Below are 81755 nucleotides of genomic sequence, written 5' to 3'. Positions count from 1 at the left end.
GTTAACCCGTGTGGGGAAGCCGTAGCGAAAGCGAGTCCGAATAGGGCGATTCAGTAGCGCGCTCAAGACCCGAAGCGGAGTGATCTAGCCATGGGCAGGTTGAAGCGGCTGTAAGAGGTCGTGGAGGACCGAACCCACCAGGGTTGAAAACCTGGGGGATGACCTGTGGTTAGGGGTGAAAGGCCAATCAAACTCCGTGATAGCTGGTTCTCCCCGAAATGCATTTAGGTGCAGCGTCGTGTGTTTCTTGCCGGAGGTAGAGCACTGGATAGGCGATGGGCCCTACCGGGTTACTGACCTTAGCCAAACTCCGAATGCCGGTAAGTGAGAGCGCGGCAGTGAGACTGTGGGGGATAAGCTCCATGGTCGAGAGGGAAACAGCCCAGAGCATCGACTAAGGCCCCTAAGCGTACGCTAAGTGGGAAAGGATGTGGAGTCGCACAGACAACCAGGAGGTTGGCTTAGAAGCAGCCACCCTTGAAAGAGTGCGTAATAGCTCACTGGTCTAGTGATTCCGCGCCGACAATGTAGCGGGGCTCAAGCGTACCGCCGAAGTCGTGTCATTTCAGCATGAGGGCCAACGCCCGCTGGGATGGGTAGGGGAGCGTCGTGTGCCGGGTGAAGCTGCGCCGGAAGGCAGTGGTGGACGGTTCACGAGTGAGAATGCAGGCATGAGTAGCGATACATACGTGAGAAACGTGTGCGCCGATTGACTAAGGGTTCCTGGGTCAAGCTGATCTGCCCAGGGTAAGTCGGGACCTAAGGCGAGGCCGACAGGCGTAGTCGATGGATAACCGGTTGATATTCCGGTACCCGCTGTGAAGCGTCAAACATTGAATCAGGCGATGCTAAGTCCGTGAAGCCGTTCCGGACCCTTCGGGGAATGGAAAGTGGTGGAGCCGACGGACCAGACTTGTAGTAGGTGAGTGATGGGGTGACGCAGGAAGGTAGTCCAGCCCGGGCGGTGGTTGTCCCGGGGTAAGGGTGTAGGCCGTGCGGTAGGTAAATCCGTCGCACATAAGGCTGAGACCTGACGCCGAGCCGATTGTGGTGAAGTGGATGATCCTATGCTGTCGAGAAAAGCCTCTAGCGAGTTTCATGGCGGCCCGTACCCTAAACCGACTCAGGTGGTCAGGTAGAGAATACCGAGGCGTTCGGGTGAACTATGGTTAAGGAACTCGGCAAAATGCCCCCGTAACTTCGGGAGAAGGGGGGCCATCACCGGTGATGAGTCTTGCACTCTGAGCTGGGGGTGGCCGCAGAGACCAGCGAGAAGCGACTGTTTACTAAAAACACAGGTCCGTGCGAAGCCGTAAGGCGATGTATACGGACTGACGCCTGCCCGGTGCTGGAACGTTAAGGGGACCGGTTAGTGCACTTTCGGGTGTGCGAAGCTGAGAACTTAAGCGCCAGTAAACGGCGGTGGTAACTATAACCATCCTAAGGTAGCGAAATTCCTTGTCGGGTAAGTTCCGACCTGCACGAATGGCGTAACGACTTCTCGACTGTCTCAACCATAGGCCCGGTGAAATTGCACTACGAGTAAAGATGCTCGTTTCGCGCAGAAGGACGGAAAGACCCCGGGACCTTTACTACAGTTTGATATTGGTGTTCGGTTCGGCTTGTGTAGGATAGGTGGGAGACTGTGAAGCATGCACGCCAGTGTGTGTGGAGTCGCCGTTGAAATACCACTCTGGTCGTGCTGGATGTCTAACCTCGGTCCGTGATCCGGATCAGGGACAGTGTCTGATGGGTAGTTTAACTGGGGCGGTTGCCTCCCAAAGAGTAACGGAGGCGCCCAAAGGTTCCCTCAGCCTGGTTGGTAATCAGGTGTTGAGTGTAAGTGCACAAGGGAGCTTGACTGTGAGACCGACGGGTCGAGCAGGGACGAAAGTCGGGACTAGTGATCCGGCGGTGGCTTGTGGAAGCGCCGTCGCTCAACGGATAAAAGGTACCCCGGGGATAACAGGCTGATCTTCCCCAAGAGTCCATATCGACGGGATGGTTTGGCACCTCGATGTCGGCTCGTCGCATCCTGGGGCTGGAGTCGGTCCCAAGGGTTGGGCTGTTCGCCCATTAAAGCGGTACGCGAGCTGGGTTTAGAACGTCGTGAGACAGTTCGGTCCCTATCCTCTGTGCGCGTAGGAATATTGAGAAGGGCTGTCCCTAGTACGAGAGGACCGGGACGGACGAACCTCTGGTGTGCCAGTTGTCCTGCCAAGGGCATGGCTGGTTGGCTACGTTCGGAAAGGATAACCGCTGAAAGCATCTAAGCGGGAAGCCTGCTTCGAGATGAGTATTCCCACCCCCTTTGAGGGGTTAAGGCTCCCAGTAGACGACTGGGTTGATAGGCCAGATCTGGAAGCCCGGTAACGGGTGGAGGTGACTGGTACTAATAGGCCGAGGGCTTGTCCTCAGTTGCTCGCGTCCACTGTGTTGGTTCTGAAACCACGAACAACCCCATGTGTGGTCACGCATGGTGCGGTTGTCAGTTTCATAGTGTTTCGGTGGTCATAGCGTGAGGGAAACGCCCGGTTACATTCCGAACCCGGAAGCTAAGCCTCACAGCGCCGATGGTACTGCAGGGGGGACCCTGTGGGAGAGTAGGACGCCGCCGAACTAATTTTGAACGGGAAACCCCCGCACCTTATGGTGCGGGGGTTTTCTGCGTTTCACGGCTCTCCCACGTTTACGCGGCCCACGTGCGTGTGCCCGGCAGGACCTCGAAGCTGAAGTCGTCGATGGCCTTCTTGCCAGGCTTGGGGACCCTGAAACCAGGATCACCGCATGAACCAGCATGGTGTACGAGCCGTCCGTGCCGAGGAGTGGCCGCAGGTCAGGGAGTTGCGACTGGCCGCGCTGCGGGATCCGGCGGCGCCGGTCGCGTTCCTGGAGGCGTACGAGGATGCCGCCGCGAAGCCGGACTCGTTCTGGCGGGAGCGGGCCGCAGGGGCCTCGACGGGGTCCCGGGTGCGGCAGTTCGTGGCGGAGGGGCCGCACGGCGTGTGGGTGGGCTCCGTGACGGTGCTGGTCGAGGAGGCGGGGCCCGACGACGTCTTCGGGGGTGTGATCGAGCGGCGGCAGGCGCATCTCGTGGGAGTGTTCGTGCGGGCCGAGCACCGGGGGAGTGGTGTGACGGACGCGCTGTTCGAGGCGGCTGTGGCGTGGGCGTGGTCGGTGGAGGGGGTCGAGCGGGTGCGGCTGTACGTCCACGAGAACAACCCGCGGGCACAGGCGTTCTACCGGCGGTTCGGCTTCGTACGGAGTGGAGAGGTCGTCCCGGTGCCGGGGGACCCGTCCGCGCAGGAGTATGAGTTGGTGCTGGAACGGTCGGCCGGGGCTCGGTGACCGGAGGTGAGGCGGGGTCCGAGGCAGTGCCCGGGGGAGGGCTAGGGCGTGGGCTGGAGCGTGGGCTCCGCTCGGGCGATCAGGTAGCCGAGCTGGGCGCGGGAGCGTGAGCCCAGGTCTTGGGAAATCGCGGCCACATGGCCCGCGACCGTACGCCGTGATACCCCGAGGCGACGGGCGATCGCCTCGTCCGTGAGGCCGGAGACGAGGAGACTCATCACGGCGCGGCGGACCTCGCCGACGATCCGCGGGTCCTGGGTGCGCGCGGTGGTGCGCGCGGTGTCGGGCTCGGCGACCGGCCGGGCCCGTTCCCAGGTGTCATCGAAGACCTCGGCGAGGTGTGCCACGACCGCGGGGTGCCGGATCTCCACGGCGCCGCGGCCGAGGAGGTAGGCGACGGCCCGGTCGCACACGATGAGACGGCCCGTCAGCTGGTGCAGGGTGCGGACCCGGCCGCCAGCCTGTTCGATGTCCTGGAGGCGGCGCCACTGCGCGGCGTGGGTGCGGGCCGCGTGCGGATACAGGGCCCGGTGCGTGACGCCGGCCGGGACCAGGGCGGGGTCCGGGAGGTCGTACGGGCCGCGTTCGCCCGTCGGCTGGACGGTCAGCAGCTCGGAGTGGCACGCGCGCACGGCCCGTTCCAGGAGGGCGGGCACGGCGTCGGCGCCGTCGAGCGCCGTCAGCCAGTCCTCGGACTCGCGCCGGGCGGCGCGGTAGATCGCGTGGACCGGCGAGAACCCGGAGCTGATGGACCGCAGCCGGTCCTGCTGGGCGTCGAGTATGTCGCGTACGGGCTGGAGGAGTTCGGACTCCGCGAGGTTGGGCGACACGGCCACGAGGACGTCCGGGTCGTCCGGCGGCGGTGTCAACAGCCCCAGGTGTACGAGGCAACGGGGCGCCGACGCGCGCGGGAGGCAGCCCTTGACGACCGCCGCGCGGTAGCGGACCAGGCCTTCGGCGCAGGGGGCCGCCGCGGTGTCGGCGCACCGGCAGCCGGGCGCCGGGGCCTGTGCGTCATCGTGTATCGCACGATTATGCACAGGGTTTTTGAAGGTTTGTGAGCTGTGCGGCTGCGAGGCTTGAGGGGAAGAGCTTCTTTTGCTTGTGAATCAAAGGGATGTGGTCCACGTGAGCCTTTCGAGCAGCTTTTCGGGCAGCACGGTCGTCATCACCGGCGCGGGCGGCGGCATCGGCCTCGCCACCGCCGAACTCGTCGCGCGGCGCGGCGCCCGCGTCGTCCTCACCGACCGGGGCGCCGACGGGGTGCGGGCGCAGGCCGAGCGGATCGGTGAACTGACGGGCGCCACGGCCGAGTACCGGGCGCTGGACGTCACCGACGAGGCCGCCGTGACGGAGGTCATGGGGTCGGTCGGCACCATCGACCACCTCTTCACGTGTGCGTCGGGCAGCGTGATCGCGCCGTTCGAGGAGCTGACCGAGGCGCAGGTGCGGCAGTTCTTCGAGGTCAAGTGGTGGGGGCAGTACCGGTGTGTGCGGGCCGCGCTGCCGTACATGCCGAGGGAGACCGGATCGGTCACGCTCGTCTCGGGCTATCTGTACCGGAAGGCCGACCCCGGCTACTTCGCCTTCGCCGCCGTCAACGGCGCCGTCGAGGCCGCGGTGACCTCCCTCGCCATGGAGCTCGCGCCGCTGCGCGTCAACGCGGTCGCCCCGGGCCCGACCGACACGCACGCGCATCTCATGAGCCCCGAGGAGCACCGCGCCTACCGGGAGGAGATCGCGGGCCGGCTGCCGGTGGGGCGGCCCGGGACGGCCGAGGAGGTCGCGCACGCGGCGGCGTACCTGATGGAGAACTCGTTCACGACGGGCACGACGCTGGACGTGGACGGCGGCAAGCGCTGACCTCGGGGGCCGCGGTCCTATGGGTACGGGGGTGTCAGACCGGCAGTTCGCTGTCCGGCCAGCGGGATCGGCCCTGTTCGCGGGAGCGGAGCAGGGCCAGCGTGGGCAGGCCCCGGTCGACGCCGGTGGCGAGCAGCTCCGGGAGCTGGGGGAGCGGGGCCACGGCGGCGGCGTCGTCCAGGACGAGCGTCATTGGTGGGTCGAGCCGACCGGAGGATGACCGTTCGGCCATGCGCCGGCCGTGCTCGACCACGCTGGAGGCGAGTGCCGTCAGCAGCGGCATGGCACCCGGGCCTTGGCGGGACTTGGGATCCTCGATCGCCTCACCCACCACGAAAAGCGTGCCCCCTTCATGCACAAAGGAATCCAGGGTGAGCGCATCAGTTCGGTTTGGTGTGCAGGACTCGCGGACGTGGACCGTGAAGAGCGCGGACAGCGAACGTGCCGTCAGCTCCTGTGCCATGTCACGCCGTTCCGGATACGCGGTGAGAGCCGCCTCCAGTTCACCCGCGGCGCCGGACGCGGCCTCGGGGTGCGTACGGAGGATGCGTACCGCCTCCTGGACCTGGGTGCCCTGCGCCCAGCGGTGGACGTGCTTCATCGGCTTGTCGGCCACCGCGGCGGCGTGCAGGAAGCTGCGCATCAGCGTCTCCGCCGTGTCCGCCACGGCGGCGTCGAGCCTCGCGGTCGGCTTCGTCGGGGCGAGGAGGGCGGCGGCGCGGCGGGCGGCCGTCGCCTTGTCCCGGCAGCCGGAGGTGGGGGACCAGTGCATGCGGGCGGGGGTGTCGCACAGGTGGGAGGGGTCGTAGAGGAGGACGGGGCCCAGTTTGGCGCGGGCGTCCTTCGTCTCCTCCCACAAGGTGGGGTCGGAGGTGAGGACCAGGGCCGCGCCCTCGGCGTCCTGGACGGCCCGGAGCGCGTGGGGCCGGCGGGTCTCCGGGGGGCCGAGGACGAGGGGGGTGCGGGGCGCATCGGGCGGCGTGGGCGGGGTGGGGCGGGGGGAGGGATGCGGGGTGAGCTGAGTGGTCGTGCTGGGCTGCGGCTCATTGGAGGGCATGGGCACGGCAGGCCGGGGGACCACCGCGCTGTGCATCGGCTCCTCGGGAAGCGCCGGCGGTGCGGGTGGTGCGGGTGGGGCGCTCGGGGCAGGGGTCTGCGCGGGCGGGGCGCTCAGGGCGGCGGTCTGTACGCCCCCGACGCCCTCGACGCCCCCGACATGTACAGGTCCGCTCACCTCCACCGCGCTCACCCCCACCACGCCCTCCGCCCGCGCCACCCTCCGTACCGCGCGCCACCGTGCGACCGTCCCCACCACGAAGACCGCCAGCACGATCAGCACCAGCAACTGGCCGATGAACAGCCCCCAGAACAGCCCGTACCCCGACAGCTGCCCGGCCGGGGTCTCGGGCCGCGCGCCCGGCAGGTCCTGCGGGTCGCCGATCAAGTGACGTACCGCCAGCGGTGTATGGCCGAACGTCACCCGGTCCGGTGAGGCGCCGTGCGCGAACCACGCCGCGAGCTTCGTCGACGACCAGACCAGGGCCGTGGAGACCAGCAGGAAGCCGAGGACTCCCAGCAGCAGCCCGTCGGGGACCCCCCGCCCGGCACCCGCGTCCCGGCGTCGGTCGCGCTCCCAGTCATCCCGCATGCTGCTCCATGTACGCCGCCCGTGCCTCGGCCTCCAGCTCGGCCGCCCGCATGGCGTCGTCGGCGAGGTCGGCGGACGACTGCGTCATGGCGCGGTCCGTGAAGACCAGCGGCCGTTCCGTCTCCGTGATGAGGTGCTTGACCACCTGGACGTTGCCGTTCACGTCCCACACCGCGATGCCCGGGGTGAGGGTCGGGATGATCTCCACGGCCCACCTGGGCAGCCCGAGGACCCGGCCCGTCGCCCGCGCCTCATCCGCTTTCTGAGCGTAGATGGTCCGGGTGGAGGCCATCTTCAGGATCGCGGCCGCCTCCTTGGCCGCCGCCCCGTCGACCACGTCGCTCAGGTGGTGGACCACCGCCACGAACGACAGACCGAGCCGCCGCCCGAACTTCAGCAGACGCTGGAACAGCTGTGCGACGAAAGGCGAGTTGATGATGTGCCACGCCTCCTCCACCAGGAAGATGCGCTTCTTGCGGTCGGGCCGGATCCACGTGTGCTCCAGCCAGACGCCGACGATCGCCATCAGGATCGGCATGGCGATGGAGTTGCGGTCGATGTGGGAGAGGTCGAAGACGATCAGCGGGGCGTCCAGGTCGATGCCGACCGTCGTCGGGCCGTCGAACATGCCCCGCAGGTCGCCGTCGACCAGGCGGTCCAGGACCAGCGCCACGTCCAGGCCCCAGGCCCGTACGTCGTCTATGGCCACGTTCATGGCCTCGGCGGACTCCGGTTCGGGGTGGCGCAGCTGCTCCACGATGTCCGTCAGGACCGGCTGGCGCTCCACGATCGTCTCGTTGACGTACGCGTGGGCGACCTTCAGCGCGAAGCCCGAACGCTCGTCCAGGCCGTGGCCCATGGCGACCTCGATGATGGTCCGGAGCAGCGCGAGCTGACCGGTCGTCGTGATCGCCGGGTCGAGCGGGTTGAGCCGGATGCCCATGTCCAGGGCGGCCGTCGGGTCGAGCCGGATGGGCGTTATGCCCAGCTCCTGGGCGATGAGGTTCCACTCGCCGACGCCATCCTCGCCCTGCGCGTCCAGGACGACGACCTGGCGGTCCTTGAAGCGCAGCTGCCGCAGGACGTACGTCTTCTCCAGCGCCGACTTGCCGTTGCCCGACTCGCCGAGCACCAGCCAGTGCGGCGCGGGCAGCTGCTGCCCGTACAGCTGGAAGGGGTCGTAGATGTAGCCCTTGCCGGAGTACACCTCCCGCCCGATGATCACGCCCGAGTCGCCGAGGCCCGGCGCGGCCGTCGGGAGGTAGACCGCCTGGGCCTGCCCCGTGGACGTACGCACCGGAAGCCTGGTCGTCTCGACCTTCCCGAAGAGGAAGGAGGTGAAGGCGTCCGTGAGGACGGTCAGCGGATCCCGCATCGCAACAGCCTGCCTCTACGTCGATACCGTCTAGCGCAATTGTGCGCTCGCACTTTTGCGCTCTAGCGTCGGATGCCGGTCGCGAACGGCAGCGTGTTGACGAAGGCCCTGTGGTGCTCGCGGTCGCACCACTCCAGCTTCAGATACGACTTGCCGGCGGAGGCGCGGATGGTGCGCTTGTCGCGCGCGAGGGCCTCCGGGGAACGGGACGAGACCGTGATGTAGCCGACGAGGTTCACGCCCGCCGCGCCGCTCGCCAGGTCCTCGCCGCGCTGGTCCAGGCGGGAGTGCGAGGCGATGTCGCGGGGGTCGACCGTGCGGTTCATCTTGGCCTGGCGGCTGGCCTCCGCCTCGTCGTTCGTCTTCTCGGTCAGCATCCGCTCGATGGCGACCTCGGTGGGTTCGAGGTCCATCGTCACGGCCACCGTGCGGATCACGTCCGGGGTGTGGACGAGCAGCGGAGCGAGGAAGTTGACGCCGACGGGCGTCATCGGCCACTCCTTCACCCAGGCCGTGGCGTGGCACCAGGGAGCCCGGGTGGAGGACTCGCGGGTCTTGGCCTGGAGGTAGGTGGGCTCCATGGCGTCGAGCTCGGCGGGCCAGGCGTTGCGCTTGGTCATCGCCTGGATGTGGTCGATGGGGTGGTCCGGGTCGTACATGGAGTGCACCAGCGAGGCGAGGCGGCCCTGGCCGAGCGGCTGCCGTACGCGGATGTCGGCCTCCTGGAGCCGCGAGCAGATGTCGGTCAGCTCACGGGCCATGACGACGGCGAGACCGGAGTCCTTGTCGAGCTTGCGGCCGCCGTGCGGGCGGGCCGCGCGGGCCATGGCCTGCGCCTCGGCGGCCAGGTCGCGGGAGTAGTGCATGCAGGCGACGAGGTAGGCGCGGTGCTGCTCGCTGCTGGTCGACACCATCGACTGGAGCTGGTCGTACGACTCCTGGAGCCACGGCAGGGCACGGTCGTCGCCGCGCTGGGCGACGTCCTTGGCGTGGGCGTCGGGGTCGGCGGGCAGAGTGCGGGCGAGCATCTGGAGGCGGGTGACGAAGCCGTCGCCGTTCGCGACATGCTTCAGGAGCGTGCCGAAGCGGTCGACGAGCGCCTCCTGGTCCTCGCTGTCGCGCAGGCCGACACCCGGGCCCTCGATCTCGATGGCGGCCGTGACCGTACGCCGGTCCGCGTGCAGTAGTACGGCGATCTCGTCCGGCCCGAAGGGCGCGGCCAGCCAGCTGATGCGGCCGATGCCGGGTGGCGGCCCGACCTCGACCTCGCGGCCGTCCAGCCTGACCCCGGCCTCCGGGGCCGCGGAGCGGTAGGCGGTGCCGCGCTTCAGGGAACGCTTGTAGCTGCGGTTGATCTCGAACCACTTGTAGAACGTCCGGCCCTTGTACGGGACGTACACCGCCGCGATGGCGAGCATCGGCAGGCCGGTGAGCAGCACGATGCGCAGGGAGAGGACGGGGACGAGGAGTCCGCACATCATGCCGAGGAACGCCCCCGCGATGATCAGGGCGATCTCCCCGGTCTCGCGGTTCTTGCCGACGATCGCGTTCGGCCGCGCGCGGCCGATCAGATATGTGCGGCGGGGCGCGACCGGCTGGGACACGTGGGACTGGGTCGTCAACGCCCTTCACCTCCCGTGCGGTTGGTACTGCTGGTGCGGGAGCCGCCGCGGTTGCCCGCGTGCGGCGTGTGCGTCGCGCTGGTGCTGCTGCGCGGCGCGGGGGCGGCGGAGGGGACAGATCCGCCGCCGTTCGCTGAGCCGCCGCCCCCGGTGGGACGGCCGCTGTGGGCGGCGACGCCGCCGCCGACGGGGTTGGCGGGCCGGGGCTGGTTGGTCCCGCCGCCACCGCCGCCGCTTCCGTTGCCCCGGGCGCTGTGGGTCTTGATGCCCTGGGAGACGAGGGAGGCCGGGGAGCTGATCACGGCGGCGGCCTTGCTCTCGGCGCCGCGCATGATGCGGTTGTCGCGGAGCCGGCGATCTCGTCGCCGAAGCCGGGGACGAAACGGTAGATCATGGCGCTCGCGAAGATGGCGAGCAGGATGATCGAGAGCCCGGAGACGACGGCGGAGAACGCGTCGGGCCCGTCATCGGCGGAGAGCGCCCCGGCGAGGCCCAGCACAATGACGATGATCGGTTTGACGAGGATGACGGCGATCATGATGCCCGCCCAGCGGCGGACGTGCGACCACAGGTTCTTGTCGACGAGGCCGGCGTAGACGACGGTGCCGAGGAGCGCTCCTACGTAGAGCAGCGCGGCCCTGATGACGAGCTCCAGCCAGAGCACGCCGGCGGCGAGGATCGACACGAGGGACACGACGATCAGCATGATCGGGCCGCCGCCGATGTCCTCGCCCTTCTTCAGGGCGCCGGAGAACGTGCCGAAGAACTGGTCCGTCTGGCCCCCCGTCGCCTTCGCGATGACATCCGAGACGCCGTCGGCCGCCGAGACGACGGTGTACAGGATCAGCGGCGTGAAGGCGGAGGCGAGGACCGTGAGCCACAGGAAGCCGATGGCCTCGGAGATCGCGGTGGTCACCGGTACGCCGCGCACGGCCCGCTTGGCGACGGCGAGCAGCCACAGGAGGAGCGTGAGGATGGTCGACGCGGCGAAGACGACGGCGTACTGCTGGAGGAACTTGGGGTTGGTGAAGTCGACGTTGGCGGTCTCCTTCACGGCGTCGGAGAGCTTGTCGACGGTCCAGGAGGCAGCCTCGGCGCAGCCCTTGGCGAGGGAGCTGAGGGGGTCGAGGCCGGGGCTGATGGGGTCGTCGGCGGGGAGCTTGCTGCCGCTGTCGGAGTCGGCTTGTTGGCCTTTTTCGCAGTACTTTTTGGCGGGGCCGCGGATGAGTTCGCAGGGGTCGTCGGAAGGTTCCGGGTCCGGTGCCGCCAGGGCGCGGGTGGCCAGCAGCACGGTCGCCGTCTGCACTGTGGTGAAGGCAGCGGCGAGCGTGAGGGTGCGGCGACGGGTACTACCGGGCATAGGTGAACCCTCCGAACTGCTCCACTGCCTTCGCCATGTCGTCGGCGGTGGACGCCCTCTGGTCACGGCCGACCGGGACGGGGCCGTCCTTCTGCCGGAAGTCGGCGACCTTCCAGTCGCCGTCGGCCCACCGCAGCTCGTACGTGTTGGTGAACCAGCTCTCGGATACCGGGTTGCTGGTGTTCTCGCCCGCCAGGCCGAACAGCGACGAGTACCAGATCTCGACGCTCGCGCTGTCATTGTCGAACTTCTTGACCTGGGTGCCCACGGGAATGATGCGGGAGACGAACTTCGTGTTCTTCGGCGGCGTGCCGTCGGGGTTCAGGCCGATGCCGGCCAGGAAGTCCTTGCCCGAGTACACCTTGTCCAGGGACGGCTGGCGCTTTCGCGCCTCGTCCGGGGTGTAGACCGTGTTCACGATGGCGTCACGCTTGGCCTTGTCGAACATCTCGGCCGAGCCGAGCGCCACCGCGTAGTTCGCCGCGGCGCTCTGCGCACCCTGCTCCGTCTTGGCGAAGCCGGTCGCAATGCCTTCCGTCTTCCCTCCGACCGGCTTCTCCCCCGAAGGGGCTGTCGCCGAGCCCGCCGGCTTCTTCGCGTCGTCGCCGGCCGGCGAGTCCTCGCCCCCGCCCCGGTTGGCGAAGGCGATCGCCGCGATCAGCAGGACCACGACGCCGACCACCGTCACCAGGCTCCGGGAGGACGACCGCCCGGGCCGGGCGGATCTGCGCGCGCCGCCGTAGACGTCGTCGCCGCCCTCCCCCTCGGGGAGCCGCGTCCTGGTCTCTCCCGAGCCGCCGAAGAGGCCGTCGTTCCGCTCGTCGTCGAGGCTCATGCCGCGACCGCCCCCTCAACCTCTTGCTGAACCGTCACGCAGGACACGTATGACGGTAGCCGTGCTGGTTCCCGCGCGGGCGCGGTGTGGTGACTCGACATCAGGGAGTTGCAACCTCAGCCGGTGGGCACGACGGACGGGTGGGGAGAGGGGGACGGGAGGGGCGCCAGAGGGCCAGGTGGAAGGGGCGCTAGACCGCCATGCCGTACACGATGGTGAAGAGTGTGCCGAGCGAACCGATGATGAAGACTCCGGTCAGGCCCGCGATGATCAGGCCTTTGCCCTGTTCCGCGCTGAAGGTGTCGCGCAGCGCCGTCGCGCCGATGCGTTGCTTCGCCGCACCCCAGATGGCAATGCCGAGACAGAGGAGGATGGCGATCGCCATCACGACCTCGATCATCACGCGTGCCTCGTTGCCCAGGCTCCCGAAGGGACCCCAGTCGGGGGCGATCCCGCCGATGATGGTGGTGATGTCGCCCTTTTCGGCTGCCATAAGCATGTGTAACTCACCGCCCCTAGTGGGTTGTTCTGCCGCCTCTGCCCACCTCGGTACAGAGGACAGCTCATTCTCGCCGACAATCGCGCCTGCGGATGACGCCTTGGCGCCATTTCGTTGGCCGACTTCGTACGTTTCCTCGTGCGTGAGGTCTGGTCACTCTGTGTATCACGCGGTAGGACGCCGGGCAATGACGGCCCGGCGCGCCCGTGACCAGGACTTCTGACCAGGTCTTCTGACCGGTATTCAGGTCAGTCCGAGGCCGGCCGATCCGCGGGTCACGAAGGAGCAGTCGGTGTAGCGGTACGACGGGCTGAGCCGCGCGCCGTCGGCCCGATTGCGTACGGTGGCCCGCTTGTAGAGGAAGTGGTACTCGCCGGCGGGCAGCCTGAGCGTGGTCCTCGGGTACGTCGTGACGCCCGCCCGGCACGCCTTGTCGCCCTGGGGTTTGGTGGGGAAGACCCGGCAGGACGCGCAGTCCTTGAGCTTGATCCTGCCCGTGGTGGGGCCGGTGTAGAGGACCTCCAGCTCGCCGGGGCCGAGGTTGGCGAGGACGAACTCGACCTTGCTGCCGCCGGGTGAGCCGGACGGGGGCAGGCGGCGGCCCGCGCTCGGGCGTTCCGCGGCGATCTCGGCGGCGATGGCGACGTCCTTGGCGCGGTCGCGCTTCTTGCCTGCGGGGTAGGCCTTGGCGAAGCCGTTCAGGGTGGCGGCGGCCTTCGCGAAGTGGGCGTCCTCGAACTCGTCCATGCCGCAGGCGTAGACGCCGCGCTCCACGGCCCGGTCGGTGTCGCCGCGCAGGGCCGTGGCGTCGACCGCGTCACCGGGCAGGGCTTCGGTGGTGGCGCCGAGGACGCGCAGTTCCCCGACGGCGGGGCAGGGGTCGCTGCCCTTGAGCGCGGTCGTACGGGCGCCGATGGCGTCGCGGAGGGCCGGTTCGACCTTGGCGGCCTGGTCCGACGCGGGGAAGGTGCGCAGGAGTTCGCCGAGCGGGGCGTCGGCGGCGGGGCGGCCGAGCGCGTCGGTCCCGCATTCGTAGAGCGCGGTGGCGAGGCGGCCGTCCGGCCAGGTGGCGAGGGCGCCGAGGTGGTCCTTGCCGAGGGTGCCGGGGACGGCGCGCAGGTGTTTGAGCGGGGTGACGGCCTCGCAGTACCGCTTCGCGGCGTAGGGGGCGGCGACGGTCTCGTAGTACTTGGTGAGGCTGTCGGGCAGGCGGGCGGCGGCCTTCGAGCCGGGGTGGTCCTCGGCGAGGCCGCGGTAGATGCCGAGGGCCCTCTTGTACGTGGTCTCGGCGCCGCCCTCGAAGGGCTGCCCGTCCAGACCCGCGACAATGCGGTCGGCCTTGTCGAGGCGGCCGAGGAGCATCTGCTCGACCGCCTCGTCCCGCGCGTCGTCGTACGCGAGGACGCCACCGGCGGGTACGGCGAGCAGGACGACGCCGAGCCCGGCGGCGAGGGGCGCGCGCAGCGGGAGGCGGCCGGGGTCGCGGGCGGCCCGCAGTGCGCCGTGGGCGGCGGCCAGGAGCAGCAGGGCGGCGTAGCCGACGAGGAGGCCGCCGGGGACGCCGTCGACGTCGGCGGGCAGCGCGAGGAGGAGCAGGGCCGCGGTCGCGGCACAGCAGAGCGCGGTGAGGAGCAGCCGCCGCAGGAGGAGGTAGCCGAGGCCGAGACCGGTGAGGTTGAGCAGGGCGACGGCCAGGGGTACGAGGGGGCCGCCGGGCCGCTCGGAGGGGCTGTCCGGTGGTCGGCCGGGCATGGGGGGCGGGGTTTGGGCCGGGGTCTGGGGCGTAGGGGGGGCTGCTCCAGGCTGCGTACGTGGGCGGTGGTGGGCCGAACTGCCCCGGGGCGCCGTGGTCGCCGTGGTCGCCGTGGTTGCCGTGGTCGCCGCCGGGTCCCGCGGCATGCTGATCCCTTGGCCCTGGCTCCATGGTCGGCTCCCCCCGGCCGTGAGCGTGCGCCATGCCGCGCCCGTAGGCCGCACAGCGCCCGATTCCTCCACCATCGGGCATGGGTGAGGTCACGTCAATCAGCTGCGGCGGGGGACGGCCGTGCCCCCTGTGACCAGGCGTTTCCCTGGTCCCAAGGGGCACTCGCGTGCCTCAGCCCGCGGGGGAGTCGCTGACCTTGCCGACCGGGCCGATCGCGAGCTTCGGGCCGCTGGACGAGCCCTCGCCGCTCACCGGCAGGGAACCGGCGGGCCAGACGATGGTGACGGTCTTCGTCTCGTTCGGCGGGGTCACCAGGATCTTGGCGATACGCACGCCGGATCCGCCGCTGTTGTTGATCGGGAACGTGATGTTGAAGGCAGCGGACTCGCCGTCCTTGAGGACGTCGGAGTGGGCCTGCTCGCCGTTGCGGTCGACGGACAGCGTGTCGCCCGTGGCCGACTTCAGGTCGACGCCCGCGTAACCGTTGATGGTGCAGTCACGGCCGCCGCCGTTCTTGAACACGACGGTGACCACGCCCTCCGTCTTGTCGGTGCTGTTGTCGTGGGCGGTCACCTCCAGCTCGTCGCTGCGGCAGGCGCCGGCCTTGCCGTTCTGGTGGGAGCCGGTGCCGTTGCCGTTGCCGGTGGTGCCGCCGCCGCTGCCGCTGTCACCGCCGGAGCCGCCGTCGGAGCCGCCTTCGGAGGAGCCCGAGCCCGAAGAGCCGGAACCCGAGGAACCGGAGCCACCGGTGCCGCTGCCGCTGTCCGACCCGGCGCCTTCCGAGACCGCCGTCGGCTTCGTGCCGGCCGACGAGGAGGCGTCCGCGGCGTCGTCCCCGTTGCATGCGGTGAGCGAGAGCGCGCCGAGGAGCGTGAGGCCGGCGAGCAGGGTCTTCGAGGTGTGCTTGAGCTTCATGGGGTCCCCCGTGAGGTGCGTGATGTCGTTCGTCCGGTACGGCGTGCGTCGGCCGGCAGCTCACAGCGAAGCCGTCCCCGGCCGGTGGGGGCAAGGAGCGCCGGTGGATCAGGGACGCCGGAATGCTTTCGCAGGTCCTGACCTGGGGTTATGGCTGTTCCCTGGAACGTCGTCGTGGGACGGATAGGATCATGAACATGACTGTTCCCGTGTCACTTCGCACGCTCGCTGCCGTGTTCGCGGTGGCTGCTCTCGCTCTGACGGTGTCCGCCTGCGAGGAGGACGGGGAGCGCAACAGCGGCACTTCGCGCGGGGGTGGCACCGCGGGCGGAGACGGCACTTCGGGCGGGAGCGGGACCTCGGGCGGGAGGGGCACCTCGGGCGGGGGTGGTACCAGTGACGCGGTTGGTGCGAACCCCGGCCGTAACGGTGGGGCCAGCGGCGGGCCCGAGGTTCGTCAGAAGATGATGCTGGACAACATGCCCGAGGCCGGCACCGTGATGGCCGCGGGTGCGTACCTTCAGCGCTTCACGACCTGCGAGCGCTACAGCATCGATCCGGCGGACGAGCGCTACTACCCCATGGACGAGAAGTTCGACGCCTCGTGGGGTGTGCAGTTCCGCGGCACGTGCGATGACGGCGGGCACGGCTACATCCGCGTCCTCAAGACCAACGACATGGTGCGGTTCCAGAGCGCCTACAAGGCGGACCTGGCCGAGCGCCTGAAGACGAACGAGCGCGCGGCCATCAAGGGCGGGTTCGCGATCGGCAAGGACTTCGCCGTGATCGCGCCCGACGGCGAGACGATCCGCGACCTGTCGGCGTCGGGTCTGCTGGTCCTCAACTGCAACCCGAACTTCCGGCCGACCGGGGACGTGGCGACGGCGCCGGCGCTGGTGGACGGCTGTGTGCTGACGGACGAGTTCGTCGGCTGAAGCCGCTGAAGCCGCTGAGGCCGCTGAGGCCGCTGAGGCCAGTGAGCCCGCGGCCCGGTGGCCCGGTGGCCCGGTGGTCAGCGTTCGGTGCGCGGAGCCCCGTACCAGCGCCACGTGGTCAGGCGTGCCCGGCCGGGGAGTTCGCCGCGGCCGGTCGCCCACAGGAGTGTGGGCCACGGGGGCGTGTCCGTCGGGGCGTCGGGGAAGAGGCGGTGCAGGACGCGGGCGCAGAGGGCGGCGGGCGGGTCCCACGTACCGCCGATGCCGAGTCCGTTCGCGATGTCGTACGTGTGGACGAGGGTCTCCACGACGCCCATCGCGGCGAAGCCCTCGGGGTCCGAGGCGCCGAAGCCGTGGTGGGAGCGGACGGTCGGCGGGGTGGTGGCGACCATGGCGGTCAGCAGCGCGCCGCACGCCTCCACTACCTGGAGCAGTCCCGCGGGGCCGGCCGAGGGGTCGGCGAGGGTGACGTTGGCGGGGCCGCCCGGCGTCCGGCTGACCCAGTGGAAGGGGACCACGCCGTCCAAAGGGGGATGTTCCGGGCCGAGTTGGGCGGCGTAGGCGAAGAGGTCGTCCGCCAGGTGTTCACCCGTCTCCCAGCAGTCCCACTCCAGACCGCCCGCCTTGGCGCTCCAGTCGGCGTCGTCCGGTGCCCCGCGCAGGGTGGCGACGGCGAGGCGGACGGCGCGGGTGACGTCGTCGGCGGTGACGGGGGCGGTGTGGTCGGCCGGTGGCGCCGGGGTGTCAGGCATAGCGGGACGGTAACAAACGCGTGGGATGGCCGCGTTGGCCCGCAGCGACTCGGGGGGCGGCAACTGACGGGAAGCGCTCTTGTGGCGGTGGCGGGCGGCGGCGACGATCTCTTCGCGGGGCGGGGGCCCGTCCCGGACAGTGGCGCGATCGGCCGGTGGCCGCGCGGGGGCGGAAGCGGAAGGGGACGGTCGACCATGGACCACCAGGGCGGTGCGGCACCCGGGCAGGCGCGCACGCCGGCCGAGTTCGTCGCGCTGCTGCGGCGGATGAAGGAGGCGTCGGGCCTCACGTACCGCCAGTTGGAGCTCCGTGCCGCGGAGCGAGGGGACCTGCTGCCGCGCAGTACCGTCGCCGGGGCGCTGTCCCGGTCGGCGCTGCCGAAGGCGGAACTGGTCGAGGCGCTGGTCCGCGCGTGCGAGGGGGAGGAGCGGGTGGGGGCGTGGCTCGCGGCGCGGGACCGTGTCGCGTCGGGCGAGGTGACACCACCGCCCTCTTCCGCCCTGGCGAGGGTGCTTGACTCCGTACCTGTCACCTCAGCCCCAGCCTCCACCTCCACGTCTGCCTCTGCCTCTGCCTCTGCCTCCGCCCTCTCCCGGAAGCGGCCGCGGGCGCTCACCCTCGCCGCCGGGGTGATCGCGGTCGTGGCTCTCGCGGCGGTGGGTGCCTCCGCGTTGAACGGCTCCGACGAGCCGCACGACCCCTCGCCGTCCGACTCCGCGGAGGCGGTGAGCGTCCCGTCCGGCGTCGTACGGGTGCAGCCGCTGCGGGCGACCGGGCTCTGTCTCACCGACGGACGGGACAGGAAGGGGCGGTACGGGAGCCATATCGCGGTGTTCCGGCCGTGCGGGGAGGCGGTGCCGCCGACGACCGAGCTGGAGCCGCTCGGCGGTGGTGTGTACCGCGTCCGCTGGGAACACCCGGAGCACGGCCCCGGCTGCCTCGTCGCCCCGACGAAGGGCGCCGTGAAGGGCTTCCTGGAGCCGTGGGACGACTGCAAGGCGGCGGCGCGGCTGTGGGTGGAACGGCGGGGGGAGGCGTATGTGCTGCGCCTCGCGGACGGGCGGTGCGTGGGGGTGAACGGCTCGGCGGTCGCGGGGGTGGAGGCCGTGCTCGGGTGGTGCGGCGGCGCCGACACGCAGCGGTTCCTCATCCGGCGGGGCGCCCGGGGCTGAGCGCGGCACCGGCCCGGCGAGAGTCCCCCGACGTCCCCCGAACCCTCTCGCCGGGCCCGCACCCAGGCTGGCATCGGGCGAGGGCGCCGGGCAACGGAAATCCTGTCCGGGACGAGGCCAAGGCCGTCCCGGACAGGTCAGCGGCGGGGGCGTCAGTCCTTACCGACGCCTTCCACGAAGTGGTCGAACTCGCCGGCTTGCACGCCGAGTACGAAGGCGTCCCACTTCTTACGGGTGGTCGTGACGACGTTCTCCGGGTCGCTGGTCTCTCGGAGGTAGACGGCGTCGTCCTTGCCGTAGGCGATCTCGATCCAGGGGCCGGGACCCTGTTCGTCCTCCGGGGCGGCGCGGATCCAGTCGAGGTCGGCGGGGATTTCGGGGCGGGGGGTCTCGGTCATGGTCTGCTTCTCTGGGTCGGGCGGGGGAGATGAGTCGTGACTCTCCTCAGGCCGGTTCGGCGCCTGTGGCCCGCTTGGTGTCGCGGATCAGTGCGGCGAAGGCGGCGGGGGTGGCGGTGAGTATCGCTTCGGTGGGGTCGCTGCTTTCGGTGAGTTCGACCTTGCCGGTGGCAGTCGCGGCGACGTACACGCACGAGCTGCCCTCGGAGCAGTACGTGGACTTCTGCCAGCGCGGGTTCATGAGCGCTCCTCTACAGATCTCGCATCACGGTGTGGATGAGGTCTCGGGTATTCCCCGGGCCGAGCGAAGCTGCCGACAGCCTCTCGAAAAGTGTCCGGTACTTGTGAAGCTGTGCCTCGGCGTCGAGGAACACCAGCCCGTGTGACTGGTCAAGGTAGACGGTGTCGAGCGGGGGCACCGGCCCATGGACGTAGTAGATCGACTGCCCGGACCCGGGGTAGGCGCCAGCGTCGAACGTGATCGCACGCAGGGTGACATTGTCGCGCTCGCTCATGTCGAGGAGGTGCTGAAGCTGGCGCATCGCGACGGCGGCACCACCGACCTTCATACGGAGCGCGGCTTCGTGGATGACGGCCTCATAAGGAACGGGGGCGTCGCGGTACAGCACCGCCTGACGCTTGATGCGAAACGTGAGGCGGTGCTCAATCTCCGGTGGCGTCAGTTCGGTGACGGCTTGGCGGAAGATCTCGCGAGCGTAGTCATGTGTCTGGAGCAGGCCCGGAATCCGTGCGGTGACGCTGTCGCGCAATGCCTCGGCATGGTGCTCCAGTTCCGCCAGGTCGAGCAGGGCTCCGGGCAGCAGTTCGCGGTACGCCTCCCACCAGCCGCGCGTACGGTCGCCCGTCATGCGGGCGAGGGCATCCACCAGGGCCTTGTCCGGGCACTCGTAATGGCACGCCAGCATCCGCACACGTTCGGGACTCACGCCCATGCGCCCGGACTCCATGTTGCTGACCTGGTTCTGCTTCACGCCCAGCAATTGACCGGCTTCGGTGGACGTCAACCCTGCCCGTTCGCGAAGTTTCCGCAGCTCTGCACCCAGCCGGAGTTGACGACCTGTCGGGTTGGCTCTCACCGTTCGCTCGCCTCTCGCCATGACTGGTCACCCACATGAGTGGCAGATCAGCCTTTTTACGCGATACCGATAACGCCTTATCGGAACTTCGCTACCTTGCAGCCAGGCCACTCGCCCAGAAGACCCCGCTCGACGGACCGGCATCGTCACTGGGCCCTGCCCGGCAACTACCCACTCGCAACGGAGACTTCCGTGAACGCAACCGTATCGCCGCCCTGGACCTACACCCTCCACCTTCCCCACGACCCCCGCGCCCCAGGAATCGCCCGCACCACCCTCCGCGCGGTCCTCACGACGTACGGCCTGGGCGAACTCGCCCCCACCGCGGAGCTCCTCGCGGGCGAGCTGCTCAGCAACGCCCACTGCCACACCGACGGGCCCTACGCCCTCCGCCTCCGTTCCGCCTCCCCGGAGGGGATCCGCGTATCAGTGTGGGACTCCGACCCGCGGATTCCCCCCGCGTTCGCAGAAGACCGCACGCCCGGCCATCGCCCGCCGGACATGGCGGAGAACGGGCGGGGGCTGCACCTCGTGCGAGCTTGCGCGGACCGCTGGGGGGCTTACACCGTAGGGACGGCCCACGCGGGGAAACTGTTGTGGACGGAAGTCACGCCCGGTATCCCATGGCGGCAGTCCCGGGACTCAAGGTGCTGACTGCATCCGCTGGGCGGTCTCGACGTCCTCGGCCGGTTCGGTGAAGGAGACCGTCCGCAGGATCGCCGCCATGATGTTGCAGAACTCGGTCCAGTACTCCGTGGACGCGGTGTGCAGCGTGAAGACCGCGGTGAACGGGCCCGTCGGAAACGGGACATGGACCTGTATCTGCCCGGTGAGGAGATCCGCCGCCTCGCCGGTCGCCGTGATCTCCGGGTTCAGCTTGTACTCGGTGAGAGTGACGCACGAGACCGCGGGACCGCACGGCAGGTCGAGCCAGCGGGCGTCATTGTGCGGGGTGCTGGAGAGGAGGGTGAGGATTCCCCGGGCGACGGTTTCGGTGTCGCCGGCGGCCTGATCGGTCGGGACGGCTGCGACGGTGAGGGCGCACTGGGCGACGCCGGCGGATGCCTCTGCCTGGTCGGCGTCTTCCGCCGTGGAGAAGAGTCCCATCGCCGAGTAGGAGACGCCGGTGTCTGCCATGAGCTCGGCGAGGCCTGCGTAATAGGGGGCGGCGGGTTCCCAGATGCGCTCGTCGCCGCGGGAGTAGAGGCCGCGTACGAACTCCTTGGCGCGTGCAGTGCGTTCGTCGGCCGTGGCGGCGAGGGGGAGGGCGTGGAAACCCTCGGGGACGTTGAACCAGAGGGGCGGGGGATCGAGTTCGTCGGCCGGAGTCGGGGGGAGGCTGGTTGGGGAGGTCATGGGGGGAGCGTCCTGGGTCAGAAGTCTTCGGGGTGGTAGTCGGTGTACTCCAGCTCACTGCCGTCGGCGTTCATGCTCAGTTTGCGACTGCTGCTACCGAAGAACGCGTCGAGCTCACTCGGCACGAGAGCCTCGACGCGATAGTGCCCGCACGGCAGACGCGTGACGATGGGTTCCGAAAGGTCCGGTGCGTCAGTGGTGGCGAGGAAGTTGTCAACGGCGTCCCGTTGTTCCCGCGTCAGGGAGCCCAGCGGGATGAAGTGCGGGGTGTGAACCAGGTACCGAATGAATTTGTTGCGGTTGTGAGATTCCAGTCGGCACCAAGATCCGTCGGTGAAACGGAGTTTGACATCCCGCTCTTGGCGGAAGTTCCGCGGCTCCACGTGACTGATATCGGATCGCGGAGTTTCCCAGAGGACTTCGTCGTCGATGATCGCCCTGTTCTTCTTGTGGACAGGCACACCGACGACGAGCAGACGACGATCGGTGACGATCGCGTGTGTGCGATATCGCTCCTGGTCGGGGGAGCGGGCGGGATCCAGCTGCCAGGGCAAGGTGCGTGCGAGGGTGCCGGGCGCGGCCCACATGACAGGGAAGTCATCGATCTCGTCAGCGCGGTCCTCGGATGTTGTCTTGCCGGATTTGCTGGGGGAGGGGCCACTGCCCCCGCCACCGGTGAGGACGCCCATGATGACGGCGACCAAGGCGAGAGCTCCGCCTTTGCCTACGTTCCGCGCGAGCGAGCTTCCGGGCGAGCGGGGCGTGTACACGGGGCCTTCAGGCCAGCCCGGCAGCTCGTTCTGGATGTCATTGCGTTCGGTGTCCCGGAACCAGCGCATACCGGAGACGGGCATGGCTTCGCCCGTCGCAAAGGTGACGGGAGTGCGGGACAGGAGAATCTCGCCGGGGCCAGGCTGCCAGATGTGCATATCCGTCTTCCTGTGCTTCGTTTCCGCATCCGTTGCCATACGCACTCAGGTTTGTCCCGCGAGCAGAACGATCAGCTGGCGGAGGCCGACCTCTCGAACTGATCGCCAGGGTAGAGGGCGTCTCCCACATGCTGATGGATGCTTGTGATCTTGGGGAAAATCTTCAATCCCGCGTCCATGGCGATACCGGCTCCCATCGGATTGATGTTCACCCCAGGAAGCAGATTGGCTCCCTTGGAACCAATCCACTGACCCGAGTGATAGCCCTGACTCGCGAGGCCACCCATGCGCGTCATCAGCCCACTGGAATGCGTGACTTTGTAGACCTCCTCGGCCTTGCCGCCGAGGACCACCTTGCCGGGGAGCAGCTTGATTCCGCCCGTGGCTGACTGAGCGGCCTCGCCGGTGGAGAGCAGCATGCGAGCCTCGCCGATCCTGGTGGCCTTGAACCCCTTGCCGAGCGCGGCGGCCTTGGCCAGCGCCGGGGCCTCGCCGACAACCTTGACCCCCTTACTGAACATCCCGATCCCCGGCATCAACCCCACCGCATCCAACCCCATCTGCGCCCAGCTCACGTCCGCCCCGCCCATTTTGGCGAGCCCATGCGCCCCCAGGGCCAGCCCGCTGGTGATCAGTGCTGCCGTGCCGAAGACCGCGGCGAGTGGCGGGAAAGGGAGCGTGACGATGGCCAGGAGGCCCAGGACGGCCGTCAGGTCGCTCAGCAGGTCGCCGATCAGCTTGATCATGTCGGCGTGGTCCTTGAGCCACTTGCCGGTGGCGTCCCACGCCTCCTTGACGCCCTTGGTGAGCTTGTCCCAGAAACCGGGCTCGTCCGGGGCGATGTCACCCGCCTTGTCGAGTTCTTTGCTGATCGCGCCCGCGGCCTTGTTGTAGCGGTCCTCCAGGTCGTGGACATCGCCGATGATGTCGACGACGGCCCCGGACGCCTTGGCCATCTCATCGCTGTCGGGCTTGGCCTCCGACCGCGCGTCCAGCTTCTTCCCGGCCTTCTTCTCCAGCCGGTCGGCCTCGTCCTGGAACTCCTTCAGCTCCCTGGCCCACCGGTACAGCGCGCGCGAGGCCTTGTCGAAGGATTGATGGCTCTTGCGGATGAGCGGGGTGACGTCCTCACCTATGTACTCGGTGAAGGCGAGCGCGGCCTTGCCCTTCCAGGCGCCGCACTCGATCCGCTCCAGGTCCCGGACAGCGGTGCCGAGTTCCGATGCGAGACCGCCCAGCTTCTTCGCGAGCTCGCGGGTGTCCTCGACGTCGCCCGGCGTGGGGTCCCAGCCTATGTGGGGGAATGCGGGCCGTTTGGTTCCCATGTCAGTGGCCCCCGCCCCTCTTCTCCGCGGACTTCTTCTTGGCCGTCTTGAGTGATTCGGCGAGGGCCTGGTCCAGTTTGCTGAACTCCTCGTCGATCTTGTCGATCATCTTGACGGCACCCTGGGTGTGCTTGCCGAGCTGCTTGACGCCGTAACCCCATTCATCGGCGAATTCCTGGACGTCCTCGGCGAGTTTGCCCGTGCCGACCACCGAACCGTCGGTGTTCTTGAGGGTTCGGCGTGCGGCGTCCATGCGGTCGCTGACGGAGGAGAACGTCTTCTTGAGGCTCTCGAAGACCGTGCCATCGAGACGAAGGTCGCTCATGTGTCGTTCCAGCCTTCTGTGCGTCGTCGAGGAGTGGTCAGCGGTTGATGGACTGGATCTCGCGTACGACGACGTCCTGCGTCGTACCGAACTCGCCGGGTGGCAGGCCGCCGCCCGGGTCGTTCGTGCTCGTCCAGCTGACCTTCCAGGTGAGGGTGGCCTTCAGCTCGTACGAGCCGTCGCGCGAGGACCGCAGATACCGCACGCCGCACGGCGGGTCCGTGTCCGCCGGGGTGCCCTTGGCCCGGGAGGTGCCGATGCGGCCGTCCTCGATCGGGCACTCGCCGGAGGCGGGGTACGTCTCGGCGTCCGCCGTTCCCGGGTCGATCTTCAGGGAGACCGGCTCGGCGGTCGTCGTCGCGGAGAGGTCCGTCCCGGGCAGGGTCGCGGTGACCGAGATCTTCTTGAACCTGGCCTTGTCCAGCCACGCCCAGGTGGGCAGGTTGACCTTCGTCTCGCCCTCGGGCGCCAGCTCGACGTCGGTGTCCGGGACGGGGAGCTGGCCGTACGCGTACTCGGCGAGGATGCGGGGCGTGACCGCGAGGGGTTCCTTCGGGGTCTCGCCGTCCTCCACCCAGAACGGCATCCGGTTACAGGCCTTGGCCTCCGGTTCGTTCTTGCGCTCCTCATCGATGGCCGCCGCCCAGAACTTCCCCTCTCCCTGCTTGTCGAGGTTGTAGTCCTTGTAGGGGTTGCCGTCCTTGAAGTACGCGTCGAAAACTCCGCCGACGAGGTCGCCGATACCCCAGACCTTGAACGTCCGGATCATCTTGACCGTGGCTTCGATCTGTTTCGGCGTGTACGCGGGTTCGTACCAGCAGGCCGGCGGGTCCCAATTGCTGTTGGCGGGGGTGAGCGTGCCGGTCTTCGCCGACTGGGGGCTGCCTTCGACCCTCGTCTGGATCCTCGTCTCGATGCCGAGGTTCTTTCCTTGGCGGGTGCCCTGTGACTGCTGCTCACTGCCCACGTTGGCCACGTCATCCCCTCCCGTGACGCCGCCGCCTGCATAAGCAACTCCGGGAGCCAGGGTCACGGCCACAGCAAGAACAGGAGCGACCCAACGGGTGGACCCCCTCAGAGCGCTCACATGCACTGCTTGGCCCCCCCGGTCGACGTGACGGAATCCGTCTGCCAGACACCCTTGTCGTTCTTCTGCACGCGCGTATTGAAGAAGGTGTAGTCGCTCGCGGAGCCCTCGATCGACCGGTCCACCGTGCCGGTCTTCAGATCCTTGGGGTACGTCTTTGTCCCGTCCTGGCAGTACGTCACCGCTGCCACGCCGTCCTTGAGGAAGGTGACCTTGCGGCCGTAGTACCGCGTGGTCCCGACGAAGCTCTTGTTCTTCTTCTGGAACCCCTGGACGTACTCCGCCGAGGAGAGAAGCGCGTCGCCCGTGGCATAGAACTTCAGCGCAGGGTGGTCCTTCGCCTCGATCGTCACCGCTTCGATCAGGGCGTTGACCCACCGCTCATTGTCCGCAAGAACCGCATCCTTCTTGGGATCACCGGTCTTCCCACCCTCGAAGACGTTCTTCACGTCCTTGGGAAGCTTGATCTGCGGGCGGTCGATCCCGTCCTCCGAGGCCTTCGGGGACGCGGATGTGTCTCTCTGAGTACCCGAGTCCGCGCCCGCGATCTTCTCACTGTCCTTGGACCCTCCCTCGCCTCCTCCGCAGGCGGAGAGCGTCAGGGCCGCAGCCATGGTCAGGGCGGCGGCTGCGAGCAGGGTGGGGCGGCGGTTCACGGTCAGCTCCTGAGGGTCGGGCGTTCGCCGGAGTGAACCAAGCTATCCGTGGGGCACGGGTGATTCCAGCGGAGGGGTCGCCGGGCGGTGGCACATAGATGTACATACCAGGCGGTGCCTCCGGGGCGTCTCGGCACTCTGGCGCATACTCGTCCGGTTTCCCCGGCGAGCGGAGGAGGCCTGGCGCTGTCGTACGCGGCCTCTACACTGAGCGGCGGCGGAGCGGACTCCTGGTGGGTGAGGGGTGGTTGACGGTGCGTAAGGCGTGGCTGGTCGCGTCCGTCGGGATCGGTGGTGCTCTCAGCTTCATCGCGCTGCTCGTCGTCGGGACCTACGTGGCCGCGGGAAGCATCGCCGGCGGTGCGAGCGGTGGGTCCGTGGGGCTGGCCAAGGGGGCCGTGCCCGCGACGTATCAGCCCCTCGTGCAGAAGTGGGGCAATCTCTGCAAGGCCATCAACCCCGCGCTGCTCGCCGCCCAGCTCTACCAGGAGAGCGGGTGGAATCCGCGTGCGAAGAGCCCGGCCAAGGCGCTCGGCATAGCGCAGTTCATCCCCGGCACCTGGGCCGCGCACGGCGTCGACGGCGACGGTGACGGCGACCGCGACGTATGGGACCCGGAAGACGCCATTCCGTCCGCGGCCTCGTACGACTGCAAGCTCGCCGGGTATGTGAAGGACGCGCCGGGGGATCCGACGCAGAACATGCTCGCCGCGTACAACGCGGGTGCGTACGCCGTCCTGAAGTACGGCGGCGTGCCGCCCTACCGCGAGACGCAGAACTACGTGAAGACGATCACCACGCTCTCCAAGAGCTTCGCCCGGCCCGTGGGGCGGGTGGCGCCCTCGGAGCAGGCGGCCGGGGCCATCGCCTTCGCGCAGAAGAAGCTCGGCACCCCCTATCTGTGGGGCGGCAACGGCACGGCCGAGCAGAACGGCCGCTTCGACTGCTCCGGGCTCACCCTCGCCGCCTACCGCACCGTCGGCGTCACGCTGCCGCGCGTCGCCAACGACCAGTACAACGCGGGACCGCACCCCAAGCGCGACGAGCTGCTCCCCGGAGACCTGGTCTTCTTCTCGGACGACCTCACCAATTCGCGCGCGATCCGGCACGTCGGGATCTACGTCGGCGGGGGATACATGATCAACGCCCCGCGGGCCGGTGCCGTCATCCGCTTCGACCCGATCGACACGCCGGACTATTTTGGCGCGACTCGTGTCACGGACGAGGGCGCGGCGGCGCTCCCGGACAAGCCGACCGCGGCCTGAGGGGGCCGGTGGCGGGGCGCACGGGGGCGCGTGCGGAGGCGCGCGGAGGCGTGCGCGCGGGGTGAGATGGCTTGAACCCTCCGTTAGAACACTCCCCTGAGCTGCGGCGATGTGTCTCTCTTCGGTAACGTCTGGGTGATCTTTCGGTGGAGAGTGGAACGTAGGGGTGGGGGCCGGGCGTTCCCTTGACTGGACCGACCACGGGGGTTGATGGAAAGGGCGCACAGAAAGGTGCGCCCATGGGCTAGGAGACAAGGGGCCGCAGCGCCATGGCTGGACTCGATGAATCCGGGTCGAACCCCGACGTCGGCTTGCTCTACGACATCAACGGCCTGACACAGGAGACCCCGCACTGGCTCGACCGCGCCCTGGCGTTCGTCGGGGAGTACGGCCTGCTGCTCGCCCTCGTGCTGCTCGTGGTGTGGTGCTGGTGGGGCCAGCGGAAGCGGGGCACGCTCGACGACGCCGCCTCGTCCGTCGCCGCCGTCGTCTGGGCGCCGCTGGCCGCCGGTATCGCGGTGCTCGTCAACGTCCCCATCAGAGGCTTCGTGGAACGGCCGCGGCCCTTCCGCGACCACAGCGGGCTGCGCGTCCTGGTCGAGGGCAAGGAGGACTTCTCCTTCGTCAGCGACCACGCGACGCTCGCCATGGCCATCGGCGCCGGACTGTTCGTCGCCAACCGCAAGTTCGGCTTCGTCGGCCTCGGGCTCGCCGCCCTGGAGGGCTTCTGCCGGGTCTTCATGGGCGTGCACTACCCGACCGACGTCATCGGCGGCTTCGCGCTCGGCACTGCCGTCGCCCTCCTCCTGTCCCCCCTCGCCATGGCGCTGCTCACGCCGCTCGCCAGGGCGGTCGGGCGGTCCCGGCACGTGGGATGGCTGGTGTGGGACCGCCGGGTCGGGCCGGTGGCCGCGCCGCTGAGCGAGCCGGCGAAGCCCGCGCAGGCGACGGCGGACCCGGACGAGCGGGACCTCGCGGCTTAGGACGTACGCAGGCCTGTGCGGCTCACAGCGCCTGCGGGAAGTCGAAGAAGCGGTTCGGGTCGTACTGCTTCTTCAGCTTCTTCAGGCGCGGCGCCGCGTCGCCGTAGTACGCCTCGCGCCAGTTCGTCAGCGTCGCGTCCGTGTAGTTCTGGTACGCCGCGCCCGACGCGTACCGCCCCATCGCCCCGTGCGCCTTTTTCAGCCACGCGCGTGCCGGTGTCCCCGACGTCCCCGCGCGCCACGACGCGATGTACTGCGCCAGCATCCGCGAGCGGCGGTGCACGAAGGCCGTCGCCGTCGGGTCGACACGGTTGATGGCGCCGCCGAGCGCGGTCAGCGCGATGCTGCCGGCGCTCGCGCCCGTCACGTTCTCGATCTGCGAGAGCAGCGCGCGGATGCCCGCCGCCGAGAGCGAGCGGTCGAAGAAGTCCGAACTCGCCGCGTACGTCTCCCGCTTGAGGGCACCCTGTGGGCTGCGCCCCGGCGTCGCGCCGGGCAGATGGCACTGGGCGTCGGTGGCGAAGGACGAGCAGCCCGCGTACACCTCCATCGCCTCCTCGTACGTACGCCGCTTCAGGGAGACGCTGCGCGCGGAGGCGCCCACCTTGCCCGCGAGGCGGTCGACGGCGTTCTGCAGTTCGCCGTACGTGCCCAGCGAGAAGCAGGCGACGGAGACGGTCGGGGTGCCGCCCGGGGTGTTCGCCAGGTGCAGGGACGACCAGATCTCGTCCGGCTGGTCAGGGCCCCACGCCTGCCACGCCTTGACGACGGCGGCCGCCTTCGACCAGGGCCACGTCATGTACGCGGAGACGGCCTGGGGCGCGGCATGCGTGCGGTAGGACAGCTCGGTGACGACGCCGAAGTTGCCGTTGCCCGCGCCGCGCAGCGCCCAGAAGAGGTCCTTGTTCTCGGTCCTGGAGGCGGTGAGCTGCTTGCCGTCCGCCGTGATCAGCGTCGCGGAGGTGAGGCTGTCGCAGGTCAGGCCGTACGCACGGGAGACCACGCCGTGGCCGCCGCCGAGGGTGAGGCCGGAAATGCCGACGGTCGGGCAGGAGCCCGCGGGGATCGTGACGCCCTTCGCGGCCAGCGAGCGGTAGACGTCGATCAGCTTGGCGCCCGCGCCGATCGTGGCGGTCGTCCCGCTCGCCCGAATCCTGCTCAGCTTCGATACGTCGATGATCAGCCGGCCGGTGCCGGAGGACCAACCCGCGTAGGAGTGGCCGCCGTTGCGTATCGCGACCGGGGTGCGGTGGGCGCGGGCGTAGGCGAGGGCGGTGCGTATGTCGTCCTGGTGCGCGACATACGCCACGGCGGTGGGCCTCAGGTCGTCGAAGCGCGTGTTGTACAGCTGCCGGGCCGCCGCCCACTTGGCCTCGCCGGGCCGTACGAGGGTGCCGTCCAGGTCCCTGGCGAGGGCCGCGAGGGTCGCGGGGGCGCTCGCGGCGGCGCTGGAGGTCCGCAGGGCGGTGTCGCGTCCGCCGCCGGCGCGTGGCGTCGCCGCGCCCGCCTGTGAGCCGCCGCTCGTGCAGCCGCCGACCGTGGCCGCGGCCAGCGTGGCCGCCGTCGTACCGATGAACGTACGTCGTTCCATGACGCCTCCCGTTGCTTCCCGGAGAACGAGACGGTGCGCGAGGCGGGCGGGTTCCCCCTAGGGGGTCTCCTCATGTTCGGCCGCGTCCGTGCGGGCCTTGCTGCGGGCCCTGCGGGCCGGGCCGCGCCAGCCGCAGGTGCAGTGGGCGGATATGAAACGGCCCTTCTCGACCGTCGATGTGCGGTGGGAGGCGAGGTCGGAGGTGAGGTCGGTTACGAGGTCTTCCTGATCGGCCACCCGGCCACGGTACCGACCCCGGGTGAACCGCCGGGGCCGCCGCCGGTCCCGGCCCCCGGCGTGACGGCTCAACGCACCGGTCGTTAGGGGAACGACGGGGGAACGACGGGGGATCGACAAGCGCGGGACCGCTTGGAGGCAGCCAGGATGGGGCAGCAGCGCAGGCACAGGGGCCGAGCGATCGCCGCGGTCGCGGCCGCGGCCATGGCCGCGGGGCTGACGGTCACCGCCACCGGCTGCTCCGGCGGGGCCGCCGCCGACGGCAGCGGCGCAGAGGCGGCGGACAAGGCCGCGAACGCCGGGGACGTGGTGCGGCGGTCCGCCGACGCCCTGGTCCGTGCGGGCACGTCCAAGGCGCGTACGTCCATGGAGATGGCCAGCGGCGGGACACGCGTGACCGTCCGGGGCGCGGGTGTCTACGACTTCCGGGACCAGCGCGGGCGGTTCGAGGTGGTCCTGCCGCAGGACCCCGCCGGGGGCGGGCGCGCCGGCCGATCACCGAACTGATGACCGGCGGCGCGCTGTACATGAAGAACCGCGGGGCCGGTGTGCCCGACGACAAGTGGGTGCGGATCGAGACACATTCGCTCGCGGACGGCAATCTCGTCACCGGCGGCGTGACGGATCCGCTCGCGGCGGCGGAACTGCTGCGGGGGGCGCGGGACGTCACGTATGTGGGGGATGAGCGGGTCGCCGGCACCGAGGTGCGGCACTACCGCGGGGTCGTCGGTCTGCGAGCCGCGGCGAAGGCCGCTTCCGCAGGTCAGCGCGGGGCGCTGGGGGTGGCGGCGGGAAAAGGGTTCAGCAAGGGGAGCGTGCCGTTCGACGTCTACCTCGATGAGCGGGGGCGGGTGCGGAAGCTGCGCCAGCAGTTCACCGTGTCCAACGCCGATGTGGCGTCGACCACGCTGCTCTACGACTTCGGGGTGCCGGTGGGGGTGCGACTTCCGGCCGAGAAGGACATCTACGCCGGGAAGATCGCCGCTCCCTAGTCGCGTACGGCTGGTGGAAATGGTCCGTCCGTGCCATGCGCGGTGTGTAGGGCGCTCCCTACTCTAGGAAGTCGTACGGGCAGTCGGTGCGGATGTCGGTACGGATGTCGGTACGGACCTCGGTACGGGTCAGGGAGAGGTGATGAACGTGGCTCCGATGCGTGGTGGTACGGCGGTTCAGGACCACGTCGCCCTCGCCGAGATCGAGCTGTGCGGCGACCTCATCATTGCGGCGAGCGCGGCGGCCGAGCGGTTGAGTTTTGACCGGATCGACGAGGTGCTGAGGGTCTGCGACGTGCGGGAACGGGATGAGCAGGGGCCTTTGGCGGACTAGCGGCCTTGGCCCGTGGCCGGCTTGGCGGGGTGTGTTCTGCCGCCGTTGTGGGTGGGTTTGCTGTGCGCCGCTGCGCGGCGATGTCTCCCACCCGCCCGCCCGTTACCCGGCGTCGAGTCGTGGGCCGGGCGGGGGCGTCGCCCGCTGCCGGGCGCTGCGTGTGGGCGCGGAGCAGCTGCCGCCCGGCGTCGCTGACCACCGACCCGCCTGCGGGAAGCACCGCCCCCGGCCATCGCAGCCCGGCCTACGGCGAGCGCAGCCCCGGCAGCCCTGCTCATCCCCCCGGCGGCTCCGTCCCGCGTGTGGGGCGCCGAGGTCCGCGGAGCGTTACGTGCGGAGCATGCGGGCGATCGCCTTCGTCGCTTCCTCGACCTTTGCGTCGATCTCCGTGCCGCCTTTGACCGCCGCGTCGGCCACGCAGTGCCGCAGGTGCTCCTCCAGGAGTTGCAGCGCGAAGGATTGCAGGGCCTTCGTGCTCGCCGAGACCTGAGTGAGTATGTCGATGCAGTAGACGTCCTCCTCGACCATGCGCTGGAGGCCGCGGATCTGGCCCTCGATCCGCCGCAGGCGCTTGAGGTGTTCGTCCTTCTGCTTGTGGTATCCGTGCACTCCGTGCGCGTGGTCCGCGGGGCCGGAGGGCGCTTCGGCCGCCTCCGGGGTCACCGCTGCCGCGTCGGTGGTCGTCATCGCGTCCTCCTCTGGAAGGGGCATGGGGGATTACTGCTGATCCGTATACCCCTGGTGGGTATATCTTAGCCGATTTTGCGGGGGGCGTGCTGATCACTGTGCCTGATGGGCGACACTGGGGAGCGGCCGGTTAGCCGTGGCCGGATGATGCGCCTAGCATCAGCCTGACCGCATCCAGAGCACCCCGAGGACCCCACGTGCGCTTTCGTCTGACCCCCAGGGAGACGAGCTTCTACGACATGTTCGCCGCATCCGCGGACAACATCGTCACGGGCTCGAAGCTCCTCATGGAACTGCTCGGAGCGGACTCTTCCGCGCGGGCCGAGATCGCAGAGCGTATGCGGGCCGCGGAACACGCGGGAGACGACGCGACGCATGCGATCTTCCACCAGCTGAACTCCTCGTTCATCACGCCGTTCGACCGCGAGGACATCTACAACCTCGCGTCGTGCCTCGACGACATCATGGACTTCATGGAGGAGGCCGTCGACCTGGTCGTCCTTTATCAGGTCGAGGAACTCCCCAAGGGCGTCGAGCAGCAGATCGAGGTTCTCGCGCGGGCCGCCGAGCTGACCGCCGAGGCCATGCCGAACCTGCGGACGATGGACAACCTCACCGAGTACTGGATCGAGGTCAACCGCCTGGAGAACCAGGCCGACCAGATCCACCGCAAGCTCCTGGCCCAGCTCTTCAACGGCAAGTACGACGCCATCGAGGTGCTGAAGCTCAAGCAGATCGTGGATGTGCTGGAAGAGGCCGCCGACGCCTTCGAGCACGTGGCGAACACTGTGGAGACCATCGCGGTCAAGGAGTCCTGAACCCCGCCATGGACACCTTTGCTCTGATCGTGACCATCGGCGTCGCGCTCGGCTTCACGTACACGAACGGCTTTCACGACTCCGCGAACGCCATCGCCACCTCCGTCTCCACCCGTGCGCTGACGCCCCGCGCGGCGCTCGCCATGGCCGCGGTCATGAACCTCGCCGGTGCCTTCATGGGCAGCGGCGTCGCCAAGACCGTGAGCGAGGGGATCATCGAGACCCCGCACGGCGACAAGGGGATGTGGATCCTCTTCGCGGCGCTCATCGGCGCCATCGTGTGGAACCTCATCACCTGGTACTTCGGCCTTCCCTCGTCCTCATCGCACGCGCTGTTCGGCGGCATGGTTGGCGCGGCGCTCGCCGGCGGCATCGGGGTCATCTGGTCCGGGGTCGTCGACAAGATCGTCATCCCGATGTTCCTGTCGCCGCTCGTCGGTCTCGCCGTCGGGTACCTCGTGATGTGCGCGATCATGTGGATGTTCCGCAGGTCCAACCCGCACAAGGCCAAGCGCGGCTTCCGTATCGCGCAGACCGTGTCGGCGGCCGGTATGGCGCTCGGTCACGGCCTCCAGGACGCGCAGAAGACCATGGGCATCGTGGTCATGGCTCTGGTCATCTCCGACGTCCAGAGCGCGGACGCCCCGATTCCGATCTGGGTCAAGATCGCCTGTGCGCTGATGCTCTCCGCCGGTACGTACGCGGGCGGCTGGCGCATCATGCGGACCCTCGGACGCAAGATCATCGAGCTGGACCCGCCGCAGGGGTTCGCCGCCGAGACGACGGGCGCGGGCATCATGTTCACCACCGCGTTCATGTTCCACGCGCCGATCTCGACGACGCACGTCATCACGTCCGCGATCATGGGTGTGGGCGCGACGAAGCGGGTGAACGCGGTGCGGTGGGGTGTCGCCAAGAACATCATCCTGGGCTGGTTCATCACGATGCCGGCCGCTGCGCTGGTCGCCGCGGTCAGCTTCTGGATCGTGAACCTCGCGTTCTTGTAGCCCCTGGAAAAGACGTTCCGAGAAAAGACATGAGGAAAGGCCCGCCCCCGGGAGCCCGGGGCGGGCCTTTCTTGTTGTCCCTGCGGTGGCACCGCCATGCAGCACCGCGGGGAGTCTGCGCGGGCCTAGCCGAAGCGGCCCGAGATGTAGTCCTCGGTCGCCTGCACCGACGGGTTGGAGAAGATCCGCTCCGTGTCGTCGATCTCGACCAGCTTGCCGGGCTGGCCGACCGCGGAGAGGTTGAAGAAGGCGGTGCGGTCCGAGACACGGGCCGCCTGCTGCATGTTGTGGGTCACGATGACGATCGTGAACCGTTCCTTCAGCTCGCCGATCAGGTCCTCGATGGCGAGCGTCGAGATCGGGTCCAGGGCCGAGCAGGGCTCGTCCATGAGCAGCACCTGCGGCTCGACCGCGATGGCCCGCGCGATGCACAGACGCTGCTGCTGGCCGCCGGAGAGGCCGGAGCCGGGCTTGTTCAGGCGGTCTTTGACCTCGTTCCAGAGGTTCGCGCCCTTGAGGGACTTCTCGACGATGTTGTTCAGCTCGGACTTCTTGTACGAGCCGTTGAGCCGCAGGCCCGCCGCGACGTTGTCGTAGATCGACATCGTGGGGAAGGGGTTCGGGCGCTGGAAGACCATGCCGATCGTGCGGCGCACGGCCACCGGGTCCACGCCGCTGCCGTACAGGTCCTCGTCGTCCAGGAGCACCTTGCCCTCGACGCGGCCGCCGGGGGTGACCTCGTGCATGCGGTTCAGCGTGCGCAGGAACGTGGACTTGCCGCAGCCGGACGGGCCGATGAAGGCGGTCACCGAGCGAGGCTCCACGGTCATCGAGATGTCGTCGATCGCCTTGTGGGAGCCGTAATAGGCGGTCAGGCCCGATACGTCGATTCGCTTGGCCATGGGGATCACTGCTTCTTTCGGGTCTTTACTACGAGGGTCGCTGATATGGCCGCTCAGCGGCCCGTCTTGGGGGCCTTCCAGCGGGCTACGCCGCGGGCCGCCAGGTTGAGGATCATGATGAAGGCGATGAGGGCGAGCGCCGCCGCCCAGGCACGGTCGTACGACGCGTCGGTGCCTGCCGCGTACTGCTGGTAGACGTACAGCGGCAGGGAGGCCTGCGAGCCCTCGAAGGGGTTCGTGTTGATCAGGGGGTTCACCCAGACCAGGAGCAGGACCGGCGCGGTCTCACCGGCGATGCGGGCCACCGAGAGCATGACGCCCGTGGTGATGCCGCCGATCGCGGTGGGCAGGACGACCTTGAGGATGGTCCGCCACTTCGGCACGCCGAGGGCGAGCGAGGCCTCGCGCAGCTCGTTCGGGACGAGCTTGAGCATCTCCTCGGTGGAGCGGACGATCACCGGCATCATCAGGATCGCGAGCGCCATGGCGCCGGCCCAGCCCGAGTAGCCGAAGCCGAGGATCAGGATCCAGAAGCTGAGGACGAACAGGCCCGCGACGATCGAGGGGATGCCGGTCATGACGTCCACGAAGAAGGTGATGACCTTGGAGAGCTTCCCGCGCCCGTACTCGACGAGGTAGATCGCGGTGAGCAGGCCGATCGGCACGGCGATGACGGAGGCCAGCAAAACCTGCTGGAGGGTGCCGATGAGGGCGTGGTAGATGCCGCCGCCCGTCTCCTCGTCGGAGAGGACACCCATGGAGTGGGTCAGGAAGTAGACGTCGAAGACCTTGATGCCGCGCTGGACGGTCTCGTAGATCAGCGAGGCCAGCGGGACGACGGCCAGCAGGAACATGACCCACACCAGCGAGGTGGCGAGGCGGTCCCTGGCCTGGCGGGTGCCCTCGACGGACACCGCGAGGGCGTACGAGCCGACGATGAAGAGCAGCGCGGCTATCAGGCCCCACTGCATGCGGCTGTGCAGGCCGGCGCCGAGGCCGATGCCGACGGCGACGGCGGCCGAGCCGAGTGCCACCGCGAGCGGGCTCCAGCGCGGGAGGGTGGCCGCCTTGAGCGTGGCAGGGCGCTCGACGAGCGGGCCGGGCGGGGTGGGTGTCGTGGTGCTCATGCGTTGGCCCCCGAGTACTCCTTGCGGCGCGCGATGATCAGGCGGGCCGCGCCGTTGACCAGCAGGGTGATGACGAACAGGACCAGGCCGGAGGCGATGAGAGCGTCCTGGCCGTACTCGCTGGCCTCGTTGAACTTGCTGGCGATGTTCTGCGCGAAGGTGCCGCCGCCGTAGTCGAGCACCGACGCATTGATCAGGAAGGACGGGGAGAGCACGGTGGCGACGGCGATCGTCTCGCCGAGCGCGCGGCCGAGGCCCAGCATCGAGGCGGAGATGATGCCGGAGCGGCCGAAGGGGAGCACCGACATGCGGATGACCTCCCAGCGCGTGGCGCCGAGGGCCAGCGCGGCCTCCTCGTGCATCTTCGGGACCTGGAGGAAGACCTCGCGGCTGACGTTGGTGATGATCGGCAGGATCATGATCGCGAGCAGGATGCCGACGGTCATCAGGGAGCGCGGGGCGCCGCCGTTGTACTCGAAGACGCCGGTCCAGCCGAAGTAGTCGTCGAGCCAGCTGTAGAGGCCGGTGAGGTTGGGCGCGACCACGAGGGCGCCCCACAGGCCGTACACGATCGAGGGCACGGCGGCCAGCAGGTCGATCACGTAGGCGATGGGGGTGGCCAGCTTGCGCGGCGCGTAGTGCGAGATGAAGAGCGCGATGCCGATGGCGACGGGGACGGCGATCAGCAGGGCGATCACCGAGCTGACCACGGTGCCGAAGACCAGGACGGCGATGCCGAAGTACGGCTTGCCGCCCGTGGAGGTGCCGGCCGGGTCCCACTCGAAGGTGGTGAGGAAGTTGCCCGTGTTGTCGGCGAGCGCGAGGGCCGTGCGGTAGGCGAGGAACGCCGCGATGGCGGCCATGATCGCGAGGAGCGCGATACCGGAGCCCCGGGAGAATCCGAGGAAGATCCGGTCGCCGGGCCGGGTGGCGCCGCGGGCGGCGGCCTTGTCCAGGGGGGCGACGGGCTGCGCGTCGCCGATGGGTTGGGGTGCGGTCGTCTTGCTGGATATTTCCATGGGGTTCTCCGGTCTGCGGAGCTGCCGCGCGTGTGCTGCGGGCGCTCCGTGGCGGCGGTGCACCGGATGGTGCGGCCGGCCCGGTCCTGCCGGACCGGCCGCACTCGGTTCAGCTAGCTCAGGCCCGCGACGGTGGAGCGGACCTTGGAGATGATCTCGGCCGGGATCGGCGCGTAGTCGTTCTCCTTGAGGACGTTCTGGCCGTCCTCGCTGGCGATGTAGGTGAGGAAGGACTTCGTGGCGGCGAGCGTGTCGGCCTTGTTGCCCTTCTCGCAGACGATCTCGTACGTCACCAGGGTGATCGGGTAGGCGCCCTCGGCGGTGGGCTTGTAGTTCAGCTCAAGCGCGAGGTCCTTGCCCTTGCCGACGACCTTGGCCTCGGCGATCGCCTTGGAGGCGTTGTCGACGGTGGCCTTCACCGGCTCCTTGGCGCCCGTCTTCAGGTCGACGGTCTTCATGCCGTCGCTCGCGTAGGAGAGCTCGAAGTAGGAGATGGCGCCCGCGGTCTGCTTGACCTGGCTCGCGACACCCGCGGAGCCGTTCGCGGACTGGCCGCCCTTGGGCTCCCACGACTTGCCCGGCTCGTACGGCCAGGCGTCGGGGGCGGCGCCCTTCAGGTACTTGGTGAAGTTGTCCGTGGTGCCGGACTCGTCGGAGCGGTGGAAGGCCTGGATCTTCGTCTTGGGCAGCTTGGCGTCGGGGTTGAGCTTCGCGATCGCCTTGTCGTCCCAGGTCTTGATCTTGTCGTTGAAGATGTCGGCCAGGGTCTTGGCGTCCAGGGTCAGCTTGTCGACGCCGGGGACGTTGTAACCGACGGCGATCGGGCCGCCGACCATCGGCAGGCCGATGGCCTGGCTGCCCTTGCAGACCTTCTTCGACTTCTCGATCTCGTCGGGCTTCAGAGCCGAGTCGGAACCGGCGAACGCCGTCTGGCCCTGGAGGAACGCGGTGATGCCGGCGCCCGACCCCGTCGGGTTGTAGTTCAGCTGCACGTCCTTGCAGTTGGTCGTGTAGACCTTCCGCCAGGCGTCGATCGCGTTCTTCTGCGCGGACGAACCGGAGGCCGCGAGCTGGCCCTTGGCGTCGTCGCACTTGATGTTGGCGTTGGCGGTGGTCTCCTTGCCGCCGTCGCCCGAGCCGCTCGTGTCGTCGGAGCCGCACGCCGTGAGGGCCAGGGCGCCGGAGACGGCGAGGGCGCCGAGGGAGAGGGCGCGGAGCCGGTTCTTGCGCTGAAGCTTCACTTTTCGGATTTTCCTTCCGGGAGCCGCCGGCCCTTTGCTGGCGGCGTGCGATGGCTGTTCTGTAGGGCGATGGCTGTCTGTAAGACGATGGCTGTCTGTAAGGCCGAAATTAGGCAGGGCAGGTGAAGCGGCTGATGGGCACGAGTGAACGGCGGGTGAACCTCGGCGGTCGGCCCGGTGAGGCTTTCCGGCACGGAAAGTATTCGCCCGACTACGCCAGGTTATGCGTGCTGAGCAGAGCGTCGACCAACTCGCGGTCGCGCGGGCGGGTGAGCCGCTCGCGGGCCGGGGCGGGAGAGAGCCAGACGATGCGGTCGACCTCGCGGTGGGGCGTGAAGTGACCGGTGGTGGCCTCGGCCGCCCAGTAGTCGACGCGCTTGGGGCGCCCGTGCGCGAGATAGCGGGCGGTGGGCAGACGGGCGCCCGGCACGCAGCGGTGGCCCGTCTCCTCCTCGACCTCCCGCAGGGCGGCGGCCAAGGCGGTCTCACCGGGCTTGAGCTTGCCCTTGGGGTGCGACCAGTCGTCGTACTTGGGGCGGTGGACGAGGCAGATCTCCGGCGCGCCGTCGGCGGGGGAGCGGCGCCACAGGACGCAGCCGGCGGCGAGAACGGTGCCCTCGTCCCTCCCGTGGTACGTCATCTCGTAGGCACCGTCTCGTGCTGCCAGGCCCGCTGGAAGGCGAAGCGCGCCGCCTCCACCTCGTGGCGCTGGTCGGCGTGGAGCACGCCGAGGGCGTACGCCGTGGCCGGGGCGATGCGCGGTGTACGGGCCGCCTGCGCCGCGGCCTGCGCGGCGGCGGCCGCCTCCCGGTGGACGTTCAGGGCATGGCTCGCGTCCAGGAGGCGGGCCTCCAGTGCGGCGGGGCCGTGGACGACCTCTTGGGCGTAGCGGTACAGGCGCAGCAGGGAGCGGACCTTCAGCCAGGGGGCGTCCTGGGCGTCGGGCGCGGACTCCGCGGCGTGCAGGCCGTGCGCCAGGGCCTCGGCGTTGTACGGGTGGCCCGCGCGGCCGAGCGGCAGGGCCTCCACGGCTTCGGCGAGGTCGGACTCCGCTGTGGCCGCCAGCCGCTCCAGGCTGTCCGTGGCGCCGCTGAAGGGGACCTCGCTGGCCAGCACCGCGACGCTGTCCGCGACGGCGTGGAAGCGGGAGGAGCCGAGGGCTTGCAGGGCGGTGGAGTGGGCCCGTGTTCGGGCGAGGGTCAGTTGCCGTTCCAGGAGGGCGGCGGCCTTGGCTGCGCCCACCGTCAGGGTGCGTGTCGTACCGCCCTGTTCATCGGCACCCGGCGGCTGGGGCTGTGCCCACCCTTCCCCAAGCTCTCGGCTTCGATCGAGCAGAGGACGCCCCGATCGCCGTGCGGAACGCCTGCCCACAGCGGGAGCAGCCTGAAGGGGACGTGCAGGGCTCGGTACCGAAGGGGGGCCCGAGAGGCGGTGCAGGGCCTCCTGGAGGCGGTGCAGGCGCGTCGCGTACGCGTGTTCCTGGGCCAGTGTGCCCGAGAGCCAGGCCAGCTCCGGGCGCAGGGCCGCCGACCACTGGGGGTCCAGGAGCGGGCGGAAGGTGTGCAGGGCCGCGCCGATGCGGCGGGCCGCCCCCCGCAGGGCGCGGGCCGCCTCCAGGGACTCCTCGGCGCCCTGCGCGTCCGTCGTGGACTCGCGGTGCAGCCGCAGCGAGCGGAGGAACTCCGTGGCCTGGTCCTGGAGGTGGGCCGCCAGGGCCTCCCCCGTGGCCTCCGCCGCCGTGCCCGTACCCGTCATCTCATGGTGTTGCTGTGCCACGCCGGCGCCTCCGGGCGTCTATGAGCATCTCCTGGACATTGCGCAGGGGCTGGCCGTCCTGGTCCACCGAGTGGCGGGTCCAGTTGCCGTCCGCGCCCAGGTGCCAGGAGGCGGTGGTGTCCGACATGCCGGTCTCCAGGAGCCGGCCGAGGGCCGCGCGGTGCGCCGGGTCCTGGACCCTGACCAGCGCCTCGATACGGCGGTCGAGATTGCGGTGCATCATGTCGGCGCTGCCTATCCACACCTCCGGTTCGCCGCCGTTGCCGAAGGCGAAGAGGCGGGAGTGCTCCAGGAAGCGGCCGAGGACGGAACGTACGCGGATGTTCTCCGAGAGCCCCGCGACGCCCGGCCGCACCGCGCAGATGCCGCGCACCCACACGTCGACCTCGACGCCCGCCTGGGACGCACGGTACAGCGAGTCGACCACGGCCTCGTCGACCATCGAGTTGACCTTGATGCGGACGTAGGCGGGGCGGCCCGCGCGGTGGTGCTGTATCTCCTTGTCGATGCGCGAGACGAGCCCGTCGCGCAGGGACCTGGGGGCCACCAGCAGGCGGCGGAAGGTCTCGCGGCGCGAGTAGCCGGAGAGGCGGTTGAAGAGATCGGAGAGGTCCGCGCCGACCTCCGCGTTGGAGGTGAGCAGGCCGAGGTCCTCGTACAGGCGGGCGGTCTTGGGGTGGTAGTTGCCGGTGCCCACGTGCGAGTAGCGGACGAGGGTGTCGCCCTCCTGGCGCACGACGAGGGAGAGCTTGCAGTGGGTCTTCAGGCCGACGATGCCGTAGACGACGTGGCAGCCCGCCTCCTCCAGCTTGCGCGCCCACTTGATGTTGGCCTGCTCGTCGAAGCGGGCCTTGATCTCGACGAGGACGAGGACCTGCTTGCCGGACTCGGCGGCGTCGATGAGCGCGTCGACTATGGGGGAGTCGCCCGAGGTGCGGTACAGCGTCTGCTTGATGGCGAGGACGTCCGGGTCGGCCGCCGCCTGCTCCAGGAACGCCTGCACGGAGGTCGAGAAGGAGTCGTACGGGTGGTGCAGGAGTACGTCGCGTTCGCGAAGGGCGGCGAAGATGTCGGGCGCGGACGCCGACTCGACCTCGGCGAGGTCGCGGTGGGTGCCCGCCACGAACTTGGGGTACTTCAGCTCGGGCCGGTCCAGCTTGGCGATGCTGAAGAGGCCGGTGAGGTCGAGCGGGCCCGGCAGCGGGTAGACCTCGGCCTCGCTGATCTTCAGCTCGCGCACCAGCAGGCTCAGCACGTTCGGGGCGATGGACTCCTCGACCTCCAGGCGCACGGGGGGCCCGAAGCGGCGCCGCATCAGCTCCTTCTCCAGGGCCTGGAGGAGGTTCTCGGCGTCGTCCTCCTCGACCTCCAGGTCCTCGTTCCTGGTGAGCCGGAACATGTGGTGCTCCTGGATCTCCATGCCCGGGAACAGCTCCTGGAGGTGCGCGGGAGCGGCGATGACGTCCTCTATGGGGACGTACCGCTGGGGGGAGGCCTCAAGAAAGCGGGAGAGCAGCGGCGGGACCTTCACGCGTGCGAAGTGCTGGTGGCCGGAGACCGGGTTGCGGACGACCACGGCGAGGTTGAGCGAGAGGCCCGAGATGTACGGGAAGGGGTGCGCGGGGTCCACGGCCAGCGGGGTCAGGACGGGGAAGATCTGCTGCCGGAAGAGCGTGAAGAGCCGGGACTGCTCCTTCTCGGTCAGCTCGTGCCAGCGCACCAGCTGGATGCCCTCGTCGGCGAGACCGGGCGCGACGTCGTCGTGGTAGCAGGCGGCGTGCCGGGCCATGAGCTCACGGGAGCGGTTCCAGATGAGTTCCAGGACCTCGCGGGGCTGGAGGCCGGAGGCGGAGCGGGTGGCGACGCCGGTCGCGATGCGTCGCTTGAGGCCGGCCACGCGGACCATGAAGAACTCGTCCAGGTTCGAGGCGAAGATCGCAAGAAAATTCGCCCGTTCGAGGAGGGGGGTCTGTGGATCCTCGGCGAGTTCAAGCACTCGTTCGTTGAACGCGAGCCAGCTGCGCTCCCGGTCCAGGAACCGGCCTTGCGGCAGCTCGACGCCGTCGTGCCCGACCTGCGCGTCCTCGTCGTACGCGTCGAGGTCGGCGTCGAGGTCGGGGGCGAGGTCGGAGATGGTGGCGGCGATGGTGTGCGGCCTGTGCGCGGCGATGGAACCGACGGAAGGCTGGGCGTGCTGGACCTGTCCCTGCGTGTTCGGCTGGCTCATGAAGCCATTCTTCCGCGTGGGTACGCCGATGGGCGCGTCGGAGAGCGCGGGAGCGAGGTGACGCCTCCCGTTCTCCGGGGGCGGGTCGGGCACGGCGGGCTGCATTGAGCGAGCGTCGCAAGCTTGTCTGAATCAGTGGTTACGGAGACATGACGTGCGGGCCATCGACCGGAGACCCCCGGGCGTCTTCGCGGCGAGGGTCTCCGGTGATCGTACGGTTCAGGCCGTCCGGCGGCGCAGGAGGCGGAAGGCGGCATACGTGGCGGCCGCCGTCAGGGCCAGCACGATGCCGGTCTCGATCAACTGGGTGTACCAGAAGTGTGATCGGGGGTGGTAGTCCATGTACCAGCCGGTGATCCTGGTGTCGGTGGGGCAGGAGAAGCCGGGCTGTGGCTTCGGGAGGCACAGGTACTCCGTGAAGCGGTCACCGGCGGCGTTGGTGACGCCCTGGTCCATGCTGAAGGAGCCATAGGGGAACCTGGTGGGGAAGCTGTTCTCCCTGGTGGCGGGCCCGGTGGCGGTGTCCACCGGCACCAGGTGCCAGCGGGCGCTGCCGAGGTTCCACAGGAGGAGGCCGGTGACGGCCCCGGTGGCGGCCATCGCGAGCAGCGTGCGGCGCACGGCGAGCCCGATGAGCGTGCCGAGGGCCACGGCGAACAGGGAGTACGCGACGAGGACGGGGCCGGTCGCCTCGTAGACGCCCCGGTCGGCCCAGTGGAGGTTCCAGCGGACGCCGATCGTGCCGTACATCCCGAGCCGGAGCGCCCCCATGAGGGCGAGCGTCCCGCCCACGGCGAACGCGGCGGCCGTGGTCATCTTGGCGGCGAGCCAGCGCGCGGGGGAGAGGGACTGCGTCCAGGAGAGCTTGTGGACGCCGCTCTCCAACTCGCGCGCCACCAACGGGCCCGCGACGAACGCGCCGATGAGCAGGGGGACCAGGAGCAGGCCCAGGGTGCCCTTCTCCAGGCTGATGTCGAGCAGGTCCCGGGCGCTGGCGAAGCCGAGGAAGGAGTCGCAGGGCTTGCCCACGACACAGTTGTCGTCCGAGACCGGGTAGGCGTTCGCCGCCCAGCGCAGCCAGCCGGTGCAGGCGACCGCGAGGACGACGACGGCACCGGCCGCCAGGAGCGCGGTGCGGTGCACCCGCACGTCCACCCAGCGCGGGCCCCGCAGGGTCGGCAGGCTCATGCGGTCACCCCCGGCCGGGCCGGGGCGGAGGTGCCCGGAGTGATCAGCGGTGGCGCGTCCGGGGACCGGAGATGGGCGAGCAACAGTTCCTCCAGGGAAGGTTCTTCGACGTCCCAGCCACCGCCGAGCGGGCCCTCGGGGCGGATCAGGGCGGTCACGCCCCGCCCGGTGGCGCGGGACTCGATGACGGTGTGCGGGGCGAGGTCGGCGGCCGGGCGGGCGCCCGTCACCAGGGCGTGCGCGGCGACGATGTCGTCGATGCCGCCGCCGAGCCGGACGCGTCCTTCGGATACGAGGAGCAAGTGGTCGCAGGCGTCGGCCAGTTCGCCGACGATGTGCGAGGACATGACGACGGTGGTGCCGTGCTCGGCGGCCTCCGCCATGAGGGTGCCCATGAGCTGGTGGCGCGCGAGAGGGTCCAGGTCGGCCATCGGCTCGTCCAGGAGCAGCAGTTCGGCGCGCTTGCCGAGCGCGAGGGCGAGCGCGACGCGGGTGCGCTGGCCGCCGGAGAGCGTGCGGACGCGGGCGCCCGGATCGAGGGCGCCCCCGGCCAGGACGCGCTCGGCGACGGCCATGTCCCAGCGCCCCGGGTTGAGTTCGGCGCCGAGCCGCAGCGTGTCGGTGATGGTCAGCCGTGGGTGGAGCGGCTTGTCCTGGGCCACGTACGCCACGCGGGCGCGGGCCTTGGCGGGGCTGGTGCCGAGCACGGTCAGCGTGCCGCCGCCGGGCCGCTCCAGGCCGGCCGCGAGGGAGAGCAGCGTGGACTTGCCGGCGCCGTTGGGGCCGACGACCGCGCAGACGCGCCCGGCCGGGAGGCGGAACGAGCAGTCGCGCAGGGCCTGGCGGCGGCCGAAGCGTTTGGTCAGGGCGTGCGCCTCGATGGCGGCGTCGTCGGTCATGCGGGGTCCCCCTGTGTCGGTGCGGATTGCGTTTCCACCGGTGCGAACTGCTCTTCGAGTACGGCGCCGAAGAGCGCCGCCACGTCGTCCTTCTCCAGCCCCGCCGCCCGCGCCCGCGCGGCCCACTCGACGAGTTCCCCGCAGCGGCGAGTCGGCCGGTGCGCTGCCCAGCGACTTCCGTACGAAGGTGCCGAGGCCGCGGCGGGCCTCGACGAGTCCCTCGCGCTCCAGCTCGCGGTAGGCCTTGAGCACCGTGTTCGGGTTGATGGCGGTGGCCTCGACGACCTCGCGTGCCGTGGGCAGCTTGTCGCCGGGCTCCAACAGGCCGAGGCGCAGGGCCTGTCGGGTCTGCTGGACGATCTGGAGGTAGGTGGCGACGCCGCTGCGCCGGTCGATGCGGTATTCGACCACTGCCGTGCACCACCCTTTCACTAATTGAGTAGTGAAAGGGTGGTGCAAGAAGGGGGCGGCGTCAAGCGACGCCGCCCCCAAGAGGCTTGAAGTCAGGTGAAGCCGCTGCTCACGTCTCCGTGCGGTACATCAGATCCGTCTCGTACGTCACGAACCCGAGCCGCTCGTAGACGCTCACGGCCGCCTTGTTGTCCGCGTCCACGTACAGCATCGCGGTCGGCAGGCCGGCCGCCGCGAGGTGGCGCAGGCCCGTCGTGGTCAGGGCCTTGCCAAGGCCGCCGCCCTGGGCGCCGGGGCGCACGCCCACGACGTACACCTCGCCGAGGCGCTCCTCGGCGTGCACCTTCGTCCAGTGGAAGCCGACCAGTTCGCCGTCGCCGCCGCCCTCGCCCTTGCGCTCGGCGAGGAAGAAGCCCGCCGGGTCGAACCACGGCTCGGCCTTGCGGTCGTCCAGGTCGCGCTGGGTCAGGGAGCCCTGCTCGGGGTGGTGCGCGAAGGCCTCGGCGTTCACCGCGAGCCAGGCCGCGTCGTCCTGTCCGGGCACGAAGGTACGGATGGTCACCCCGGCGGGAAGGACCGGCTCGGGCAGGTTGAGGTCCGCCAGCGGGCGCCGCATCTGGCGCAGTTCGCGAAAGAGCGTCAGGCCGAGCACCTGCGCCAGGTGCCGGGCGGCGGAGTGCCCGCCGTGCGCCCACACGCGAAGCCGCCGCCCGGACTCGCCGAGCAGCGCGGTGCCGAGCGCCCGTCCGTGGCCGCGCCCCCGGTGCGAGGGGTGCACGACCAGCTCGGCGGCGGGCGCCTCCACGGGGTCGGTGTCCTCCAGCTGCGCGTATCCCACGAGCCGGTGGTCGACGCTGAGCAGTAGATGCCGTACGCCCTCCCGCTCGCCGCCGCGCAGTTGCAGCCGCCCCTGCTCGGAGACCGCCTGCTGCCCGTCGGCGCGGGCGGCCTCGGCGAGCAGCCCGAGCACGGCGTCGGCCTGCGCCGATGTCAGTGCGGCGAGGGTGTCGATCTTCCGGAGGGTGGCGGGAGCCTCGGCGGGCCGGTCGTCAGTCATGGGTCGAGGGTACGGCGGCCGGGCCCACGGGTGGCCGGGTGCAGGTCAGGACATGGGGGATGTGCCCGTATCGCTCCCGATGGCAACCGCCTCGTAACCCGTAACCCCCTGTTGCGCTACGCGCGTTGACTCTAGGCTGCGCACGGCGGTATCGCCTCCCAGTCGTCGTCTCACATCACCCTCAGGGGGACACGTGTCAACCACACCCCAGCCGCGCAGACCCGGACGCCGCGCCACGCGCGTGCTCGCCGCGGCCGCCTCGCTCGCCACGCTCGGCGCGCTGGCCGCCGCGCTCCCCGCCGGCGCGGGGCAGGACCACGCGGGCGGGGGCAAGGACGGCAAGAAGCGCACGGTGGACGTGCAGCTGCTGTCGTTCAACGACTTCCACGGGAACCTCCAGCCGCCCGCCGGCTCCTCCGGGCAGGTGACGGAGAAGCAGCACGACGGCACCGAGAAGAAGATCGACGCCGGCGGTGTCGAGTACCTCGCCACGTCCCTGCGCACCGCCCGCAAGGCCCACCCCTACAGCGTCACCGCGGCCGCCGGTGACCTGATCGGCGCCAGCCCGCTGCTCTCCGGCCTCTTCCACGACGAGCCCACGATCCAGGCGATGAACAAGCTGGACCTGGACGTCACGAGCGTCGGCAACCACGAGTTCGACGAGGGCGGCAAGGAACTGGCCCGCATGCAGAACGGCGGCTGTCACCCCAAGGACGGCTGCTTCGAGAAGGACAAGAAGGGCGAGCCCAAGGAGTTCGAGGGCGCCGACTACCCCTACCTCGCCGCGAACGTCACGGACGAGAAGACCGGCAAGCCCATCCTCAAGCCCTACTGGGTGTGGAAGCACAAGGGCGTGAAGGTCGGCTTCATCGGCGTCACCCTGGAAGGCACCCCGAACATCGTCTCGGCCGAGGGCATCAAGGGCCTGAAGTTCCACGACGAGATCGAGACGGTCAACAAGTACGCCGACATCCTCGACCAGCAGGGCGTGAAGTCCATCGTCACGCTCATCCACGAGGGCGGTGCCCCCGCCAGCCAGTCGTACAACTACGACTGCGACTCGCCGGGCGCGGGCGACGGCATCTCCGGGCCCATCACCGCCATAGCCAAGGGCATCACGCCGAAGGTCGACGCGCTCGTCACCGGACACACGCACGCGGCGTACGTCTGTACGATCCCCGACCCGTCGGGCAAGCCCCGCATGGTGACCTCGGCGTCGTCCTACGGCAAGCTCTACACGGACACCACGCTCACGTACGACCGTAAGACCAAGGACATCGTCCGTACGAGCGTGCTGTATTCATCTCCCAGGGCCGCGAACCACGTGGTCAGCCGGGAGCAGGCCAAGGCGCCGGACATGACCTCGCTGATCAACCGCTGGGACGGGCTGGCCGCGCCGATCGCCAACCGGCCCGTCGGCTACATCTCCGCCGACATCCCCGGCCGCGGCGCCGGCGTCCCCGAGTCCCCGCTCGGCGACCTCATCGCGGACGCGCAGCTCGCGCACGCCAAGTCCCTCGACCCCGAGGCCGACCTGGCGCTGATGAACCCCGGCGGCATCCGCTCCGACCTCGTCCACAAGGCGAGCGGCAGCGAGGGCGACGGCGTCGTCACGTACGGCGAGGCGTTCACCGTGCAGCCCTTCAGCAACACCGTCAACCTCGTCGACCTGACCGGCGCCCAGCTCGTCACCGCGCTCAAGCAGCAGGTCAGCGGGGCTAACGAGGCCTCACCGAAGATCCTTCAGGTCTCCGAGGGGCTGACGTACACCCTCGACATGACGAAGAGCGGCGCGGACCGCGTCGTCACCGGCTCCATCAAGCTGAACGGCAAGGCCCTCGACCCGGCGGCCACTTACCGCGTCGCGCTGAACTCGTTCCTCGCGGGCGGCGGCGACGGTCTGCCGGAGCTGGGCAAGGGCGCGAAGCCGCTCGTCGGCGCCGACGACCTGAAGGCGTTCAACGACTACCTGACCGCCAACTCCTCGGCGGGCAGCCCGATCGCGCCGCCGAAGGCGGACCGGATCACGATCGTGAAGTAGCGCTCACTTCGGCGCCTACTGGAGGTAAGGCTTGGGGTGGGGTGTGAACGTATGGTGAGATCATCTGATGCGTTCCCCCCACCGCATAACCACGCAGCCACCTCCGGACGAGCCCTCCAGCACCCCCGCCAACACCCCCGACAAGCTCTACCGCAATCCGTACGACGAGCTGGCAGCCCTCGCGCCGAACCCGCTGGAGGAGTTCCTCCACGAGGACAGGCCCGACAACCTCGACAGGCCCGACAACCTCGACAGGCCTGATGCGGCCGATGAGGCCCCCTGGGCGCCGCCCAATCACCGCCGTGGCAGGAGCCGCAGGAGCCGCAGGGGCCGGGGCCGCGCCCGCCGCCGGTTCGCCGGGCTGCCGCTCGCCGCGAAAGCCCTGGTCGCCGTCGTCGTCGCCACCGCCTTCCTCGCCCTGGGCGACCGCTGGGCCCTGCTCTACGCCGAACACGAGGCCGCGGAGAAGCTCAAGGAGCAGATGGATCTGAGCGCGGCGCCGGAGGTCGACATCGAAGGGTTCCCGTTCCTCACCCAGGTCCTCGACAAGCGTCTGGAGCGGGTGAAGGTGACCGTCCCGGACGTCGCCGCCGACCGCGTCTCGCTCGCCAAGGTCTCCGCGACCGCCACCGACGTCACGATCCTCGGCGAGGGGCCCACGTCCATCAAGGGCGCCCGCATCGGCGCCATGGACGGCGAAGTGCTGCTGTCCTTCGAGGACCTCAACCGCGAACTGGGCGCCTCCCAGGTCACGTTCACCGGCCGTGGCCGTGACGAGGTCCTCGCGCGCGGCACGCTGCCCGTCGCGGGACACGACCTGAAGGTGCGCGCCGACGCCCGCATCCAGCGCAACGGCGAGCGCGGCATCTCCACCGACATCGGCGGCATGAGCCTGCAACTGGGCGACCTGGCGACGTACCGCCCCGGCACGCGCGAGAAGGAGGGCCTGCACCTGTCGCGCAGCTCGGCCGACCGCGTGGCCAAGGAGACGGCCAAGGCGAAGGCGCTGCTGTCCGTTCCGGCGATCGTGAAGCGGCTCGGCGTCCCCGAGTCCGTCGTGCGCGAGGCCCTCAAGAGCGACGCCAAGCTGGGCGACCTCACCGGTTCACCGCGCTTCGTGAACGACGTGATGGGCCTCAACCTCATCGACGTGGCCATGGGCCACCCCGAGCTGCTCAAGAAGCTCGGCCTTGACCCCGCCCTCCTCAAGGGCCTGGCCCAGCTCACCCGCCCCGCCCTGGCCGACCGCCTCACCCTCGCCTTTCAGCTGCCGAAGCTGCCCGGGCCGGGGACGGTGACGCTCCGGGACGTGACGGTGGAGAAGGAGGGCATCCGGGTGCGGCTCACGGGGACGGGGCTGGGCTTCGGCCCATAGGGGCCCATAGGGGCCCATAGAGGCCCACGGGGGCTTATCAGGTCACTGCCCGGCTTCGAGGGCGGCGCGCCACGCCGGGCTGTCCACGTAGTGGTTGTCGTACCGCTCGGAGGAGTCCTTGATCTCCTGCGGGCTCGCCTCGCCCCGCATCACGCGGCCGAGCAGCCGCAGGTAGTCGAAGCGCGGCATGCCGGGCGTGAAGACGAACAGGACGTCGGCCTCGGCACCCGGGGCCGCGGCGAAGGCGTGCGGAGTGTGCGGCGGCACGAGCAGGAAGTCGCCCTGCTCCAGCACCTTCACCTCGTCGTCGACGAGCACCTGGAGGGAGCCGCTGATGACGAAGAACAGCTCCGATGCCGCGGTGTGGAAGTGGGCGGGGGCGCCCACGGCCCCCTTGGCGAACGTCGAGCGGTAACTGGTGACCGAGCTGCCGTCCGTGCCGGAGTCGGCGAGCAGGGTCATGACGCTGCTCGGGTCACTGGTGGTCTCGGCGGTGGCGGCGCGGGTCAGAACCGGCTTGAGGACGTTGGCGTTCATGGTCGTTCTCCCTGCTCCGGGCGGTGGTCCCGGGTTCCCCCGTGGCCTTGTGAGTACGACTCTAGGCCGCGGATTGCCCCAGTCCTTGGTGCAGTTCGCCTCCAGAAAGGCGGGGCAATTCCTCGCGCCGCCCGCCCGGCGACGGGTCGGCGGGGTGCCGATCAGCTCCGGATGCGGTCACCTCTGCTGTGCGCGACGCGCAGCGTTTCGCGGAGGGACTCGGTGGTCCGGGTCAGGGCGAAGCGGACGGCTCGTTCCCCTGCCGCGACGTCGGCCAGGACCGCCTCGGAGCCGAGCAGCACGTCACGGGCGGAGGACAGCTGGGCTTCTTCCACGTCGTCTGCCAGGCGTGACAGCAGGCTTCGGGAGTCGTCGGTATCGAGGTAGCAGGGTTTGCCCTCGGGCGAGCTCCAGGGGAGCAGCCTCAGGCGCCCGCGTTCCTGCTCTTCGTCCTGGTCGGTCACGGTGGTGCTCCTTGGCTTGGCGAGCGGTGATTACCTTGCGTGTTCTGATGCTCACGGATTCGGCGTACGTTCCGACAGGGTGGGGAAGTTGTCCGTACGCAGGACAACGAGAGGGGTCACCGGCATGCCCGAACAGGCGCCTGTGGAGGCGGAGTCGGGACGCGGGTCGCTCGCGCGCACGCTCCGGTATCTGAGGGAGAAGGCAGGCATATCGCTGGGCAAGCTGGCGGAGGACACCGCGTACGACAAGAGCTACCTGTCACGCCTTGAGAGCGGTGAGCGGCTGTCGAAGCTGGCGGTCATGGAGGACCTTGACCGTTACTACGGGTCCGGGGACCTGCTCGTCACCCACTGGAAGGGGGCTCGACGGGAGGCGTTCAAGGATCAGTACAAGGAGTTCATGGGGCTTGAGGCGACGGCTCGAGTGATGCGGCTGTTCACGCCTGGGGTGCCCGGACTTCTCCAGACCGAGGACTTCGCCTACGAGGTGTTGTCTGGCGGGCAGACAGCGGCGGGCGGCCGCGAGTTAGTAGAGGAGCAGGTGGCCGCGCGGGTGGGACGGCAGTACCTGTTGCGGCAAGACCCGGTGCCGGATGTCCGGGTCATCATGGACGAGTTCGCTTTCCGCCGACCGGCTGCCAACATGCAGACGTGGCGCGACCAGTTGCTGCACCTGGAGACCGTCGCGATGTGGTCCAACACCGTCATCCAGGTGCTGCCGTTCTCGGCCGGTGTCCACCACCACATGAACGGGTCGCTGACGCTGCTGTGGCAGAAGGACGGAAGCGCGGTTGCTTACAAGGAGGGCAACGGCTGCAGTGAGTTGATCGAGGATCCGAGCGAGACCCTGCGGCATCGGCTGTCCTACGATCGGCTCAGAGACCTGGCGTTGTCCCCGCCGGAGTCACTCGCGTTCATCAGGGGCGTTCTGGAGGAACACAGATCATGACGCGTACCCCCGACCTCAACTCCGTGCAATGGCGCAAGTCGTCGTACAGCGAGGGGGGAGCCAACGATTGCGTCGAGGTCGCCGACGGCTATCCGGGCTTCGTCCCCGTCCGCGACAGCAAGACCCCCGCCGCCCGCCCCCTCCTCATCGGTGCCCAGCCCTGGGCGTCGTTCATCGGCTCGCTCAAGGCAGTTCGTTGATCACGGGCCGCACCCCCGACCTGAGCACCGCCGTATGGCGCAAGTCGTCGTACAGCGACGGGGGCGGTACGAACTGCGTCGAGGTCGCCGACGGCTACCCGGGCTTCGTTCCCGTCCGCGACAGCAAGACCCCCGCCGCCCGCCCCCTCCTCATCGGCGCCCAGCCCTGGGCATCGTTCATCGCCTCGCTCAAGGCAGTTCGCTAGGCGGCGGCGTCGACGCGCCCGGCAGCCGGACCGAGGCGACCGTGCCGCCGCCGTCCGCCGCGGCCAGGGTCACCTCGCCGCCCGACTGGCGTACCGTGCGGGCCACGATCGACAGGCCCAGGCCCGAACCCGGCAGGCTCCGCGCGGTGGGCGAGCGCCAGAAGCGGTCGAAGACGTGGGGGAGTTCCTCGGCGGGGATGCCGGGGCCGTGGTCGCGCACTGTCAGTTCGCCCTCCCGCAGGGCGACCTCGATGGCCGAGCCCGGGGGGCCGAACTTCACCGCGTTGTCCAGGAGGTTGACCACGGCGCGCTCCAGCGCGGCCGGTTCCGCGCGGACGTACCAGGGGGAGAGGTCCGCCGTGAAGGTCAGCTCGGGGCCGCGCAGCCGGGCCCGGTCCAGGGCCGCTTCGACGATGTCGTGCAGGGCGATGACCTGGACCTTGGCGCCGCCGTGGCCCGCGTCGGGCCGGGACAGCTCCTGGAGGTCCCCGATCAGCGAGGCCAGTTCCGTCATCTGTGCCTTGACGGAGGCGAGCAGCGCCCTGCGGTCGTCGGGCGGGATGGCCCGGCCGGTGTCCTCGCTGCGGGCCAGCAACTCGATGTTCGTACGCAAGGAAGTCAGCGGGGTGCGCAGTTCGTGGCCCGCGTCGGCGATGAGTTGTTGCTGGAGGTCGCGGGAGGAGGCCAGCGAGGCGGTCATGGAGTTGAAGGACTCCGACAGGCGGGCGATCTCGTCGTCACCCTCGACGGGGATACGAAGGTCCAGGTCCTCGGTGCGGGCCACGTGCTCCACGGCCTCGGTGAGACGGTCCACCGGGCGCAGACCGGTACGGGCCACCCAGAGGCCGGCCACTCCCGCGCCGAGGATGCCGACACCGCCCACCAGCGACAGCAGCAGGGCGAGGTTGTCGAGTGTGTCCTGCACCTCGCTGAGGGGGCGGGCCAGGGAGACGGCGTACGCGGTGCCGTCCAGGGGGTAGGTGAGCACGCGGTACTCGGTGCCGTCGGAGGCGGTGGCGTTGTGGAAGGTGGACGGTGACTCGCGGAGGGCGACCGCGGTGTCCGCCTTCTTCAGGGCGAGGCTCTGCTTGCCGAGGACGACACAGCTGCCGCCGGTCTGATCGACCACCTGCACGGTCTGGTCGAGCAGGTTCGGTGGCGCGTTGTTCTGGTCGACGATCGTGCGGCGGCAGCGGCCGTCCGCGTCGATCATGCCGTTCACATAGTTGTCCCAGTTGTCGGTCACGCGGCTCTGGTCCAGCGAGTCGTCCAACGAATCCACCAACGCGTCCCGCACCACGAACCAGCACACCGCCGCCGCCATGGCCACCGCCACCGCCACGGCCGTGGCGACCAGCAACGCCAGCCGGGACCGCAGCGGCAGCCCCCGGAACCGCCGGACGAGGCCGCTCACTCGCCGCCCCGCAGCACGTACCCCACACCCCGCACCGTGTGCACGAGGCGCGGTTCGCCGGCCGCCTCCGTCTTGCGGCGCAGGTACATCACGTACACATCCAGGGAGTTGGAGGACGGCTCGAAGTCGAAGCCCCAGACGGCCTTGAGGATCTGTTCGCGGGTCAGGACCTGGCGGGGGTGTGCCAGGAACATCTCCAGCAGGGTGAATTCCGTCCGGGTCAGTTCCACCGTCCGCCCGCCCCGCGTGACCTCGCGCGTCGCCAGGTCCATCCGCAGGTCGGCGAAGGCGAGGATGTCGCCCTCCTCGGCCTGCCCCGCTCCGGCGGCGTACGAACTGCGCCTGAGCAGGGCGCGGATGCGGGCGAAGAGCTCGTCCAGCTCGAAGGGCTTGACCAGGTAGTCGTCGGCGCCCGCGTCGAGTCCCGTGACGCGGTCGCCGACCGTGTCGCGCGCGGTGAGCATCAGGATCGGCGTGGTCGACCCGGTGGCGCGGAGCCTGCGGGCGGCGGTGAGGCCGTCCATGCGGGGCATCTGGATGTCCAGTACGACCAGGTCGGGGCGGTGGGCCGCGGCCTTCTCCAGGGCGTCGGCGCCGTCGACGGCGACCTCGGTGGCGTACCCCTCGAAGGCGAGACTGCGTTGCAGCGCCTCCCGCACGGCGGGCTCGTCGTCCACGATCAGGATGCGCTGCTGCTCGCGGTCACCGGTGCGGTCGCCTTCGGCGGGGTTCATGGGCTTCGGACTTCCTCGGGAAACGGGAAAGGGATGGAACGGGGCCGGTATCAGCCTCGCACGCGGGCCGCGTTCCGGCCGCCGTGTCAGGTCTGCGAGCCCGACCGCAGTTTTCCGAGGTCGTCCTTGACGGTGTCGATGGGGATGGCGAAGCCGAGGCCGACACTGCCGGAGGCCGAGTCGCCGCCGCCCTGCGCCGACGAACTGGGCGCGTACATCGCGGAGTTGATGCCGATGATGTTGCCGCTCATGTCGATGAGGGCGCCACCGGAGTTGCCGGGGTTGAGCGAGGCGTCGGTCTGGAGCGCCTTGTACGTGGTCTTCGACGACCCGGTGTCGCCGTTGAACTCCTGCCCGCCGAACTCGAACGGCCAGCCGCCCTGCGGGCTCTGCGGCTGCTCCTGGCCCTCGCCGGTGGAGACGGTGACGTCCCGGTCGAGCGCGGAGACGATGCCGCTGGTGACGGTGCCGGTCAGGCCCTCGGGGGAGCCGATGGCGACGACCTCGTCACCGACCTCGACCTTGTCGGAGTCGCCGAGCGTCGCCGGCTTGAGCCCGGAGGCGCCCTTCAGCTGGACGAGCGCGAGGTCCTTCTTGCTGTCGGTGCCGATGACCTCGGCGTCGTACGTCCTGCCGTCGTTCGTGCGCACCTTGATCGAGGTGGCACCGGAGATCACGTGGTTGTTGGTGATGATCTCGCCGTCGCTCTTGGTGATCACGCCGGAGCCCGTCGACTTGCCCTGGGCGGTGCTGGCGCTGATCTCGACGATGCTCGGGCTGACCGCCTCGGCGACCCCGGAGACGGTGCCCTTCTTGCTGGTCGGCACGGCGTTCGTACCGGTGGCCGCGGTGGCGCTGCCCTGGTCGGTCAGTGTCTGCACGGCGTACGCGGTGCCGCCGCCCACGGCCGCCGCCGCGATGGCGACGGCGGCGAGCAGGGCCACGGGACCCTTGGCCCTGCGCCGGCGCGGGGCGGGCCCGTGGGGTGCCTCCGGCGCGTAGGCGGGCGGGGGCGGGAAGCCGCCCCGCGTACCGCCGTGGTGCACAGGCGCTGACGACTGCTGCTGGGGGTACTCGCCGCTGTGGCGGAAGGTCTCGGTCATGTCATCGACAGTGACCGGCGTACATGAGAACTGCCTGAGTACGTCCTGAGAAGCCCGGCAGAAGTGCGTATGCCCGTTATAAAGCCCGCCCCGCGGGGACGCTCACCGGCAGCCGCAGGACCGGCGTACGACCAGCCGCGAGGGGAACTGCTTCAACCGCTCGCGGCGCGAACCCGCGACCCGCAGCCCGTCGTCCAGGACGAGGTCCACGGCCGCGCGGGCCATCGCGGGGCGGTCGGAGGCCACGGTCGTCAGCGGCGGGTCCGTGAGGCCCGCCTCCTTGACGTCGTCGAAGCCGGCGACGGCCAGCTCCCCGGGCACGTCGATGCGCAGTTCGCGCGCGGCCCGCAGCACACCGATGGCCTGGTCGTCCGTCGAGCAGAAGATGGCGGTGGGCCGGTCGGGCCCGGCGAGCAGCTCCAAGCCGACCTCGTACGCGTCGTAGCGGTTGTACGGCGCTTCGAAGAGGCGTCCCTCCACCGACCGCCCGGCCTCCCGCATCGCGCGGCGCCAGCCCTCGACGTGGTCGGAGACGGGGTCGCCGACGGTCGGGGTCTCGGCCATGCCGCCGAGGCAGGCCACGTACTCGTGGCCGTGTTCGAGGAGGTGGCGGGTGGCGAGCTGCGCGCCGCCGACGTCGTCCGTGACGACCGCGACGTCGTCGATGGCCTCGGGCCGCTCGTGCAGGAGCACCACGCGCGCGTCCCACGCGTCTATCTCGGCGGCGGCCTGGTCGGTCAGGCCGTGGCTGACGAGGATGAGGCCGGAGACCCGCATGCCGAGGAAGGCGCGCAGGTAGTGGGTCTCGCGCTCCTCCACGTAGTCGGAGTTGCCGACGAGGACCATCTTCCCGCGCTCGGACGCCGCCTGTTCGACGGCGTGCGTCATCTCCGCGAAGAACGGCTGGCGCGCGTCGGGCACGATCATGCCTATGAGGTCCGTGCGCCGGGACGCCATGGCCTGCGCGACCCGGTCCGGGCGGTAGCCCAGCTCCTTGATCGCGGCGAGTACACGCTCGCGCGTGGCCGGGGCGACCGGCCGGGGTCCGTTGTTGATGACATAACTGACGACCGCGGTCGAAGTACCCGCCAGTCGCGCCACATCGTCCCGCGTCACCTTGGCCACGCGCGCAGTCTACGCGGATGGACCTACTGCCCCGCAGGCCGTGCGACAGCTTGCTCGGCCCGGGGCGCCGCGGCCCCCTCGGCCCTGGGCTTCGCCGCCTTCGCCTTCTCCTCCTCGGCCGCGCGCTCGACCTTCTCCGGGACCACGAAGCGGTAACCGACATTCCGGACGGTGCCGATGAGCGACTCGTGCTCGACGCCGAGCTTGGCGCGCAGCCGCCGCACATGGACGTCGACCGTGCGCGTGCCGCCGAAGTAGTCGTAGCCCCAGACCTCCTGGAGCAGCTGGGCGCGCGTGAAGACCCGGCCCGGGTGCTGCGCCAGGTACTTGAGCAGCTCGAACTCCTTGAAGGTCAGGTCCAGGACCCGGCCCTTGAGCTTCGCGCTGTACGTCGCCTCGTCCACGGAGAGATCGCCGTTGCGGATCTCCATGGGGGAGTCGTCGGAGGTGATCTGCTGGCGGCCCATCGCGAGCCGCAGCCGCGCCTCCACCTCGGCCGGTCCTGCCGTGTCGAGGAGTACGTCGTCGATGCCCCAGTCCGCGGTGACGGCCGCGAGGCCGCCCTCGGTGACCACGAGGACCAGCGGACAGCCGGGCCCGGTGGAGCGCAGCAGCTGGCAGAGACTGCGCACCTGCGGAAGGTCGCGGCGCCCGTCGATCAGGATGACGTCGGCACCGGGGGTGTCGACGAGAGCGGGCCCCTCCGCCGGGGCGACGCGCACGTTGTGAAGGAGCAGGCCGAGGGCGGGGAGCACCTCCGTCGACGGCTGGAGGGCATTGGTCAGGAGCAGCAGAGAGCTCATCGCGCCCCACCTGCCTGGGTAGTCCTGCGGTCGTCGTGCACGTTTCGCTCGCCCATAACGTCGGTTCCTCCTCGGTCCCTGCGAGGACGTTTACGGCACTGCTCGGTACGGATGCTGCTGCGATTCCGGGGGCCCGCGCCCTGGGCCGCCTGAAAGCACAAAAGGACCCGGGGGCTGCGTTGCCCGGATCCTCTGCCCAGCACAATAGCTCACATGAGTTCCGGTCCGGCAGGTCAAAAGGCGCGATCTTCTGTGCGGCCGCTCACTCGCGGTCAGCCTCATGTTCGACGGCGCGCCACGCTCCGTACACAGGACGGGGTCGCCATCGACGCCGCGTACGACCCCGGTCCGGGGAGCCCGACCGGTCACGGGGGCGTCGCGATCGTCCTCGCGCACGGCTTCACCGGGGACCTCGCGCGGCCCCACGTGCGCCGCATCGCGGGCGTCTTCGCGCAGCGTGCGGCCGTGATCACGTTCTCCTTCCGGGGGCACGGCGCGTCCGGCGGGCACTCCACGGTCGGCGACCGCGAGGTGCTCGACCTGGCGGCGGCGGTGGAGTGGGCGCGGTCGCTCGGTCATGCGCACGTCGTGACGGTGGGGTTCTCGATGGGGGGTTCCGTCGTGCTCCGTCACGCCGCGTCACACCGGGGGCGCACGGAAGCGCGGACCGACGCGGTGGTCGCGGTCAGCGCCCCGGCGCGCTGGTACTACCGGGGAACGGCGCCGATGCGGCGGCTCCACTGGGTCGTGACGCGGCCCACAGGGCGCGTGGTCGGCCGATTCGGGCTGCGCACCCGAATCCACCCGCACGAGTGGGACCCCGTCCCTCTCTCGCCGGTCGAGTCCGTCGCCCTGATCGGCGCGACACCGCTGCTCGTCGTGCATGGCACCCGTGACCCTTACTTCCCCGTCGACCACCCCCGGATGGTGGCCGCCGCCGCGCCGGAAGGCGCCGAACTGTGGCTGGAGGAAGGCATGGGGCACGCGGAGCACGCGGCCTCGGACGAGCTCGCGGGGCGGATCGCGGCGTGGGCCACGGCATCATGGACGTCGGCAACCGCCGACTGAAAGGGGAGTCGCATGGTGAACGGCACCATTCGTTACTGGGCCGCTGCCAAGGCGGCCGCAGGCGTCGCCGAGGAGCCGTACGCGGCGGCGACGCTCGCCGAAGCGCTGGCCGCCGCCCGTGAGCGGCACCCCGGAGAACTCGTCCGGGTCCTCCAGCGGTGCTCCTTCCTGGTCGACGGTGCCCCCGTCGGGACCCGCGGGCATGAGACCGTACGGCTGGCCGAGGGCGGCACGGTCGAGGTGCTCCCGCCGTTCGCAGGAGGATGAGCGCCATGTCCAATCAGCCGTACGAGGGCTATGAGGGCTACGAGGGGTACGACCCCTACGCCGGGCAGCAGCAGTACCCGGACCAGCAGCAGTACGCCCAGCATCCTTACCCGGACCAGCAGCAGTACGCCACCCCCCAGCAGGCGTACCCGGACCAACAGCAGTACGCCCAGCAGCCTTACCCGGAGCAGCATTACCCCCAGGACCAGTACCAGGACCACTACCAAGGCCGACACCAGGATCAGTACACCCAGCAATGGGAAGGGCAGACCTGGGAGACGCAGGTGCAGCCGCCTGCCGCGGCCGTGGACGTGACGGAGACGGCGTACCTGCCCGTGCAGGGCGATCCCTACGGGCAGGCTCTGCCGCCGGTGGCGGCGGCGAGCGAACCCGCGGGCGAGGCGCCCGCGCCCTCATTCGGTCCCGCCACCGTCACCGGCAACACCCGCGTCACCGACGCCCAGCGCGCCCGCGCCGAGGGGCGTTCGCCGATCATCGAGCCGGGGATCCAGCCCGCCGCCCTGACCGCGGTGCTCGGGCTGCTGCTCGCCGCGGGCGCCGCCGTGGGGCCGTACGCCCTGCTCGTGCCGCTGGTGATCCTCCAGGCCGTGACCGCCGCGGGCTGGTTCCGGCTCAACGGCATGTGGCCCGCCCGGCAGGGCATCGCGCTCGCCTTCCTCGGCGGTGTCGTCGCCGATGTGGTGCTGCTCGCCGTCGGCAAGGAGCACGCGCCCGCCGCGATCCTCGGCACCCTCGGCGTGTGGGTGCTGCTGGTGCTCGTCCTCCAGTTGCGCAGCCGGGCCGGGGCGGACGAGCGGATGTACGGGCTGATGGCCACCGTCGTCTCCGCCGCCCTCGCGATCATCGCCGCCGGGCACCTGGCGGCGATCTCCGACGCCGTCGTCGTGGGCGGCGTCGCGGTCGCCGTCGCGATGATCGCCCGCGCGCTGCCGCTGCCCACGCCGGTCTCCGTCGTCGTGGCGCTGCTCGCGGCCGCCGGCGCCGGGGTCGCGGCCGGCGGCATGACGGACCTGGGGAGCAAGGGCGCGCTGCTCGCCGTCGGCGCCGGGGTCTGCGCGCTGATCGGGCACCGCGCCGCGAGCTACGACTACCCGTCGCGCTTCGTGCACATGACGGCGGGTGTCGCGCTCCCGCTGGCCGCCGCCGCGCCGGCCGTCTACCTCCTCGGCCGTGCCATCGGCTGACGGACGTTCCGTGACGGACGTACGCGATCGTCGGATCGTCACAGCTGATCGACAGGTCCCCGGCCGGGCTCAAGGGCCGGGGACCTGTCCTTTAGGCTCGCGGGAAGGACAGTTGAGGCGGGGGATCAAGGTGGGGAAGACCGGACATGAGCAAGCGCGCCGTACGCATACTTCTGGTCGTCGTCGTGGTCCTCGGGGGTCTGTTCGTGGGGGCCGACCGGCTCGCCGTGAACTTCGCCGAGAACGAGGCGGCGGAGAAGCTGCGCACCAGCGAGGGGCTGAGCGAGACCCCCGACGTCTCCATCAAGGGTTTCCCCTTCCTGACGCAGGTCGCGGGCGGTGAGCTCGACGACGTGGAGATCGGCATCAAGGACTACGACGCCCGGTCCGGCTCCGACTCGGTCCGCATCGCCGACCTGACCGCCCACATGAAGGGCGTGGAGTTCTCCGGTGACTACAGCTCGGCGACGGCCGCGACCGCCACGGGCACCGCGCACGTCTCGTACGACGAGCTGCTGAAGGCCGGCAAGTCCGAGCCCGTGTCGCTGCCGCTCGGGGCCACCGGCAAGGTCGTCGGCCTCTCCGACGGCGGCAACGGCAAGATCAAGGTCGAGGTCGAGGTCAGCAAGGGCGGCGCGAAGCTGCCCAAGCCCGTCCACGTGCTCAGCTCCCTGCGGGTCGAGGGCGACACCATCAAGGTCCACGCGGATGAGATCCCGAAGAAGCTGGAGGTCCTCGGCGTCGCCGTCCCGCTGCCCGAGGGCATGGTCCGCGACGTCACCGACTTCGAGCAGAAGATCGACGACCTGCCGGCCGGGATCAAGCTGGAGAAGGTCCAGGCCGCGCCGGACGGCGTCGACATGACGGTGACCGGCTCGAACGTGAGCCTGACCGGCTGAACCTCGACCTGAACCCCGCCGCCAGGCCCTCGTCCGCAGTGCGAGACGGAGCGTCCGGCGGGCGGATGTGACGGGCACGACACGGAGCCCGGGGCCCCACCGGGGCGGCCCCGGGCTTCCGTCATTCCCACATCGTGGACGATCGTGTCTCAATATACGGAGCACCGGTGACACGGCCGCCCCCGCGTCCCTACGATCGGCTCTATGAACCGACAGGCGGACCTCACGAAGCGGCGGGCAGTAGACCTGTGCCGCGTCGCCGCCATGCTCTGTCGCACCTTCTAGCGGGAGCCGCAACTCCCGTATTCCCCCGGCCCGTCGACGACTTCGGTCAGGGCCACCCCCCGTGCCACGTACGCCCGTGCCTCCCCGCGCGTCTCAGCCGTACCCGCACGTCCCCTCGCACAGCCGTACCGCCGTAACTGCCCCGGAGGAGAGAAGCATGAGCCGCAGCGACGTCCTGGTAGACGCCGACTGGGTCGAGGCCCACATCGACGACCCGAAGGTCGTCCTCGTCGAGGTCGACGAGGACACCTCCGCGTACGACAAGAACCACATCAAGAACGCGATCCGCATCGACTGGACCAAGGACCTCCAGGACCCGGTCCGCCGTGACTTCATCGACCAGGAGGGCTTCGAGAAGCTCCTGTCGGCGAAGGGCATCGCGAACGACTCCACCGTCGTCCTCTACGGCGGCAACAACAACTGGTTCGCCTCGTACGCCTTCTGGTACTTCAAGCTCTACGGCCACCAGGACGTGAAGCTCCTCGACGGCGGCCGCAAGAAGTGGGAGCTGGACTCCCGCGACCTGGTCGACGGCGCCGAGGTCCCGAACCGGCCCGCCACCGCGTACAAGGCCAAGCCCCAGGACACCTCGATCCGCGCCTTCCGCGACGACGTCGTGGCCGCGATCGGCGCGCAGAACCTGGTGGACGTGCGCTCGCCCGACGAGTTCAGCGGCAAGCTGCTCGCCCCGGCCCACCTCCCGCAGGAGCAGTCGCAGCGCCCCGGCCACGTGCCGAGCGCCCGCAACATCCCGTGGTCGAAGAACGCCAACGACGACGGCACGTTCAAGTCCGACGAGGAGCTCAAGGCCCTCTACGAGGCCGAGCAGGTGGACCTGTCGAAGGACACCATCGCCTACTGCCGCATCGGTGAGCGCTCGGCCCTGACCTGGTTCGTCCTGCACGAGCTGCTCGGCCAGACCAACGTCAAGAACTACGACGGCTCCTGGACCGAGTACGGCTCGCTCGTCGGCGTGCCGATCGAGCTCGGCGCCAACAAGTAATTCCCCGGACCCTCCGTCCCCTCCCCTCCTCTCCCGTCTCGACCCCTCAGGAGCACCCATGTGTGGAGCAAAGGCCGGCGGCCCCGACGCTTCGACGATCAAGCCCGGTGAGACCACGATCCAGGGCCAGGTGACCCGCGACGGCGAGCCCGTCACCGGTTACGTGCGCCTGCTCGACTCGACCGGCGAGTTCACCGCCGAGGTCCCCACCTCGGCCACCGGACAGTTCCGTTTCTACGCCGCCGAGGGCACGTGGACCGTCCGGGCGCTGGTCCCCGGCGGCACGGCCGACCGTACGGTCGTCGCCCAGACGGGCGGCCTCGCGGAGGTCGCGATCGCGGTCTGATCCGCATCGCGCCATGAACGGCTGAAGGGCCGCACCCCAGGGGGTTGGACGCCACTGGAACGGGGTGCGGCTCTTCGGCTACCGGCGGCGTCTGCCGTCCAGCTCGTCCCACCACTCGTCCGACTTCGGGTCCCCGGAAGGGTCGTCCCACCAGCGGTCGTCCGGACCGCGCCGGTTCGCCACCATCGCCGCCAGCGGCGGGATCACCATCGCCACCACGCACATGCCGACGGCGACCGGCATCGACCACAGCCGCACGACGCCCCACGCCAGGACGAACAGCGTGAGGCACGTCCCCATCATCACGAAGTACACATGGCGCCTGCGCGCGTACATACGTCCAGCGTACGACCGGGCCGGCTCAGTACACGAGCGCCTGGACGCCGTCCGTCGTCGCCTCCTGGACGAAGACCTGCGCGCCCGCGATCCGCACGCCGGGGATGACGTCCTGCTCCGAGATGTCGCGGCGCGCCGCGCACTGCGTGCAGAGCGTGATGCGGCCCGCCGACATGATCGAGTCGATCAGGTCCGGCAGCGGCGCGGCATGCGGAAGGTCGAATTCCGCCGCGCGGCCCGGCAGCGCGAACCACGACGACTCGCCGGTCAGCCAGAGCGACACCTCCACCCCGCTGGCCACGGCCACGGCCGCGACCGTGAAGGCCTGGGAGCAGCGCTCGGGGGCGTCGGCCCCGGCGGTCACCTTGATCACGAGCTTCTTCGCCATGGCGGCATCGTAAGGCCCCACACGTAAGGGCCCTCACAGAGAGAGACGGGCGCAGCCCGACTACAGTGGGACCGGCTCTGATACCTGCCCCAACAGCTCACCGAGGAGCACCCCGTGCTTGAGGCCTTCTTCTCCGCCCTGCTGGTCCTGGTCTGCGTCGGCGTTCTCGCCTTCGCCGGGCTCACCGTGAAGAAGCTGTACCAGGGCCAGCGCTGATACCCGCCCACCCGTCGCCCGACCACCACCCCTGATGGTGCGCTTCGCGCGCTGTGCACTCACCCCACCACCACAGATCGCCTGAGCTTCCCATGATCGAGATTCCGTCCGACCTGCACCCCTCCCTCGTCCCCCTCGCCTTCCTCCTCGGCAACTGGGCGGGCGCGGGCGTCACCGACTTCCCCGGCGCCGAGAAGGCGAATTTCGGCCAGGAGGTCTCCTTCACGCACGACGGGCGGGACTTCATCGAGTACCGCTCGTACACCTGGGTGCTCGACGCCGAGGGCAACAAGGTGAAGCCGCTGGAGTCCGAGTCCGGCTTCTGGCGCGTCTCCGCCGAAGGTGACAAGGGCCCCCGCAACGTCGAGGTCGTGATGGTCCGCGACGACGGCGTCGTCGAGGTCTGGTACGGCGAGCTGGCCGACAAGAAGCCGCAGATCGACCTGGTCACGGACGCCGTCGCGCGCACCGCCGCCTCCGGCCCCTACACCGGCGGCAAGCGGCTCTACGGCTACGTGAAGGGCGACCTGATGTGGGTCGGCGAGAAGCAGACCCCCGAGGTGCCGCTGCGCCCCTACATGTCGGCGCAGCTCAAGAAGGTCGTCACGCCCGAGGAGGTCGCCGCCATGGCGCGCAACCTCGGCGACCTGCCCGACGACGGCATCGCTTTTTTCAAGTAGACCTAGAATCTCTGGTGTGGCGAGCACCGACTCCGACTGGAAGAGCGATCTGCGGCAGCGCGGCTACCGGCTGACTCCGCAGCGCCAGCTTGTTCTCGAAGCCGTCGACACTCTTGAGCACGCGACCCCCGACGACATCCTCTGCGAAGTGCGCAAGACGGCGTCGGGGGTGAACATCTCCACGGTGTACCGGACCCTTGAGCTCCTGGAGGAGCTGGGCCTCGTCTCGCACGCCCACCTCGGGCACGGCGCGCCGACGTACCACCTGGCCGACCGTCACCACCACATGCACCTGGTCTGCCGGGACTGCACGGACGTCATCGAGGCCGACACCGAGGTCGCTGCGGAGTTCACCGCGAAGCTGCGCGAGACGTTCGGCTTTGACACCGACCTGAAGCACTTCGCGATCTTCGGGCAGTGCGGGAAGTGCCGGCAGAAATAAAAGCCGGGGCTCGCTGGTCGTACTCTTTGTGAACATGAAGAGCCCCCTCTTGTCCCTGCCCGGCGCCGTCCCCGCCGAGGGCGTGGACGAAGGCATCGCCGCCCACTACGGCGACCTGTTCCGCGAGCAGCGCGCCCTCGCCGACGGCACCGGTTTCGTCGACCTCTCCCACCGCGGCGTGGTCACCGTCACCGGCTCCGACCGGCTGAGCTGGCTGCACCTCCTGCTCACCCAGCACGTCAGCGAGCTGCCCGCAGGCCAGGCCACCGAAGCGCTGATCCTCTCCGCCAACGGCCACATCGAGCACGCCCTGTATCTCGTGGACGACGGCGAGACCGTCTGGGCGCACGTCGAGCCCGGCACCCAGGACGCGCTCATCGCGTACCTGGAGAGCATGAAGTTCTTCTACCGCGTCGAAGTCGCCGACCGCACCGACGAGTTCGCCGTCGTCCACCTCCCCGCCGGTTCCATCGCCCCGGTCCCCGAGGGAGTCGCCGTACGCGAGACGGCACACGGCCGGGACCTGTTCCTGCCGCGGACGGACCTGGAGGCGTACGCCGAAGGGAACGGCCCCGCCGCCGGGCTCCTCGCGTACGAGGCGCTGCGTGTGGAGTCGCACCGGCCGCGCCTCGGCTTCGAGACCGACCACCGCACGATCCCCCACGAGCTGGGCTGGATCGGCACCGCCGTGCACCTCCAGAAGGGGTGCTACCGCGGGCAGGAGACCGTCGCCCGCGTCCACAACCTGGGGAAGCCGCCGCGCCGCCTGGTCTTCCTCCACCTGGACGGCAGCGAGGTGCACCTGCCGGTGGCGGGTACGCCGCTCCAGCTCGCCGCCGACGGGGCCGAGGGCCGGAAGCTGGGGTTCGTGACGACCGCCGTACGCCACCACGAGCTGGGGCCCATCGCGCTGGCCCTGGTCAAGCGGAACGTGCCGGTGGACGCGGAGCTGCTCGCCGGGAACGTGGCCGCGGCGCAGGAGGTCGTGGTCGAGCCGTAGCCGCCCCCGGGGCGCGGGGTGTCACATCTCCAGGAGCACCGTGAACGGGCCGTCGTTCGTCAGGCCCACCCGCATCCGCGCCCCGAACCGGCCCGTCGCCACCGTCGCCCCGAGGGCTCGCAGCTGCGCCACGACCTCCTCGACAAGGGGTTCGGCGACGTCTCCGGGGGCCGCCGCGTTCCAGGTGGGGCGGCGGCCCTTGCGGGCGTCTCCGTAGAGCGTGAACTGGCTGATGACCAGCAGCGGCGCGTCGGTGTCGCTGCACGACCTCTCGTCGGCCAGCATGCGCAACGTCCAGAGTTTGCGGGCGAGTTGGGCCGCCTTCTCCTTGGTGTCGTCGTGGGTGACGCCCACCAGGACGCACAGGCCCTCGCCGTCGATCTCGCCCACCGTCTCGGCGCCGTCCGCGCCCTCGACGACCACGCTCGCGCCGTCCACCCTCTGCACCACTGCTCGCATACGGTCATCATGCCGTGTTCCCGGCGGCGGCCGGCCGGGTACCCCGATGGTCCCGACGGTCTCATCGGATGCTCAGGATCCCCCCATCTGGGGCTGATTGCGGGCACTCATTCACATAGCGGCCACTCGGGGTGGCACGATGCTCACACGCGGTGCACCGCGGAGGCCGGTCGAGGGGACGGGTAGAGCAACATGATCACACCAAGTACGGGGCAGTCGCCCGGCCGCATCTCGCTGCGGCGCACACCGGTTCCGCGTCCACCGACGCAGCGCACGGCGAGTCCGCTGCTGCCCCCCGACGTGCCGGTGCGCGATCTGGCGGCGCGGCGGCTGCCGGAGCTTCGTGAGCTGCGCCGGGCAGCGCAGCGGGACGAGGCCGACCTCAGCTACGTGCGGCGGCTCCTGCAAGGGCGCATCGACATCCTGCGGGCCGAGATCGCGCGCCGCGGGGACACGCTGAAGCCCACCCCGGAGGCGGCCGTCGTCGACCGGCTCTCGGAGATCCTGGCGGACGCCCCGGCCCGGCAGCGCTCGTCGGCCCGGCACGTCACGCTCGGCACGCCGCACAGCGAGGAGTACCGCCTGCTGGCCACGGAGATGCTCGCCGAGGTCGCGCTGTCGGACCTCGCGGCCCGCACGGACGACGAGCTGCACGCGGCCATGGGCCGCCTCGTCCGGTACGAGCAGCAGGTCTCCCGGCGCCGCCAGTCGCTCCAGCGCACGGCGGACGACTGTAGCGCGGAGATCACCCGGCGGTACCGCGAGGGCGAGGCGCAGGTGGACGACCTGCTGGTGTGACCGCGGGGAGCGGGCCGGCCCCGGCGCACGGAAATTCCCGTGCGCCGGGGCTTCGCGCTGCCTAGCGTGGGCGCATGAGTGATCTTGAGGGTGCGGTTCAGGGCGAGGTCGAGGTGAGAGCGGTCACGGAGGAGGAGTTCCCCGGTTGGCTGCGCGCCGCCAACGCGGGGTTCCTCCGGCCGCTGGCCGCCGTCTCCGACGAGGCCGTGGCGCACGCCCGCGCCCGGGGTGACCTGGCCAGGACGCAGGGCGCCTTCGACCGGGGCCGCTGCGTGGGCACGTACCGCTCCCTCCGGCAGGAGGTGACCGCGGTGGGCGGCGCCGCCGTGGCCGCCAACGCCGTCTCCGCGGTGACCGTCGCGCCCACTCACCGGCGCCGCGGCATCCTCACCCGCATGATGACCGCCGATCTCGCGGCGGCGAAGGAGCGCGGTGACGTCGTCGCCACGCTCATCTCCGCCGAGTACGGGATCTACGGCCGGTTCGGCTTCGGGCCCGCGACCTCGGTCACCGAGTGGACGGTCGACGTGCCGCGCTCGGGGCTCGACCCGCGCTGGTCGGGGCCCGAGGACCCCGGGGCCCGCATCGACCTCGTCGACGGTGACGACGTACGCGAGTTCGGGCCGGAGCTGCACGAGCGGTTCAGGGCCGCGCGGCACGGCGCCATCGACCGCGACCAGTGGTGGTGGCTGCGGAACACCGGGCAGCGGGTCACGCCCGAAGACCCCTGGGAGGAGCCGTTCCACGCCCTCTACCGCGATCCGTCGGGGCGTGTCGAGGGCCTGGTCGCGTACCGCGCCACGGACAACGAGTGGAGCGACACCCTGCTGCCGAGCAGTACCTTGACGGTGCTCTCGCTGACCGCTGTCACGCCCGCTGCCGAGCGGGCCCTGTGGCACTACGTCTGTTCGGTCGACCGGGTCGTCACGGTGAAGTCCGGCTGGCGGGCCCCCGACGACCTGCTCCCGCAGCTGCTGCCGGACCCCCGCGCGGCCCGTGTGTCCGGGCACGCGGACTGGCTCTGGGTGCGGATCCTGGACGTCGTACGGGCCTTGGAGGCGCGTACGTACGCGGGGTCCGGCGCGCTCGTTCTGGAGGTCGCCGACGCGGCGGGGCTCGCCGGAGGGCGCTATCGGCTGGAGGTGGCGGAGAGCGGTGGCGCGGTGTGCGCGCCGACCCGGCAGAAAGCCGATCTCACCTTGGACGTCGCCGGGTTGGGGCGGCTGTGGCTGGGGGACGAGTCCGTGGCGCGGCTCGTGGCGCTGGGGCGTGTGGGGGAGGAGCGGGCGGGGGCGGCCGCGGTGGCCGACGCCCTGTTCCGCACGGCCCGGCGGCCGTGGTGCCAGGACATCTTCTGAGGCGGGCCCGGCAAGAGTGAGCCCCGGCTCCCCCGTAGCCGGGAGCCGGGGCTCGGTTTTCCGACGGCCGGCCGGACTCCCGGCTCCCCTCCGGAGGGGAGCCCGGCCAGTCGGACCCGCTCGGCCGGGCCGGTCAGCCCGACTGGGCGAGGAGCAGGACGAGCAGTGCCGCCCCGACCCCGCTGATCTTGGTGTTCTTCGCCTTGATCCCCACGGTCAGCAGGACGAAGGCGATGATGCCCAGTGGTCCGTACCTCCACTGGATGAGCTGTTCGAAGCCGATGGCGAGGGCGGCGACGACAAGAGCGATGAGCGGCATGGCGTTCCTCCTTCGGATCGGGGTGGCGGTCCCCGTTCGGCCGGTGACCAACTGGCGGGCCGGGCCGGTGCTTCGCCGCGACTGCCGATGGGTGGTGGCCAACCCCGGAGGGGTCTGACCATGTCGCCAAAGTTGGCTACCAACTTCAACTGACTTATCTCCGCTGGGAGTCGACTCATAACCACCTTTCCGACAACTCCCGTAAGATGGCGCGAAGTTGTACTGTTTGGTTGTGAGCACGGAACCCGCCCCCGTCAACGGGCGCAAGAAGCGGCGCTCCCACCGCGAGGTGGCCGACGTACTGCGCGACCGCATCAGGTCCGGATCGCTGCGGCCGGGCCAGCGCATGTCGACACAGGCCGAGCTGGCGGACGAGTTCGGTGTGGAGCGCGGCGCCGTGCGCGAGGCGCTGCGCATCCTGCACCGTGAGCACCTCCTGTCCAATGTGTCCAAGGGAAGCCCCGCCACGGTGGCCGAACCTTCCGAACGCCTGCTCGGAGGCGGCGGCGCGGCGCGCCCGCAGCCCACGATGGTCGGCCTCGCACCACGCGTCGCGGCGGCCTTCGACGCGCCCCACGTGGAGATCGACGCACTCTGCCTGACCTCCATCTCGCTCACCATGGCGATCGGCGAACCGCTCCGGCGGATCCACGCCGGGCAGCGCAAACCGGCCAAGGTCGACGTCCGGGTGCTGCTGCCGAGCCGCGACATCGCCCTCGCCTTCCCGGCGGCGGTCGACGGCGGGAAGGACGAGAGCGGGCAGGTGCACCGCCGCTGGCTCGACCAGCGCAACGCGCAGGGGCAGGTGCTGCGCCACAACCTCCTCGCGCTGCGGGCCTCGCACGGCATCGACGTATCGGTGCAGTTCCGCGCGCTGCCGTTCACGCCGCCGGTGAAGCTGTACCTGATCAACGGCTCGGAGGCGCTCTTCGCGTACTACACGCTCACCAAGCGGGACGAGGAGATCGGCCAGGAGTCCCTGGAGATGTACGACGCGCAGGGCACGCAGTCGATGCTCTTTCCCTTCCGGCAAGGGGACGGGCTGCGGGACGCGACGTTCGTGGAGCAGTCCCACCTGTGGTTCGACGCGCTGTGGAACACGATCAGCTGTGACCTTGAGTTGGCGGCGGGCTGAGCGTGACTCCGGCGGCGGGCCGAGCGTGGCTTCCCGTCGACCGCCGCCGGCCCGCTGCTCAGCTTGCCGGGCCTGTCACCATCAGGGCGAGGACCACGGCGCCGATGGAGCTGCACGTGGCGTTCTTCGCCTTGACCCCGACGGTCAGCAGGAGAAGACCGGCGATGCCCATCGTGCCGTACTTCCACTGCACGAGCTGCTCGACGGTGACGACGACCACGGCTGCGAGGAGGGCTATGACGGGCATGGTGGTTCCCCCTTCTGCCATCTTGACCAAGTTGGTAACCAACTCTGTTGTAGTTGTCCCCACTTGGTCCGGCCGGATAAACAAGTTCCGCTCAACTGCCCGGAGATGGCGGTCAGTTGTATCGTTTGGTCGTGACCCAGGAGAACGGTGCAGTGACCGGCAGCAGAAAGCTCTCGCCCCAGGAGATCGCCGACGCCATCCGGGACCGCATCAGGGCGGGTGAGCTGAGGGCGGGGGACCGCCTGCCGACCCAGGCGGAGCTCGCCGAGGAGTTCGGCGTGGAGCGCGGCGCCGTGCGGCAGGCGATGAAGAGGCTCCAGAGCGAAGGGCTCCTCTCCAACATCAGCAAGGGCAGCCCGCCGCGGGTCGCCGAGTCGGGCCCGGCCCCCGCGAGCCAGGGCCCGCAGCCCTCCATGGTCGCCCTCGCCCCACGGCTCGCCGAGGCCTTCGCGGAGCGGGACGTGCGGATCGACGTGGTCTCCTACACCGCCGAGACGCTGATGATCGCCCTTGGGGAGCCGGTCCGCCTGATCCATGAGGGCCGTATCCGCCCGCAGTCGATCACGGTGCGGATCCTGCTGCCGAGCAGCGACATCCAGCTGGCGTTCCCGGTGCCGGTCGAGTACGACGCGGAGAGCCGCGAGCGGCTGCACCAGCGCTGGCTGAACCAGCGCAACGCCCAGGGGCAGGTCCTGCGCCACAACCTGCGGGCGCTGCGGGCCTCGCACGGCATCGAGGTCGACGTCAGGTTCCGCGCGCTGCCCTTCACCACGCCCGTCAAGCTGTATCTGCTCAACCAGCGCGAGGCGCTGCTCGCGTACTACACGCTGGGGCGCGAGCAGCTGGAGCTCGACGCGGACGACGGCGGCGAGGTGGTCGACCTCTATGACGTGCTGGGCGTCAAGGCGCCCCTCTTCTCCTTCGGCGGGGTGGCGGAGGGCTCACGCGACGCCCTGTTCGTGGAGGAGTCGCAGAAGTGGTTCGACGCACTCTGGGCAACCATCACCTCGGACCTGAAACTCTCTTAGGTGACCGCTGACTCGACTGACTCGACGGACCTGACCCATTCGACGGACCCGACCGATTCGACGGTTCCGACTGGTTCGACCCAATCTGGCGCGATATGGCCCGAAGTGTTAGGCACTGAGGCCGAAAGGCTCCACGATCTGATCGATCCCGTTCGTTTCGTGCTCTTCGACTTCGACGGCCCCATCTGCCGGCTCTTCGCCCGGCACTCGGCGAAGCAGGTGGCCGAGGACCAGGTCCGGTGCCTGGCGGGGCTGGGGCTGCCCGGCCTGCTCACCGAGGAGGAGCGGAGCCAGCCCGATCCGTATCTCGTGCTGCGCGCCGTCGACCGGCGCCGCCCCCGGAGCGACCTGGTCGAGGAGCTGGCGAAACACCTCACCCAGCACGAGCTGAGCGCCGTGGCGTCCGCCTTCCCCACCCCGTACGTCGACCCGCTGATCCGCACCTGGTCGGCGCTCGGCGCGCGGCTGGCCGTCACCACCAACAACTCCCCGCAGGCCGCGAGCAGCTACCTCGCCTCGCGCGGCCTCCTGGAGTGCTTCGCCCCGCACATCTACGGCCGCACCCAGGACCTCCGGCTGCTCAAACCCGACCCGCACTGCCTGCACCGCGCGCTGAGAGCCATGGGCGCCGACCCGAAGGCCACGCTGATGATCGGCGACGCCCCCACGGACTTCGAGGCGGCCCGGCGGGCGGGCGTCGCCTTTTTGGGGTACGCGCGCAACGAACGCAAGGCGCGGCTGCTGTGGGAGGCGGGTGCGCGGCATCTGGTGCCGTCCCTGGAGGCGGTCCTGGCGCGACTGCGCACCAGGAGAGCCGGCCGCTAGGCGGGGGGCTCCCAGACGGGGTTCGGGATCACGGGTGCGGCCGGCTTGACGTCCTGGAGGACGTCCCAGAGGTTCTGGAACCACTCCATGTGGTAATTGGCGATCTGCCGCGTCGACTTCGTACGGGAGCGGCGGCTCCAGCTCAAGTACCGGGCCTCGCCGTGTCGGATGCCGAGCCCTTCCGCGTCCAGGATGTCGTACGCCCGGCCGTTTCTCTCGAATCGGCTTTTTCGAATCCCGTACGTGGTGTAGACGGCCCTGTCCTCGTCGAAGATGTAGAGCTTCGACTGGGGGCCATGAGGTGACTCGCGTACCTCGCACTTGATGACGAGCTTCGGATTGCTCCGCTGGGCGCGGTCGAGCAGCGTCCGGAGATCCTCCCAGTACTTGAGCGTGTAGTCGTTGCGCATGCGCTCGCGGTTGACGGCCGAGTCAGTGAAGACGGCCGCGTCGCCGCCCGGCTGTACGGGGGTCAGTTCGCCCGGCAGGTTCATCGGCGAGTTCAGGTGGGCGACGATGATGCGGAGCGTGATGCGCTTGGGTGACAACGACCCGTCGGCGACTTCCAAAAGGGGGTCCCTGATGGTCCCGTAGAACGTCTCCATCGTGAAGCCCGCGAAGTCGATCCGCACGTGCCGTGCTTCGAACGCCTCTTCCGCCGGTCCGCTGAGTTCGCGCAAGGTGTCGAACACCTCCACGCCGGACACCTCACGGTCCGCGCTGCCGCTGATCGCGTCGAAGAGTATGAATGCGACGACCGCCGCGAACGACCCGCCGAGGAATTGCTGTCCCTCCAGGGCGTCGCCCAAGGGGGAGATCAGCTGCGCCGCCACACCCAGCAGCGCCACCAGCGCGAGAAGCCATTTGATGAGTGCGGACTTCATGCCCGAGAGCCGTGCCCGTAATTCATCCAGCGCCGAGGGCCTGTCCCCGTCCGGACCACGTGTGGACAAAGCGACCCCTTCCGCCCTCCGGTAGTGGCGCACCATCATCGCGCACGCAACCCGGGGCGGTCAGGGGTCAGTTGGGGTTCAGGAGTCCCTCGGTCGCCTGCTGGAGGGGGAGAAGAGAAGTGCCGGCCCAGACGGCGCCTTCACGCCACATCGTCCGTGCCGCGGCGTCATTCCTGGCATGGCCGAGAAAGGGGGCCCCCACCGCACGGGCAGCTTGGAGGTCGGTGAGCTGGTCGCCCACGAGGAGGCAGTCCGCCGCCGTGAGCCCCAGATGACGCAAGGCGGCTTCCACGCCGTGCGGATGAGGCTTCATGTGGCGCAGCTCGTGCGGGTCGCGGCCGAAGACCGCCTCGAACTCGGTCTCCAGGCCCGCCCGTTCAAGGTAGGCCCGTACGGGGCCCTCGGCGTTGTTGCTGACGATCACCAGGCGCTTGCCCAGCCGGGCCAGCGCCGTCACCAGGGCCTCGATGTGCTCGCCGGGGACGGCGTCCCGAGCCGCTCGGTACTCGTGGCTCGTCACGATCCCCTCGGCCAGTTCCAGCGTCTTCTGGTCCTCCGGTCCCGGCTTCGCCGCGGTGAACACGTCGCTTCGGAGGAGGTGGAGAAGCCCGTGGGAGTCCGCCGAGGCCCGCACGTCGGGGGAGAGCGGGACCCCGCGCTCCAGGAGCAGGTCCTTGATGTCCTGGGCGATCGGTGCCGTGCGGTAGTGCTGGAAGAAGGGGGTGACCGGTCCATCGAAGTCAAAGAGCAGCGCGCCTGCCCCGGCGATGAGACCAGGCAGGAGACCAGGCAGGTGACCAGGCAGGTGACCAGGCAGGCTGTCCCGGCCGGGAGGGCCACCGTGGGTGGGTCCGCTACCGCCTGAGGGCCTCTGGGGAGTCATCTCAGCAAGTGTGGACCACAGTTCGTCGTCCGACCAGCCGGTGGCGAGGGCCTCGGTCCGGCCGGGCGCCGCTCCACCGGGGGCCGTGCCCTCGTACGGACGAGCGCGGATTAGCTCATGCGGGGCGTGGCTCCTGCCGGGTGGGTGCCGACGGCATGGGCGGTGGCACCACAGGAGTAGCCTGCTCCACTCCGTCCTGACGTCCCCACGTCCCCATGTCCCCATGTCCCCACGTCGGATCATTCCGAGGCGTCCCAGGCTGAAAGAACAGCGATGTCATCCCAAGCGACTTCTGCGGCCCGGGAGCGTGCCGCGCGGGTGAGCGGCAGTGAGCGGGTCCTCGTCGGTCCTCTCAAGGGCTACCACCACGAGACCTACGTCTTTCCCTTGCCGGGCGATGCGGAGGGGCCGGGGCGGGTGCGGTGGAAGTGCCGGGAGCCGCGCAAGGATCTGCTCTGGTTCGACCGGCGTTGCTTCCGTTCGGAAGAGGAACTGGTGCGGGCTCTGAGCGGGCACATCACCCGGATCCCGGACGTCATCGACGTCGGTGATGACGTCGGCGCTTTCGGTCTGCAGAGATTCATCGAGGGCCGGACGCTCGGGTCGCGTCACAAGTTCTCCGACCCCATTCCCGGGCGGCTGATCACGCAGATCGTCGGACTCTTCGGGGAGTTGGCCGGTGTCGACCCCGACGCGTTGTCGGTGGAACGCAGGTGCGTCCCCGAGGACCGCCCGCCCGAGGGGGACTCCACGGCGTTCCTGGAGCGGCTGGTCCTCTTCACCGAGGAACAGGTCTACCTGCGGAACGCCCACCGGTTCGGAGAACTCTTCCACTCGCTCGGCATCGAGCGGAAGTGCTTCGAGAAGCTGCGGGAAGGCCTCTCGGAGCTGACCCCGAGGCCGTTCTCGCTGCTCCACGGCGATCTTCACCGGGAGAATTTCATCGTCGACCGGTACGGACAGCTGTGGACCATCGACTGGGAGCTGGCCATGGTGGGCGACCCGCTCTATGACCTGGCCACCCACCTCTACTTGATGCGGTACCGGCCCGACCAGGCGGAAGAGGTGACGCGGCGCTGGTGCGAGGCCGTCGAGGAGGTGAGACCGGGCAGCTCCGAGGGGTGGGAGCGGGACCTGCCTCGCCTCCTCGATTACAAGAAGGCGCAGTCGGTGTTCACGGATGTCATTCGCTCGGCGCTCACGCTGGACACGAAGCCGGCGTTCCCGTGGTGGCCGCTGCACCGCGGGGGCCGGAAGATCGAGGAAGTCCTCACCCGTGCCTGTGGGCCTCTGGGCCTGGAGGGTGTGCCGGCGCATCGGCAGATCGTGGAGGCGCTGCGGAACTGGGCACGCGCGGACGCCGCTCACGCGTAGCGACGCCGTTCACGCGTACGACGCCGTTCACGCGTAGCGCTGAAGCCCGGTGCGCAGTTGGGCGAAGGCGCGGTTCGCCGAGGTCGCCGCGTCGGGCCAGGCCTCGTCCGCGCTCTCGCCCTCGGTGATCCGGCGCCAGTTCTCCTCGGCGAGGACCCGCTGGACGGCGACGATCTGGGCCGCGGCCAGGCGGGATTCCAGGGGCTTGCCACCGTGCGCGGTGGTCAGGGCCTCGGCGAGGGCCTGTTCGGAGCGGTGCTGGTAGCCGTGGAGGCGGGCGACCAGGGACGGGGTGCCGTAGAGGAGGCGGTGGAAGGCGAGCACCGCGGGGACGTCGCAGAGGCCGGTCACCGGGTCCCGGCGTTCGAGGCCGTCCAGGAAGTGGCGCTGGAGGGCGTCGAGGGCGGGGCGTTTGGCGGGGCGGGCGGCGACCACGCGGGCCGGTTCGTCCTCGTGGTCGGCGAAGCGGTGCAGGACCAGGTCCTCCTTGGTGGCGAAGTAGCGGAAGAGGGTCGGCTTGGACACCTCCGCCGCGGCGGCCACCTCCGCGACCGACACCTTCTCGAAGCCCTTCTCCAGGAAGAGCGCGATCGCCGTCTCGGAGATCGCCTGGTAGCGCTGCTGCTTCTTGCGGATACGCAGGCCGGGCTCGGCGGGTTCGGCGTCGCTGCTGGTCATGGGGGGAGTGTAGGGGCGCGATTCGGGGGGCGACGCGAGGGCGTCGTTACTTGGTTACGAATTTAACTCGGTTACATTATTCTGGCGGGTATGGCCGCCCCGACTTCCCAGACCTCTCAGACCTCTCAGACCTCTCAGACTTCCCAGACCTCCCTCGCCCAAGAACGCAGCTACCACGAAGCCTGCCGCGCCGCCCTGGTCCGCATGGTCGAAGGCGCCCAGGAACGAGTTGTCGGAGGAGCGGACGTGTCCGCGTCCGGCGCCGACGCCGAAGTCCTCGGCTACCAGTTCCGCAGCCACGCCAAGGAGCTGCGCGAGCTGCCCGAAGCGCCCCTCTTCTTCGGCCGCCTCGACTTCGCCGCCACCGGCCCCGCCGCCGAGGGAGCCGGGGACCACCGCGGCCAGCGCTACCACATCGGGCGGCTGCGCATCACCGAGCATCCCTCCGCGCCGCCCCTCGTCGTCGACTGGCGCGCACCCGTCTCCCGCGCCTTCTACCAGGCCGGCGCCCGCGACCCGCAGGGCGTCGCTGTCCGCCGCCGGTTCGGGTGGGTGCCCGGCAGCAAGGGCGACTCCGCGGACCTCACCGGCATGGAGGACGAACACCTGGCCGCGGGCGAGGCCGCGGAAGGCGGCGGCAGCCGCATCGTCGCCGGGGAGATCGAGCGCCCCCGCGTCGGCCCCATGCGGGACATCGCCGCCACCATCCAGCCCGAACAGGACGACCTCGTCCGCGGTGAACTCACCGCCTCCCTCTGCGTCCAAGGCGCCCCCGGCACCGGCAAGACCGCCGTCGGGCTGCACCGCGCCGCCTACCTCCTCTACACCCACCCCCAGCGCATCCGCCGCTCCGGGCTGCTCATCCTCGGCCCCAACCGCACCTTCCTGCGCTACATCGCCGAGGTGCTGCCCTCCCTCGGCGAGAGCGGGGTGCGTCAGTCGACCGTGCGGGACGAGATCAGCCGTGAGCACCGCCATCCGGTGCGCGCCACGGACGACGAGGCCGCCGCCCTCGTCAAGCACGACGCCCGGATGGCTGCCGTGCTGCGCCGCGCGCTGTACTCCAGGGTCGCGCCGCCCACCGAGTCGCTGGCGGTGCCGGACGGCTCGTACCGCTGGCGGGTGCCGCTCGACGAGCTGGAGCGGATCGTCGACGCCGTGCGGGGCGAGGAGCCGCCGTACGCCGTCGGGCGTGAGCGGGTGCGGAGCCGGGCCGTGCGGGCCGTCCAGGACCAGGCCGAGCGGCGCTCCGGGCCCCGCGGCAACGTCTGGGTGCAGAAGATCTCCCGGGCGCGGCCCGTGAGCGCGTTCGTCGACCGGGCCTGGCCCAAGGCCAGGGCGGACGAGGTCCTCGCGGGGCTGCTCGCCGACCCGGACGCGCTCGCCGCCGCCGCGGACGGCATCCTCGACGCCGAGGAGCAGCGGGCGATCCTCTGGGCCAGGCCCCCGCGTTCGTACAAGTCCGCGCAGTGGAGCGCCGCCGACCTGGTGCTGATGGACGAGATCGAGGGTCTCCTCGAACGCCCCGCCGGATACGGGCACATCGTCGTCGACGAGGCGCAGGACCTGTCGCCGATGGAGTGCCGGGCGATCGCGCGCCGCTCGGACTTCGGGTCGCTGACCGTCCTCGGCGATCTCGCGCAGGCCACCACCCCCTGGGCGGCCCGCAGTTGGGCGGAGCTGCTCGGCCACCTCGGCAAGCCGGATGCCACCGTGACACCGCTGACCACCGGCTTCCGGGTGCCGCGGGCCATCGTGGGGCTCGCCAACCGGCTCCTCGCCCGCCTCGACGTCGACGTGCCGCCCGCGCGGTCGATGCGGGCCGACGGGGAGCTGCGGGTCCGTGAGGCGCGCGATGTGGACGCCGCCGCCGTGGAGGCAGTGCGGGGCGCGCTCGCGTGGGAGGGGTCGGTCGGTGTCATCGCCGCCGACGCGCGGACCGAACGGCTGCGGACGGCCCTGGTGGCGGCCGGGATCGAGGCCGCGGGCCCGGACGAGCTGGGCGCGCGCGTGACCGTGCTGCCCGCCTCGCTCGCCAAGGGCCTGGAGTACGACCATGTCGTCGCCGTCGAACCCGCCGAGATCGCGGCGGCCGAGCGGCGCGGCCCGCACCGGCTGTACGTCGTGCTGACCCGGGCGGTGTCCCGGCTCGACGTGGTGCACAGCCGGCCGCTGCCGTGGGAAGCGTGACGCCGCGCGGTGGGTGTCAGCGCTCCAGGACCGCCTCCATGACGGCCTTCGCGATCGGAGCGCCCAGCTTGCCGCCCGCGATCTCCGAGCGCGGGATGTCCATGTTCGACGGGTCGACGAAGACCGCCACCGCGACCGGGGACTCTCCCTCGCCGTTCTTGGCGTAGGAGACGAACCAGGCGTACGGGCGTTCGTCGGTGACGTCTGCGCCGTGCTGGGCCGTGCCGGTCTTGCCGCCGACCGTGACGCCGGGAATCCTCGCCTTGTTCGCCGTGCCGTTCTCGACGGTGTTCTCCATCATCTCCTGGACCTTCTTCGCGGTGTCCTCGGAGACGGCCTGGTTCAGGTCGTGGGGCTCGGCCTTCTCGATCGTCGTCAGATCGGGTCCGCGCAACTCCTCGACCAGGTACGGCTTCATGACCTTGCCGTCGTTGGCGAGGCCGGCCGTGACCATCGCCATCTGGAGCGGGGTGCTGCTCAGGCTGCCCTGGCCCATGCCGGTCAGCGCGGTCTGCGGCTTGTCGAGCTGCTCCGGATAGCTGCTCGCCACGGCCCGCACCGGGATGAACTGCTCTTCGTTGAAGCCGAACTTCTCCGCTGTCTCACGCATCTTGTCCTTGCCGACCTTGAGCGCGATGTCGAGGAAGACGTTGTTGCAGGACCACTGCATGCCGGTCTTCACGGACACCTTGTCGCAGTTGGAGTCGGGCACGTCGTTGCCGATGCGGGTGGAGCTGAGGGGCAGTTTGTACGGGGTCCTGGCGCCGGTCGGCTTGTCGATGTCCGTCACGACGCCGTGCTCCAGGGCGGCGGCCGCAGTGAGGATCTTGAAGGTGGAGCCCGGCGGGTAGATCTCGCGCAGCGCGCGGTTGCTCAGCGGCTTGTCCTTGCGCTTGGCGAGCCGCTCGAACGTCCGCCCCTCCTCCTGCGAGATGCCCGCGAAGACCGAGGGGTCGTACGAAGGTGTGCTGGCCAGGGCGAGTACCTTGCCGGTGCGGGGGTCGAGCGCGACGACGGCGCCCTTGGCGTTCAGCCGTACGAGACCGTCGTAGGCCGCCTTCTGCGCCTTGGGGTCGATGGTGGTGACGACGTCGCCGCCCTGCTGCTTCTTGCCGGTCAGCATGTCCAGGGTGCGCTTGATGAAGAGCCGGTCGTCGTTGCCGCTGAGGATGCCGTTGTGGACGCCCTCCAGGAAGGTGCTGCCCTGGGCCTGCGAGAAGTAGCCCGTCACCGGTGCGTACATGGGGCCCTCCTTGAAGGTCCGCTTGTACGCGAAGTCGGTGCCGGACGTCTTCTTCGAGCCGGTGATGGACTTGCCGCCGACGATGATGTCGCCGCGGGGGTGGGAGAAGGCCTCGATCTGTACGCGGCGGTTCTTCTCGTGGTTCGCCAGGTTGTCGTTCTGCGCGAACTGCACCCAGGTCGCCCGCAGCAGCAGCGCGAGCGTGAGGATGCCGCAGAAGACGGCGATGTGCCGCAGCGGACGGTTCATGTGTGGTGGCTCCCCCCGGGCCGACGGACGAACGCTTGGGGTCCATCCTGTCCGCTTCCCGCGCGGAGCGTACCGGAATCCGGCATCTACGGGCGGGTCGCGGCCCGGGTTCTACCGGTGGGCCACGCCGCCGCGCAGCACCTCGATCACGCTCGCGTAACTGTCGGAGCCGTGGCCCGCGGCGGAGGCCCGTTCCATCGTCGCCTTCAGGAGCTGGGGAAGGGAGTTGTCGATGCCGCGGGCGTGCGCGGCGTGGATGAGGTGGTCGATGGCGGCGATCTGAACGTCGATCGTGGCGTCGTCCCCCGGGTGGTGCCCGGCGTCCACCTGGGGCGCGTACGTCGTCAGGAAACCGGAGACCGCGCCGGTCAGCCAGCGCAGCGCGACCCGGGTGAAGTCCGTGGCCGTGGTCCCCTCGGAGGTCACCAGGGCCGTGCCGTGCAGCCAGCCGGTGAACGCCGCCCACATCAGGCCGAGCAGCGCGGAGTCGTACAGCGAGGCGAGGCCCGGTTCGGCGCCGAGGAAGAGCGGGTCGCCGAGCGCGGCGAGGGTGGGGCGGTGGGCCTCGAAGGCGGCCTGCGAGCCGCTGTAGAGGAACATCATCCGGGGGTCGCCGACGCCCGGCGGGGTCGTCATGATGCCGCCGTCGAGGTAGCGCGCGCCGTGCGAAGCGGCCCACGCCGCCATCTCCACGGCCTGTTCCGGAGCCCCCGAGGTGAGGTTGACCAGCGACTTCCCGGCAAGGCCGCCCGCTGTGGCGACCGGGTGGAGGACGGTGCGCAGGGCGGCGTAGTCGAGTACGCAGGCCAGGACGAGGCCGCTCGCGGCGACGGCGTCCCGCGGTGTCGCCGCCACCTGGGCGCCCCGGCCGGCCAGGGGCTTCTCCTTCTGCGGGGTGCGGTTCCAGACGGTGGTGGGGTGGCCGCGGCCGAGGAGGACGCCGGCGAGGGCGGAGCCCATGAGGCCGAGGCCGATGACGGTGACGGGGCCCGGGGTCCGGGCCTGGGGGGTAGCGGGGGCGGGGTGCGTGTCCGGGTGCGTGTCGGGGCGCTGTGCGTTCGTGTTCTGCGGGTTCATGGGGATCACGCTCGCAGGGCGGGGCGGCACCCGACAGTGACAGTGGTGACGGTGATCACCAATTTCCTGCCACAGCCCGCCCCGCCGGGTGCGCGCGTCCTCGTACGCTCAGGGCATGAGCGCCGGCGCTGGTTCCGTAGCGGTGGTCGTGGCCGAGGAGATCGGGTTCCCGTCCTGGGATCTGTACGAACTGAGCATCCCCTTCACGGTGTTCGGCAAGCCGCAGCCCGATCTGTCCGACCACTGGTACGACCTGCGGCTGTGCGCCACGGGTGAACGGGAGGAGGGTGGCGCCGAGTTCGGCCTCGCGCTGCGTACCCCGTACGGGCTCGAAGGTCTCGCCGGGGCGGACACCGTCATCGTGACATCCGTACCGGACGCCTGCGTCGATGAGGGCAGGCCGCCGGCGCCGGGCCTGACCGACGCCCTGCGTGCCGCCCACGCGGGGGGCGCCCGCATGGTCTCCCTGTGCACCGGCGCCTTCGCGCTGGCCGAGGCGGGGCTTCTGGACGGCCGCAGGGCCACCGCGCACTGGATGCACACCGCGCAACTCGCCGCCCGCTACCCGAAGGTGACGGTCGACGACTCCGTGCTGTACGTGGACGACGGTGACGTCCTGACCAGCGCCGGTCTGACCGCGGGCGTCGACCTCTGCCTGCATCTCGTGCGCCGCGACCTCGGCGCGCACGTCGCCAACCAGTTGGCCAGGCGCATGGTGGTACCCGCCCACCGGCCGGGCGGGCAGGCCCAGTTCATCGACCTGTCGGTGCCCGAGACGGACGACGCGGGCCTCGGCCCCGTACTGGAATGGGCCCGCGCCCACCTGGACCGGCCATTGACCGTCGACGACCTGGCGCGCCGGGCCGCGATGAGCCCGCGCACCTTCTACCGCCGTCTTCGGGCGGTGACCGGCACGACCCCGCTTCAGTGGCTGCTGGGTCAGCGCCTCGCCCGGGCCCAGAGCCTCCTGGAGTCGACGGAGCTGCCGGTGGAGAGGATCGGCGAGCTGAGCGGCCTCGGCACGGCCAACAACCTCCGGCACCACTTCCTCAAGCAGGTCGGGGTGTCGCCGGGGGACTACCGGCGGTCCTTCTTCAGTGCCGGTGCCGGTGCCGGCACCGGTGCCGCTCAGGCGCGCGCCGCCTCTTCGAGGGCGTCCAGCGCGGCCAGGATGTCGGACGGCTCGGCGCGCACGGTGTAGTCGGTGTCGACGAACGACCAGCGGATGACGCCGGTGCGGTCGATGACGTAGGTGGCGGGCAGCGGCAGGGTCCGGTGGTGGCCCGCGTTCACACGGTCGAGTGCGAAGCCCAACCTGTCGTACAGCGCGCCCAGTTCGTCGGAGAGGTCGAACGCGATGCCGAACTGCTTGGCGACGTCGGAACCGATGTCGCTGAGCACGGGAAAGGGGAGCTGTTCCTTCTCGGAGAGGGTGAGGCTCTCGTCGGGGATCTGCGGCGAGACGGCCACGAGGCGCGCGCCGCGGGCGGTGAGGTCGGCGTGGTGCTGCTGGAGGGCGCGCAGGGCGAGGTTGCAGTAGGGGCACCAGGCGCCGCGGTAGAACGTCAGGACGACGGGGCCCTCGGCGAGCAGGGCGTCCAGGGAGACGTCGTCGCCGGTGGCCGAGGCGAGGGTGAAGCGGGGCGCCGGGTCGCCGGTACCGAGGGCGTTCTCGGCGAGGCGGGTGGCGAGGAGCTGGGCGGCGCCGCGGTCCATGACCTCCAGGACGTCGGCGGGCAGTCTGCGGTGGGCGTTGACGTACAGGTCGTGGAGGTCGTCCTTGAGGCTCATGGCGGGTCCGGCCTTTCGGGTCCTGGGCGGTCCGTCCGGAAGAAACTTGGAACGGTCGTTTCAGGATGGCGAGGCACGAGTAGGGCGTCAAGGATTATCTTGGAATCACCGTTCCAGGAACGGTTGATCGCAATTCCTGGAACGGTGATTCCAAGGACGTCGTAGCGCCGCACAGGGGAGCCCCGGCTCATGCCAGACATCAAGCACTTCGACCCGGACGAGGCGCTCGACCGCGTCGTCCGGCTCTTCTGGCAGCACGGCGCCGCCACGACGTCCATCCAGGCCGTGGCGACCGCGACGGGCCTCAACCGCTCCAGCCTGTACGCCACCTTCGGCGGAAAGCGGGAGCTGTACCTGGCCGCGCTGCGCCGCTATCTGCGCGACCACTCCCAGCGGGCGTTCCGGTTCCTCGCCGAGGACGGCCGGGGGCTGCCCGCCGTGCGTGAGTTCTTCGACGGGCTGATCGAGCTGCGCTGCGCGGGCCCGTACGCGGGCTGGGGCTGCATGGTCGTCAACGCCCACGCGGGGGAGGAGCGCGCCGATCCCGAGGTCCGGGCGCTGCTGGAGCGGCATCACGGGCAGTTGCGGGACGCGATGCGGGGCGCACTGGAAGTGGCGCGCACCAATGGGGAATTGGCGCCCGGCACCGATGCGGAGGCGGCCGCCGAGGTCCTGGCCCTCCTCGCGTACGGCGTGAACCTGCGCTCCCGGGCCGGAGCCGACGCGGCCGTGCTGCGCCGGACGGTGGACGTGGCGCTCGCGTCCCTGGGGTGACGCGAAGGCCCCTCGGCCCTGGCGGCCCTGGCGGCCCCGGCGGCTCTGGCGGTGCCGACGGCTCCGGTTCAGCGGCGGCCGAGTAGTTCTGCCATTCGGGACGCG

General features: G+C 70.0%; 84 protein-coding genes, 2 rRNA genes and 3 pseudogenes (2 of these 89 cut by a window edge). 37 read left to right on the top strand and 52 right to left on the bottom strand.

Annotation, left to right across the window (positions count from 1 at the left end; genetic code table 11):
* The 3 genes from ACOBQB_RS27510 to ACOBQB_RS27500 all read left to right on the top strand — a co-directional run.
* Positions 1 to 2416: ribosomal RNA gene (locus ACOBQB_RS27510) — 23S ribosomal RNA — on the top strand (it extends 705 nt beyond the left edge of the window).
* An 87-nt stretch (positions 2417 to 2503) separates the two neighbouring features.
* Positions 2504 to 2620 (top strand): 5S ribosomal RNA (rrf, locus tag ACOBQB_RS27505).
* A gap of 167 nt (positions 2621 to 2787) precedes the next feature.
* Complete coding sequence (locus ACOBQB_RS27500; RefSeq protein WP_423595256.1) at positions 2788 to 3348, top strand: GNAT family N-acetyltransferase; 561 nt, start codon at positions 2788 to 2790, stop codon at positions 3346 to 3348.
* 41 nt (positions 3349 to 3389) lie between these two features.
* On the opposite strand, the gene ACOBQB_RS27495 is transcribed toward ACOBQB_RS27500, so the two are convergent.
* Complete coding sequence (locus ACOBQB_RS27495) at positions 3390 to 4388, bottom strand: LuxR C-terminal-related transcriptional regulator (RefSeq protein WP_423595254.1); 999 nt, start codon at positions 4386 to 4388, stop codon at positions 3390 to 3392.
* 88 nt (positions 4389 to 4476) lie between these two features.
* Here ACOBQB_RS27495 and ACOBQB_RS27490 point away from each other — a divergent pair, with 88 nt between their 5' ends.
* A complete protein-coding gene (locus ACOBQB_RS27490; protein ID WP_423595252.1) occupies positions 4477 to 5211 on the top strand; it encodes an SDR family NAD(P)-dependent oxidoreductase in 735 nt (244 codons plus the stop codon).
* 34 nt (positions 5212 to 5245) lie between these two features.
* Here ACOBQB_RS27490 and ACOBQB_RS27485 read toward each other — a convergent pair whose 3' ends face one another.
* From ACOBQB_RS27485 to ACOBQB_RS27450, 8 genes and pseudogenes are all read right to left on the bottom strand, one after another.
* The gene (locus ACOBQB_RS27485) at positions 5246 to 6859 is read right to left on the bottom strand and encodes a type IV secretory system conjugative DNA transfer family protein (protein ID WP_423595250.1); all 1614 of its coding nucleotides are present in this window, start codon (positions 6857 to 6859) and stop codon (positions 5246 to 5248) included.
* Positions 6849 to 8234, bottom strand: a complete 1386-nt coding sequence (locus tag ACOBQB_RS27480) for an ATP-binding protein (RefSeq protein ID WP_423595248.1) — start codon at positions 8232 to 8234, stop codon at positions 6849 to 6851. The genes ACOBQB_RS27485 and ACOBQB_RS27480 overlap by 11 nt, the downstream gene beginning before the upstream one ends.
* A gap of 62 nt (positions 8235 to 8296) precedes the next feature.
* On the bottom strand, positions 8297 to 9856 hold the full coding sequence (locus ACOBQB_RS27475; RefSeq protein ID WP_423595246.1) for an SCO6880 family protein: 1560 nt from the start codon (positions 9854 to 9856) through the stop codon (positions 8297 to 8299).
* Positions 9853 to 11216: pseudogene (locus tag ACOBQB_RS27470) on the bottom strand (hypothetical protein). The gene ACOBQB_RS27475 and the pseudogene ACOBQB_RS27470 overlap by 4 nt, the downstream one beginning before the upstream one ends.
* A complete protein-coding gene (locus ACOBQB_RS27465; protein ID WP_423595244.1) occupies positions 11206 to 12051 on the bottom strand; it encodes a hypothetical protein in 846 nt (281 codons plus the stop codon). Before ACOBQB_RS27465 ends, ACOBQB_RS27470 begins: the two are co-directional and overlap by 11 nt.
* Before the next feature lie 190 nt (positions 12052 to 12241).
* Positions 12242 to 12550: a hypothetical protein gene (locus ACOBQB_RS27460; protein ID WP_055570172.1), complete on the bottom strand. Its 309-nt coding sequence runs from the start codon at positions 12548 to 12550 to the stop codon at positions 12242 to 12244.
* Positions 12551 to 12793: 243 nt separating this feature from the next.
* On the bottom strand, positions 12794 to 14302 hold the full coding sequence (locus ACOBQB_RS27455; protein WP_423595241.1) for a hypothetical protein: 1509 nt from the start codon (positions 14300 to 14302) through the stop codon (positions 12794 to 12796).
* A 343-nt stretch (positions 14303 to 14645) separates the two neighbouring features.
* Complete coding sequence (locus ACOBQB_RS27450; protein ID WP_423595239.1) at positions 14646 to 15389, bottom strand: DUF4232 domain-containing protein; 744 nt, start codon at positions 15387 to 15389, stop codon at positions 14646 to 14648.
* Positions 15390 to 15853: 464 nt separating this feature from the next.
* Between ACOBQB_RS27450 and ACOBQB_RS27445 the strand changes: the two genes are divergently transcribed.
* Positions 15854 to 16324 (top strand): hypothetical protein, encoded by a 471-nt coding sequence (locus ACOBQB_RS27445; RefSeq protein ID WP_423595238.1) that lies wholly within the window; start codon positions 15854 to 15856, stop codon positions 16322 to 16324.
* Positions 16325 to 16401: 77 nt separating this feature from the next.
* Here the strand turns inward: ACOBQB_RS27445 and ACOBQB_RS27440 are convergent, their stop codons facing one another.
* On the bottom strand, positions 16402 to 17076 hold the full coding sequence (locus ACOBQB_RS27440; protein WP_423595236.1) for a hypothetical protein: 675 nt from the start codon (positions 17074 to 17076) through the stop codon (positions 16402 to 16404).
* Positions 17077 to 17271: 195 nt separating this feature from the next.
* Between ACOBQB_RS27440 and ACOBQB_RS27435 the strand changes: the two genes are divergently transcribed.
* Entirely contained in the window at positions 17272 to 18249 is a 978-nt protein-coding gene (locus ACOBQB_RS27435) for a hypothetical protein (RefSeq protein ID WP_423595234.1), read from the top strand.
* 152 nt (positions 18250 to 18401) lie between these two features.
* Here the strand turns inward: ACOBQB_RS27435 and ACOBQB_RS27430 are convergent, their stop codons facing one another.
* Genes ACOBQB_RS27430 through ACOBQB_RS27420 form a run of 3 tightly spaced genes read right to left on the bottom strand, consistent with a single transcriptional unit; the run spans position 18402 to position 19765 of the window.
* The gene (locus tag ACOBQB_RS27430; RefSeq protein ID WP_423595232.1) at positions 18402 to 18647 is read right to left on the bottom strand and encodes a DUF397 domain-containing protein; all 246 of its coding nucleotides are present in this window, start codon (positions 18645 to 18647) and stop codon (positions 18402 to 18404) included.
* Positions 18648 to 18693: 46 nt separating this feature from the next.
* Positions 18694 to 18888 carry a DUF397 domain-containing protein gene (locus tag ACOBQB_RS27425; protein ID WP_423595230.1) on the bottom strand — a complete coding sequence of 65 codons (195 nt, stop codon included), beginning with the start codon at positions 18886 to 18888 and terminating at the stop codon, positions 18694 to 18696.
* Between the two features lie 10 nt (positions 18889 to 18898).
* Positions 18899 to 19765, bottom strand: a complete 867-nt coding sequence (locus ACOBQB_RS27420) for a helix-turn-helix domain-containing protein (protein ID WP_423595228.1) — start codon at positions 19763 to 19765, stop codon at positions 18899 to 18901.
* 171 nt (positions 19766 to 19936) lie between these two features.
* Here ACOBQB_RS27420 and ACOBQB_RS27415 point away from each other — a divergent pair, with 171 nt between their 5' ends.
* Positions 19937 to 20398 (top strand): ATP-binding protein, encoded by a 462-nt coding sequence (locus ACOBQB_RS27415; RefSeq protein ID WP_423595226.1) that lies wholly within the window; start codon positions 19937 to 19939, stop codon positions 20396 to 20398.
* Here ACOBQB_RS27415 and ACOBQB_RS27410 read toward each other — a convergent pair.
* The 6 genes from ACOBQB_RS27410 to ACOBQB_RS27385 all read right to left on the bottom strand — a co-directional run bounded on the left by ACOBQB_RS27410 (position 20387) and on the right by ACOBQB_RS27385 (position 25422).
* Positions 20387 to 21100, bottom strand: a complete 714-nt coding sequence (locus ACOBQB_RS27410; RefSeq protein WP_423595224.1) for a hypothetical protein — start codon at positions 21098 to 21100, stop codon at positions 20387 to 20389. The genes ACOBQB_RS27415 and ACOBQB_RS27410 overlap by 12 nt on opposite strands.
* 17 nt (positions 21101 to 21117) lie before the next feature.
* Entirely contained in the window at positions 21118 to 22029 is a 912-nt protein-coding gene (locus ACOBQB_RS27405; RefSeq protein WP_423595222.1) for a hypothetical protein, read from the bottom strand.
* A 71-nt stretch (positions 22030 to 22100) separates the two neighbouring features.
* On the bottom strand, positions 22101 to 23354 hold the full coding sequence (locus tag ACOBQB_RS27400) for a putative T7SS-secreted protein (protein ID WP_423595220.1): 1254 nt from the start codon (positions 23352 to 23354) through the stop codon (positions 22101 to 22103).
* A 1-nt stretch (position 23355) separates the two neighbouring features.
* A complete protein-coding gene (locus ACOBQB_RS27395; protein ID WP_398302716.1) occupies positions 23356 to 23679 on the bottom strand; it encodes a hypothetical protein in 324 nt (107 codons plus the stop codon).
* A gap of 37 nt (positions 23680 to 23716) precedes the next feature.
* Entirely contained in the window at positions 23717 to 24766 is a 1050-nt protein-coding gene (locus ACOBQB_RS27390; RefSeq protein ID WP_423595218.1) for a hypothetical protein, read from the bottom strand.
* Positions 24763 to 25422, bottom strand: coding sequence for a hypothetical protein (locus ACOBQB_RS27385; RefSeq protein ID WP_423595216.1), 660 nt, complete (start codon positions 25420 to 25422; stop codon positions 24763 to 24765). The genes ACOBQB_RS27390 and ACOBQB_RS27385 overlap by 4 nt, the downstream gene beginning before the upstream one ends.
* Positions 25423 to 25670: 248 nt before the next feature.
* On the opposite strand from ACOBQB_RS27385, the gene ACOBQB_RS27380 reads away from it, so the two are divergent.
* Entirely contained in the window at positions 25671 to 26687 is a 1017-nt protein-coding gene (locus ACOBQB_RS27380) for an NlpC/P60 family protein (RefSeq protein WP_423595214.1), read from the top strand.
* Positions 26688 to 26956: 269 nt separating this feature from the next.
* Entirely contained in the window at positions 26957 to 27670 is a 714-nt protein-coding gene (locus tag ACOBQB_RS27375; protein ID WP_423595212.1) for a phosphatase PAP2 family protein, read from the top strand.
* 22 nt (positions 27671 to 27692) lie between these two features.
* Here the strand turns inward: ACOBQB_RS27375 and ACOBQB_RS27370 are convergent, their stop codons facing one another.
* The gene (locus ACOBQB_RS27370) at positions 27693 to 29261 is read right to left on the bottom strand and encodes an FAD-binding oxidoreductase (RefSeq protein ID WP_423595210.1); all 1569 of its coding nucleotides are present in this window, start codon (positions 29259 to 29261) and stop codon (positions 27693 to 27695) included.
* A gap of 57 nt (positions 29262 to 29318) precedes the next feature.
* Positions 29319 to 29498, bottom strand: a complete 180-nt coding sequence (locus ACOBQB_RS27365) for a hypothetical protein (protein ID WP_423595208.1) — start codon at positions 29496 to 29498, stop codon at positions 29319 to 29321.
* Positions 29499 to 29645: 147 nt separating this feature from the next.
* Between ACOBQB_RS27365 and ACOBQB_RS27360 the strand changes: the two are divergent.
* Positions 29646 to 30490: pseudogene (locus ACOBQB_RS27360) on the top strand (hypothetical protein).
* Between the two features lie 142 nt (positions 30491 to 30632).
* Positions 30633 to 30824 carry a hypothetical protein gene (locus ACOBQB_RS27355; protein WP_423595207.1) on the top strand — a complete coding sequence of 64 codons (192 nt, stop codon included), beginning with the start codon at positions 30633 to 30635 and terminating at the stop codon, positions 30822 to 30824.
* Between the two features lie 327 nt (positions 30825 to 31151).
* Here ACOBQB_RS27355 and ACOBQB_RS27350 read toward each other — a convergent pair whose 3' ends face one another.
* A complete protein-coding gene (locus ACOBQB_RS27350; RefSeq protein ID WP_423595205.1) occupies positions 31152 to 31511 on the bottom strand; it encodes a metal-sensitive transcriptional regulator in 360 nt (119 codons plus the stop codon).
* A gap of 197 nt (positions 31512 to 31708) precedes the next feature.
* On the opposite strand from ACOBQB_RS27350, the gene ACOBQB_RS27345 reads away from it, so the two are divergent.
* Both ACOBQB_RS27345 and ACOBQB_RS27340 read left to right on the top strand, forming a co-directional pair.
* The gene (locus ACOBQB_RS27345) at positions 31709 to 32329 is read left to right on the top strand and encodes a DUF47 domain-containing protein (protein WP_127910382.1); all 621 of its coding nucleotides are present in this window, start codon (positions 31709 to 31711) and stop codon (positions 32327 to 32329) included.
* An 8-nt stretch (positions 32330 to 32337) separates the two neighbouring features.
* Complete coding sequence (locus tag ACOBQB_RS27340) at positions 32338 to 33336, top strand: inorganic phosphate transporter (RefSeq protein ID WP_223775474.1); 999 nt, start codon at positions 32338 to 32340, stop codon at positions 33334 to 33336.
* 125 nt (positions 33337 to 33461) lie between these two features.
* Here the strand turns inward: ACOBQB_RS27340 and pstB are convergent, their stop codons facing one another.
* The 11 genes and pseudogenes from pstB to mshD all read right to left on the bottom strand — a co-directional run bounded on the left by pstB (position 33462) and on the right by mshD (position 45183).
* The gene (gene pstB / locus ACOBQB_RS27335) at positions 33462 to 34238 is read right to left on the bottom strand and encodes a phosphate ABC transporter ATP-binding protein PstB (protein WP_423595202.1); all 777 of its coding nucleotides are present in this window, start codon (positions 34236 to 34238) and stop codon (positions 33462 to 33464) included.
* A 53-nt stretch (positions 34239 to 34291) separates the two neighbouring features.
* A complete protein-coding gene (gene pstA, locus ACOBQB_RS27330) occupies positions 34292 to 35365 on the bottom strand; it encodes a phosphate ABC transporter permease PstA (protein WP_423595200.1) in 1074 nt (357 codons plus the stop codon).
* A complete protein-coding gene (gene pstC / locus ACOBQB_RS27325) occupies positions 35362 to 36384 on the bottom strand; it encodes a phosphate ABC transporter permease subunit PstC (RefSeq protein WP_423595198.1) in 1023 nt (340 codons plus the stop codon). Before pstC ends, pstA begins: the two co-directional genes overlap by 4 nt.
* A 113-nt stretch (positions 36385 to 36497) precedes the next feature.
* Positions 36498 to 37625, bottom strand: coding sequence for a phosphate ABC transporter substrate-binding protein PstS (gene pstS / locus ACOBQB_RS27320; RefSeq protein ID WP_423595196.1), 1128 nt, complete (start codon positions 37623 to 37625; stop codon positions 36498 to 36500).
* A 211-nt stretch (positions 37626 to 37836) separates the two neighbouring features.
* A complete protein-coding gene (locus ACOBQB_RS27315; protein WP_423595194.1) occupies positions 37837 to 38265 on the bottom strand; it encodes an NUDIX hydrolase in 429 nt (142 codons plus the stop codon).
* Positions 38262 to 39401, bottom strand: a complete 1140-nt coding sequence (locus ACOBQB_RS27310; protein WP_423595192.1) for a CHAD domain-containing protein — start codon at positions 39399 to 39401, stop codon at positions 38262 to 38264. Before ACOBQB_RS27310 ends, ACOBQB_RS27315 begins: the two co-directional genes overlap by 4 nt.
* Positions 39382 to 41733: an RNA degradosome polyphosphate kinase gene (locus ACOBQB_RS27305; protein WP_423595190.1), complete on the bottom strand. Its 2352-nt coding sequence runs from the start codon at positions 41731 to 41733 to the stop codon at positions 39382 to 39384. The genes ACOBQB_RS27310 and ACOBQB_RS27305 overlap by 20 nt, the downstream gene beginning before the upstream one ends.
* 114 nt (positions 41734 to 41847) lie before the next feature.
* A complete protein-coding gene (locus ACOBQB_RS27300; protein WP_423595188.1) occupies positions 41848 to 42816 on the bottom strand; it encodes an ABC transporter permease in 969 nt (322 codons plus the stop codon).
* The gene (locus ACOBQB_RS27295) at positions 42813 to 43715 is read right to left on the bottom strand and encodes an ABC transporter ATP-binding protein (protein ID WP_423595186.1); all 903 of its coding nucleotides are present in this window, start codon (positions 43713 to 43715) and stop codon (positions 42813 to 42815) included. Before ACOBQB_RS27295 ends, ACOBQB_RS27300 begins: the two co-directional genes overlap by 4 nt.
* A pseudogene (locus tag ACOBQB_RS27290) lies at positions 43712 to 44126 on the bottom strand (GntR family transcriptional regulator). Before ACOBQB_RS27290 ends, ACOBQB_RS27295 begins: the two are co-directional and overlap by 4 nt.
* Before the next feature lie 109 nt (positions 44127 to 44235).
* Positions 44236 to 45183 (bottom strand): mycothiol synthase, encoded by a 948-nt coding sequence (gene mshD / locus ACOBQB_RS27285; protein WP_423595184.1) that lies wholly within the window; start codon positions 45181 to 45183, stop codon positions 44236 to 44238.
* Between the two features lie 193 nt (positions 45184 to 45376).
* Between mshD and ACOBQB_RS27280 the strand changes: the two genes are divergently transcribed.
* Together ACOBQB_RS27280 and ACOBQB_RS27275 are read left to right on the top strand one after the other, a co-directional pair.
* A complete protein-coding gene (locus ACOBQB_RS27280) occupies positions 45377 to 47224 on the top strand; it encodes a bifunctional metallophosphatase/5'-nucleotidase (RefSeq protein WP_423595182.1) in 1848 nt (615 codons plus the stop codon).
* 67 nt (positions 47225 to 47291) lie between these two features.
* Positions 47292 to 48599, top strand: a complete 1308-nt coding sequence (locus ACOBQB_RS27275; protein ID WP_423595180.1) for a DUF2993 domain-containing protein — start codon at positions 47292 to 47294, stop codon at positions 48597 to 48599.
* Between the two features lie 42 nt (positions 48600 to 48641).
* Here the strand turns inward: ACOBQB_RS27275 and ACOBQB_RS27270 are convergent, their stop codons facing one another.
* Both ACOBQB_RS27270 and ACOBQB_RS27265 read right to left on the bottom strand, forming a co-directional pair.
* The gene (locus ACOBQB_RS27270; RefSeq protein WP_423595178.1) at positions 48642 to 49136 is read right to left on the bottom strand and encodes a cupin domain-containing protein; all 495 of its coding nucleotides are present in this window, start codon (positions 49134 to 49136) and stop codon (positions 48642 to 48644) included.
* 161 nt (positions 49137 to 49297) lie between these two features.
* A complete protein-coding gene (locus ACOBQB_RS27265) occupies positions 49298 to 49600 on the bottom strand; it encodes a hypothetical protein (RefSeq protein ID WP_423595176.1) in 303 nt (100 codons plus the stop codon).
* 124 nt (positions 49601 to 49724) lie between these two features.
* On the opposite strand from ACOBQB_RS27265, the gene ACOBQB_RS27260 reads away from it, so the two are divergent.
* From ACOBQB_RS27260 to ACOBQB_RS27250, 3 genes are read left to right on the top strand one after another with little or no spacing between them, the layout of a single operon-like run.
* Complete coding sequence (locus ACOBQB_RS27260; RefSeq protein ID WP_423595174.1) at positions 49725 to 50549, top strand: helix-turn-helix domain-containing protein; 825 nt, start codon at positions 49725 to 49727, stop codon at positions 50547 to 50549.
* The gene (locus tag ACOBQB_RS27255) at positions 50546 to 50749 is read left to right on the top strand and encodes a DUF397 domain-containing protein (protein ID WP_423595172.1); all 204 of its coding nucleotides are present in this window, start codon (positions 50546 to 50548) and stop codon (positions 50747 to 50749) included. Before ACOBQB_RS27260 ends, ACOBQB_RS27255 begins: the two co-directional genes overlap by 4 nt.
* Positions 50746 to 50955, top strand: coding sequence for a DUF397 domain-containing protein (locus tag ACOBQB_RS27250; RefSeq protein WP_423595170.1), 210 nt, complete (start codon positions 50746 to 50748; stop codon positions 50953 to 50955). Before ACOBQB_RS27255 ends, ACOBQB_RS27250 begins: the two co-directional genes overlap by 4 nt.
* Here the strand turns inward: ACOBQB_RS27250 and ACOBQB_RS27245 are convergent.
* From ACOBQB_RS27245 to ACOBQB_RS27225, 5 genes are all read right to left on the bottom strand, one after another.
* Positions 50939 to 52369, bottom strand: coding sequence for a HAMP domain-containing sensor histidine kinase (locus tag ACOBQB_RS27245; protein WP_423595168.1), 1431 nt, complete (start codon positions 52367 to 52369; stop codon positions 50939 to 50941). The genes ACOBQB_RS27250 and ACOBQB_RS27245 overlap by 17 nt on opposite strands.
* Positions 52366 to 53103: a response regulator transcription factor gene (locus tag ACOBQB_RS27240; RefSeq protein ID WP_423595166.1), complete on the bottom strand. Its 738-nt coding sequence runs from the start codon at positions 53101 to 53103 to the stop codon at positions 52366 to 52368. The genes ACOBQB_RS27245 and ACOBQB_RS27240 overlap by 4 nt, the downstream gene beginning before the upstream one ends.
* 86 nt (positions 53104 to 53189) lie before the next feature.
* Positions 53190 to 54206, bottom strand: a complete 1017-nt coding sequence (locus ACOBQB_RS27235; protein ID WP_423595164.1) for a S1C family serine protease — start codon at positions 54204 to 54206, stop codon at positions 53190 to 53192.
* A gap of 102 nt (positions 54207 to 54308) precedes the next feature.
* Complete coding sequence (locus ACOBQB_RS27230) at positions 54309 to 55331, bottom strand: LacI family DNA-binding transcriptional regulator (RefSeq protein ID WP_423595162.1); 1023 nt, start codon at positions 55329 to 55331, stop codon at positions 54309 to 54311.
* 23 nt (positions 55332 to 55354) lie between these two features.
* A complete protein-coding gene (locus ACOBQB_RS27225) occupies positions 55355 to 56134 on the bottom strand; it encodes a response regulator transcription factor (RefSeq protein ID WP_423595160.1) in 780 nt (259 codons plus the stop codon).
* Between the two features lie 213 nt (positions 56135 to 56347).
* On the opposite strand from ACOBQB_RS27225, the gene ACOBQB_RS27220 reads away from it, so the two are divergent.
* The 7 genes from ACOBQB_RS27220 to ACOBQB_RS27190 all read left to right on the top strand — a co-directional run bounded on the left by ACOBQB_RS27220 (position 56348) and on the right by ACOBQB_RS27190 (position 61207).
* The gene (locus ACOBQB_RS27220; RefSeq protein ID WP_423595158.1) at positions 56348 to 57202 is read left to right on the top strand and encodes an alpha/beta hydrolase; all 855 of its coding nucleotides are present in this window, start codon (positions 56348 to 56350) and stop codon (positions 57200 to 57202) included.
* Positions 57203 to 57214: 12 nt separating this feature from the next.
* A complete protein-coding gene (locus tag ACOBQB_RS27215) occupies positions 57215 to 57469 on the top strand; it encodes a MoaD/ThiS family protein (RefSeq protein ID WP_423595156.1) in 255 nt (84 codons plus the stop codon).
* 5 nt (positions 57470 to 57474) lie between these two features.
* Positions 57475 to 58674, top strand: a complete 1200-nt coding sequence (locus ACOBQB_RS27210) for a hypothetical protein (RefSeq protein ID WP_423595154.1) — start codon at positions 57475 to 57477, stop codon at positions 58672 to 58674.
* Positions 58675 to 58820: 146 nt separating this feature from the next.
* A complete protein-coding gene (locus tag ACOBQB_RS27205) occupies positions 58821 to 59573 on the top strand; it encodes a DUF2993 domain-containing protein (protein ID WP_423595152.1) in 753 nt (250 codons plus the stop codon).
* 204 nt (positions 59574 to 59777) lie between these two features.
* Complete coding sequence (locus tag ACOBQB_RS27200; RefSeq protein ID WP_356580218.1) at positions 59778 to 59858, top strand: putative leader peptide; 81 nt, start codon at positions 59778 to 59780, stop codon at positions 59856 to 59858.
* Between the two features lie 157 nt (positions 59859 to 60015).
* Positions 60016 to 60861 carry a sulfurtransferase gene (locus ACOBQB_RS27195; RefSeq protein ID WP_423595150.1) on the top strand — a complete coding sequence of 282 codons (846 nt, stop codon included), beginning with the start codon at positions 60016 to 60018 and terminating at the stop codon, positions 60859 to 60861.
* Between the two features lie 58 nt (positions 60862 to 60919).
* Entirely contained in the window at positions 60920 to 61207 is a 288-nt protein-coding gene (locus ACOBQB_RS27190; protein ID WP_054232391.1) for a DUF1416 domain-containing protein, read from the top strand.
* 78 nt (positions 61208 to 61285) lie between these two features.
* Here ACOBQB_RS27190 and ACOBQB_RS27185 read toward each other — a convergent pair whose 3' ends face one another.
* A complete protein-coding gene (locus tag ACOBQB_RS27185) occupies positions 61286 to 61543 on the bottom strand; it encodes a DUF3099 domain-containing protein (RefSeq protein ID WP_423595147.1) in 258 nt (85 codons plus the stop codon).
* 25 nt (positions 61544 to 61568) lie between these two features.
* Positions 61569 to 61931 carry a DsrE family protein gene (locus ACOBQB_RS27180; protein ID WP_423595145.1) on the bottom strand — a complete coding sequence of 121 codons (363 nt, stop codon included), beginning with the start codon at positions 61929 to 61931 and terminating at the stop codon, positions 61569 to 61571.
* 308 nt (positions 61932 to 62239) lie between these two features.
* Here ACOBQB_RS27180 and ACOBQB_RS27175 point away from each other — a divergent pair, with 308 nt between their 5' ends.
* From ACOBQB_RS27175 to ACOBQB_RS27165, 3 genes are read left to right on the top strand one after another with little or no spacing between them, the layout of a single operon-like run.
* On the top strand, positions 62240 to 62827 hold the full coding sequence (locus ACOBQB_RS27175; protein ID WP_423595143.1) for an FABP family protein: 588 nt from the start codon (positions 62240 to 62242) through the stop codon (positions 62825 to 62827).
* Positions 62828 to 62843: 16 nt separating this feature from the next.
* Complete coding sequence (locus ACOBQB_RS27170) at positions 62844 to 63269, top strand: Fur family transcriptional regulator (protein WP_423595141.1); 426 nt, start codon at positions 62844 to 62846, stop codon at positions 63267 to 63269.
* 34 nt (positions 63270 to 63303) lie between these two features.
* Entirely contained in the window at positions 63304 to 64269 is a 966-nt protein-coding gene (locus ACOBQB_RS27165) for a YgfZ/GcvT domain-containing protein (protein ID WP_423595139.1), read from the top strand.
* A gap of 21 nt (positions 64270 to 64290) precedes the next feature.
* Here ACOBQB_RS27165 and dtd read toward each other — a convergent pair whose 3' ends face one another.
* A complete protein-coding gene (gene dtd, locus ACOBQB_RS27160) occupies positions 64291 to 64728 on the bottom strand; it encodes a D-aminoacyl-tRNA deacylase (protein WP_423595137.1) in 438 nt (145 codons plus the stop codon).
* 192 nt (positions 64729 to 64920) lie between these two features.
* Here dtd and ACOBQB_RS27155 point away from each other — a divergent pair, with 192 nt between their 5' ends.
* A complete protein-coding gene (locus ACOBQB_RS27155) occupies positions 64921 to 65526 on the top strand; it encodes an ABC transporter substrate-binding protein (protein WP_423595135.1) in 606 nt (201 codons plus the stop codon).
* 74 nt (positions 65527 to 65600) lie between these two features.
* Positions 65601 to 66884: a GNAT family N-acetyltransferase gene (locus ACOBQB_RS27150; protein WP_423595133.1), complete on the top strand. Its 1284-nt coding sequence runs from the start codon at positions 65601 to 65603 to the stop codon at positions 66882 to 66884.
* Between the two features lie 133 nt (positions 66885 to 67017).
* Here the strand turns inward: ACOBQB_RS27150 and ACOBQB_RS27145 are convergent, their stop codons facing one another.
* Positions 67018 to 67203 carry a hypothetical protein gene (locus ACOBQB_RS27145; protein ID WP_423595131.1) on the bottom strand — a complete coding sequence of 62 codons (186 nt, stop codon included), beginning with the start codon at positions 67201 to 67203 and terminating at the stop codon, positions 67018 to 67020.
* Positions 67204 to 67435: 232 nt separating this feature from the next.
* Between ACOBQB_RS27145 and ACOBQB_RS27140 the strand changes: the two genes are divergently transcribed.
* A complete protein-coding gene (locus ACOBQB_RS27140; protein WP_423595129.1) occupies positions 67436 to 68338 on the top strand; it encodes a winged helix-turn-helix domain-containing protein in 903 nt (300 codons plus the stop codon).
* Between the two features lie 58 nt (positions 68339 to 68396).
* On the opposite strand, the gene ACOBQB_RS27135 is transcribed toward ACOBQB_RS27140, so the two are convergent.
* On the bottom strand, positions 68397 to 68585 hold the full coding sequence (locus tag ACOBQB_RS27135) for a hypothetical protein (protein ID WP_423595127.1): 189 nt from the start codon (positions 68583 to 68585) through the stop codon (positions 68397 to 68399).
* A 125-nt stretch (positions 68586 to 68710) separates the two neighbouring features.
* Between ACOBQB_RS27135 and ACOBQB_RS27130 the strand changes: the two genes are divergently transcribed.
* A complete protein-coding gene (locus ACOBQB_RS27130; protein ID WP_423595125.1) occupies positions 68711 to 69613 on the top strand; it encodes a winged helix-turn-helix domain-containing protein in 903 nt (300 codons plus the stop codon).
* A 159-nt stretch (positions 69614 to 69772) separates the two neighbouring features.
* Positions 69773 to 70438: an HAD family hydrolase gene (locus ACOBQB_RS27125; RefSeq protein ID WP_423595123.1), complete on the top strand. Its 666-nt coding sequence runs from the start codon at positions 69773 to 69775 to the stop codon at positions 70436 to 70438.
* Here ACOBQB_RS27125 and ACOBQB_RS27120 read toward each other — a convergent pair.
* Both ACOBQB_RS27120 and ACOBQB_RS27115 read right to left on the bottom strand, forming a co-directional pair.
* The gene (locus tag ACOBQB_RS27120; RefSeq protein ID WP_423595121.1) at positions 70435 to 71322 is read right to left on the bottom strand and encodes a hypothetical protein; all 888 of its coding nucleotides are present in this window, start codon (positions 71320 to 71322) and stop codon (positions 70435 to 70437) included. The genes ACOBQB_RS27125 and ACOBQB_RS27120 overlap by 4 nt on opposite strands.
* 136 nt (positions 71323 to 71458) lie before the next feature.
* Complete coding sequence (locus ACOBQB_RS27115; RefSeq protein ID WP_423595119.1) at positions 71459 to 72274, bottom strand: HAD family hydrolase; 816 nt, start codon at positions 72272 to 72274, stop codon at positions 71459 to 71461.
* A gap of 273 nt (positions 72275 to 72547) precedes the next feature.
* Here ACOBQB_RS27115 and ACOBQB_RS27110 point away from each other — a divergent pair, with 273 nt between their 5' ends.
* Positions 72548 to 73648, top strand: coding sequence for a phosphotransferase (locus ACOBQB_RS27110; protein ID WP_423595117.1), 1101 nt, complete (start codon positions 72548 to 72550; stop codon positions 73646 to 73648).
* Between the two features lie 27 nt (positions 73649 to 73675).
* Here the strand turns inward: ACOBQB_RS27110 and ACOBQB_RS27105 are convergent, their stop codons facing one another.
* Positions 73676 to 74326 (bottom strand): TetR/AcrR family transcriptional regulator, encoded by a 651-nt coding sequence (locus tag ACOBQB_RS27105; RefSeq protein WP_423595115.1) that lies wholly within the window; start codon positions 74324 to 74326, stop codon positions 73676 to 73678.
* 90 nt (positions 74327 to 74416) lie between these two features.
* Here ACOBQB_RS27105 and ACOBQB_RS27100 point away from each other — a divergent pair, with 90 nt between their 5' ends.
* Entirely contained in the window at positions 74417 to 76516 is a 2100-nt protein-coding gene (locus tag ACOBQB_RS27100) for a HelD family protein (protein ID WP_423595113.1), read from the top strand.
* Positions 76517 to 76532: 16 nt separating this feature from the next.
* Here ACOBQB_RS27100 and ACOBQB_RS27095 read toward each other — a convergent pair whose 3' ends face one another.
* Positions 76533 to 78008, bottom strand: coding sequence for a peptidoglycan D,D-transpeptidase FtsI family protein (locus ACOBQB_RS27095; RefSeq protein ID WP_423595111.1), 1476 nt, complete (start codon positions 78006 to 78008; stop codon positions 76533 to 76535).
* A gap of 111 nt (positions 78009 to 78119) precedes the next feature.
* Positions 78120 to 79085 carry an NAD(P)-dependent oxidoreductase gene (locus ACOBQB_RS27090; RefSeq protein WP_423595109.1) on the bottom strand — a complete coding sequence of 322 codons (966 nt, stop codon included), beginning with the start codon at positions 79083 to 79085 and terminating at the stop codon, positions 78120 to 78122.
* 142 nt (positions 79086 to 79227) lie between these two features.
* On the opposite strand from ACOBQB_RS27090, the gene ACOBQB_RS27085 reads away from it, so the two are divergent.
* Positions 79228 to 80286 carry a helix-turn-helix domain-containing protein gene (locus ACOBQB_RS27085; protein WP_423598794.1) on the top strand — a complete coding sequence of 353 codons (1059 nt, stop codon included), beginning with the start codon at positions 79228 to 79230 and terminating at the stop codon, positions 80284 to 80286.
* Here ACOBQB_RS27085 and ACOBQB_RS27080 read toward each other — a convergent pair.
* Positions 80214 to 80876, bottom strand: coding sequence for a peroxiredoxin-like family protein (locus ACOBQB_RS27080; RefSeq protein WP_423595107.1), 663 nt, complete (start codon positions 80874 to 80876; stop codon positions 80214 to 80216). The genes ACOBQB_RS27085 and ACOBQB_RS27080 overlap by 73 nt on opposite strands.
* A gap of 189 nt (positions 80877 to 81065) precedes the next feature.
* On the opposite strand from ACOBQB_RS27080, the gene ACOBQB_RS27075 reads away from it, so the two are divergent.
* Positions 81066 to 81650, top strand: a complete 585-nt coding sequence (locus ACOBQB_RS27075) for a TetR/AcrR family transcriptional regulator (protein ID WP_423595105.1) — start codon at positions 81066 to 81068, stop codon at positions 81648 to 81650.
* A 68-nt stretch (positions 81651 to 81718) separates the two neighbouring features.
* Here ACOBQB_RS27075 and ACOBQB_RS27070 read toward each other — a convergent pair whose 3' ends face one another.
* On the bottom strand, positions 81719 to 81755 hold the 3' portion of the coding sequence (locus ACOBQB_RS27070; protein WP_423595103.1) for an NAD(P)-dependent oxidoreductase. Its footprint extends 899 nt past the window's final position; only the last 37 of its 936 coding nucleotides appear in the window; its start codon lies off the right edge, out of view — the gene reads right to left on this strand; it ends in the stop codon at positions 81719 to 81721.

The sequence above is a fragment of the Streptomyces sp. G5(2025) genome, assembly GCF_049542075.1.
GTDB lineage: Bacteria > Actinomycetota > Actinomycetes > Streptomycetales > Streptomycetaceae > Streptomyces.
The sequence above is the reverse complement of the archived record's forward strand: the minus strand, read 5'-3'. Positions and strand labels throughout refer to the sequence as shown.

Bases quoted from the DNA above. Each gene is read 5' to 3' on its own strand.
- ACOBQB_RS27200 (WP_356580218.1), top strand. From the start codon at position 59,778: ATGAACCGACAGGCGGACCTCACGAAGCGGCGGGCAGTAGACCTGTGC.
- ACOBQB_RS27450 (WP_423595239.1), bottom strand. From the start codon at position 15,389: ATGAAGCTCAAGCACACCTCGAAGACCCTGCTCGCCGGCCTCACGCTC.
- ACOBQB_RS27175 (WP_423595143.1), top strand. From the start codon at position 62,240: ATGATCGAGATTCCGTCCGACCTGCACCCCTCCCTCGTCCCCCTCGCC.
- ACOBQB_RS27105 (WP_423595115.1), bottom strand. From the start codon at position 74,326: ATGACCAGCAGCGACGCCGAACCCGCCGAGCCCGGCCTGCGTATCCGC.
- ACOBQB_RS27455 (WP_423595241.1), bottom strand. From the start codon at position 14,302: ATGCCCGGCCGACCACCGGACAGCCCCTCCGAGCGGCCCGGCGGCCCC.
- ACOBQB_RS27400 (WP_423595220.1), bottom strand. From the start codon at position 23,354: ATGGGAACCAAACGGCCCGCATTCCCCCACATAGGCTGGGACCCCACG.
- ACOBQB_RS27355 (WP_423595207.1), top strand. From the start codon at position 30,633: ATGAACGTGGCTCCGATGCGTGGTGGTACGGCGGTTCAGGACCACGTC.
- ACOBQB_RS27115 (WP_423595119.1), bottom strand. From the start codon at position 72,274: ATGACTCCCCAGAGGCCCTCAGGCGGTAGCGGACCCACCCACGGTGGC.
- ACOBQB_RS27255 (WP_423595172.1), top strand. From the start codon at position 50,546: ATGACGCGTACCCCCGACCTCAACTCCGTGCAATGGCGCAAGTCGTCG.
- ACOBQB_RS27080 (WP_423595107.1), bottom strand. From the start codon at position 80,876: ATGAGCCTCAAGGACGACCTCCACGACCTGTACGTCAACGCCCACCGC.
- ACOBQB_RS27205 (WP_423595152.1), top strand. From the start codon at position 58,821: ATGAGCAAGCGCGCCGTACGCATACTTCTGGTCGTCGTCGTGGTCCTC.
- ACOBQB_RS27145 (WP_423595131.1), bottom strand. From the start codon at position 67,203: ATGCCGCTCATCGCTCTTGTCGTCGCCGCCCTCGCCATCGGCTTCGAA.
- ACOBQB_RS27405 (WP_423595222.1), bottom strand. From the start codon at position 22,029: ATGCACATCTGGCAGCCTGGCCCCGGCGAGATTCTCCTGTCCCGCACT.
- ACOBQB_RS27275 (WP_423595180.1), top strand. From the start codon at position 47,292: ATGCGTTCCCCCCACCGCATAACCACGCAGCCACCTCCGGACGAGCCC.
- ACOBQB_RS27240 (WP_423595166.1), bottom strand. From the start codon at position 53,103: ATGAACCCCGCCGAAGGCGACCGCACCGGTGACCGCGAGCAGCAGCGC.
- ACOBQB_RS27110 (WP_423595117.1), top strand. From the start codon at position 72,548: ATGTCATCCCAAGCGACTTCTGCGGCCCGGGAGCGTGCCGCGCGGGTG.
- ACOBQB_RS27440 (WP_423595236.1), bottom strand. From the start codon at position 17,076: ATGCCTGACACCCCGGCGCCACCGGCCGACCACACCGCCCCCGTCACC.
- ACOBQB_RS27165 (WP_423595139.1), top strand. From the start codon at position 63,304: ATGAAGAGCCCCCTCTTGTCCCTGCCCGGCGCCGTCCCCGCCGAGGGC.
- ACOBQB_RS27150 (WP_423595133.1), top strand. From the start codon at position 65,601: ATGAGTGATCTTGAGGGTGCGGTTCAGGGCGAGGTCGAGGTGAGAGCG.
- ACOBQB_RS27260 (WP_423595174.1), top strand. From the start codon at position 49,725: ATGCCCGAACAGGCGCCTGTGGAGGCGGAGTCGGGACGCGGGTCGCTC.
- ACOBQB_RS27340 (WP_223775474.1), top strand. From the start codon at position 32,338: ATGGACACCTTTGCTCTGATCGTGACCATCGGCGTCGCGCTCGGCTTC.
- ACOBQB_RS27225 (WP_423595160.1), bottom strand. From the start codon at position 56,134: ATGAGCTCTCTGCTGCTCCTGACCAATGCCCTCCAGCCGTCGACGGAG.
- ACOBQB_RS27435 (WP_423595234.1), top strand. From the start codon at position 17,272: ATGGACCACCAGGGCGGTGCGGCACCCGGGCAGGCGCGCACGCCGGCC.
- ACOBQB_RS27090 (WP_423595109.1), bottom strand. From the start codon at position 79,085: ATGAACCCGCAGAACACGAACGCACAGCGCCCCGACACGCACCCGGAC.
- ACOBQB_RS27410 (WP_423595224.1), bottom strand. From the start codon at position 21,100: ATGACCTCCCCAACCAGCCTCCCCCCGACTCCGGCCGACGAACTCGAT.
- ACOBQB_RS27235 (WP_423595164.1), bottom strand. From the start codon at position 54,206: ATGACCGAGACCTTCCGCCACAGCGGCGAGTACCCCCAGCAGCAGTCG.
- ACOBQB_RS27420 (WP_423595228.1), bottom strand. From the start codon at position 19,765: ATGGCGAGAGGCGAGCGAACGGTGAGAGCCAACCCGACAGGTCGTCAA.
- ACOBQB_RS27210 (WP_423595154.1), top strand. From the start codon at position 57,475: ATGTCCAATCAGCCGTACGAGGGCTATGAGGGCTACGAGGGGTACGAC.
- ACOBQB_RS27075 (WP_423595105.1), top strand. From the start codon at position 81,066: ATGCCAGACATCAAGCACTTCGACCCGGACGAGGCGCTCGACCGCGTC.
- ACOBQB_RS27190 (WP_054232391.1), top strand. From the start codon at position 60,920: ATGTGTGGAGCAAAGGCCGGCGGCCCCGACGCTTCGACGATCAAGCCC.
- mshD (WP_423595184.1), bottom strand. From the start codon at position 45,183: ATGACTGACGACCGGCCCGCCGAGGCTCCCGCCACCCTCCGGAAGATC.
- pstB (WP_423595202.1), bottom strand. From the start codon at position 34,238: ATGGCCAAGCGAATCGACGTATCGGGCCTGACCGCCTATTACGGCTCC.
- ACOBQB_RS27195 (WP_423595150.1), top strand. From the start codon at position 60,016: ATGAGCCGCAGCGACGTCCTGGTAGACGCCGACTGGGTCGAGGCCCAC.
- ACOBQB_RS27180 (WP_423595145.1), bottom strand. From the start codon at position 61,931: ATGGCGAAGAAGCTCGTGATCAAGGTGACCGCCGGGGCCGACGCCCCC.
- ACOBQB_RS27445 (WP_423595238.1), top strand. From the start codon at position 15,854: ATGATGCTGGACAACATGCCCGAGGCCGGCACCGTGATGGCCGCGGGT.
- ACOBQB_RS27465 (WP_423595244.1), bottom strand. From the start codon at position 12,051: ATGAGCCTCGACGACGAGCGGAACGACGGCCTCTTCGGCGGCTCGGGA.
- ACOBQB_RS27155 (WP_423595135.1), top strand. From the start codon at position 64,921: ATGATCACACCAAGTACGGGGCAGTCGCCCGGCCGCATCTCGCTGCGG.
- ACOBQB_RS27305 (WP_423595190.1), bottom strand. From the start codon at position 41,733: ATGCAGCCCGCCGTGCCCGACCCGCCCCCGGAGAACGGGAGGCGTCAC.
- ACOBQB_RS27135 (WP_423595127.1), bottom strand. From the start codon at position 68,585: ATGCCCGTCATAGCCCTCCTCGCAGCCGTGGTCGTCGTCACCGTCGAG.
- ACOBQB_RS27315 (WP_423595194.1), bottom strand. From the start codon at position 38,265: ATGACGTACCACGGGAGGGACGAGGGCACCGTTCTCGCCGCCGGCTGC.
- ACOBQB_RS27300 (WP_423595188.1), bottom strand. From the start codon at position 42,816: ATGAGCCTGCCGACCCTGCGGGGCCCGCGCTGGGTGGACGTGCGGGTG.
- ACOBQB_RS27120 (WP_423595121.1), bottom strand. From the start codon at position 71,322: ATGAAGTCCGCACTCATCAAATGGCTTCTCGCGCTGGTGGCGCTGCTG.
- pstA (WP_423595200.1), bottom strand. From the start codon at position 35,365: ATGAGCACCACGACACCCACCCCGCCCGGCCCGCTCGTCGAGCGCCCT.
- ACOBQB_RS27480 (WP_423595248.1), bottom strand. From the start codon at position 8,234: ATGCGGGATCCGCTGACCGTCCTCACGGACGCCTTCACCTCCTTCCTC.
- ACOBQB_RS27430 (WP_423595232.1), bottom strand. From the start codon at position 18,647: ATGACCGAGACCCCCCGCCCCGAAATCCCCGCCGACCTCGACTGGATC.
- ACOBQB_RS27185 (WP_423595147.1), bottom strand. From the start codon at position 61,543: ATGTACGCGCGCAGGCGCCATGTGTACTTCGTGATGATGGGGACGTGC.
- ACOBQB_RS27220 (WP_423595158.1), top strand. From the start codon at position 56,348: ATGAGTTCCGGTCCGGCAGGTCAAAAGGCGCGATCTTCTGTGCGGCCG.
- ACOBQB_RS27425 (WP_423595230.1), bottom strand. From the start codon at position 18,888: ATGAACCCGCGCTGGCAGAAGTCCACGTACTGCTCCGAGGGCAGCTCG.
- pstC (WP_423595198.1), bottom strand. From the start codon at position 36,384: ATGGAAATATCCAGCAAGACGACCGCACCCCAACCCATCGGCGACGCG.
- ACOBQB_RS27295 (WP_423595186.1), bottom strand. From the start codon at position 43,715: ATGACCGACGACGCCGCCATCGAGGCGCACGCCCTGACCAAACGCTTC.
- ACOBQB_RS27460 (WP_055570172.1), bottom strand. From the start codon at position 12,550: ATGCTTATGGCAGCCGAAAAGGGCGACATCACCACCATCATCGGCGGG.
- ACOBQB_RS27485 (WP_423595250.1), bottom strand. From the start codon at position 6,859: ATGCGGGATGACTGGGAGCGCGACCGACGCCGGGACGCGGGTGCCGGG.
- dtd (WP_423595137.1), bottom strand. From the start codon at position 64,728: ATGCGAGCAGTGGTGCAGAGGGTGGACGGCGCGAGCGTGGTCGTCGAG.
- ACOBQB_RS27100 (WP_423595113.1), top strand. From the start codon at position 74,417: ATGGCCGCCCCGACTTCCCAGACCTCTCAGACCTCTCAGACCTCTCAG.
- ACOBQB_RS27500 (WP_423595256.1), top strand. From the start codon at position 2,788: ATGAACCAGCATGGTGTACGAGCCGTCCGTGCCGAGGAGTGGCCGCAG.
- ACOBQB_RS27350 (WP_423595205.1), bottom strand. From the start codon at position 31,511: ATGACGACCACCGACGCGGCAGCGGTGACCCCGGAGGCGGCCGAAGCG.
- ACOBQB_RS27370 (WP_423595210.1), bottom strand. From the start codon at position 29,261: ATGGAACGACGTACGTTCATCGGTACGACGGCGGCCACGCTGGCCGCG.
- ACOBQB_RS27270 (WP_423595178.1), bottom strand. From the start codon at position 49,136: ATGAACGCCAACGTCCTCAAGCCGGTTCTGACCCGCGCCGCCACCGCC.
- ACOBQB_RS27095 (WP_423595111.1), bottom strand. From the start codon at position 78,008: ATGAACCGTCCGCTGCGGCACATCGCCGTCTTCTGCGGCATCCTCACG.
- ACOBQB_RS27215 (WP_423595156.1), top strand. From the start codon at position 57,215: ATGGTGAACGGCACCATTCGTTACTGGGCCGCTGCCAAGGCGGCCGCA.
- ACOBQB_RS27395 (WP_398302716.1), bottom strand. From the start codon at position 23,679: ATGAGCGACCTTCGTCTCGATGGCACGGTCTTCGAGAGCCTCAAGAAG.
- ACOBQB_RS27375 (WP_423595212.1), top strand. From the start codon at position 26,957: ATGGCTGGACTCGATGAATCCGGGTCGAACCCCGACGTCGGCTTGCTC.